Origin of the sequence: Haemophilus sputorum HK 2154 (assembly GCF_000287615.1) — a bacterium.
Lineage (GTDB): Bacteria > Pseudomonadota > Gammaproteobacteria > Enterobacterales > Pasteurellaceae > Haemophilus_A > Haemophilus_A sputorum.
Map to the genome: position 1 here is coordinate 692,060 of NZ_ALJP01000009.1, position 115,343 is coordinate 807,402.

Consider the following 115,343-nt stretch of genomic DNA (forward strand, 5'->3'; position numbering starts at 1 on the left):
ATGTTACGCATTTCAGATAATGTAACATTTGCAAAAAACAGTGAAAATCAGACCGCTTTACACAGCCTCACTGAAATTAGAAAAGGGTTGATGATCAACATTTTCAATGCTAAAGCAGGTGCTTACTTTACTAGCGTTATTTCAGGCTTCCTAGGTAATTTTAGTGAATTACACTTACAAATCGAATTATTGCTGCTCTTTGTAATTTCAACACTCATCTATTTTTGCTTAGTTGCCTTACTCTTCTCTCGCAAGCCTATTCGACAATTTTATAGTCAATATAGTCGCTATATTGACAATGCAGCTGGTGTGGTTTTTGCTGGCTTCGGACTATTGCTCATTTTTGAAGGCATTCAATATTTCATCCAATAAAACATAAAAATAGGGACAAAACAGAAATTTTGTCCCTATTTTTTATAAAATTTACACCGAAAATGGATATTGAATGCTTGGATGAAATTCATACCCCTCAACCTTAAAATCATCTAAGGTTACCCAAGTTTCTAAATCTTCTAACGATTTAATCTCTGGGTTGATGATTAACTTCGGTGACGCTAAAGGTTCACGTTGGAGTTGTACATCTCGCATCAATTCAAGTTGATCTTCATAAATATGTGCATTCACAATTTTATGAAACGCTTGTCCTGCTTGGTGTCCCGTAATTTGTGCCATGAGCGCTAAGAAGGTATAGCATTGAATCATATTCCAGTTTAATCCTAATGGCACATCTGCAGAACGTTGAGTACTGTTAAGATAAAGCACGCCATCTAATAATGAAAAATGGTGGCTATATAGGCATGGGCGCAAGCAGCCCATATGAAATACACCAGGGTGATAAAATGTATAAATCTCACCGCGATTATCCACACCTTTTTTCAAATCATCGACAATTTGACGAAGTAAATCGACTGAACCGCCATCAGGTTTGGGAAAATTCCGACCTACGGCACCATAAACCAAGCCCATATCATCAGTGCCTTTACGATGAGGATTCGCTAACCATGCTGCATTTTCATTTGCATTCGCATCCCAAGATTTGGTGCCTAAAGCACGGAAATCCGCAGCATTATCATAACCGCGGATATAACCTAATAATTCAGCAATTGCTGCTTTCCAAAAACTTCTTCTCGTTGTGACGAGTGGGAACTCGCCATTAGCAACATCATAGGTTAAGTCCGCATTGATAACCGTTAAACAGCGCTTACCAGTTCGTTCATTTTCTACCCATTTTCCTTGCTCAACAATGCGTTTACATAAAGCTAAATATTGTTTCATTACGTTCTCATAAAAATGTTTAGGCAAACATGCCTTTTATTGGGTAGAATAATAGCAGATATCAGATATTTACCCTACGATAAATTGGAGAGCAAAATGAAATTAGTCCATAAAGCCCTATTTCTCTGTGTTGCTGTTTTATTAAGCGCTTGTTCAAACAACACACCAAGCCGTTTAAGCAAAGATCAAATTGATGATAAATCTTATGCGGTCTCTTATGGCGTTACTGGTCAAACATATAAAGACCGCGTGACTGCCAATTATGATATTGCCTCATTCACGAAAGGCGTAAGCGACTGGTACTATGGCAAAGTCAATATGCCAATTGAACAAATTCGTGCTACAACCTTGAATCGTTTAATGGATCATAACGTTTATGCTTATTATAGCGGCATCCTATTTGCCGAGGGGTTCCAAAGTAATGTAAACCATCTAGATGCCAACTGCTGGGGATTATTAGATAAAGCAAGCATGGTACAAGGAATTGATGATGCGATGCATGATTTACAAAAAGGACAAATTCGCGATGATGAATATATTCGCAAAGGTGCAGACGATATTATTCATCTCTGTGTAAAAACCATTATTGATGATGAACATAAAGCTGAACAGGAAAAGCCACAAGCTCAACCTAAAAAAGCAAGTCACAAAGCATCAAAAAAACATAAATAATTCACATAAAAAATGCAGGGATTCCCTGCATTTTTCTATTATATAAGCTGAGGGCATATGTCTTTTTTCACTTACTTTTATTTAGAAAATAAAATGTATTTTCAGGATTATCTAAAATACATTGCTATTTTTGTTACCCTAGGTACCTTATTATTAGCTTCTACACTGTATTTACGCCATCGTATAGAAAGTAAATATCGGGATTTAAGCATTATTTCTTTATTACTTATTATTTTATTGCTTGGTATTCAATATACTCAATATGAGCAAAATCAAATCTATGCCAATGATAGTTCTCAAATTATCACATTCCTAAATTCAGTAAGAGATAATCAGCAGTTAAAAAATGAGGATCTGATAGTTAATGACCAAAAATTAACTAATGGAATGATTATTGGGATTAAAAGTAAATATTTTGAAGTTCATTTTAATAATGACTTTACTGCCTATACTTTATCAGATATTAATTTAGTTAATTCTAATATCAATCTTATTGATAAGGAGAACAAATAATGGAAAGTTACTCTTTCTTAGCCATAAAATTAACTATTGGGATTATCGGGTTAATTCTTCAAATTAATTTAATGGGAAAAGGCAATTTAGCCCCTACCTCTGCCATGGATCAAGTACAAAACTATGTATTAGGTGGAATTATTGGTGCAGTCATTTACAATGATAATATCGGTATATTGCAATTTATCTTAGTACTTATTTTATGGACATTGTTAGTATTTACCCTAAGATTTATTAAAAACCATAACCAATTTGTGAAAAATATTATTGATGGCAAACCGGTATGGGTAATTCTAAATGGAAAAGTTCAAATTGATGAATGTATGAAAAATGGCATTTCAGCACATGATTTAATGTTCAAATTACGTGCAGCTGGAATTTATGAAATCGCCACAGTAAAACGTGCCGTCATCGAGCAAAATGGGCAAATCTCTATTATTCAATATGGCGATGAAGATTTGCGTTATCCACTAATTATTGATGGACAAATTGATTCGGATATTTTAGAACTGCTCAACCGAGATGAAGATTGGGTAAAACAAGAATTAGAAAAAAATCAAATAACCGTTGAACAAGTTTATATTGGAGAATATTTAAATGGAAAACTGATTCCTCATTTATATAAACAATCCTAAATAAAAAAGCTGAAATCTTGATGATTTCAGCTTTTTTACTTTATTTAATAAACATCTCTAAATAATCGCCCTTCAGCAATCAGCGTTGCGATAATATTATTGAAATCATCTACATAAGGCTGGTGTCCGATTTGATCAGCAATCTCAATTAACGCTTCATCCACTGCTTTACTCATCGATTTACTACCACAAAGATAGAAATAAGCGCCCTGTTCAATCAATTGCCAAATCAATTCGCCTTGTGCTTTAATTGCATCTTGCACGTAAAATTTGACCGCTTGATCGCGTGAAAACGCGGTGAAAAGCTGTGTTAATACACCATTTTGCCGATAGTTTTTTAATTGTTCTTGATAAAGGAAATCTTTTGCCTGATAGCGTTCACCAAAGAACAAATAGCTTGCACTTGGCTTATCTTGATTAGCAAAATATTCCAAGAAACCAATATGTGGCGCAATGCCCGCACCTGAGCCAATCATCACAACCGGTGCATTTAATACTTTCGGTAAGTGGAAGGTTGGATTAGATTTCACAAAAACAGAAAGTTTTTGCCCGACTTTAACTTTAGCTAACTGATCACTTGCAGTACCTTGATAAGTTCTGTCATTTAATTGATAGTGAACATGACGTACACATAAATCAACATAATCTGGATGCGTTTTACCACAAGAGCTAATCGAATAAGCACGCGCGGTTAAGTTTGGTAAAATCTCAACTAAATTCTCTAACGTTACCTTTTTCTCTGCATCAAAATCAGTTAATACATCAAATAAATCGTGACCATATAAATACGCTTCTAATGCTTTTTTATTAGAGATTTTCAGTAAATTTTTTAATTCTGCATGGTCTAAAATTTTATTTAAATCACGTAATACATTTTTACTTAATAAACGTAGCTCTTTTTTCGCTAATAAATTTTTTGCTTCTAGGTTATTAAACCAATCTACATAATTTGCTAATTCATTATCTGGTTGCTCAACCTGAACATAAATTAAATCACCGGCTTGATAGAAAATTCCACTATCCGCTAAAGATAAGCGTAAATGATAAACGGCTGGATCTGATGCTGCTAAATGTTTAACTTCTAAAACTTCTGCCTGATAAACGGTTTTCTCATTATAAACTTTGACAGAAAGAGTATGCGTTTTTGGTAAATCTACTACTTGAGCTAATGTTTGTTGTAATAATGGCAACCATTGTTTAAAAATTTCTGCATAATTTAAATCTGCATCTACGCGCGCAATAAATGGTTTAGCTTGTTTTTTTAACAATAACTCATCAACTTGTTTACTAAACCCACAGAATTTATCGTAAGTGACATCACCCAAACCAAATACGGCATAATAACAGGGTAAAGCGGTTAAATTTTCTAAATTATTTACAAATTCATCCCCATTTGCAGGTGGTTCACCGTCACCAAAAGAACTGGTTAAAACTAATAATAAATCGTTCTCTTTCGGTTGATTTAAATTAAATTCATTTAATGTGGCTAAGGTAGGCGAATAAGCGGCTAACCAATCTTCATTCGCTAATTGTTTTGCCAAAACTTCGGTATTGCCAGATTCTGATGCATAAGCTATATAAATTTTTTGAATCTCGTTGCGCATTTTTTCTCCTTAACATTATAAGCACAATAAAATAAAAGCGTGCCAATTCGGCACGCTCAAATCTTATTTGTCGTAGAAATCGTCAAAAATTTCTTTTGATAATTCTACCGCGTCGAAATTTTGCATTAAGTCGTTAATTACGCGACGCACGCTAATGTAGCTAGTGATTTTACCTTCTGCATCAAAAATTGGCTGAACGGTTGTATCAACAACATACACCACGCCACCTTTACCTACGTTAGGCACGATACCAGTCCAAATTTTACCTGCTTGAATCGTATCCCACATATCTTTATAAACTTCTTTTGGTACAGCTGGATGGCGTACTAAGTTATGTGGTTGACCGATTAACTCTTCACGAGAGTAGCCGGTTAATTTGCAGAAAAGATCATTTGCGTAAGTGATGACACCTTGTAAATCGGTGGTTGAAATAACTAAAGTATCGTGGACGGCTTTAAGAAGCACGTCATTTGAAGGGGTAATTTGTTCAGCCATAGTTAACTCCATTGGTCTGCTCAATTGGTTAGATTAGCGTGTATTTTTTATACACTTCAAGATCCCAAAACGGGAAAGCCAAAATACCCGATTATTATCATAAAGTAAAGCTAGGCTAAATTAAATCTACACATTTTTAATTATCTGCCGTTTTTTCAAGCACCTCTCAAAGGGAAATTCTCTATAAAAAAATCCCCATGGGGATTTCTTATCCATTATAAGCAATACGTTTGATACCATTGATTCAGTAACACACCTGCATTCACTGCGATGTTCAAACCACTGTTCAGCGGATTAGCAAATGAAAGTTGAACAGAGGTATCTTGCTCACTTAACTCTTGGCTCATCACTTCACTTAATACAAAAACAACCTTTTCATTTAATGTTGTTTGCGCTAAAGATTTCGCCTGTTTGCTACGCGTTAAATGCACGATTTGATACCCTGCTTTTCTTAATTGTTCAAAAGCAATTTCTTTATGTTTAGTTTCAAGTGGGCGAACAAATTCTAATCCACCTTCTGCCACACGCGCTGCCGCACTTGAATATAACGAATCAGCCGATTCAACAATTGCCCCTTTCACGCCATAAAATGCACAAGTACGCACAATTCCGCCAACGTTTTGCGCATTGTTCACACAATCTAACAGAACCAAACAATCTTGTTTACGTGGCACTTGTAAATAGCCATCTAAAGTCAACGCAGGCGCTTTTTTCACTAACAAGCACATTTCGCCATGATGTTCCGTGCCCGTTACCCGTTCCATTTCTGCTTTATCTACAACGTGATAAGCTTTTTTATTTGCAGCTAAATAGCTCGTTACTTCGCCTAATTTTTTGGCACCTTCAACCGTTGCCCAAAGACGAACAATTGCTTGTGGACGTTGTTGAAATAAAGTTAAGCAAGCATTTTCGCCATAAACTTTCATTTCTTCAGCACGGTTTTTCTTAATTTTTTCTGGTGCGCGTGGTGAAAGTGGCCCCGTTTTTTTCTCTTTCTCACCTTGCCACGGATTTCCACCTTTCACTAAAATTTTCACTTTTCCTTCACCACTGGCTTTTCGGCCTTCTGAAGGGTAGCTGTAAGCGGTCTGTTTTGCCGAATCTTTTGCAAATTTTCCCTTTGGCTTAGCACGACGCTCTGAACCTTTTTGATCACGTTCATTAAAGCTTCGCTCATTAAAATTGCGAGAGGTCTTTTCACTGCCTTGTTGAAATTTAGCAGATTTTTCTTTGAATGTTGGTTTCATGCTTCGCTCGCTTATTTGTTATTGCGATATTTGGTATGTTGTTTTACTGCCTTGCGGATTTGGCGAATGTTCGCTCTACGACGGTTTTTCGTCACATCCACTTTTGTTTCTGTTTCAGCAGGTAAACCGACTAATTCACGCAGATAGTTAACTTGCTCAAGTCCCATCTCTTCCCAACCACCGCGCGGTAAACTTTTTTCTAATTTGATATTTCCATAACGAATACGAATCAAGCGGCTCACTTCTACCCCTTGAGATTCCCATAAACGGCGAACTTCACGATTACGCCCTTCAGTTAAAGTTACATCAAACCACTGGTTAATCCCTGTGCCACCAACCACTTTAATTTGTTTAAAGTTTGCAGGGCCATCTTCCAGTTGAACGCCTTTACGTAATCGTTGCAACATTGCTTCGTCAACATTGCCAAATACTCGCACTGAATATTCACGCTCGACTTCGCGGCTTGGATGCATTAAACGGTTAGCTAATTCCCCATCGGTGGTAAACAGTAAAAGACCAGAAGTGTTAATATCTAAGCGCCCTACTGCAATCCAACGAGAACCCACTAAACGAGGTAAACGGTCAAACACGGTTGCACGCCCTTCTGGATCAGAACGTGTGCAAAGCTCCCCTTCTGGTTTGTAGTACATAAGTACACGGCAAATCTCTTTTTGCGTTGGAATTAAATTGATTAAATTGCCATCTACACGAATTTTCGTGGCAGAACTCACTTGCACGCGATCACCCAGGCTTGCAATTTTGCCATCCACACTCACTCGGCCTTCTGCGATAATGGTTTCTAATTCACGACGTGAACCTTGGCCTGCTCTTGCTAAGATTTTTTGCAGCTTTTCGCCTACCACTTTTGCTTTTTTTTCTACGCTACTTTTCTTTTCTGCATGATTTGCATCAAGTTGAGTTGGTTTAGCAGGCTTCTTAGCTAATGGTTTTGTTGTTGGGCGCTTTTCATCACGAAATGGCTGTGCTTTTTTCGTTTTATCTGCGAATTTTTTGTCTGCGCGTGAGACTTGAAATGTTTTCATTCGGTTTCCTTTGTCGCTTTCACAAGCGTCTATCAATAAAATGTTTAATTAAATGGGGTTAAATCACCCGCCCCTTCGCGAATAATCACAGGGGTTTCGTCTGTTAAATCTACTACGGTGGTAGGTTGTTGACTTAAATAGCCACCATGAATAATCAATTCCACCCGTTTTTCTAGATAATCTCGAATCTCATCTGGGTCGGATTCTGTCACTTCTGTATGTGGCAGCATCAAAGAACAAGAAAGAATCGGTTCACCTAAAGCTTCTAATAATGCCAAAGCAATCGCATTATCTGGCACACGAATCCCTATCGTTTTACGCTTAGTCATTAAACGACGTGGCAGCTCTTTAGTTGCCGGTAGAATAAAGGTGTATGGATTTGGCGTATTATTTTTAATTAAGCGATAAGACTGATTACTTACCATTGCATACAATGAAATCTCAGACAAATCGTGACACACCAAAGTAAAATTATGATTTTCTGGTAACTGACGAATGGCCACAATGCGATCCATTGCTGCTTTTTCGCCAATTGCACAACCTAACGCATAACCAGAATCCGTTGGGTAAACAATAACACCACCCTTTTTAATAATTTCGACGGCTTGATGAATTAAACGAGTTTGCGGATTATCGGGGTGAATATAAAAAAATTGACTCATGATGTTCTCCTGACGAAGATAGCGCTTATTATACGCTTTTTGTCTATTGATTTATAGGCTTTTCAAAATTCCATCGAAAAGCGCTTGACTTCTTTTTTGTGTACTAGTTTAATAGTGCAAAAATCAATGTAGGAAAAATACTATGACCGTGCAAATTCAACAAACTGTGATTCCTTATTACGAAGATACCACAGTTGCGTTTTATCATTTATGCAGCAATCGTTCACATACGCTGTTACTCGATTCTGCGGAAATTCAAAGTAAAAACAGCTTAAAAAGTCTTATTTTTGCAAAATCAGCCGTTCACATTTTTTGTGATGCACAACAAGTCACATTTGAAGCATTAACCGCAAATGGACAAGCCGTCTTACCACAGATAGCACAAGCTCTCTCACAACTTTCTCCAGCGCCTATTTGCAAATTTTCAGAAAAAAATGACCGCTTGCAAGCAACCTTTCCAACCATTAACCAGCACTTAGATGAAGATAGCAAATTAAAAACGAGTACTGTGTTTGATGGGCTACGCGTAGTCAGCCAACTTTTTACGCAATCTGAAGATGCGGTCTATTTAGGTGGTTTATTCAGCTATGATTTGGTCGCGCACTTTATTCCAATGGATGGCATTGAATTAAAAGACGATGGTTTACGTTGCCATAATTATAGTTTCTATTTAGCTGAACAATTGGTCTTTGTTGATCACCAAAAACAACAAGCTGTTTTACATACTTTCTGTTTTGATGAAAAGGAACAAGGCGCATTAACGCAAGAAGCTAAAGCCTTTAGTGAAACATTAGCGAAATATCAACCTTGTGAATTACGCCTTCCAACACAAGCTGCTTCAGGCGAAGTGCAAACCAATATTGAAGATGAAGATTTCAAAGCGATTGTGACCCAACTTAAACATCATTTAAACATTGGCGATGTTTTCCAAATCGTGCCCTCACGCCGTTTTAGCTTGCCTTGTCCAAACATTTTAGCCGCATATCGCCAGCTAAAAATTAACAATCCAAGCCCTTATATGTTCTTAATGCAAGGGGAAAACTTTACCTTATTCGGTGCATCACCAGAAAGTGCATTGAAATACACTTCACAAAGCCGACAATTAGAAATCTATCCTATTGCTGGCTCACGCCCGCGCGGTTTTGATGCTCACGGGAATATCGATCCAGAATTAGATACTCGCTTAGAATTAGAATTACGCCTTGACCAAAAAGAGCTTGCAGAACACTTAATGCTGGTGGATTTAGCCCGTAATGATGTTGCACGCGTTAGTGAAGCAGGAACTCGCCGAGTCGTGGATTTAATGCAAATTGACCGCTACTCACATATCATGCACCTAGTTTCACGCGTGGTTGGAACATTACGCCACGACTTAGATGCACTGCACGCTTATCAAGCTTGCATGAATATGGGTACCCTCACTGGTGCGCCAAAAATTAAAGCAATGCAACTTATCTATCAAGTTGAGCAGCAAAAACGTCACAGTTATGGGGGCGCCGTGGGTTACTTAACCTCAAAAGGTGACTTAGATACCTGTATCGTAATTCGCTCTGCGTTCGTACAAAATGGCATGGCTTACGTTCAAGCTGGTTGTGGTGAAGTGTTAGATTCAGATCCACAATCTGAAGCCGATGAAACTCGACATAAAGCCCGAGCAGTTTTAAAAGCAATTGCCGAAGTAAATACCAAATAAGGAAAATCCCATGGCACATATTTTATTTGTGGATAATTTTGACTCTTTTACTTATAACTTAGTCGATCAATTTCGCGACCTTGGCCACCAAGTTACCGTATTTCGTAACGACTACCCATTAGACGCTTTTTTAGAAAAAGCGCGTAATACCCCAGAGTGTATTGTGGCGCTATCTCCCGGCCCTGGCACACCAGCAGAAGCAGGAAACTTAATTGAGATTATTAAACAACTTAAACATGAAGTGCCAATGATTGGCATCTGTTTAGGCCACCAAGCGATTATTGAGGCATTAGGAGGAGAGGTTGTCCATACTGGCACCGTGTTACATGGTAAAGTCTCTAAAATTGATCATGACAACCAAGCCATGTTTGCCGGCATTCACAATCCTATGCCCGTTGCTCGTTATCATTCATTGATGGGAGATGATCTTCCTGCGGAATTAGTGGTTAATGCTACTTATGGAAATATTATTATGGCGGTTCGTCATCAGACATTACCGATTTGTGGCTTCCAATTTCATCCAGAATCCATTTTAACGGTACAAGGCACGAAATTATTGGCCCAATCGGTTGAATGGTTATTACAAGCGAAAAAATAAGTTAGTTAGATAAACAAAAAGAGAGGAAAATAAATTTCCTCTCTTTTTTCTTCTAAATCACATTTTTTCTGAGATAAATTCGATAATTTTCACTCTCAGGCGTAGGTTTTATCAGGTTAATCTTCAGCAGAGATTTCGCTGGCAAATAAAACGGCTGCCACCCTTCATTCTCAGCATCTTGACTTTGCGTTGCACCATGTTGGTCATACCAAAAGAATTTTAACGTGCTACTGATTGGCGAATCCGTTTTATTTTCTAGAGTCAAGGTATCCGCTTTCGCATTTACTTCAACAAACTGCTCCATCGGTGATTCAATATTTACTATTGGCTTAGATTTTGCCGGCAAGTAACTTTGTGGATTACTACCACAAGCGGTCAAAAAAAATGAACCGATTGCAAAAACAAATAATGCGTTACGCATAAACCCTCTATTTTTTCGCTAACATCGCACCAAGTGGCTCACCGCCAACTAAATGCATATGAATGTGGAACACTTCTTGCCCGCCATGTTGGTTACAATTCACAATCAAACGGTAGCCATTTTCGGCAATGCCTTCCGCTTGTGCAATTTTCGCTGCTGCTGTAAATAAGCGACCAAGTGTTTGCTCATCTTCAGCTGTGACATGATTAACAGTTGGAATAAATTTATTTGGAATAATCAAAATATGGGTTTTAGCTTGTGGCGAAATATCACGAAAAGCAGTAACCAATTCATCTTGATAAACAATATCTGCCGGAATTTCTTTGCGGATAATTTTACTAAAAATTGTTTCTTGATAAGTTTTTTCAGTCATAACACTGTCCTTTTTATTTTAAATTTAAACATCTTGCCACTGGCGCAAAACTCTTGCGATGAAAAGGCGTAGCACCATATTGGCTTAATTTTTCAAAATGTAAAGCGGTCGGATAACCTTTATGTTTTGCAAATCCATATTCTGGAAATTGTTTATCTAACTCTGCCATTTCTAAATCGCGTGTCACTTTCGCTAAAATTGATGCTGCACTAATTTCTTGTACTAATGCATCGCCTTTTACCACCGCTTGTGCTGGCATTGACAAATTAGGTAAGCGGTTGCCATCAACCAATACAAAATCAGGCGTGATGCTCAAGCCTTCCACAGCACGCTGCATTGCCAACATTGTTGCATGCAGAATATTAAGCGAATCGATTTCTTCTGGCTCAGCTCGACCTAATGACCAACAACGGGCTTTTTCTTTAATTTCTTCAGCTAATGCCAAACGCTTTTTCTCTGAAAGTTTTTTAGAATCAGTCAGCCCCATAATCGGCTTTTGCGGATCTAAAATAACTGCAGCAGTCACTACTGCACCCACTAACGGGCCACGTCCTACTTCATCCACGCCGGCAATCAGTTTTGCTTTTGGATAAATAAACATAATTAGGCAATCTCCGTTCTGAAATGGCGCTGGCTCTTACTTTCGTTTCGACTTTCAATTAAACGATGGTAGTTTTCAAAACGAATCGGATCAATTTTACCTGCTTCCACTGCTTCGCGTAATGCACAACCAGGATCATTGCCGTGTTTACAATCCCTAAATTTACAAGTACCTAGCACTTGTTGGAATTCGCGATAACCTTGCGTAATCTGCTCAGCTTCTAAATGCCACAAACCAAATTCCCGAATCCCTGGTGAATCAATTAAATTTCCCCCCTGTGGAAGATGATATAAGCGAGAAGCTGTCGTGGTATGCTGCCCTAGACCAGAGGTATCACTCACCACTCCTGTTAAAGCTTGCACTTCTGGCAATAACTGATTGATTAAACTTGATTTTCCTACACCAGATTGTCCCACAAAAATAGAGGTGCCTTTCGATAAATAGCTATCTAATGTAGCCATATTTTCGCCTGTATCAGCAGAAAGCAATAATGTTTCGTAACCAATTTTTTCATAAATAGAGAGTTGTGCTTTTACCGCTTCGCGCTCTTCTGGGCTTAATAAGTCAATTTTATTCAGTACAATCAACGCGGGAATGCCTGCCGTTTCGCAAATAACCAAATAACGGTCAATAATGTTAAGCGATAAGGTTGGCAACACAGCAGAAACAATAATAATCTGATCAATATTCGATGCCATCACTTTAATGCCATCATAATAATCAGGGCGAGTTAACTCATTCTTGCGTGGATAAATCGCTTCAATCACACCTGAAATACCTTGCAGTTGCGCGGTTCCTTGTCGCCAAGAAACCACATCACCGACTACCACATTTTTTAGCGTTCGGCGTAAATTACAACGGCAAATCTCTCCATTAGGCGCTTCAACATCAGCATGCTTCGCATGTCGCGTAACTACGATGCCCGTTTGCACTTCGCCAAGCATATCTTCTTGCCACTCAAACTCTTTTTTACTGATTCGTTTATGGTGGTTAGATTGAATACGGCGCTGTTGATTTTGCGTTAATCGTCTTTTACTCAAATTCTGTTCTCAATCAAAAAAATATATAGGTATGCTACCATTTTTGCCTAAACGCGACAAATACCCTGCGCACAAGCAAAAGCCGAAGACCACGCCCATTGGAAGTTATAACCCCCGAGCCACCCCGTTACATCCAAGACCTCACCAATGAAATATAAGCCTTGAACCTTTTGGGCTTCCATTGTTTTAGAAGAAATTTCGGCAGTATCCACACCGCCCATGGTCACTTCTGCAGTGCGATAACCTTCTGTACCATTTGGTAAAAATGCCCAATGATGAATCCATTGTTCCAAATGTGCCAGTTCAGCTTTAGAAAGTTGGGCTAACGTATTTTCTTTTAACCAACCTTGCTCAAACCATAATTCAACCAGTTTTTTAGGCAAATAACGCGCTAAGACTGTTTTAAGCTGTAATTTCGGCGAAGATTGACGCAACTCTTGTAAAATATCGGTAATCATTGCGTTAGGTAACAGATCAATTTCAACACTTTCGCCCATTTGCCAATAGTTAGAAATCTGCAAAATTGCGGGGCCAGAAAGCCCGCGATGGGTAAACAACATCTGATTGCTAAAAGTTTTTCCTTGATTGCTGACACTCACTGGCAAAGAGATCCCAGATAAACTTACAAAAGGCTTATCACTCTCTTTCCAAGTAAAAGGTACAAGGCTGGCTCGTGGTGCCACAACATTTAGGCCAAACTGTTCTGCCAATTTATAACCAAAAGGTGTCGCGCCAAGCCCCGGCATCGAAAGTCCACCGGTGGCTACAACTAAATGAGGGGTTTGGTAACGAGCACAAGCGGTCTGAATTTCAAAACCATTTGCAAATTTTTCGACAGAAATGACCGCTTGTTTTAGCAAAATTTCGACATTGCCTTTTTGACATTCTGTTTCTAGTAATTTAACGATTTGTTCAGCCCCTTCATCACAAAACAGCTGCCCCAATTCTTTTTCATGGTAGCTAATGCCATATTGTGCAACGAGTGCAATAAAATCCCACTGGTTATAACGTGCCAATGCTGATTTAACAAAATGAGGATTCTGGCAAAGATAATGCTGTGGTGTCACTTCTAAATTCGTGAAATTACAGAAACCGCCGCCCGACATTAAAATTTTACGACCGATTTTCTTGCCATTATCTAACACAAGCACACGCTTGCCCGCTTGACCTAATTGCGCTGCGCAAAACAGCCCTGCTGCGCCAGCGCCAATAACAATAACATCAATATCTTGCATTAGAAATTCAATACCTTATCGGCTTGCATTGTCCAGTCTGCTAACTCAATCAATGTCCCAATTTCTACCCCTTCAGCTAAAGGAAGTTCAGTTATACCACGCGCATTCGTACAAGTTTTACAAAGTTTCACTGTAGCGCCTTGTGAGGTTAAAATTTCTAACATTTGCTGTACATGATAGCCTTCTGATGGCGCTTGTTTAGCAAGACCACCGACCACGGCATCCGACATTAAAAAGATGTTAATTTCTGCTTTGTGCTGTTCTTGAATTTGTAGTGCTAAACGTAAACCACTGAAAAAACTTTCATTGCCATATGGGGCAGAATTGATAATAAAAAGTAATTTTTGCATATTGTTCTCCACAGGAAATTGTCATTTTGAAAGAAACCAAGAAATAAAAAGAAAAAAGCGGTGAAATTTGCAAATGTTTTTACAAACTCCACCGCTAGATACGATTAGCCTATCGGGATAATTTCGATACGTTGCGCTTGTTCTGCAACTCTTGCTCGAATTTTCGCTTCAAGTTGGTCGATGAGTTTATCGTTATCGAACCGTTCTTTTTGACGCACGCCATCAAGATAGAAACCGCTCATTTTATTTGAACCAGTCACACCAAGATCTGAAACTAATGCTTCACCCGGGCCATTTACCACACAGCCAATAATGGAAACATCCATTGGTGTTAAAATATCTTCTAGGCGTTGCTCTAATGCATTTACCGTTGCAATCACATCAATTTCTTGACGCGAACAAGTTGGGCAAGCGATAAAGTTAATACCGCGTGAACGAATGCGTAATGATTTCAAAATATCGAAACCCACTTTCACTTCTTCAACTGGATCCGCTGCTAGCGAAATACGTAAAGTATCTCCGATTCCTTCTGAAAGGAGTAAACCTAAGCCGATAGCTGATTTCACCGAACCTGCGCGTGCGCCACCGGCTTCAGTAATACCTAAATGCAATGGCTGCTCAATCGCTTTTGCTAATAAACGATAAGACTCTACCGCAAGGAATACATCGGATGCTTTTACGCTTACTTTAAATTGATCGAAGTTGAAACGATCTAAAATATCTACGTGGCGTAATGCAGACTCTAATAATGCTTGTGGAGTTGGTTCGCCATATTTTTCTTGAATATCACGCTCCAATGATCCAGCATTAACCCCAATACGAATTGGAATATTTTTATCCTTCGCACAATCAACCACAGAACGAATACGCTCTTCGTTACCAATGTTACCTGGATTGATACGCAAGCAATCTACGCCATACTCTGCGACTTTAAGCGCAATTCGATAGTCAAAGTGAATATCCGCCACTAGTGGCACTTCTACTTGTTGCTTAATTGCTTTAAACGCTTCTGCGGCATCCATCGTTGGTACAGAAACGCGAACAATATCTGCACCCACTTTTTCTAAGGCTTTAATTTGCGCGACGGTTGCTTCAACATCCGTAGTGCGGGTGTTAGTCATAGACTGAACTGAAATCGGTGCATCGCCACCGACAGGAACTTTTCCAACCCAAATCTTTTTGGATTGACGACGTTTAATCGGCGATTGGTGTACTGCTGACATGAGAAATTCCTATTGTAATGGAAGTTTAATACGTGCAACACGTCCGTCAATTTTTAACGGAACTTCTTCACCTTTATAATAAATCTTAACATTTGCTGGCGCGCCGATAGTTAAACGGTATTGTTCATTCTCGTTAAAAGTTAATACTTCACCAGAAGTATACAGTTTTTCCGCTAAACTTTTCTTACTGCTTGCGCCTTTTACTGTAATCCAGCTTTCTTTGCCAGTTACCTCAATACGTAATAATGCATCAATAGGAAGTGCTTGTTGTGGTGCTTGCTCTTCCGCAACAGGTTGTTCTGTCGTTGCGTTATTTTGTTGCAATACATTTACTGCAGATTCAGCATTTGCAGTAGGTTCTGCATTTTCGACCGCTTGAATGCTTTGTTTTTCGCTTTCAGTTTGCGCTGCTGTTTCAGTTGGCGCAGTCACAGCAGGTTGTTCAACCACTGGCGTTTCTGTTTTTACAGGCCCTACTGCTTGCTCAGTTTTTGCTACTTCTACAGCAGGCGCTTCCACTGTTGGTGTACTTTCTTTTGATGCTTCAACTTTTACAGGCTCTACTGCCGGTTGAGCAGCTGTTTCTACTGTTTTGTTTTCTGTTTGTAGCGCGGGTAAGGCAATCTCATTTTTCGCTGGCGCTGCATTATTGGTTTGTTGTTGAGTTTCTTGGTTTGCAGCAATCACAAATTGATCACGGTTTGCTTGCTCTTTTTGATAATCTTGATACCACCAAACCAATGTCATTCCTAAAGCACCCAATAAAATCGCGATGGTTAAATATTTTACCCATTGAGTTTGAGATTTTTGTTTCACTTTAGACGGTTGCGCGTTATTGATTACCGTTTTAGGTAAAATGACCTCTCCATAATTAACGCTAGACACTAAGCCTTCAGGCAAACGTAAAAAACGAACATAGTTACGCACATAGCCACGCACAAAAGTAGGCGCTACATTTTGTAGTACAAAAATATCGTTTTCTAACGATTCAATATGCGATTTTTTTAAATTCGTTTTCTTCGCCACGTCTTCCACAGAAAGACCGAGCGCTTCACGCGCTTGTTTTAACTGTTGTCCGAGCGAAAGTTCCGAGGTTGTGTTAAGAGATTCGGTCATAAAATATAACTCTTTAAAAATTGAACAAAAAATTACTCGAAAGTTTAAAGAGGATAAGCATTTTTTGCAATGCCGATGGACAAAATTTGCAAAAAAATTCAATTCAAGCGGTTAAATTTATAAAAAAATTGATAAAATCTGATATAGGCCAAAAAAATGATTCAAAATTAAGCGTAGAATAATGTTTTTAACCATTTCCTCCATAGGATGTTATGAATACCAGCAAAATCCAACTGTTAAAGCAAAACTTTGCCTCGGGCTTAGTTGTGTTTCTTGTCGCATTACCGCTCTGTTTAGGCATTGCGTTGGCTTCAGGTGCGCCGCCACTGTCAGGGATTATTTCAGGCATTGTTGGGGGAATCATTATCGGTACCCTCAGCACTTCACATATTAGTGTTGCAGGCCCTGCTGCTGGGCTTGTTGCGATTGTTTTGGCAACGATTAACCAATTACACTCTTTTGAATTATTTCTTTGTGCAGGTATGATTGCAGGCATAATGCAAATTACACTTGGTTTTTTGCGTGCGGGCAGTATTACTAACTATATTCCCGTTGCGGTCATTGAAGGGATGCTTGCCGGTATTGGTATTCTAATTATTTTTAGCCAACTCCCTTACGCTTTTGGCAGTAAATTTAGCCTAGCGCAATTATCACACGCCTCAATTGATATTCACTTAGGCTCTCTTATTATTACGCTTATCTCTCTATTCATTATTATTGGCTGGGATAGCTCAACTAAGCTTAAACAAATTAAACAACTTCCTTCCGCGTTGATTGCAGTTATTGTAAGTGTGCTTATTAACCATATCTTTATTGCCACTAATAGCTATTTAGCTATTCCAAGCGAACAGCTAGTGCGCCTTCCCGTGATTGAAAACTGGAATGACTTTCAAACATTTATTACCTTGCCCGATTTTTCTGGTTTTAGTCATCAATTAGTTTGGATTACTGGCGCAACTATTGCTGTCGTTGCCTCTATCGAAACACTACTTTCGATTGAAGCCGCCGATCGCCTTGACTCAAAACGCAGAATTACCGATACCAACCAAGAGCTACGTGCACAAGGTGTGGGGAATTTGGTTTCTTCACTTATTGGTGGTTTACCTATTACAGCCGTAATTGTACGCTCTTCAGCCAATGCAAATGCGGGTGCTACGCATAAAATTTCAAGCATTATTCATGGTTTATTATTGCTTGTTTGTGTACTTACCATTCCGGCATGGCTAAATGAAATTCCATTAGCCACATTGGCTGCCGTGTTGATTTTAGTTGGCTATAAATTAGCCCGACCAGCCGTTTTTAAACATTTTTGGCATAAAGGCATTTATCAATTTATTCCATTTATTGCCACCGCTGCAGCGGTAGTGATATTTGATTTATTAAAAGGCGTTGGGCTAGGCTTAATTATCAGTATTCTATTTATTCTTCATGGCAATATGAAACGAGCTTACTATTTGAGCCGAGAAGAACTAGCCGAAGCAACTACCATTCGCTTAGATTTAGCTGAAGAAGTTTCTTTTTTAAATAAAGCGGCAATTAAGAAAACGTTGAAAAACATCCAACCAGATTCAACTTTAATCATCAATGCCGAAAGAACCTCTTACATTGCCTGCGATGTATTAGAGCTTATTGAAGATTTTGCTAATATTTATGCAAAAGAAAATCATATTCGAGTGATTTTAAAAGGCTTTAAAGCGGATTATGACAATACTGTCGATCAAAGTAGCAATATTCATGTTGAACACGGCAAACGGCTATAGACATGCGAAAAAGAAGGCAATCCGTGAGATTGCCTTCTTTTCTTTATGCGTTAAAGGTTGCTAATTTTTCTAGCGTTTCATATGCTTTTCCGCTTGCAAGTAGCGCTTTTACTTTAGCTGCATTGGCTTTGAGATCTCTTTCGCCAAAGGTTCGCATCAACATTGCTACGTTTACTGCAACTGCATCAATATGCGCGGGTTTTCCATCACCTTTTAATAAGGCTTTCAACATTTCTGCATTCTCTTCCGGCTCACCACCTTTTAAATCTGCTAACGAATGTGTTTGAATACCAAAATCTGCTGGCGTAACACTAAAATAATGAATGTTACCTCCTTCAACTTCTGCAACTAATGTTTCACCATGAACCGCCACCTCATCTAATCCTGCACCATGTACCACGATGGTATGCTCAGCACCTAAGGCTTTTACCGTTTCTGCATAAATTTTCAGAATATCTGGAGAATAGACGCCTAACATTTGACGTTTTGCGTGAGCTGGATTCACAAGTGGACCTAAAATATTAAACAAGGTACGCGTTTTTAATGCTTGGCGAACGGGTGCTGCATGGCGAAATCCCGAATGATAATGCGGAGCAAATAAGAAACAAAGATTCGTTTCATCCAATGCTTTACGCGCTTGCTCCGGTGAAATGCCTACATCAATGCCTAATGCCGAAAGCACATCGCTCGCGCCTGTTTTACTTGAAACGCTACGGCTACCATGTTTAGCAATTTTATAGCCTAAGGTTGCGGCAACAATTGCACTGGCGGTTGAAATGTTAATCGTATTATGTCCATCTCCGCCAGTGCCTACAATATCAGCAAAAGGATAATCTGGTGTTGGAAATGGCGTTGCATTTGCAAAAGCAGCTTCAACTGCTCCAGCAATTTCTTCAATGGTTTCACCACGAACTTTTAATGCAATCAAAGCGCCTGCTAATTGTTCAGAAGAAAGTTTACCTTGAATCACTTGATCAAAGAAAAAATGTGATTCAGCTTGCGTGAGAGATTGTGCATTAAATAATTTTTCTAATAATGATTCAGTTTGCATAATAATTCCTTATTTAATTGCAAAGATTTTGCACTATTAAAATAGTACATCAGCACAAAGTCAAGCAAAATTTCAAGCGGCCTAATTTTATTAACGATTTACCAATTCTACATTTAACGGGAGTTGCCATTGAATTGGTGAAAGTCCTTTTGATTCAAGATAATGATTCGCTTGTGAAAAATGATGACAGCCAAAGAAACCACGATGCGCTGAAAGTGGCGAAGGGTGTGGCGCTCTCAATACACAGTGACGATTTTGGTCAATAAACTGCCCTTTTTTTTGTGCATGGCTTCCCCAAAGTAAAAACACCAAATTTTCACGATACAAGTTGAGTTGTTCAATCACTTTATCGGTAAAGGTTTCCCAGCCAAAATTTGCATGCGAATGTGCTTGACCTTGCTCCACAGTTAACACAGTATTAAGTAACAACACACCTTGTTTTGCCCAATCAACCAAATAACCGTGATGAGGAATTTGAAAATTAGGAATATCTTGTGCAAGCTCTTTATAAATATTCACTAATGAAGGTGGTGGCGCTATTGGTGGCTTGACTGAAAATGCCAAGCCATGTGCTTGGTTTGGCCCGTGATAAGGATCTTGCCCTAGAATGACCACTTTTACGGCTTCAAATTCAGTTAGACTAAAGGCACTAAAGATCTCTGATTGTGGGGGATAAACCGTCTTTCCCGCTGCTTTAGCTTGCTGAACCTGTTGTAAAATATGTTGAAAATAGGTTTTTTGTTTTTCTTCACCAATCGCTTCTTTCCACGTTTTCATTTTTCTTCCTTCTTATTACAAACAATAACGAACATTTTTTAACCAAACAATCCATAAAAATGCTAAATGCTTAAATTTTTATCGCAATCTAAAACTAAAGGGGTATAATGCGCACATCAAATAAATTTGAATCTTTCAAATTATTTTATAAATCTGTTTATTTTTTCTCAACATATGGAGCTTTATCATGATTAAAGGCGTACAAATCACTGAATCTGCAAACAGCAACTTATTAAACTCTTTCTGGTTGTTAGATGAAGCAAAAAACGAAGCACGTTGCATTGCAGCAAAAGGTGATGTTTATAAAGAAGATCAAGTCGTTGCTATCAGCGAATTAGGTCAAATTTCTTACCGCGAAGTACCAGTAAACGTTGCACCAACAATCAAAGTGGAAGGTGGTCAACACTTAAACGTTAACGTATTACGTCGCGAAACTTTAGAAGATGCAGTTAAACATCCTGAAAAATATCCTCAATTAACTATTCGTGTTTCTGGTTATGCAGTACGTTTTAACTCATTAACGCCAGAACAACAACGTGATGTTATCACTCGTACTTTCACAGAAAGCTTATAATATCAGTTTTTCTTTTAACGCACTCAATAGAGTGCGTTTTTTATTGCCAGATCCTTTTTTAACTGTTTTTAAAACCACTGTAAAAAAATTCATAAAATATAGTTGACACTGTTTAGACAATCAGTAAAATACCTGTATAAACCGACAGTCAAGAGAGGAAATTATGGCAAGTCTTCGTCAACTAGATCCAAAACGTGAATTTTCTTATCAGCCTATGCCAATGTATCGTGATAAAGATTCAGAACGATCAATGAAATTAGATCTCAATACATTATGTATCAAACGCCCGACTGAAACCTTCTTCATTTTGGTAAAAAATCCAAATTTAATTGCTTGGGGAATTGAATTAGATGATTTACTGGTTGTAGAAAAAGCTTCAGAATACTTTGTTAATGATCTATTAGTTATTGAACAAGCGGGAGAGTATAAATTCTACCAATTCTTCAATGAAATCAATGGAGAGAAAATCCTATTCTCGCTAGACGCTAATTTACCAAATCGCCGTATTCAAGATTGGGAAGATATTACTATTTCAGGCGTCATTACCAATGTTGTTCATCAAATACGCCCGCGTTTTTCTCCAGTAATGCATGAAAAACGCTATGCAGCATGATGTTCATAAAAAATAAGGCATAGCGCTATATTGCTATGCCTTATGAATTTACTGTTTTTTATTCGTATTCTTCAATCCATTTCATTAGGATTGCTTCTAAAATTTGTTCATTAGAACCCTCTGGGTCATCATCAAAATCTTCTAATTCACAAATCCACTGATGCATATCAGTAAAACGCACCGTTACTGGGTTTAAATCTGGATCACGGTCATATAACTCTTCTGCAATCCGTTGAACATCTGTCCATTTCATTAGTGCGCGGCCTCATTTGCATGGTTTAAGTTATATTTTGGAATTTCAACGACTAAGTCTTCATCACCCACCACACATTGGCAAGATAAACGGCTATCCATCTCCAAACCCCAAGCCTTATCCAACATATCTTCTTCTTGATCTGTGGTTTCATTTAATGAATCGTAACCCTCACGAATCACAACGTGGCAAGTCGTACAAGCACAAGATCCATCACAAGCGTGATGAATCTCCACACCCGCATTATGGGCTAGTTCTAATAGGTTATCGCCTTTTTTTGCCTCAATAACCATACCTTCAGGACAAAATTCTTCATGAGGAAGAAAAACTACTTTTGGCATAAAATCCTCTTTTAAATAATTTCATCAACGGCTTTACCCGCTAATGCTTTTTGAATAGATAAATTCATTCGTTTGGCTGCAAATTCTTGAGTTGCAATATCAAGATCTTTAATGCCTTGTGCAATTGCAGCTCTATCGTTACCTTTTTTAGTCTCAAGCAATTTTTGAATTTCCGCTTCGATGGCTTTAAATTCTTCAACACTCAACACCACTGCCCCATCTGCTTGTAATGCAGAAATAACGGTATCAATCACACGATCGGCTTCAACACGTTGTTCAGCAAGCTGTCTGGCTTCCATATCTTCTTTAGCATTGGTCATTGAAGATTTAATCATCTGTGCTACTTCCTCTTCCGTTAAACCATAAGAAGGTTTAATTTGAATAGAAGCCTGCACTTTAGTTGATTTTTCCATTGCGGTTACACTTAACAACCCATCGGCATCTACTTGATAAGTAACACGAATAGTTGCTGCACCAGCCACCATTGGCGGAATTCCACGTAAAGTAAAACGTCCAAGAGAACGGCAATCTTCTACTAATTCACGCTCGCCTTGTAAAACGTGAACGGACATCGCAGTCTGCCCATCTTTTGCTGTAGTAAATTCTTGTGCACGCGCAACGGGAATAGTGGTATTTCGAGGAATAATCTTCTCGACCAAGCCACCCATTGTTTCAATTCCTAAAGAAAGCGGCACAACATCTAATAAAAGCATATCTGAATCGGGTTTATTTCCCACCAAAATATCTGCTTGAATTGCTGCACCAAGTGCAACCACTTTGTCTGGGTCAATGGAGGTTAATGGTGTTTTACCGAAAAACTCGCCTACCTGCTCACGTACAAATGGAACACGGGTAGAACCACCAACCATAACCACTTCTCGTACTTCATCCGATTCCACACCTGCATCTTTTAAAGCGCGGCGACAAGTCATCAATGAACGTTTTACAAGCGGTTGAATTAAATTATTAAATTGCGAACGGCTAACCGTGCCTGTCCAATTTGCAAATTTCACTTCAGTTTCGACCGCTTGCGAAAGCGCAACTTTAGTTTTCGTTGCAAGGGTCAATAACTCACGTTGCTCATTTGCATTTTGAGGTTGATAATCGGCTTGCGCTGCAATCCAATCAGCTAAAAGGTGATCAAAATCATCTCCCCCTAAAGCCGTATCTCCGCCAGTCGCCAATACTTCAAACACGCCACGACTTAAACGTAAAATGGAAATATCAAAAGTACCGCCACCTAAATCATATACAGCAATCACACCTTCTTGTCCGCTATCTAAGCCATATGCAATGGCTGCAGCCGTCGGTTCATTTAATAAACGTAATACATTTAATCCTGCTAATCTTGCAGCATCTTTTGTACTTTGGCGCTGTGCATCATCAAAATAAGCAGGAACAGTAATAACTACACCGGCCAATTCACCTGCTAAACGTTTTTCAGCAAAAGCATTGAGATAACTTAAAATATCGGCTGAAACTTCAATCGGGCTTTTATTACCCTGCAATGTTTGAATCAGTGGCAAGCCATTATCACTTGCAACAAATTCATACGGTAAATTTGGATAACGCTGGGTAACATCAGCTAAAGAACGACCAATTAAACGCTTAGCCGAAATGATTGTATTTTTTGGATCAACTGCTGCTAATGCAAAGCCTTCTACACCACAGGTTTTCTCATTTTTGCCATAATGCACAACAGATGGCACTAAAGCTCGCTCTTTCTCATCAAGTAATACTTGCGCTTGTCCACTACGTACCGTAGCGACTAATGAATTGGTTGTCCCCAAATCAATCCCTACTGCGAGTCTTGCTTGATGAGGTGCTGCTGTTTGCCCCGGTTCAGCAATTTGAAGTAATGCCATTATTTAATGTTCTCTCTTGAATTATCTTATTTTTATAAAAATAGATTAAGCTACTGAATATCCCATATTTTCAGGGGCAAATACGCCTTGATAGTGGCGTTCAATAGGTATAGCAATTTTACTTTCTAGATTAAAAATTTGATGCCCTTGCAGTTTTGCTACATCAGCTTGCCAATTTTCCCAACGTAAATCTTGATAAAAATCTGCTAAATCCCCTGCTAATGCCCAACCTAAGAATTCTGAATAACTTAAATTTAATGCTTCCCATGTTTTGGTTTGTGGTTGGTGATAATAAACCTGACCGACTTTATCACCTAAACCGCCCGCATTGATAGCAAAATATCCGCCAAGCACATCATCTGCAATCAATAAATAACTTGGCTGCTCTCCTGATTGTTTAAAGGTTTTACCAAAATTCCAATCAAATAACCCCCGAGGCAACTTTTCATTTCCTGAACCTAGAATACGCAACCAGCCGTGATCAATCAAAACACCGCCCGTTTCATATACTATTGCGCCTAACGGCGAACGCGTTGAAAGTTGCATACCAACTAAAGCAGCAGAAGCATCTTCAGCATAGCTTGGTAAAATTTCATAATGATTTTTAGCACTGGCAAACCAATCGCGTAAAATCAACCATGCTGAGTTTTTATCTAATAATTCTTCTAGGGTTTTCATTGGTAAAATTCCTCTAAAAATCAACCGCTTGTAAGCTTTACATTAAAAATCAAAAAACTTCTCTTCAACTTTTTCAATTTGGATCAGTAATTTTTTGAAATAGCGCAGACGATCAGTTAATGCATTCGCTTTCTGCCAATTTTTCTCAGCTAATAACGTTTCAAGTTGGGCTAATACCGCTTTTTGTTCAATTTTAATGGATTTCAAAAAATGCGTTAAAGCTTCTTCATCTTTACGGTGTTCAATACTTTCTAACTGTTCATGCCATTCCATCTGTTGCATAAGGAATTCCACATCTCGCATACTTTTTTCTTCTAAGTTTTTTGCGATGCCAGTTTCAATTTCAATAATCGCTTCAGCACGTAGAATAGGATCTTTTAACACCTCTAAAGCTGCATTAACATCTGCCGATTTTTGGATAGCAACTAGCTGTTCTGCTGCTGAACTATGGGCAAAATTATCTGGATGCAATGTTTTCTGTAAGGCTAGATAACGCTCAGAGAGTATTTGGCTATCTAAATTAAATTGAACGGGTAAATCAAAAAGTGCAAAAGGGTTGGTCATTTTTATTCTCTTATTAAGGCAAATTAAACGCTAAAACTTTCGCCACAACCGCATTCATTTTTCACATTCGGGTTGGAGTATTTAAAACCTTCATTAAGCCCTTCTTTAACAAAGTCTAATTGCGTGCCATCGAGATAAGTAAGGCTTTTTTCATCAACAATCACTTTTACGCCATGCTGTTCAAAAACATGATCATCTTCGTTTAATACATCGACAAATTCTAGTACGTAAGCTAACCCTGAACAGCCAGAAGTTTTAACGCCTAAGCGGAGCCCAATGCCTTTCCCGCGATTTTCCAAGAAAGTTCTTACTCGATTCGCAGCTGTTTCTGTTAATGTAATGCTCATGATGATTTTCCCGTTAAGAATGATGATAATGAAAAGTGCGGCAATTTACCGCACTCTTTATTATTTGTTGTGCTTTTCTTTGTAGTCAGCAATCGCTGCTTTAATCGCATCTTCTGCTAAAATTGAACAGTGCACTTTTACTGGTGGCAATTCTAATTCTTCTGCAATATCGCTATTTTTAATTGCGCCTGCTTCTTCTAATGATTTACCTTTTACCCATTCAGTAATTAATGAGCTTGATGCAATCGCAGAACCACAACCATATGCTTTAAAGCGCGCATCTTCAATAATACCTTCATCATTTACTTTAATTTGTAAACGCAAGATATCACCACAAGCTGGCGCACCAACCATACCTGTACCTACATCTGCCGCTTCTTTGTCAAAGGTTCCCACATTACGTGGATTTTCATAATGATCGATGACTTTCTCACTATATGCCATGTTAATTTTTCCTTCTATTTATTCCCCTCTTTAGTAAAGCGGGGTAGGGGAGATTTGTGTAATATTGATATTTTAAAATCTCCCTCAATCCCTTTTTTAAAAAGGGAGGTTAATGTTATTAGTGGTGATTCCACTCAATTTTTGATAAATCTACACCTTCTTTGAACATTTCCCAAAGTGGTGAAAGTTCACGTAATTTCACAATTGCTTTTTTCACTAATTCGATGGTGTAGTCAATTTCTTCTTCAGTTGTCCAACGACCTAAAGAGAAACGTATTGAACTGTGTGCTAACTCATCATTACGACCAATCGCGCGTAATACGTAAGATGGCTCAAGACTTGCTGAAGTACAAGCAGAACCTGATGAAACAGCGATATCACGTAATGCCATCATCAATGACTCTCCTTCAACAAAGTTGAAGCTAATGTTTAAGTTTGAGCCTACACGTTTACCTGGTTCCATTGAGCCGTTTACATACACTTCTTCAATATCTTTGAAGCCATTGTATAAGCGGTCGCGTAACTTGGTTAAGCGTGCCATTTCTTCGGTCATTTCTTCTTTCGCGATACGATACGCTTCGCCCATACCTACGATTTGGTGAACTGGTAATGTACCTGAACGCATACCACGCTCATGACCACCACCGTGAATGATCGCTTCTAAACGCACACGCGGTTTACGACAAACGTATAAGCCACCAATACCTTTTGGTCCGTATAATTTGTGGCTTGAGAAAGACATTAAATCTACTTTTAATTCTTGTACATTAACCGGCACTTTACCTACGGACTGGGTTGCGTCTACGTGGAAAATAATTTTACGAGAACGACACATTTCACCAATAGTTTTAATATCTTGGATTACGCCCATCTCATTATTAACGTGCATAACAGAGACTAAAATGGTATCTGGACGAATTGCTGCTTCTAATTTTGCTAAATCTAATAAACCATCTTGTTCAGGGTCTAAGTAAGTCACTTCAAAACCTTCGCGCTCTAACTGACGGCAAGTATCTAATACCGCTTTATGCTCGGTTTTTACTGTAATGATATGCTTACCTTTTGTTTGATAGAAATGCGCAGCCCCTTTAATAGCAAGGTTATCTGACTCTGTTGCACCTGAAGTGAAGACGATTTCACGTGCATCTGCACCAATTAAATCAGCGATTTGATTACGTGCAATATCTACCGCTTCTTCAGCTTCCCAACCGAATTTGTGTGAACGAGAAGCAGGATTACCAAAGATGCCGTCTTTAGTCATATATTGCATCATTTTTTGTGCAACACGCTCATCCATCGGGGTTGTTGCTGCATAATCTAAATAAATAGGTAATTTTACTGACATTATTACTCCTAACACGCTTAAACAAGCGGTCATTTTTTTGAATTTTTTACCAAAGGTTATTGGTGAGCGTGATCATGACAGTGCGATTTTTCGCAATCATGATCTGAATTTTCCGCCACCAAATCTGCCATTGAAACTGTATCTAAGAAGTTACCAATAAGTATTTCAAGGCGTTCCCATAAATGATGCGTCAAGCAACGTGAGTCATTTCGGCAGTTACCACTACCTTTGCATTTTGTGACATCTACGTTTTCGTTCACTGCAGCAATAACCATGCCTACGCTAATTTCTTTCGGGCTTTTTTCTAATTTATAGCCGCCACCCGGGCCACGTACGCTTTTTACAATGCCTTCACGACGAAGTTGTGCAAAAAGCTGTTCTAAATAAGAAAGCGAAATTGCCTGACGATCAGCAATATCTGCAAGGCTCACAGGTTCATCTTTTCCGTGAATAGCGATGTCTAAAATGGCGGTTACTGCATAGCGCCCTCTTGACGTTAATCTCATAAGATCGTCCTCTACTAATGTTATTTTTAGTGACACTTACAAAGTGTAAGAATTTTGATATAACAGACTATTCTAGTCAAGGTTATTCTACTTACTTCAACTAATTGATATGAAAGGTTTTGCAAATGAATTGCAAATCAAAAAAGAAGTGAGCAAATCTTAAGTATTCTACGCCACTTTCGCCTTGAAATAAACTCATAGAGTGATTTTCATTTACAATTTTTCAAACACACATTTCATGGATTGGTATGAAGAATTGTTGAAGTTATTTTACCTCACTTTATTGATCTAAATCAAACATTCACTCTGAGCGCTGGTCGAACCACATAAAAAGTAAGTGTTTTTCAGGTTGCATAATCCCTAGCTGCTTCGTAGAATCGCGAAGTTTTTTATTGTTAATTTTTTGTTTTTTTCTGTAAATGAAAATGACACCTTAGGATTAGGATTTCCCCATGAATAAATTTTCAAAAACGCTTTTAGCTTCTTCTCTTTTTGCTTCAGCAGGCGCACACGCAGCCGCTTTCCAATTAGCAGAAGTTTCAACTTCTGGTTTAGGTACCGCTTATGCAGGTAATGCTGCTGTTGCTGATAACGCTTCAGTTGTGGCAAATAACCCTGCGTTAATGACCCAATTCAAACAAGCAGAAATGTCTGCAGGTGGCGTTTTGGTTCAGGCTGATGTGGATATAAATGGCACACTTGCTGGCACGGTAAATGCTTCACATAATAACATCATTCCAAAAGCAGTAATTCCTAACCTATATTTTGTAACCCCAATCAATGATCGTTTTGCGATGGGTGCAGGAATGAACGTAAACTACGGTTTAAAATCTCGTTTTTCTCCTGATTACAGTGCTGGTGTTTATGGCGGTAATACTCGTTTAAGTGCAATTAACTTCAATTTAAGTGGTGCTTATAATTTAGGTTATGGCTTGAGCATTGGTGCAGGTCTAAATGCCATTTATTCAGATGCAGAAATCATTCGTCATTTAGGCGTGGGTGGTAAATTATTAAATAGTCGTTTAGGTGCTGCAGCTTCAAATCCAAGAGTTCAAGCTGCATTAGCGGCAAATCCTGTACTTGCTGCACAATTAAATAGTGCTGCAAAAACCTTAGCACAAATGGACAATCATACCGAAGTTTCACGTTTAAGTGGTGATGAATGGAGTTTAGGTTGGAATGCGGGTATCGCTTACGATATTAACGAAAACAACCGCATTGGTGCAGCTTATCACTCTGCTGTAAATGTGAAATTTAAAGGTCAATATTCAAATAACTTCCCAACTGCATTTAATTCCTTATTACCACAACTTTCTGTATTAGGCATTCAAGCGCCTGTTACTCAAGCAACTGGTGGTCAAGAAATCCCAGGTAATTTAACGCTTCACTTACCAGCTTATTGGGAAATTTCGACCTATCACAAAATGACTGATCGCTTAGCAATGCAGTTTAGCTATAAACGTACCGAATGGGAAAAATTCAAAAGCCTAGATGCTTACGGTAATGCAGGTAATACATTATTTAGCAAAGCAGAAAACTATAATGATGCATCTCGTGTCGCATTAGGTGTGTCTTATGATGTAAATGAGGCATTAACGCTACGCGCAGGTATTGCTTATGATGAAACCGCAAGCATCACCTCGCCATCTATCTCAATTCCAGATACAGACAGAACTTGGTATAGCGTAGGGGCAACTTACCGCTTTACCCCGAATCTTTCTACCGATTTTGGTTTTGCACACTTAAGAGGCTCACACAATACCTTTACTGAAGGTAGCGCAGTATTTAATGTGAAATCTCGTGCAAATCTTTATGGTTTAAACTTAAACTATAAATTCTAATCCATTCTATAAAAGGCGTGTTAATTTCTCACACGCCTTTTTTCATGGCACCAATTATGACAATTTATTATCAATATTATGCCTCTCCCGTTGGGCAGTTATTACTATTAGCAAAAGCAGAAGGCTTAATTGCGATTGAATTTGCAGAAGAACAAGCGACAACTGACATCAATACTTTTATGCCCGCCAACCAAACAAGCGGTCAGATTTTAGAAATTTTTTGCAAAACCACCGAAATTTTAGACCGCTATTTTCAAGGCGAAACCATTGACTTTAGCCAATTAGATTTCCTTGCTCCACAAGGCAGCTCCTTTCAACAAGCTGTTTGGCAAATTTTGCGTCAGATTCCATACGGCGCTACAACCAGCTATGGAGAAATTGCTAATCAACTTGGTAAGCCAAAAGCGATGCGTGCGGTAGGCGGAGCGGTTGGGCGTAATCCTATTTCGATTTTGATTCCTTGCCATCGCGTATTAGGCAAAAACCAAAGTCTGACGGGATTTGGTGGGGGGCTCCCAAGTAAGCGCTACTTGCTTGAGCTTGAAGGTATTTCATATCGCAATCAAGGCATCGAATACGTTAATCCCAAAACCAAAAAATGGAATCGTTAACTACTCAGCCCTGATAAAATTGAACATTCGTGGCTTTCATTACCACAACAGGTACTACTCCACACTTTTAGCCGATCTAGCATTTGTTGCAGATCGGCAATTTTCTGTTCTAATTCAATGATATGTTGCTCTGTCAGCTGCTTAACTTCTCGGCTGGTACGTTTCGGATTATCGTTCAATGCTAATAATGCTTGAATCTGGGTCAGTGAAAAACCAACTTTTCTTGCATTATAAATAAAATTTAAACGCGCCAAATCATTTGAAGAATAGATGCGATAACCAGCTTCAGAACGCTGTGTTTTTGGCAGTAAACCCGCTTTTTCATAATCGCGAATTTGCTTCGCAGATAAACCCGTTTGTTTGGCTATTTCACTAATGTTCATATTTCCCTCTTGACTTTAACCTAAGGTCAGGGTTTAGCATATCGGCAAATCATTTTCCCCGCAAACAAAATAAGGAGTTTTTATGACAATCACCTTAACATTATCCGGATTACATTGTGGCAACTGCGTCAAAAGTGTTGAAAAAGCTTTAAATGAAGTACCAGGCGTAGAAAAAGTCACAGTCACACTCTCTCCACAACAAGCCATTGTTGAAGGCGAAGTAGAAGCACAAACCTTAATTGATGCTATTGATGAGATTGGCTTTGAAGCAGCTATTGCATAAAGCTAAGAAAGGGGGAAACCCCTTTTTATTTTTAGGAGAAAAAGAATGTCTGTTTCCGACAAACTAAATACGAATGAACAACAACTTTTAATTGATGGAATGCACTGCGCTGCCTGTGTTAAAAGAGTAGAAAAAGCCCTCAACAAAGTGAATGGTGTCAATTTTGCTTCAGTCAATTTAGTCGATCAAATTGCGTTTGTACAAGGTGATGCGCAAGCAGAATCTTTAGTACAAGCGGTCGAAAAATTAGGTTTCCATGCAGAAATGCTTGAAAGTGAAGAAAGTCGCCGCGCCAAACAACAAGCCCAAACTGCACGCACGCTCTCACATAAAAAATGGCAATTTCGCCTAGCTCTTGGAGTTGGTGCAGGTTTAATGTTGTTAGGCTTTATCATTGGAATGCACCTTAATGAAAATAATCGATTTGCTTGGTGGCTAGCCGCTTTTATCAGCTTAGCCACGATGTATTTTGCTGGCCAAGATTTCTTTAAAGGCGCGTGGATGAGCCTAAAAAATGGCGCAGCGAATATGGATACCTTAGTCGCATTAAGTACTGGTGTAGCTTGGCTCTATTCATTCAGCTTACTGCTTTTTCCGCAGCCCCATGCACCGCTCTATTTCGAAGCCAGTGTTATGATTCTTGGGTTTATTAGCCTAGGAAAATACTTAGAGCTCAAAGCGAAACAGCACTCTTCGCTTGCTTTAGAAAAATTACTTGATTTAGCCCCAAAACAAGCGGTCATTTTTGAAGAAAATATTGCAAAAACCATTCCAGCCAAAGGCATTAAACCTGAAATGCGAGTTCAAGCACTGACTGGCGATCGGATCGCAGTAGATGGCATCATTGAAAGTGGTTCAATTTGGGTGGATGAATCTATGTTGACTGGTGAAGCATTACCAATTGAGAAAAAAGTTGGCGATGCAGTACATGCCGGCACGTTAATTGCAGACGGCGCAGCCATTTATATTGCTACTCAAGTTGGCTCAAAAACAGCGCTTGCTCGCGTCATTCATGCCGTTCGCCATGCACAAAGCAGTAAGCCACCTTTAGCAAAATTTGTTGATAAAATCGCAGCGGTTTTCGTGCCTGTCGTGGTGTCTATCGCGCTAATTGCCAGCATAGTTTGGCTATCGCTTGGGAAAGATTTCGCATTTGCGCTTTCTATTTTCACTACGGTACTCATTATTGCTTGCCCTTGTGCATTAGGTTTAGCGATTCCACTTTCGACTATTGCCGGCGTTGCAAAAGTGGCAGAATTTGGCATATTAGTGCGCAATATTGAAGCACTACAAGCCGCAAGCGAAATTGATACCCTCGTATTTGATAAAACCGGGACACTAACCACAGGCGAAATGCAGGTGGTTTCCGTTGAAACTTATCAAGGCTTTGCTAAAGAAAAATTATTGAACCTCGCTTATAGCCTTGAACAGCAAGCCTCGCATCCAGTTGCTAAAGCGATTGTAAAATTTGCGCAACAATCCAATGCGCAGCTTGAAACAGTAGAAAATGTTGAAGTCACGAAAGGATTAGGCATTTCAGGGAATTATCAAGAGCAACATATAAAAATAGGCAATGCCGCTTTCATTGGTATAGAAAGTAAAAATCATACCAAACAAGATTTTGCCACCTTAGTTTATCTCTCATTAGATGATGTGTTGATTGGGCAATTCTCTCTTGCAGATCAACTTCGCCCAGAAGCTAAAGCAATTGTGCAACAATGCCAACAGGCAGGCTATCATTGCTTGATGTTAACGGGTGATCGCCAAACCAGTGCTGAATATTTTGCTGCACAATTAGGTTTAAATGGTGTGATTGCTGAAGTTTTGCCAGATCAAAAAGCGGATAAAATTCGCCAACTACAAGCACAAGGGCGCAAGGTGGCAATGATTGGCGATGGCATTAACGATGCCCCAGCATTAGCTCAAGCTCATGTTGGTATTGCAATGCATCAAGGCTCTGATATTGCAATGGAAACCGCAGATCTCTCACTTATGCAACCAGGGTTAACCCCTGTTGCTAAAGTCCTGCCTTTTTCTCAACGTGTACTTACGAATATGAAACAAAGCCTACTTGGTGCTTTCATTTACAATATTATCGCTATTCCAGTTGCTGCGGGCGTACTTTATCCATTTACAGGTTGGTTGCTAAACCCTATGATTGCAGCTATTGCGATGGCGATGTCTTCCATTACTGTTGTGCTCAATAGCCAACGTTTACTTAAAGACTAAGCGCATATATAAAAAACGCCCAAAAGGGCGTTTTTTAACGTTGGTAGATATCTTCACCATCTCGGCGTGTTTTGAGTAAACGTAATATCCAAACATATTGTTTTGGATCTTTTTCTACAAAATACTCTACCACTTCATTCATCGCACGAGCTGATTGCTGTTCGGTGCCATCAAAATGAATAGGCGGCAGAATTTCCATCACATATTTGCCTTTTTCAGCATCATAAGTTGCAAACATGGGAATCACTTCTGCTTTCGCAACTTTTGCCATTTTATTCAACCCCGGCAAGGTCGCTTTTTCCGTTGCAAAGAAATCAGCATAGACACTCAATGCTTCACCAAAATCTTCATCAGGTAAGAAATAGCCCATATTGCCTTGGCGAACATCATTTAAAAACGGCTTAATCCCATTTTGACGGGTATGCATTTTGCCGCCAAAGCGTTCGCGTGTGGTATTCCACAACCAATCGACTAATGCGTTACGATGAGGGTTATACATCGAAACCATTGGCATACCATAGGTATGTAAAACAATACCTGATGCATCAATCGACCAAGTATGAGGCACTAATAAAATAATATTTTTCCCTTCAGCCTTCGCTTGTGTTAAATGCTCTAAACCACTAAATTCACTGCGTTGTTGCAAATGCTTGACTGAACGCAATGCAATTTCGCCAATGCCTAACATGGTTTGTGAGACTGTCACAAACATCGCTTCAATGGTTTCTTCTCTTTTTGCCTCACCCCAATTGGGAAAGCAGTAACGTAAATTGACCAATGCACGATGATACTGTTTTTTATTACGCTTTTTTAAATAGTGATAAACGCGTTTGCCTAACCAAGCGGCTAATTTGTCGCGTACACGAAACGGAACATATGCAAACAGTACCAAGAACAGCACACCAAGCCAAACGCCCCAATATTTGGGGAGCAAAAAGGACTTTAAGAATTGGTGTTCATACCCTTCTTGAGCAGTAATGCGTGACATAATTCTCTCTTCTATTGTAGGTTATTTTTTATCAATCAGGTTTTTAACTGCTAGCATAATACCTAAACCGATAAATGCACCAGGTGGTAAAATCGCTAAAAGCAAACCTGAATCTAGGTGTAGCACATCTAAACGCAACGATTTTGCCCAACTTCCTAATAACAAATCTAATCCATCAAATAAAGTGCCGTTGCCCAATAACTCACGAATCGCCCCTAATAATACCAAGCTCATCGTTGAGCCTAAGCCCATGGTAAAACCATCAAAGGCCGCGTGTGCCACACTGTTTTTCGAAGCGTAAGCTTCTGCTCGTCCAATCACGATACAGTTCGTTACAATCAGCGGAATAAAAATCCCTAGTGATTGATAAACTGGATAAGCAAAGGCGTTCATTAACAACTGTACCGCAGTTACCACTGTTGCTATGACCATCACATAAATTGGGATACGGATGTCATTTGGGATAATTTTACGGAATAATGAAATCGCCGTATTCGTGCAAATGAGCACAAACATCGTTGCTAAACCTAGCCCCAAAGCATTTGTTACACTATTAGAAACCGCCAACAATGGGCAAAGCCCTAATAATTGCACTAATGCACTATTATTTTTCCAAACACCATCCCAAAACAGCGTTGACCAAACAGAAGGGGCTTGAGGTGTTGCCTCAATTTGGGTTACCGGAATTTGATTTTCTTTAGATACATCACTCATTATTGGCACGCCTCAAATTGCTCTAACATTGCAGGGTTTTGCGCTAACTGGGTAATAACCCATTTTGCTTCTTGACGAATATTATTTACCACTGCACGTGGGGTAATGGTTGCACCAGTGAATTGGTCGAATTGCCCACCATCTTTTTTCACTGCCCATTGCGCTTCATTCTCCAGACTAAATTTCTTATTCGTAAAAGATAAAATCCACTTAGAAATCCGCGTTTCAATTTTATCTCCAAGCCCCGGCGTTTCAGCATGCTGCAAAACTCGCACACCTAATAAAGTACCATCTGGTTGAATCCCAGATAACAATACAATATTGCCTGAATAGCCATCTGGCGCCGTTGATTGAATCGCGTAAGCGGTCAGATTTTCTGCTTTTTTTGCAAAATAGATTTTATTTAAATATGGCGCATCTGGCAGATGTAACAGCTTGCACGTTGCCAATAAATCGTTATCAAAATAGCTCTGAGGTAGCACTTCTAAAAGCGATTCACGCTGTTGCGCTGCTGCAACACTCTCAATTCGACCTTTGGTTAGCAAATAAACGGCGGTGGAAATCGCCGTACAAACTAATGCAATCACGCCGAGGATAAACGCATATTTAACAGTAATTTTGGAAGCGCTCATTTTCTCATTCCATATAATCTAGGTTGGGTGTAATGGTCAATTAGCGGCACGCAAATATTTGCCAACAAGACAGAAAAAGCAACCGCATCCGGATAATTGCCATAATAGCGAATACAATAAACCAACAAGCCAATTAAGCCACCAAAAATAAGTTTTCCTTTTGGCGTAATGGAAGCCGTCACGGGATCTGTCGCAATAAAGAACGCCCCAAACATCATCGCCCCACTAAAGAGCTGCGCTATCACATTTAGATGCGAGCCATTACCAAATAAATCTGTCAGCCCACTACACAGCACAAATACCGCTAGCATAGAAGCCGGAATTTGCCAGTGAATAATACGTTTATAGATTAAAAATAAACCGCCTAATAAAAAAGCTAAATTCAGCTGCCACCAACCTTGCGCCCAACCATTGAAGATACCATCAAAGAAAATTGGCGATTGCTGGAGCTCGCTTAAACTTAATTTCGCTAAACTGGTTTTGGCACTATCTAAAGGCGTAGCTTGGGTAATCCCATCAACACTTTCGACTAATTGATGTAAACTCAATCCATCGCTACTCACGCCACGGAAAATTAAGTGTAAGGCATCATTAAAAGTAGGTGGCTCACTTAATAGCGAAATTGGCACCATCCAAGCAGTCATTTGAACAGGGAATGAAACTAATAGCAACGCATAAGCAACCATTGCTGGATTAAACAAGTTCTGCCCTAAACCACCGTAAATGTGTTTAGCCATCACAATTGCAACCAAAATTCCAATCACGACCACCCAATAAGGCGCATAGGGCGGAATTGACATTGCCAAAATTAGTGCGGTCAGTATTCCAGAAAGATCTGCTATGTAAAATGTCACTGGTTTATGGCGTAACTTAGCAATAACTAACTCTAATACAGCCGCTAAACTAAGCGCAATCGCTGCTTGAACTAATACACCCGTACCAAAAAAATAACATTGCACCGCCAATGCTGGCACCATAGCCACCATGACCCATAGCATAAACTTGACTGTTAAATTGCTCCCATGTGTATGTGGGGAGCTCCCCATTTTAAACATCTAATTTTTCTCTCTTACAAAATACTGGCCGTTAAAACGATATTGAATCCATTTGTTCGTTGGCGTGCCTGAATTGGATGCGTCTTTTTCAATTACAACAGGAAAACGCAACTTTTTACTCGTCTCATCATAAAAGAAATTCACTTGCTCCTGTTGCTCCCTTACCGTAGAAGGATCATATACAAAGCTAATCTCATTGGTGAACTTAGACGTTTTGATTAACTTCGCAGGCTGCAAGCCTTGATCTAGAATCTGATAAAGTTCAACGGTTAGCATATGATTGTGGTTATCGCCAATACTTCGCCCCATGACCCAATAATATGTTTGTTGATTCAGTGAGGTTTGATGCACGCTTTCTACCCAATTAGAACTTTCTTGAAATTGTGTTTTCGTCTTACCTGTTAGCTGACGATATTGCCACATTGAGCCAAAATCATGCATTGTGCCACCGGTTTGCCAATCCCAAGAAAAGATTCGTAACTGCTTATCTTCAGACATTTCTACCCGAACACCCGCTTCTTGCACTTTAGAAAAATCACATTGCCAGCTCTCTGGTGCTTTTAAAAATTGCAAAGTTTCCGTAAAAAGTTTGGTTTCACGCTCAAGCACTTCATCATCAAAATGATCAAAATAAGAGCCAGCATTTTGCATTTTTTGATAATGAATCGTGAGTTTATCATCTATTTGCGCACAGTTCTGCGCCCAAGTAGGCAAACTTAACACGGCAATCAATAAAAATAATGGCTTCATTTATGCCTCTCCATTCTCATTAAATTGCTTCTCTGCTTTCTTTGCTTTCGCTCGAGCAATCGCTGCAGCCACGGCTGCTTTACGCGGATCTGTAGGTTCAGCAGATTTTGCAATCTCTTCCGATTTTTCGACCGCTTGTTCACCACCTGCTTGCGCTGCTTTTTTCGCTCGCGCACGGGCAAGTGCGGCTTCTACAGCTGCTTTGCGTGGATCATTAGGTTCTGCTGGTTTTGCCATCTCTTTCGATTTTTCAACCGCTTGTTCACCACCTGCTTGCGCTGCTTTTTTCGCTCTCGCACGGGCAAGTGCGGCTTCTACAGCAGCTTTGCGTGGATCAACGCTTTCGGCTGGTTTTGCAATTTCTTCCGATTTTTCAACCGCTTGTTCACCACCTGCTTGCGCTGCTTTTTTCGCTCTCGCTCGGGCAAGTGCAGCTTCTACGGCTGCTTTGCGTGGATCAGTAGGTTCTGTCGATTTTGCAATCTCTTCTGATTTTTCGACCGCTTGTTCACCGCCTGCTTGCACTACTTTTTTTGCTCTCGCACGGGCAAGTGCGGCTTCTACAGCAGCTTTACGTGGATCAACGCTTTCGGCTGGTTTTGCAATTTCTTCCGATTTTTCAACCGCTTGTTCACTGCCTGATTGCGCTGCTTTTTTTGCTCGCGCACGGGCAAGTGCGGCTTCAACTGCAGATTTACGCGCTTCTGGTTTAGCGGAAGATTCCTCTACGGTGGATGGTTTATTATCAACTGAAGCAGCTTGCTCAGCTTGTTTCGCGAGTCGTCTTGCTCGGCGTTGCGCCATCAATTCGCTATTATCTGGTTCACCATTTGCTTTTGCTTGTACTTCCGCAGCAGGTTCAGCTTTCTTCGCTTTAATGCGAGCAAGTGCGGCTGCAACAGGATCTTCTCCTGCAGCTTGAGCCACTTCTTCACGACGTTTTTCCGCAGCTTGGTTAATTCGTGCAGTACGGGCTTCTTTTTCTTTTTGTAATCGAGCTTCCCTTGCTTCAAAGCGAATTTTAGCTTCTTCAGCTTTACGCTCTTTCTCTTCAATTTCCGCAATTTTTGCTTTTTCTTGGCGGAAATATTGAATCAATGGAATATAACTTGGGCAGACATAAGCACAAACACCACATTCAATACACGCGCTTAAATGGTATTCCTTAGATTTATCATGATCTTCTGCTCGTGCAAACCAATAAAGTTGCTGTGGTAATAAACCAACTGGGCAAGCATCTGAACAGCTAGAACAACGAATACAGTTGCGCTCAGGCTCTGGTGGTGCATACTCAAAATGATCTGGCGCAATAATGCAGTTTGTTAGTTTCGTCACTGGTGACTGTAACGAATGCAGAATAAAGCCTGTCATTGGGCCGCCTAAGAACACAGGGAAACGACTATCTGCACGATAATCCACTTGTTCTAACAAATGCAAAATCGGGGTGCCTAATCGCGCCCAAACATTGCCTTTGTTGCGAATTTTATCTCCAGTGAGTGTGACTACCCGTTCGATCAGCGGTTCATCATCAATGACCGCACGTTTGACCGCAAATGCTGTACCAACATTGTGCATGACAATGCCCATTTCAATCGTTCGCTGCCCTTGCGGAATTTCTAATCCAGTGAGCACTTGGACTAATTGATCAGAGGCGCCTGAAGGATATTTAGTCGGAATCACACGTAGGTGAATATCGTTAGCCCCTTTTAAACCTTTCTCAATCGCACGAATAGCATTAGGTTTATTATCTTCAATCGCAATGACTACTTCTTCAGGGCGTAAGACATAACGCAGAATACGAATTCCTTCTAGTAATTCATCGGTATAATCCTGCATTAAACGATCATCACAAGTAATATAAGGCTCACACTCAGCGCCATTGATAATTAAGGCTTTACAGCGCTTATCTGCAAAACTGAGCTTAGCGCCCGTTGGGAATACCGCACCACCTAAACCTGCAACACCATGTTGATAAACTTTTTCAACAATTTGTTCTGGGCTAAGGCTTAAGAAATCTTCGATAGGTTGGCGATCAATCCACTCATCTCGTCCGTCCGTTTCAATAATTATCGTTATCTCTGGTAAGCCGGAAGGGTGCGAACTAGTATAAGGTTCGATGGCTAAAATCGTGCCGGACGTTGGCGCATGTACAGGCAACTGACGATAGTTATCGCCTTTTGTCAATGGTTGCCCTTTAAAAACATAATCGCCGGTTTTCACGCACAAATCGCCCGCCCAACCAGAATGTTGCACGACAGGCACATAGAAATATTTTGGTAAATGTAAGCGGCGAATCGGTTTTTGATTCGATTGTTTTTTATTTTCTAATGGATGAATACCGCCTGGATAAGTCCATAACTTATTTTGGCGCAGGCGTTTAACGACTAAATTTGGATTACTCATCTTTTACCTCGCCTACAACCAATTTTTTCTGTAATTCAGTCGTGTTGACCACTGGAATAATCAAATTTTTATCGAACTGCCAATTCCATGTTTGCGTAGTTAATTTAATTGGTCGCATTTCAATACAATTCGTTGGGCAAGGTGCCACACATAACTCACAACCCGTACAGAGATCGGCCACAATGGTGTGCATCATTTTATTTGTGCCTACAATGGCATCCACTGGGCAAGCTTGAATACATTTAGTACAACCAATACACATTGCCTCATCAATGTAAGCCACTTTTACTTCTGGCACTGCCGCGCCGTCCATTTGAGGAACTTCCACCCCTAATAGATCTGCAATTTTAACAACTGTCGGTTGTCCACCAGGAATACATTTGGTGATGACATCTCCATTTGCAATCGCTTCAGCATACGGTTTGCAGCCAGGATAACCACATTGCCCACATTGACTTTGTGGCAAGAGTGCATCAATTTGCTCAACAATCGGATCAGCTTCAACTTTTAACTTTACTGAAGAAAAGCCTAAAATCGCCCCGAAAACCAGTGCGATCAGCGCAATTGCCAGCAAAATATACATAATAATGGAAAGATCGAGCATTAGATTTTCACCAATCCAGTAAAGCCCATAAAGGCAAGTGACATTAAGCCTGCAGTAACTAAGGCAATAGAAGCCCCTTGAAAAGGTTTTGGTACATCTGCGGCAGCTAAACGCTCACGCAACGTTGCAAATAGTACGAGTACTAATGAAAAACCTAATGCTGCACCAAATCCATACAGTACCGACTCAATTAAATTATTGGCAAGATTCACGTTCAATAGCGCCACACCTAATACTGCACAGTTTGTGGTAATCAATGGCAAATAAATCCCTAATAAACGATATAGCGTTGGGCTGGTTTTATGCACGATCATTTCAGTTAATTGTACAATGACCGCAATCACCAAAATAAAGACCAGCGTACGCAAAAATTGCGCATCTAATGGGATTAACACAAAGGTTTCAACCAAGTACGCAGAAAGAGAAGCGACAGTTAAAACAAAAGTCGTTGCCAACCCCATTCCAATCGCAGTTTCAACTTTTTTGGAAACGCCCATAAACGGACAAAGCCCTAAAAACTTCACTAACACGAAGTTATTGATTAAGGCGGTGCTAATAATGAGTAGAAGATAATCGACCATAGAATTCACATCAACACAAGCTGGTTTATTTAGGTTAAACCCCTATCTTGGCTTGTAAAAAGAGTAAGAAAAATGGCGCTTATTATCGCTTTTTTTAGCCATCTGAACAACACCTAACCGGCAGAAATCCGAAAACGACAATAAATTCAAACGGTTATTTCGGCCCTTCATTTTAGCCTATTTTTTAATCAAAAATCTTTACAATTCACTATCTACTTGATTTTAAAAATATAAAAAAATTGCAACCCTTAAGCCAAAAATTTATTGATTTTCTTTTTTTATCTCTTCGCCTAGAATCACTATATCTTGTATTTACAAATTAACAAAAACACAACATATTGTGTTTTATTATGAAACAGTTACGTTTTTATACTCAGCAAGTTGTATGGCAAGAAGTGCCAAATGAGACCTCACTCGCATTTTTAATCAGCGGTTGCCCACTCGGTTGCAAAGGTTGCCATAGTGCAGAAAGTTGGAAGGTGGGAAGCGGTCAGATTTTGTCAGAAATTTACCTTGCCGAACAGCTCAAAAAATATCGCCATCTCATCAGTTGCGTACTGTTTATGGGCGGAGAATGGCATCTTGAGCAGTTACTTGCTCGGTTAAAACAGGTGCGAGAAGCCGGCTTAAAAACTTGCCTTTATACCGGATTAGAAATGCATGAATTAGATCTGCGCATTATTTCTGAACTGACTTACCTTAAAACAGGACGTTGGATAGCTGAACTTGGGGGGCTTAACAGCCCAAACACCAATCAGCGCTTTATGGATTTGCGCACGCAAGAAAACCTTAATCATTTATTTATACGTGCCGATTAAATGTCGCAGCATTTTGCAAAGTTTACGAAAAAAACCACCGCTTAGCGGATTGATTATCAAATCAGGAGACATAATGATTAGACTTCACCCAGAGCAACTTAACCAAAAGCTCTCTTTTATTGATGAATACATTCAAGCGAAAAACGCAGCTGATGGCTCAAAGCTAGATGCAAATGCCAATGTCACGCAAAAAAATATTGCCACTATGGAACAAGAGTTGATGAAAGATTTCTTTGTGCAAATCAACCGCGCCAAAGTCAGTGGTAAAATTCGTGAACTTTTCGGGCAAGCTTTAGCTGACGAATACCTTCGCCAAATTGAAGCGCATGAGATTTATGTGCATGATGAAACCAGTCTTAAACCTTATTGCGTTTCGGTGACGATATACCCCTTCTTACGCGAAGGATTAAGCAAACTTGGAGGCGAATCACAAGCACCAAAACATTTAGCTTCGTTTTGCGGATCTTTCATTAACTTTGTGTTTGCCGTTAGCTCACAATTTGCAGGAGCCGTTGCAACGGTTGAATTTCTTACCTATTTTGACTATTTCGCCCGTAAAGATTTTGGTGACAATTATTTAGAAACGCATCGTAAAGAGATAGAAAATCACCTGCAACAAGTGGTTTACAGCATTAACCAACCTGCTGCTGCACGTGGCTATCAAAGTGTTTTCTGGAACATTTCTATCTACGATCAATACTACTTTGATGCCATGTTCGGGAATTTTATTTTCCCTGACTTTGAACGCCCTAACTGGGAAAGTACAGCTAAATTACAACGCTTTTTCATGCGTTGGTTTAATCAAGAACGCACCAAAGCGATTCTCACCTTCCCTGTAGTAACAGCCGCCATGCTCACTGAGCAAGGCAAATGCAAAGATAGCGCCTTTGCAGATGAAGTGGCACAAGAACTTGCTGAAGGTAATGCATTCTTTATTTACCAATCAGATAATCCGGATTCATTAGCTTCTTGCTGTCGCCTACGCAATGAAATTGCTGACCACACTTTCTCTTATTCATTAGGCGCAGGCGGTGTGGCAACCGGTTCAATCAATGTCATTACCATCAACATGAATCGTTTAGTGCAAGATGGGCGAGATTTAGCCACAGAAGTCAGCAAAATTCATCAATATCAATATGCTTATCGTAAATTGATGGAAGAATATCTCGAAGCTGGCATGCTACCAGTCTATGATGCAGGTTTCATTTCGCTAGATAAACAATTCTTAACCATCGGGATTAACGGTATGGTAGAAGCTGCTGAATCGCAAGGTCTTACTGTCGGTTACAACCCAGAATATATGGCCTTTGTTCAAGAACGTTTGAAAATTATTTTCCAAGCAAACCAAGCCGCGTCTAAAAAATATGGCGTGAAATTCAATACCGAGTTTGTACCCGCAGAAAACTTAGGCGTAAAAAATGCAAAATGGGATAAAGCGGATGGCTATTTTGTGCCAAGAGAATGCTATAACTCTTACTTCTATGTCGTAGAAGATGAAGAAATTAACGCACTCGATAAATTCCTATTGCATGGAAAAGAACTAATTGAATGGCTTGATGGCGGCTCGGCTTTACACTTGAATTTAGACGAAGCATTACCGCAGTCGGGCTACCGTTCATTATTAGATATTGCCGCCAAAACTGGCTGTAACTACTTCTGCGTGAATGTCAAAATTACTATTTGTAATGAATGCCAACACATTGATAAACGTACCCGACATCAATGTGCAAAATGTGGTTCAAGCAATATTGATTACGGCACACGCGTCATTGGCTATTTAAAACGCGTTTCAGCTTTCAGTAGCGCGCGCCAAAAAGAACATGGCTTGCGTTTCTACCACAGAAAAGCAGCATAAAAACACTTGAAATCTGAATAAACAAGCGGTCTTTTTTGCAAAGTTTGTTGCAAAAAAGACCGCTTGTCGTATATTGGACAAACTCAATTCATCTTTAAAAGGAAATTTTATGAACGCGCAACAACTCGCTCAATATATCGATCACACAGCATTAAGTGCCGAAAAAACCGAAGCCGATATTTTGGCTTTATGCGAAGAAGCTCGCCAGCATCATTTCTATTCTGTTTGTATTAACCCTTGCCATATTCCATTGGCTAAACAAGCCTTAGCAGATTCTGTCGTTAAAATTTGTACTGTAGTTGGCTTTCCTTTGGGGGCAAATGCGAGCGTAGTAAAAGCCTTTGAAACAGCGCAAGCGATTGAAGCTGGCGCAGAAGAAATTGATATGGTAGTCAATATTGGTTGGGTGAAATCACAACAATGGGAAAAAGTGCAAGAAGATATTCAAGCCGTGTTTGATATTTGCCAAGCAGTACCATTGAAAGTCATTTTAGAAACTTGCCTACTTTCTGAAGCAGAAATTATTAAACTTTGCGAAATCTGTAAAACAATTGGCGTTGCCTTTGTAAAAACTTCAACCGGCTTTAATAAAGCAGGCGCAACAGTTGAGCATGTTGCCTTAATGAAACGAACTGTTGGCGAAATCGGCGTAAAAGCCTCCGGCGGTATTCGAGATACACAAACTGCACTGAATATGATTGAAGCAGGTGCAAGCCGCATCGGTGCTAGTGCAGGTATTGCGATTCTTGAAGGCTTAACTGCAGAGAAATAAAACGTTCATCAACAAAGAAAAAACGCCTGCATTTTTGATCTGCCCCCCAAAAGTTAGACTAAACTTCTAACTTTTGGGGGGCAGATCATTAAAAGGGGCTTTTTTCTAGGTGAAATTGAGTGAAAACAAAGTGAAATCAGCGGAAGTTACAAAACGTGGAGTAAAATTTACCGCTTGTTATAGTCAAAATTTAACCAAAAAACAAAATAGAGTTTTTTAGTAGGACATCTCAACAATTAGTAGATATAATAAGAACTATTCGCAATTGTTAGTGTGATAATTTTATTTGACTAAATATTAAGGACACCTCTATGCAAACCAAACCAACCAAACTCGCTTCTCTTGTTGCACTTTGCTGTGCTTATCCTGCTTTTGCTCAAGAACAAGCCTCCGAAAAATCGGTGAAATTAGACGAAGTTGTCGTTTCTACGATTGCAACCAGTGATGCATTAGTGAACACGCAAGTTGATCGCCAAGCGATTTTCCTTAAACAAGCCAAAGATGTGAAAGCCTTATTTGGGGGCAAAATGGACGTTAACGTCAGCCAACTTAACGGCTCACGTTCAGGCGGTGAAGGCGTGAATATTCGTGGTTTACAAGCCAACCGAGTAACCACCACCGTTGATGGCATTCCGCTGCCAGAAGCTCAAGAAGCGAAACATTTTATCTCTTACGGTTCAGAATTTGGTCGCACCGATTACGTGGAAACATCGGGCTTACGCAGTGCTGATGTGCAATATGCAGGTTCGCAAAATAGCCTATCGGGTAGCGTGAATTTTGCCACCCTTGAACCTTCTGATCTTCACAAAGGCAACGCCGCAGGCGGCTTTTTTGGCACAGGTTACAACAGCGTTGATAACTCCATCTACGGCACATTAGGTGGTGCGGTGAAAACAGGAGCTTATCAAGGTATGGTGATGACCACCATTCGAGACGGTGCTCAAACTGAAAATAAAGGCTCTAACGCAGGCACGGGGGTTACTCGCACCGAGCCAAACCCAGCCGATACGCAACAAAACTATGTGTTAACCAAACATTACTACCAGCTTAACGATCAAAATCGCATCGGCTTTGTGTATGAACACCAACGCAAAAAAACGCATACCGATTTATTAAGTCTTACCGACACCAACATTGATAGCGGCACTGGCGTGCAATCTAAAGGCTATGCAATTGACCGCGTAAAACGTGATCGTTTCTCGATTAGCCACGATTACAACAGCGATCAAGGTTTCGTGCAAAATGCGAAAACGCAAATTTACTACCAAGATGCGAAATCTGAAAACTATCGCTACCGTTTAGGCTCACGCAATTATCGCCAAGAAGATACGCTTTTCCGTGACGAAACTTACGGCATCAACACCAATTTGATGAGCTATATTGATGGTGAAATTCCACACATCTTGCGTTATGGCCTCACTTACGCACACACAAAATCTAGCAACCACTTGCATTATGAACGCCCAGCTTATGCGAATATGCCATATTCAATACTTGGTAGTGCGTATTTTAACGGCAATCCAAGTGCAGGTATTAAGCAAGATAAAGTAACAGGTTACTTCGAAGATGAGATCGCCTTTGGCAAATTGGTGGTAACGCCTCAAGTGGGCTTTGCATATTACCGCGTAAAACCGACCGCTTACCAAAGCAATATGACAGAAGCTCTGCAACCGAAAAAACAATCTGATACGGAATTTGCTCCGAAATTAAGTATTGAATACCGCCAATCTGATGAGTTTATTCCATATGCACAATATTCTCGTGGGGTGAGAACACCATCTGCTCAACAATTAACCTCTTATTTCTTAGAGAGCGTTTCATTTAGAACCCCAGCGGGTGTGCAAAGTGCAACCGTTGCGGTGGTGGGGAATCCAAACCTAAAAGCAGAAACGGCAGACAACTTCGAGCTTGGTTTTAAAGGAAAATCGGATCGCTTGGAATATCTTGTAACAGGTTATTACAACCGTTACCACAACTTCATTGATTGGGTGTCAAAACCAACCAATGGCTACACCAACTTTATTCAATACGACAACTTAGATAAAGCTAAAGTGTATGGCGTAACGGCTGATGCAAAATGGAAATTCTATGACGATTTCTACACCCTTGCAGGCTTCTCATACTCTCGTGGTAAAGCGGAAAATAACGGCGTGAAAACCCCAATTAACAGCATTCAACCAATGAAAACCAAACTTGGTTTTGGTTATGAAGGTGAACAATTTGGGGCTAACATTCAATGGACATATAACCGTGGTAAATCAGATAAAGATATCGAACAATCTTCATCTTACCTTTACAACCCAACAGGTGGCTACTCACTCTTTGATTTAGGGGCATATTGGAAACCAACGGCGAACCTCACATTAACGGCAAATGTGAATAACTTGTTTGATAAAAAATATTGGAACTGGAACGATATTTCTTATCTTGCCTTGTTAAGTAAAGCGACCCAAGACCAAGGTCGCCCAGCGGCAAGTATTCCAATGGCGATCACCTCACAAAATGCGGATCGCTATAGTGCACCAGGTCGCAACTTTAACGTTGGCTTACGTTATGAGTTCTAATTAAACCAAACCCCACAGGTTCTTGATCTGCACCACAAAAGTTAGACTAAACTTCTAACTGATTAAGGTGCAGATTTTTTATGACTAAAGACAATCAACGTTAGTGCAAGAAATGCTGTTACAAGCGGTTAAAAAATTGCCGAGAAATCGTTTACTAACATTGATGAACTTGAAAAGGTTATCAATGATTATGTGCGGTACTATAATGAAGAACGAATCCAATTAAAATTAAAAGGACTGAGTCCGATACAATATCGAAAGCAGTCCTTTAAATAACAGTCTAACTTTTTGGGGTCAGATCATTTGCTTTGCAGGCGTTTTCCTTATCCCTCTAAATACGAGCTTGCATGCCACCAAATGCTTCAATCAATTTTTCACTAAATTGCTGTAGCTCTGCCGTCATTAACAAGAAATCTGCATCAAAGCGCTGAGCGACATCTTCTTTTAAGATATCATCATTTTTCTCGCGCACAACATCCGCAAATTTCAAGCGGGAAAGCGTAGCATCTTCATTTAAGACACAAGAAAAATGATTTTCCCACTCAATCGCTAATTTCGTCACAAATTTGCCCGCTTGTAAGTGTTGGCTAATCTCTTCTGCGCTTAAATCTTGACGTTTACAACGAATAATGCTGTCGGTGTCAAATGCTTTAAGTTCTGCCTCTTCTAATAAAGTTAACCAATTTGGTGCATCATCTTGAGCAATCCAGCGGGTCATCACTTCGATTGGTGGAATCGTAAATGAAATTGGCACTACCGGTAATGAGCCTAGCGTTTTACGCAATAACGCTAACGCATCTTCCGCTCGCTTACTTGAGGCAGCATCGACATAAACTAATTGGGTGTCTAAATCAATCCAAATCGCCGTAAATTGATGTTTGCTAAAAGCGCGTGGCAATAGCACCGAAACAACCTGATCTTTCACCGCTTGTTTTTCGGTTTTCTTCAACATGCGTGCTTCTTTGGTTTCTAACTCTTGAATGCGTAATTCGACCTCTTTTTTCACCACATTCGCAGGAAGTAACTTTTCTTCTTTATGGGCAACCAATAAAAATTGCTTACCTTGCGCAAAATGCAATAACGGCGCACCACTTAACGGTTCGCTCCAACCAAATTGGCTCATATCATGCTGCGAGCATGGATGAAATTGGCAGGCTTGCAACTGCGCTTCTAAACTTTCACTTTCTAAAGTTAATTCGCTGGTGAGGCGATAAATCATAACATTTTTAAACCACATGGCTCTTTCTCGGTTTGATTAAAATGGAGAAATTCTAGCAGATTTTGCCCCTTCGCCCTAACGCAAATACAAGAGAAAACACTAGCGGTCAGAATTTGCCGATTTTTTGCAAAACGGAATCTATAACAAGCATTCGCATTTATTGTACAATAGTGCCAATTTGGCTTTCTGATTGGAGACTATATGACCTTAACGCCTAAACTTGCCTTTATTGGCACCGGCAATATGGCTTTTGCCATTATTCAAGGCTTGCTTAATAGCGGCTATCCTGCTCATCAGATTTTAGCGTGCAATAAAAGTAACCTAGAACGTCGCGCCTCACTTCAGGCATTAGGTGTCCAACTCCCGAAAAGCAATCAAGAAGCGGTTGAAGCCGCTAATGTGGTAATTCTTGCGGTAAAACCACAAGTGATGGCAGAAGTGTGTAGCGAATTTGATGGTGTTGATTTTAGCACCAAAACGGTAATTTCTGTTGCAGCAGGGATTTCAACTGCACGACTCCAAGCGCTTCTTCCAAGTGCTCAAACGATTATCCGCACTATGCCCAATACACCTGCCTTAATTGGTGAAGGACTAACGGGGCTATTTGCAAAAGCTGGCACAAATCCGACCGCTTGCCAGCTTGCTGAACAACTGATATCTGCTGTTGGGCGCTGTTATTGGGTAAAAGAAGAAGCACAAATTAACCAAATTATTGCGATTACTGGCTCTAGCCCAGCTTATTTCTTCCGTTTTATGGAAGCCATGCAACAAAGTGCAGAAGAAATGGGATTTAGCGCGGAAGATGCCCGTCTATTAGTCCAACAAGCTGCACTTGGGGCGGCTAAATTAGTGGCAGCACATCCTCAAACGCAACTTTCGACCTTAAGAGAAAATGTCACATCTAAAGGTGGTACCACTGCACAAGCGTTAGCCGTTTTTGAACAAGCTCATTTGGCTGACACAGTCAAACAAGCAATGCAAGCAGCCATTTTACGGGCTGAAGAAATGGAAAAATCATTATGATAAAACCGACTGCCTTTCAATGGTCTGCCGCAAACTTCTTTGGTTACTATTGTGCTTACGGTGTAGTACTACCCTTTCTGCCTGTATGGCTAAAATCAGTCGGCTACGATACTGAAATTATCGGCTTATTGCTCTCTTTAGGTTATCTATTTCGTTTTAGTGGCGGATTATTTTTCTCTAGCCGAATCAAACAACTTAACCAACTGATTCCGATGAGCCGAAAACTCGCTTGGGGAAGTTTATTCGCGGTCGCGCTGATGGGATTCGCTGCGGATAGCTTCTGGCTGTTATTCCCTGCATTTGGCTTGTTTCATCTGTTAAATGGTGCAGGAATCCCGATGAGCGATACGATTGCCTCAAGCTGGCAACAGCAACAAGGAATGGACTATGCCAAAGCACGGTTATGCGGTTCGCTCGCATTCGTGGTGGGAGCTTTACTTACCGGTTATATTGTGGGATTTTCAGGTGAATCGGTTATTTTAATGATATTAAGTGCCACCTTATTAGCCTTTTGTATTGTACAAATGCTCTCGCCGCGAGTAGGATTTGAAGAGGTAACGCAAAAGCAAGCTGCATCAACGAGCTACTGGGCTGTATTCAAACAACCCACCACCGCAAAAATGCTGATTATTGCATCACTCGTACAAGCCAGCCATGCGGCTTATTACGCCTATGGTTCAATTTATTGGCAATCTATCGGTATTTCTACACAAATTACCAGCTGGTTATGGGGCATTGCGGTCATTGCAGAAATGGGATTATTTTTTATTGCTAAACGCATATTTGGCACACAACCACTTGCACGATTGATGCTATTAAGCGCAATTGGCACCATTATTCGTTGGATCATTATTGCTAATAGCGAAAGCCTTCCGCTCATTGTGTTTTCTCAATTATTGCATGCTTGTAGTTATGCCTTGAACCATTATGCAATTATTCGCTATATTTCGACACAACCGAGTGATCATATACCGAAGCTACAAGGTCTCTATTTTGGTTTAGCTAGCTGTGCTGTCATGGCACTCTTCACGTTGTTAGCGGGATTTGTCTATAATGACTCCCCAACAAATAGTTTCTATTTAATGGCAATTTTAGTTGTGCCATCATTTTTTCTTTTACCGAAAAAACGCGCTGCGTAAAAACGGTTATATTTAAGGACTCACTGTGTTAAAAATGTTTAAAACGCTCTATCAAATTTTTCGAATGATTCGAGAATTTGTGCTCAGTCTGTTTTTTGTAGTCTTTGTGATGATTTGCTTTGTATTTACTTCACTTTTTACAAGCAGTAATCACACACCACCGATTAAATCTGGCTTTCTTACCTTACGCTTAAACGGCTATTTAGCAGATAATCCGGAAGAATATGGTGACCTCTATCGTTTGCTTAATTCAGAACTGAATCATCAACAAGAGCCACAAAAATACTCTACTTTTGATATCGCTTTAGCCATCGAACAAGCAGCAAATGATTCACGCATTGAAGGGATTGTTTTAGATTTAGGCAAGCTACAAGATGCGGATTACCCTGCACTGACCTATTTAGGCAATAAGCTTAAAAATTTCCGCAAAGAGAATAAGCCGATTGTGGCGGTTGGCGTACTTTATTCCCAAGCGCAATATTACTTAGCCTCTTTTGCCGATAAAATCTATCTCAACCAAGCGGGTGCAGTGGATATTCATGGTTTGAGTTATACCCCACTCTACTTCAAATCCCTATTTGATAAGATTGAGGCTAAACCTGAAATTTTCCGCGTGGGGACTTACAAATCAGCTGTCGAGCCGTTAATTCGCGATAATATGTCGCCAGAAGCGAAAGGAAATGCATCACTTTGGTTAAGTGCTATGTGGTCACAAGTGAGTGAAACCATTAGTGAAAACCGCAAAATTGCTAAAGAAGCTGTGTTACCTGAACTGCCAATTTTGCTAAAACGCTATCAAGAAGTTTCTGGCAATGATGCGCAATATGCCCTAAAACAAGGCTTAGTTAATCAGCTCTTTAGTGGTGAAGAAGCGTTAAAACGCCAGCTTCGTGATGATTTTAAGCTACCAGAGAAACATGAACCTAACTTCATCGAACTGGAAGATTACTTAACTGAAATCCCTGATCGATTTGAAGAAACCCATGAAAACAAAATTGCCGTTGTTACCGTAGAAGGTGAAATTACGATGGGGGAAAGCACAGAAGATACTGCTGGCAGCGAAACCATTGTAAAAACACTCCAACGTGTGAAAGAAGACAAAGATGCTAAAGGGTTAATTCTACGCATTAACAGCCCAGGTGGCAGCGCAGTTGCTTCTGAGCTGATTCGTCAAGCGGTCAATGAAGTACAAGCAAGCGGTAAACCTGTTGTGGCATCAATGGGGGGCATGGCAGCCTCTGGGGGTTATTGGATTGCAGCAACCTCAGACAAAATCGTCGCCGATGCTAACACCCTTACTGGTTCAATTGGTATTTTCGGCGTCATGTTTAACTTTGAACAAACGGCTAAAAATTTAGGGATTCGCGAAGATGGCATTGCTACATCAAAACTGGCAAACATCAGTGGCTTAAAACCGCTCAGTGAAGAACAACGCCGTCTCATTCAACTGAACATCGAAAATGGCTATCAACAATTCCTAAGATTAGTCAGCCAAGGGCGTGGAATGACAGAAGAAGACGTGGATTACATTGCTCAAGGTCAAGTGTGGATTGGCAAAGATGCTTATCAATCAGGATTGGTTGATGAATTGGGTGATTTTGATTTCGCAGTAAATCTGTTACATCAGATGATTATTAGTCAAAATGAGGAAAATGCACCCAAGAAAGTACAGTGGTTTACCGCTGAAGATAACTCATTTTTCGGCGAACTTTCACGCAACATGAAGCAAAATGCGCAATATCAGTTAGCTAGCTTATTCGACTTACCTGTTGCTAAACAAGCTAAACAAGCAACGGATGTCATGAAAAAATTCAATGATCCGAAAAACAGTTATCTATACTGTCTAGCTTGTGCCAAAGTGCGATAATTTTGCAAGTTTCAAAAGAAATTTAACCGCTTGTAACGCAACCTAAGCGGTTTGAAATCTCTAGACAAAGGGCGTACCAGCAAGTACGCCCTTCTTATTATGGTTTTAGGTGTGTTTTATGGGACTTTCAATCCCAATTTATTAACCTTGATAAGCGGTTAAATCAATCACTTCATCGGCAAAATGCATCAATTCTTGTTGATGAGTAATGAAAATAACAGAAGCAGTTGGCAGTTGCTGCTTAATTAAATTAAACATGGATTGTGCGGCAACGCCATCTAAACTGCTGGTTGCTTCATCTAAATAAATGACTTCTGGCTTATTCAGCAGCACGCGTGCAAAAGCAATACGTTGTTGTTCACCACCAGAGAAAATATGTTGCCAGCTATGTTGTTCATTTAAGCGATCTTGCCATTGCTCTAACCCAACCGCCCGCAAGGCATAATTCATTTCTGCATGGCCATAACAACTTTCATTAGGATAACTCAACACTTCCGCCAATGTTCCTTCATTCAAATAGCTACGCTGTGGCACCAATAAGCTGGAACGATTTGGCGTTTTAAATTGTCCATCATAGTGCTGCCAAATACCACTTAATACACGTAACAGGGTCGATTTACCTAACCCACTTTTCCCTTTAAGACAAATCCATTTTTGTCCATCTACCGCTAAAGAAAGATTGCTCAATAGACGTTGATTTTCAGGTGTGTAAATCGCGAGATTTTCTGTCTCTAATAATTTATCCGTTGGTACTGTTTCGGCAGCAATTAGTTGATCAAGTGCATCCATTTCTTGTTTAAGTTGGCTTAAACGCTTAATCGCTGAAGACCATTTCGGCAAACTGGAATACGCAAATACTAACCAGCTAAATCCGTCAAAGACCACAGAAAATGCTGTGCGAATTTGCATAATGCCACCAAAAGTAATCACTTTGGCTGCCAGTAACGGCATAGAAAATAGCACCGGCATCAATAACGCAAAACGCTCATAACCTACGGTAAAAAAGCTCAAATGCTTTTCTTTATCCATCAATAAACGCCAGTTGCGGACAATCTCTTTAAAGCTATCTGCAAGACGAACTTTTTCAGCTTGTTCCCCTTTATAAAGCGCAATTTGTTCTGCATTATCTTGCTTGCGTATTAAACTCGTACGGAAGTTTGCTTCAAAGACTTGTTGTTGGTAGTTAAGCGTATGTAATTTTCGCCCAATCAAATGGGTAATAATCGTACCTAATCCAGCATAAATTGCCGCCACCCAAACTAAATAACCATCCACGACAAAAGTATGCCCGAAAAGATTGATTTCTGGTGAACTTGCTAGTCTCCAAAGTACCATAAAAAATGCCCAAAGCTGGATAATGTTAAAAATCAGCGAAAGGGTAAGCTCAATGGTGTATTCAATGAAAATGCTAATATCTTCAGCAATACGTTGATCAGGGTTTTCCATCTTTTTTTGGTAAGCAAGACGGTAATAAATTTGCTTAGAAAGCCATTTATTCAAAAAGTGGTGGGTCATAAATTCCCGCCAACGAATAATCAGTAATTTACGCAACCAAACCCGATAAACATTGATAACAATGAAAATGGAAATATAAAGGAAATAATCCCCTAATAAGCTATAAGATTTCTCAATTTCTAAATTAGAAAGTGAATCATAAAAGCCTTTTGACCAATCCGCGATAAGTACATTTAAGTAAGTTATAGTTGAGCCAATACCGATGACTACCAGCGCAATTAGCCAAGCTAACCAATGTTTTTTATTTCCCCAATATGGGCGACAAAGTTGATAAAAATTTTTAAAAAAGTCTCTCATAAATTATGCTTTAGAAAAGATGGGCGAAGTTTTACTTCGCCCATGAAAGGTTAATTAGATTTTTTCGGCGTGGTAATAAAGATTTTCTCATTCTCACTAGAAAAAATTTGGTTTGCTATCGCTTGCATGTTTTCTCGTGTAATGTGATCGGCAAGTTGCTTCATTTCACTTAAATACGCTGGTGTACTCAGCTGATTTTCACTTAAGATTAAGCGTGAAAGCCAAGTTTCTGGCGCATTGAGACGCTCTTTCTCCGCCTTAATAAACGCGGCTTTTGCTTGCTGCACATCTTCTTCTGTAATTTGATTTGGTAACTCATCAAATACCGTTTTTGCTCGTGCAATCAATTTTTCGGTCATTTCAGGATTTGCAGTAAATGCCAACTCGCTCTCAATACGATCTGTTTGTGGGTTCAACGTACTTTCAAAACGCAAACTATATACGCTTAATTGCTCCTCTTTTAATGCCGTTTTTAGTTTCTCAGTTGCAATATTACGCAACAATGAAACAAGTACTGCATCTTTAGCTTGCCATTGATGTGAGGTAAAACTCCAAATACGAATATCATCTTTTGATGCACCGTTGATAGTTAATACCGTTTTAGCTTTCCCTTCTGTTGGTAAACCTTGCGTTGAATTTAACCGCTTACTTCTTGGGAAATCCGCAAGATATTGGGTGACCAATGCTTTAACTTGTGCTTCCTCCATATTATTCATCAAATAATATGTTGTTGGGGCACGCATCATTTTCGTCCACTGCTCATCCAATGCCGTTGCAGTCAGCTGTTCAAGCTCTGCTTTCGTTGGCAAGCTATCATCAGTACTACCCGAACCGTAACGTAGCTCAATTAACGATTTTACTTGAGCTGCTTCATCAGCCTTTTCTTCGCGTATTTTGAGCGTCGATAAAATACCTTTTTTGCCTTCATCTAACCCTTCTTTTACCTTAGTCTCTAAGGTGTAAGCATAAAATAGGCGCAATAAATTCGCTAACTCACTATTTTCAACATTCCCGCTTAAAAGTAATTTATTCGCATCTTGCTTAATCGAAAAATTCACTTTATGTTCACTTTTCCATTGGCCAAGCTGTTCAGCCTCCCAATCAAGCGGTGCATTTTTCTCAACTAATTGCGAAGCTAACTGACTTTGCCACGGATTAAGTCCTTCAGCCTTAAAGCCTGCCGAACTTTCTGCAGCAAAAAAGGTGGCCTCTTTAGCCAAAGGACTTTTTAACCAAACAACTTTATCACCATTAGAAAGTCGCCAATGCTTCACTTGCTCTGCATCAAAAGCTTGCTCCTCAGTAATGCTTCCCTTACCTTCAACATTTTCTAACGACATTGGTAAAATGTCTTTTGCAGGTTGAGGAGCTACAATTTCGCGAGTTTGACCATCAGCAATGGCCTGATTGATTTCCGTTTCAGTCAGTGTCAATTTTGTTTCAAGTGGCGGCTGGTAATTAACCAAACGGTCGGTTGCACTTAACCAAGATTGAATACGGGCATTAACGGCTTCTGGCGTAATTTTTGGCAATAATGCTTCCATACGTGTTGCTAATTCTGGTTGTGTTAAAAACGGTTTATCTTTCAAAACTGTTTCATTCATTGCTTGTACCCATTTAGCAAAATCCCGATCACCGGTATGTTTTTTGGCGTGTTCAATTTGTGATAATAATGGTTTTTTGTATCTTTCAAGCTCTTCTGCCGTAATCGGATATTGTTTAATACGAGCAATCTCTTCGCTAATTTGAGATAAACCTTTCAAATGCGCGATTGGATCTACACTTGCAAAAATACCGAGCGCAGCAGTTTGGTGGCCAATGTCAGATTTACGCACGACTAACGTTGACACCCCTTTGGGTAGTTGGCTAGATTGGTTGCGTAAACGCTGTGTTAGTGCGGTAAGCGCAAAGCGATCGAGTAAACGCTCATAACGTCCTTCTTCAGTTTGTGCGTGACTTTTGCTTTCATTAAAACGGAATATATAGGCAATTTGACTCACACCACTACGAGGATCTTGTAATTTAGTAATCAATAAACGTTCAGATAAGCGTGGTTCTAAATAATCTCTTACTGGTAATGTTTTAGTCGGCTGTGCACCAAAATATCTCTGAATGTCTGCTTTTGCTTTTTCTGGCTCAACATCCCCTACTACCAATAAACGCATATTATTTGGCGCATACCAGCTTTGATAGAATTGTTGTAATTGTGTGGCTGGCATGGTGTTAATACTATTTTCTGTACCCATCACACTATTACGAGCATAACGTGAATCAGCACGAACCACTGCTGTACGTTGTTCATTTATCGTTGTACCAACGCCTAAACCCTTGCGCCACTCTTCTAACATAATTTTACGTTCGCTATCGAGATCTTCTTGAGTTAAGTTAGCATGAAAAACCATTTGTGAGAGTGCATCAAAACTTTGATCTAATCCCGCAGTCGTTGGCGGCGTAAGCATATATGTTGTGCTATCTGTTGTCGTTAATGCATGGTAATTTTTGTCTTTGACCCATTTCTGCTCATGCAAATAAGGCATTAAACCATTTGGATGTGCTTTAGTACCACGAAAAACCAAATGTTCGATCATATGTGCAACGCCAGCTTGATCATCTTGTTCATCCACACTTCCTGCATTCACGCGTAAACGAATTTCAATATGCCCTTTCTCATCATGCAACGGCAAAATTGTGTACTGCAAGCCATTTTCAAGTGTTCCTTGAATTGGCGCTGATTTTTCTGCCCAAACTTGAGTAGAAGCGGCTAATAATAGCAATGCCGTTAATTTCATTCGCATTTTTCTATCCTTTTTAAAATAAAATCCCTCGCATAAACGAGCGGAAATCTGGTTTCAAGCGGTCGAATTTTAACAAATTTTTGCAAAATTATGTAGCTGTTGAAGAATCGCTGAAGTTACATAATGCCATAAAAAAAGCAACAACCGACTGGCTGTTGCTTTGTTCTTTGCAAAAGATTTTGGAAATTTAACCGCTTGTTAGAAAGTGTAATTCATACTTAAGCGGAAATCGCGTCCTGCTCCCGCTAAGCTATTGCCACCTGCGCGTTGGCTATGGCTCTTGTAGTTTTTATTAAAGGCATTATTAACCGCAAAGTTAAGCGTTAAATTTTGATTTGCATCCCAACTTGCGAAGAAGTCATTCACGCCATAACCTGCCTGTTTAACCACCGCACTATTGCTGCTAGAACCTCGGCTTGGAGTACCATTTTCACCTTCAACAAAGCGACCTTTCCAGCCAATTTCTAAGCTTGGGTTTTCAAAGCGATAAGAAATTTCGCTTGTCCATGTACGGCCGGTTGCTACTGCAAATACGGCATTATCTAAGCTTGCATTATTGAATGTAAAGGTTTCTGGTTTACTTTCTGCAATACCTAAGCGGAATTTAAAACCACCTTGTTTATAAGCTGCCCCTAACTCATAACCTTTATTACGTAATAATGCGGCATTGATAATCGTATTATCTTTAATAGCATGAGCATCTTTTACTTTTTGCCAGAAATAGCTACCGTTTAAAGAAACATTATCATTCACGTCGTAGTTAAAACCAATCTCGGTATTACGCGCTTTTTCTGCACGTAGATGGTCAGCAACATCACGCTTGGTATTTCCAGATAGCATTGCTTCAAATAGACGAGGGCTACGACTTGCAAAGTTTAAGTTCGTGTTGAAACTTAAATCATCCGTTGCTTGCCAAATTAAACCCGTACTTGGGCTAAAACTACCATGGCTAACTTCTTTGCCAGTATTCGCTCTAAATTTAAAGTGGTCGTAGCGTGCACCTGTCGTTAGTGTTACTGAACCTAATCCCCAAATGCCTTCTAAGTAAACACCTGTATCCGTTTTTTCTTGGCGATTGGTTACCCCTGTTGCTTCTACTTTTTGTGTTCTGCGGTTTTTCGCAAAAGCTTGGAGCGCATTAGGTTTTGCTTCTTGGTGACGATAGTTCACACCATATTTTAACCAGTGGTTTTCGCCAATAGCTGAGTCTAAATCAAGATTTGCCCCGTGCGTTGAAACTCGAGTGGTACTGTTTTCAGCAGGTTCTTTGCGGGCAACTTCAATACGGTAAACATTGGCTTTTGCTTCCGTAATAAAGCCCATGTTTTTACCTTGCCATTCAAGGTTAGTTGTATCTTGTGTGGTCACACGATAGCGTGGACTATTATTAGAATCATTGGAAACCACCGCGCCATTCGCATCTACTTTGCTTGATTGAGAGAAATCAAACTCTTCGCGTAAAGCACGTTCACCGTGGTAGCGTTCTTGACGATGGCTAATCACTACACGTTGATTTTCGTTAAAGTCATACCCTAATTTAGCCAATAAACCTCGTTGCCCTAGTGCGCTGTTTTTAACGACATCTGAACCTTCAAAATTGCGATAACCTTTACCGCCTTTGTAATTTTCATTGGTTTCCCAGTTACCACTTAAAAGCGCATCAAAACCACCCGCTTTTCCATAAACACTCGCACCTTGAGAATGGCCTTTGTTACTACTTACACCCGCATTCAATTTAAAACCGATATCCTGCCCTTCACGTAATAAGTCTTTGGCATCAACGGTTGTTGCTTCAATAGAACCACTCGTTGCACCAATGCCTGCGCTAGCAGAACCTGCCCCTTTGCGGACGTCAATTTTTTTAATCAAACTTGGATCAAGCATAAAGCGACTTTGATGGTGGAAAACCGGTGTGTCACTTGAAGTGTTATCCACTTTAAAATCAATTTGGTCTTGGCCCATGCCACGAATAGTTATCCATTGTGACGTTCCGCCAGTACCGCCACCAAAGTTAATTGCCGGTTCTGCACTTAACACGCCACGTAAATCTTCATTCGTGTTCTTTTTCAGATCTTTTAAAGTCACCACATTGGTTTTACTTTTAGCCCCTGTATTTTCAGTCACAACTTTAATTACATCTAATTGTGCTGTGTCTGAGGCATAAGCGAAAGAAGAGAATGTAGCCAATACGGCAACGGCAAGTTTGGTTTTGGTAAACTGCATAAGGAAATCCCTGTATTGAGAATGATAATAAACTGTAAAAGTTGCGTAAATATATGCAAAAACAAAATAAGAGTCAATCTCATTATCAAGATATTTTCCTAAACTAAAAATAAAAAATCACGCAATCGGTCAATTGCGTGATTCTCTAAAATATGAAGAAACTATATAATATGGCTGCGCTTATTCCATAGCTTACCGATAAGATTTTCGAGCGATAGCTCCACTTGTGCACCAATGCGTTGCGCCAGTTTTTTCTTCTCTTTGAATTTGATTTCGATAACTTCTTTCTCTTTAACCGCAGTTAACAATAAGTCATCACTGGTTGAGATCTCATCGATTAAATGTAACTCTAACGCTTGCTGACCATACCAATGTTCCCCAGTTGCTACTTTCTCAATGTCTAATTGCGGACGGTTAGTTTTCACGAAATCTTTAAATAATTGGTGAGTTGCTTCTAATTCTTGTTGGAATTTTTGCTTCCCTTTTTCGGTATTCTCGCCCATTAAAGTTACCGTACGTTTATATTCGCCAGCAGTCATCACATCTACATCAATGTCATGTTTTTTCAGTAAGCGATGAATATTTGGCACTTCTGCGACTACGCCTACAGAACCAATAACCGCAAATGGTGCAGCCACAATTTTATTCGCAAGGCATGCCATCATATATCCCCCGCTTGCAGCGACTTTATCGACTGCAATTGTTAAAGGAATTTCACGCTCACGTAAGCGTTTCAGTTGAGAAGCGGCTAAACCGTAACCATGTACCACACCACCTGGACTTTCCAATTTTAACAATACTTCATCTTGCGGTTTAGCAATAGACAAAATCGCACTAATTTCTTTACGTAATGATTCCACACCATGTGCGTGTACATCACCTTCAAAACTTAACAAGAACAAACGAGCTTTTTGCTCTTCTTCTGGCTTCTCTTCGCCAGCTTTTAAACGTTTCTTTTCAGCTTTTGCTTTCTCTTTTTCCGCTTTTTTTTCTGCTTTTTCTTGCTGTTTTAGCTCTTCTTCACTTAAAAAACAGGCTTCAAGTGCTTTTTGTTGTTCTGTGAATTTTTCAGTGAGATTGACTACTGAAATAGAACCTTCTTCAGGCTGTTTTTTAGCTTCTAAAATCAGCATCACAATAAAAGCGAGCACACCAAAGACCGTGAGTAGCTCAAGTAGGAAAATACCATAATTAAGTAAAACTTCTTTCCACATCAATAATTATCCTTTTGGTAAAAAATAAAGAAAATTAGACCGCTTGCGGGCTATTTTCATCAGGTTGTGATAACAAATCTACCACAGCTTGCGCAGCACTCGCATCTGCATCACATTGAATGAGTTTGTGTAATTCGGTAAATCGCTGTTTGAGCGCATTTTTTTGCTGTTGGCTTTCAACATCTTCTGCCAAATACTGACTCAAATGAGCAGCTAAATTTTCAGGATTACACGCTTCTTGAATTAACTCCGGTACTAAAGGCGCATTCGCCAATAAATTAGGGAGCGAAATATAGTCTGTTTTGACTAGTCGTTTTGCTAGCCAATAAGTAAACGGCTTCATTTTATACCCCACTACCATCGGCGATTTGCACAACATCGCTTCTAATGCAGCGGTGCCCGATGCTAATAAAGTACATTCCGACGCAATCATCGCTTGACGCGCTTGCCCTTGAATAATATGGAGCGCTAAATTCGGGGCGATTTCCGCTTTTATTGCTTCAAACTGAGCTTGGCGTTTTTCATTTACCATTGGCACTAAAAACGTAATATCGGGATACTGTTCTTGTAAAATTTGTGCGGCTTTTAAAAAAGGCTCTGCAAGAAAATGAATCTCACTTTGGCGGCTACCAACTAACATCGCGACATATCGCTTATCGCTAGGTAAACCAAGTTGTTGGCAAGCTTCAAGGCGATTCGGTTTCAGCGCAATGCTATCTGCCATGGTATGACCGATAAAACGACAAGGCGTTTCAAACTTATCATAAAAGGCTTTTTCAAACGGTAAAAACGCTAACACCATATTAGTTGCTGCTTTAATTTTATGTACTCGGCTTTGACGCCAAGCCCATACAGAAGGGCTAACATAATGAATCGTTTTAATGCCATTCGCTTTAAGTTTTTGCTCTACCGTCAGGTTAAAATCTGGTGCATCAATACCGATAAAAATATCAGGTTTGGCAGCAAGCATGGTTTCAATCACTTCCTTACGGCGTTTAAGCAAACGTGGCAAGTGTTTTACCACTTCTGCTAACCCCATTACAGCAAGCTCTTCCATATCAAACATCGTTTCACAACCAGCTTGTTGCATTCTCTCTCCCGCCACGCCGATAAAGCGCGCACCTGGATAGTGAACTTTCAACGCATTGATAAGCCCTGCACCTAAAATATCGCCAGAAACTTCCCCGGCGACCAAGGCAATTAAAGGAGATTGGTCGTTCATTTTGCTCCCCAAGTTTACATATAAAGGGCTCATTATATTGTCATTCTACCGAATAGCAATCATTGTAAGCAATTCATAAATTTATGAAAAATTATTTGACAAAGATCACGATTTGAAATAATGGCGATTGTATTTCTTTTGATTACAGTTAGAATGAAAAACAGATGAAAATTGATAGTTTTTTAATCTGACTACAAAAAATAGACATTTAAAGCGATGTGCAATTTATTTCACATTTTCTAATCCGTTGAATTCTCATTTTCATTCAACGCCCACTTCCAAATCAAGTGAGGTTTTTATGACACTACTCGTAGCCCCTTCTATCATCAATGCATTTTTTGATGGCACGCACGCTGACCCCTTTTCCGTCCTAGGTATGCATGAAACGGAGCATGGTATTGAAATTCGTGCTCTATTGCCTGATGCCCACAAAGTAATCGTCATCGATAAAGAAAAACAATCTGAGGTATGTGAGCTAAGCCTACTAGACGAACGTGGTTTTTTTGCCGGCGTCATACCAAATACGTTAGATTTCTTTGCCTACCAATTACAAGTCTTTTGGGGACATGAAGCACAAATTATTGAAGACCCATATCGTTTCCATCCAATGCTAGATGATTTCTCCCAATGGTTATTTGGAGAAGGGTCATTGTTACGTCCTTACGAAGTATTAGGCGCGCATTTTATGGAGTGCGAAGGCGTGAGCGGTGTGAATTTCCGTTTATGGGCACCAAATGCGAAACGAGTCTCTGTCGTAGGTGACTTTAACTATTGGGACGGTCGCCGTCATCCAATGCGTTTCCATCCAAATAGTGGTGTATGGGAACTCTTCTTACCAAAAGCGAGTCTTGGTCAACTTTATAAATTTGAATTGATTGATTGCAACGGCAATTTACGCCTAAAAGCTGACCCTTATGCATTTAGCTCACAACTTCGCCCAGATACCGCTTCACAAATTAATGCACTACCACCTTTTGTGCCAATGACCGAAGCACGCAAAAAAGCAAATCAAGCGAACCAACCGATTTCAATTTATGAAGTTCACTTAGGTTCATGGCGTCGCAATTTAGCCAATAACTATTGGTTAGACTACGATCAAATTGCTGACGAACTGATTACTTATGTTAAAGATATGGGCTTTACCCATATTGAATTTTTACCACTTTCTGAATATCCGTTTGATGGCTCTTGGGGTTATCAACCGATTGGCCTGTACTCTCCAACCAGTCGTTTTGGCGATCCACAAGCTTTCCGCCGTTTAGTTGACCGCGCACATGAAGCCGGCATTAACGTTATTTTAGACTGGGTACCAGGACATTTCCCAAGTGATACTCACGGCTTAGTCTCTTTTGATGGTACTGCATTATATGAACACGCCGATCCAAGAGAAGGCTACCACCAAGATTGGCATACGCTTATTTATAACTATGGCCGTTATGAAGTGCGTAATTATCTTTCAAGTAATGCACTTTATTGGTTAGAACGCTTTGGCATCGATGGTATTCGAGTCGATGCTGTTGCTTCGATGATCTACCGCGATTACAGCCGTGCTGAAGGTGAATGGATTCCAAATCAATATGGTGGACGAGAAAATTTAGAAGCGATTGAATTCTTAAAACATACTAACTGGAAAATTCACGAAGAAATGCCAGGTTGTCTTTCTATTGCTGAAGAATCAACCTCATTTGCGGGCGTAACCCATCCAAGCGAAAACGGCGGGTTAGGCTTTAATTTCAAATGGAATATGGGTTGGATGAATGACACGCTTTCCTATATGAAATTAGACCCAGTTTATCGCCAATACCATCACAATAAAATGACCTTTGGCATGATGTACCAATACAGTGAAAACTTTGTACTACCACTTTCTCACGATGAAGTCGTACACGGCAAATGTTCACTTTTAGGCAAAATGCCGGGCGATGCATGGCAAAAATTTGCCAACCTACGTGCTTATTATGGCTTTATGTGGGGTCATCCAGGTAAGAAATTATTATTTATGGGCAATGAATTTGCACAAGGTCGAGAATGGAATTACGAAGAAAGTCTCGACTGGTTCTTACTTGATGAAAATATCGGTGGCGAATGGCATAAAGGCGTTCTGAAATTAGTAAAAGATCTCAACCGCATTTATAAAACGCACCCTGCACTGTTTGAATTAGATAATCAACCTGAAGGTTTCGATTGGTTAGTGGTTGATGATGCTGAACACTCTGTTTTTGCTTTTGAACGTAAAAGCGAAGATGGCGAAAGAATTATTGTGATCAGCAACTTTACACCCGTTCCACGCCACGATTACCGCATAGGTGTGAATGTCGCAGGTAAATATGAAGAGATTTTAAATACAGATTCTATGTATTACCAAGGCTCAAACATAGGTAACTTTGGTTGCGTAGAAAGCGAAGCCATTCATAGCCACGGGCGTGAAAACTCGATTTCTGTCTCGGTTCCGCCATTAGCAACCGTATATTTAAAATTTCAAGGATAATTTTCCTCACTCACGGGCATCAATTCTTTAGGTTAGAAGAGTATGTTTACAGTTTACAACCAAGGCAAGGCTTTCCCGCTAGGCGCTACCCAATATCATAAAACACAAGCGGTCAAAAATGGTAAATCATTTACCAATTTTGCACTCTTTTCATCTGCCGCAACGGCAGTTGAACTCTGCCTGTTTGATGGGCAGAAAGAGACTCGCTTGCCAATGGTGCGTACTGATAACATTTGGCATTTAGCCGTGTTAGGGGCGGAAACTGGCACAGAATATGGTTTTAGAATCCATGGTGAATCTGCTAATTCACAAAAATTGATGCTCGACCCTTACGCTAAAGCCGTTAATGGAAAACCTGATTTAAGCACGCCTGAGGCGAAAAGTTGGTTCTTATTAAATGACCCTCGGGATAACGCAGCTCTCGCACCAAAAGCGGTGGTTATTGATACCCAATTTGACTGGACAGGCGATTGTGCGCCAAATATCCCATGGGCAAACAGCATTATCTATGAATTACACGTTAAAGGCTTTAGTAAGCTAAATGCCAATATTCCTGAAGTTTTGCGTGGCACCTATGCAGGGCTCGCTCACCCAACTAACTTGGCTTACTTTAAAGCTTTAGGCATTACTGCGGTGGAATTACTCCCAATAAACTTCTTTATTGATGAGCCACATTTACAAGCAAAAAATTTGCAAAACTATTGGGGATATAACCCGCTTGCAATGTTTGCTGTAGAGCCCAAATATGCCGCAACAGATAACCCGCTAACAGAATTTAAACAGATGGTTAAAGCGTTGCACCAGGCTGGCATTGAGGTGATTTTGGATGTGGTATTTAACCATACTGCTGAATCAGAAAAAGATTTCCCAACCTTTAGCCAACGCGGTATTGATGATGCTCACTACTATTGGCAAAACGCACAAGGTGAATATCTTAATGCAACCGGTTGTGGCAATACACTGAATATTGCTACCGATGCAGGGTGCCAATGGTTTATCGACTGCCTACGTTATTGGGTAGAAGATTGTCATGTAGATGGTTTTCGCTTTGATCTTGCCACAGTCTTAGGCAGAGCAACGCCAGATTTTCACGCACAAGCTACCTTATTTGAAAAATTAGCGAGCGATCCAATTTTGCAAAAAGTGAAATTGATCGCTGAACCATGGGATATTGGCTATGGTGGCTATCAGGTTGGACAATTCCCCGCTTATTTTGCGGAATGGAATGATCGTTTCCGTGATGATATGAATCGCTTCTGGTTATGGCAAAGTGGCGCGTTAGGCGCATTTGCTGAACGTTTTTCAGGTTCTAGCGATTTATTCGCAAAAAATGACCGCTTGCCACACACCTCTGTTAATTTTATTACCGCACATGACGGTTTCACTTTGCGTGATTTAGTCAGTTATAACACTAAACACAATGAAGCAAATGGCGAAGAAAACTGCGATGGGCGTAATGAAAATTACAGCTATAACCACGGATTCGAAGGCAATGAAATTCTGTCTTCTGAACCCAATAAATCAACAATTGAACAAAACCGTTTTATTACCCAAGCTAGCTTGTTAATAACGCTATTGCTAGCAAATGGCACGCCAATGCTGCTTGCAGGTGATGAATTTGGTCATAGCCAACAAGGCAACAATAACGCCTACTGTCAAGATAACGAAATCACTTGGTTGAATTGGGCAAACTTCAATCAACCACTATTTAATTTTACTGCACAGACCATCGCTTTAAGAAAGCAGATTGCGAGTCTCACGGCTGATCGATGGTGGCATGATGGAAACGTGCAGTGGCTGAACATTCATGGGCAACCTATGGAGATTGCTAATTGGCAAGACTCTAATACTAAAGCCTTCCAAATTTTGCTTGATAATCGCTACTTATTGCTTATTAACGGCAAAACCGTGCCTCAAACCTTTTTATTGCCTAATCAATTTGATTGGGAAGTAGTGCTGAGCTCGCACGATATCACCTGTTCATCGCACCACTTTGAAACGTCTGATAAAACGTTTTGCGTGTTGCAAGTTAAAGATTTTTAAACTTAGAGGAGCTTATTATGAAAAGTCCAAATAAATATGATTTAGTCAAGGATACCTTAGTCCTTATCTTAGCAGGTGGCCGCGGCTCACGCTTGCACGAACTTACAGATAAACGTGCAAAACCAGCACTTTATTTTGGTGGTAACCGTCGTATTATCGACTTCGCATTATCAAACTGTATCAACTCTGGATTAAACCGTATTGGTGTGGTTACCCAATATGCAGCGCACTCTTTATTACGCCATTTACAAACAGGCTGGTCATTCTTACCACAAGAGCGTGGGGAATTCGTAGATATGTTACCAGCACGTCAACAAATTGACGATTCCACTTGGTATCGTGGTACAGCGGATGCGGTTTATCAAAATATGGCGATTATTCGCAATCACTATCGTCCGAAATATATTTTAATTTTAGCGGGTGACCATATCTACAAACAAGATTACAGCGTGATGCTCATGGATCACGTCATCAGCGGTGCAAAATGTACAGTAGGTTGTATTGAAGTGCCACGTAGCGAAGCGCATGAATTTGGTGTGATGGCTGTGAATGAAAATTTAAAAGTCAAAGCCTTTGTTGAAAAACCAAAAGATCCACCAGCCATGGTTGGCAAACCTGATGTTTCATTAGCTTCGATGGGGATTTATGTTTTTGATGCAGACTACCTTTATCAAATGCTAGAAAAAGAAGTCCAAAAACCTTATACCTCTCACGATTTCGGTAAAGATGTTCTGCCAAGATGTTTAGAGGAAGGTACGCTTTATGCGCATCCATTTAGCCGCTCTTGCATGGGTCGTAATACTGAAGGCGAAATTTACTGGCGTGATGTCGGTACGCTCGATAGCTTCTGGCAATCCAATATCGACTTGGTTTCTGAAAATCCACAATTGGATATTTATGACCAAAGCTGGCCAATTCGCGGAAATCCAGTACAAACTTATCCGTCAAAATTCTTCTACAAAAATAACAATATTAAGCCTGTAGATAACTCACTAATTGGCGGTGGCTGTGTGATTACGGATGCATCTATCAGTAATTCAGTCCTCTTTGATAGAATTAAAATCCAAGAAGGCTCTTTTATTGATCACAGCGTTGTTTTACCAGAAGTACAAATTGGTAAAAACTGTATTTTGAAAGATTGTATTATCGACCGCCATTGCACTATTCCAGATAACATGCAAATCGGGGTAGATAAAGCGCTAGATAGCACCCGTTTTAGAGTAAGCTCAACAGGCAAAGTGGTATTAGTCACACCAGCTATGTTGAAAAAACTCCAAGGTGAAGTGGCTGCGCCAGAAGAACATTTAGACTAATAAACAACGGTGGGGCTTAGCCCCACCGCTTTTAATAAGGAACTGCAATGAAAGTATTACACGTTTGCTCGGAACTCTACCCTCTCCTAAAAACCGGCGGACTTGCCGATGTATTAGGGGCATTACCTTTTGCTCAACAAGCAATTGGGATGGACACTCGCATTTTATTACCTGCATATCCTGCATTGACAAAAGGGATTCCTGACACAGAAGTTGTTGCAGAATTTGATAACTTCGCAGGACATGTTACTTTGCGTTATGGGCACTATCAAGGCATCGGCATCTATTTAATCGATGCGCCACATCTCTATGCCCGAGAAGGAAACCCTTATCATGATGCCTACTACAATGATTATGGCGATAACTACAAACGTTTTGCGCTACTCGCTTGGGTTGGGGCTGAGCTTGCTAGTGGGCTTGATAGCTGGTGGAAAGCCGATATTGTGCATGCACACGATTGGCATGCAGGACTTGCCGCAGCTTACTTATTCTATAAGGGCAGACCTGCAAAATCAGTTATGACTATTCATAACTTAGCTTATCAAGGTAAATTTGATCACCGCCATCTTTATGAAATCGGCTTACCAGAACAAATGTTCCATGTTGACGGCTTAGAGCTATTTGGGCAAATCTCATATTTAAAAGCCGGCCTCTATTATTCTGATGCGGTAACGGCTGTTAGTCCAACTTATGCCAAAGAAATTACCACTGCTGAATTTGCTTATGGATTAGAAGGATTACTAAGTGGCTTAGAAGCCGAAGGTAAATTAGTGGGCATTCTAAATGGCGTGGATGAAAATATTTGGCATCCTAGTGTAGATAGCTACATTACCCATCACTACAAAATCAAATCTATGACAGGTAAGAAAAAGAATAAAGCAGAATTACAAGCTTACTTTAACTTACCACAAGATAATGACGCACTACTGTTTGTCATGGTTACCCGCTTAACTGAACAAAAAGGCGTAGATCTCTTAATTGAAAGTGCCGGCGAAATTGTTCGACAAGGCGGGCAATTAGTGATTCTAGGATCAGGCGCAGAGCATCTTGAACATGGCATTCGTCAATTAGCTGAAAGTTATCCAGAACATATTGCGGTAAAAATTGGCTATGATGAAGCGCTTTCGCATTTAATGGTCGCAGGCGGTGATGTTATTTTAGTACCAAGTCGCTTTGAGCCATGTGGCTTAACCCAGCTCTATGGCTTGCAATATGGTACTTTACCATTAGTACGTGCAACTGGCGGCCTAGCAGATACTGTTGTCAATACGACGGCTGACACGATAAAAGATCGCACTGCAACGGGCTTTAGTTTTACAGAAGCTAATTCTGAAGCATTAACTAAAGCGATTATGCGTGCCTTTACACTTTGGCAAAAACCACGCTTGTGGTCTAGCGTAAGAAGTAACGCAATGCACCAAGATTTTAGTTGGAAAACAGCAGCACAACATTATTTAGCGCTTTACCAATCTCTTTAAACTATTAACCTAAAATCATACCGCTTATGAGGTAAATCTCACTTAACAAGCGGTATGATTTTTGTTGTTTTTTACTAAAAAAAGACTAAAATTTATTCGTTTTGTCCTAAAAAAATAGGACAGCCATTTTTGAATTTTCCTTAACATTACAGAGGTTTCCTATGTCAATGGATAATTTTGATTCTCCATTTTTATACAACCGCCCTAAAATTGATACTGAATCATTAAAAAAAGCGATTGTTTCCAAACTTATTTTTTCTATCGGACGCTCGCCTCAAGAGGCTAGCCAACGTGACTGGTTAAATGCCACCTTATCTGCCGTACGTGATTTCGTGACTGAAGGCTGGATTACAACTGCCCGCCAAGCTCGTGCAGAAGATACTCGCCGAGTTTATTACCTTTCTATGGAATTCCTCATCGGTCGCTCACTTTCAAATGCCATGATCGCAGAAGGCTTGTATGAAACTGTACAAACCGCACTTGCAGAATTAGACGTAGATTTAGAAACCATTATTGAAAAAGAAATCGATCCAGGTCTAGGTAACGGTGGTCTTGGCCGATTAGCGGCTTGCTTCATGGACTCGATTGCAACTTTAAATCTACCTGGTATGGGCTACGGTATTCGTTATGAATACGGCATGTTCCGTCAAAAAATTGAAAACGGCCAACAAGTGGAATGCCCAGACGCTTGGTTAGAAAAAGGGGCTCCATGGGAATTTATGCGCCCATCTAAAAAATATAAAGTAGCTTTTGGCGGCCATATCTACTTCGAAGACAAAAAATGTATTTGGAGCCCGCAAGACTGTGTAACCGCATTAGCTTATGACCAGATGATTCCTGGCTATGAAAACAATTCTGCGGCAACCCTTCGTTTATGGGCAGCACATGGTGGTGAATCATTTGATTTAGCAGATTTCAACCGTGGTGATCACTTAGGTGCCGTGGAAGAACGTTCTAGCAAGAAAAACCTTTCTCGCGTACTTTATCCAGATGACTCTACTTGGAATGGACGTGAATTACGTTTACGCCAAGAATATTTCTTAGTAGCTGCTTCTTTACAAGATATTATTCGTCGCCATAAACGCACACATAAAACAATTGAAGACCTTGCGGATAAAGTAGCCATTCACTTAAACGATACTCACCCAACATTAGCAATTCCAGAGTTAATGCGTATCTTAGTAGATGAAGAAGGGCTTGAATGGGAAACTGCTTGGGATATGACCCGCCGCATTTTCTCTTATACTTGCCACACTTTGATGTCAGAAGCTTTAGAAACTTGGCCAGTAGAAATGATGGCAAACATCTTGCCACGTCATTTACAAATCATCTTCGATATTAACGACCATTTCTTAGAATATGTTCGCACTTATATTACAACCGATAATGATTTCATCAGCCGCGTATCGCTCATTGAAGAAGGCTATCAACGTAAAGTGCGTATGGGCTGGCTTTCTGTGGTTGGTTCACACAAAGTCAATGGCGTTGCAGCTATTCACTCTGATTTAATGGTAAGTTCGACCTTTGCAGATTTTGCTCGCATCTATCCAGAACGCTTTACCAATGTAACGAACGGTATCACCCCACGCCGTTGGTTAGCCGTAGCAAACCCGAAATTAGCGGCTTTATTTGATCAATATATTGGTCATCAATGGCGTACTGATTTAGGCCAAATTAAGCAACTTTCTAAATTTGCATCAGAATCAGCATTCAAACGTGCTATTGCAGACATTAAATTTGAAAACAAAGTGAAGCTAGCAAATTATGTGAAGAAAACGCTGGATATTGACCTTGATCCACATGCGTTATTTGATGTGCAAGTAAAACGTATTCACGAATACAAACGTCAAATTCTTAACGTACTTCATATTATTGCACGCTATCAAGCTATGTTGGAAAACCCAGAAAAAGAGTGGAAACCACGTGTATTCATTCTTGCAGGTAAAGCAGCTTCTGCTTACTATGCAGCGAAACAAACGATTCATTTAATCAATGATGTAGCAAATATCATCAACAATGATGAGCGCTTAAAAGGCAGACTCAAATTAGTATTTATTCCAAACTATAGCGTGAGCCTAGCACAATTAATTATTCCAGCAGCAGATATTTCAGAGCAAATTTCACTTGCAGGAACGGAAGCGTCTGGTACCAGTAACATGAAATTTGCCTTAAATGGTGCGTTAACACTAGGTACGTTAGATGGCGCAAATGTTGAGATTCTAGACAACGTTGGCGAAGAGCATATCTTTATTTTCGGTAATACCGTTGAACAAGTAAATGCCCTACGCCAAAAAGGCTATAATCCGGCTGAATACTATCAGCAAGATGAGCAGCTTAACCGTGTTATTGGTGCACTTGTTGCAGGTCAATTCTCTCCAGAAGATCCGATGCGTTACACCAACTTAACGCAAAATCTACAATACCATGACTACTATCAGTCTTTAGCAGACTTTAGAAGTTATGTAGATGCGCAAGCGAAAGTTGATGAAAAATATAAAAATCGTGATAAATGGATTGATAGTACTATTCAAAATATTATCAATATGGGCTTCTTCTCTTCAGACCGTACCATCATGGAATATGCGGATAACATCTGGAAAGTGAAACCACTAAGTAGTAATAAATAATCTTTTTCCTAAACGAAAGCCCCGTTAAATTTAACGGGGCTTTTTTCTAAAATGAAACCAACAAGCGGTCGAATTTCCTTAACTTTTTGCAAATCAAGCAGGATGCGAATCATCTTCAGCTAAAAAACCACCGCTTTGGTGCGCCCAAAGTTTCGCATAAACGCCATTCTCAGCTAATAATTCTTCATGCGTGCCTTGCTCTACAATCTGCCCTTTATCTAACACAATCAATCTATCCATTGCCATGATAGTAGATAGACGGTGAGCAATCGCTAATACCGTTTTACCCTTCATTAGCTCTGTGAGATTTTCTTGAATCGCCGCTTCGACCTCAGAATCTAGCGCACTGGTCGCTTCATCTAATAATAAAATCGGCGCATCTTTTAACATCACGCGTGCAATTGCGATACGTTGGCGCTGACCTCCTGACAGTTTTACACCACGCTCGCCCACATGCGCATCAAACCCGGTACGGCCTTTTGCATCTTGCAAATTCGGAATAAATTCTGCCGCAGCCGCTTTTTCTACTGCTTTCAACATTTTTTCTTCCGTCGCTTGCGGATTACCGTACATTAAATTTTCACGAACAGAACGATGCAATAAAGAGGTATCTTGAGTGACTAAACCAATCTGCGCTCGTAAACTCTCTTGAGTAATTGCAGCCACATTTTGTCCATCAATACTGATTTCACCTTGCTGAATATCATAAAAACGGAGCAATAAATTAGTCAGCGTCGATTTTCCAGCGCCACTGCGCCCAACCAAACCGACTTTTTCGCCCGGCTTAATGGTTAAACTGAAATCCTTCAGCAATGGCTTTTTCGGATCATAAGCAAAATCAACATGTTCAAATTTAATCTCACCATGATTTACCACCAATGCCTTCGCATCTGCTTTATCCACCACACTATGCGGTTTAGAAAGTGTAATCATGCCATCTTGCACGGTGCCTAAATTTTCAAACAAACGAGCGAACTCCCACATAATCCATTGTGAAAGCCCTTTAATGCGCAAAGCTAATGCCGTTGAAGTTGCAATTGCGCCAGCACTAACAAGAGAGGCTCCCCATAACCACAAACCAATAGCCGCTGTTGAAATAATTAAACTAATACTCATAAAGTTGGTTAAGGTTTCAATCACCGTGACCAAACGCATTTGTTTATTGACCGTAACCATAAACTCTTGCATGGACTCTTTCGCATAACTCGATTCACGATTGCCATGAGAGAAAAGCTTCACAGTCATAATGTTAGAGTATGCGTCCGTGATTCGACCTGTCATCAAACTTCTCGCATCCGACTGTTCTTGCGCTGCTTGCGCTAATTTAGGTACAAAAATGCGGATAGTTAAACCTAATCCCAACACCCAGAGCAAAAAAGGTAACAATAACCAGATATCAAGTTGCCATAAAATCACACTTGAAGTGGTTAAATAAACCATGACATAAATCATCATATCCGCACAAGTCATGACGACATCACGTACAGCAAGTGCGGTTTGCATCACTTTTGCTGATACCCTTCCGGCAAATTCATCTTGGTAAAAACCCATACTCTGTCCAAGCATTAAACGGTGGAAATTCCAACGCAAGCGCATTGGAAATACGCCTTGTAGTGCCTGAAAACGAATTGAGCTGGAGACATAAACAAATAACACGCCTAAGCAGGCAATCAAAAACATTGATAAGATAGCACCGCTTTTCTCTGCCCAAAGTTCACTTGGGCTAAATTTATTCACCCAATCGACCAAGTCTCCCATGAATTGAAACAGCACCGCTTCAATAATGCCAACCGTCGCGACTAATATCGTCAGCAAAATAATATAAAAACGCATGCCTTTTGTTGCCTCAAAAATAAAAGGGACAACGCCGGCTTTTGGTGTTTTTGGTGCCTCTTCGGGGTACGTTTCAATCCGATTTTCAAACCAAGTAAAAATCTTGTTAAACATAAAACTCCCTAAAAAATGAAGGACGCATAAAATGCGTCCGAAAATTAAGGTATCTCATTTCAACGCTAATATGCGTTTGCAAAATACCACAGAAAATCGACCGCTTGTGTGTAGCAAGTTCACACATGACAGGCAGTTGATTTGATTAAGGATTCAACAATTTCTCATCTAACGCAAGATCTTCGTTGCGATTTACGCCAATGCCTTTTGCTAATACATCACGCGCAATTTGATGTGCTTCTTCCAAAGAGTGCTCTTTATAAGAGCCACATTGATATTCATTCAATTCTGGAATTTTAGAAACATCTGGCACCTTATTTAGCGCATCTTCCATTGAAGCTGTCCACGCGGCAACAACCGCTTGTTCGCTTGGCGCACCGATAAGCGACATATAAAAACCAGTACGGCATCCCATTGGTGAAATATCAATAATCTCCACGCTATCGCTATTTAAGTGATCGCGCATGAACCCTGCAAATAAGTGTTCCATGGTATGAATACCACGCACTGGTAAAATATCAATATTCGGACGGCAAAAACGTAAATCAAACACTGTAATAGTGTCCCCTTTTGGGGTTGTCATGGTTTTTGCCACACGCACTGCAGGTGCATTCATGCGCGTATGGTCAACTTTAAAACTATCTAATAAAGGCATAATTTGCTCCTAAAAATTAAATGGGTACAAAGCTTCTAAATAAAGCTAAATTATTCTGCAATTCCCTGATCCCAAGAAGCGGCATCTTGTGGGATTTTGCGTTGTAAAATAAAGTGGCGATTCGCTTTCGCTTGTGGCTGCACTACACGACCTGACGGCGTAGAGAATTCAATTCCGCCTTTAAGCAATTGCGACATCGTGCCAGAATTCATGCTCACACCTTGCAAGCTAATATCCATGGTATAACCTGAAGCTGCCCAGAATTCAGTATTGTTACGGATCAAGTGCTTGTATTTATTCTCAATCGTTAAATGAATAAAGACACGATCGCCCAACTCACTTAAATTCAAGCGTTTCACGATCCCCACTTGCATGCCTCTAAACAAGACTGGCGCTTCTTCTACAATACCGTGTGCATCGCTCGTTTCCACAATGACAGGGAAACCATTCGCATAAGTGGTACTAATGGTATCGGTATCCGCAATATTAAATTGCGTTTGCGCTTTGCCATTACCCACATCTACCTGAATATAGTTTCCTAAAGCAGCATCTAAATTCTTAACGCCAGAGGTCGTGATTTCTGGTGAAATCACTTTAAAGCTAGAACCTGATTTTGCTACTAAACTAGCATATTGCCCTTCTAGGTAAGCGGTCGCTTTTATCTGTTTTTTTGCAGATTGTAATTCTAGCGACTCTACTCTTCCAACGGTTAAGCCCATATATTTAATCTCCATACCTTTAGAGAGTTTTGCCGCATCTTTAGCAATAAGCGTAATATAGCTGCCGTTTGCAGTCGCCTTTTCCTTGCTCGCAAATAAGGTTTTGTTGTTGGCTTTAGTGCCTTGATTATCAAATCCAATTGCACCTTTTAAAGTACGCATCAATGGTGCTGCTTGAACACTCACGCCTTTTAGAGAAACCTCGGCAGAAACCGCAGGTTCAACCCAGAAACGACTTTGGCTGCCTAATAAATGACGTTGGCTTGGTTCAATAAACAAAGCCACTTCAAAGTGATTCTTTTTAGGCACCACGCTAAGCACTTCCCCAACTTGATAATCGCGATACAACACTACTGAGCCTTTATCAATACCATTCAGTTGGCTTGCAGTAAGCGTTAACGTAGTCTGCTTATCATTTGAGATAATGCCTGCTTGCGCATTTTCGATGTTTTTATATAACGGATAGCTTCTTTGCACTTCGCCTTTAGCTTGGGCTGAGAGCAAGCGCACACCGCCTTTTAACCAATCTGTTGGTGAACCTGCTTGAACACGAACACCATCTAACCCTACATTTACATCTAGGTTAGAAATCGCCACAAACTGACTATTCGCGCCCACTAGATTACGATAAGCAGGGTAAATAATCCCTTCAAAATGAATATTTTCTAAGGTTAATTGGCGTTTAAGAATTTCACCAATTTGAATATCGTTGTAATAAATTCCCTGCCCAACATCTACCCCATAAGATTGCGGGGCAGTTAAATGCAACGGCAATATATTCGGTAAAGAAAGCAAGTAATCAGCTTCTTTTTCTACATGGAAACTAAATTCAGGCTCTCCGCTACCAGCTTGAATTTCAAAGTAAGCACCACGGAAAAGCTCACCAATTTTACTAATTTGCTCTTTATTTAAGTTAAAGCTCGGCTCTTTAACCAAAATTTTGCTACCACTTTTAAGCAAATCTGCATGATTTGGATCAATTAACAATGTTCCAGTAAGCTTACCATGGTTTTTTTCCATGCCTAGATTCTGATTTTCTTCATTATCTGGTGTAAAAGATAAATCTGATAGAATCCCCACTTGTACGTTTTTATAAAAAACAGCGGTTTCGTTTACTTTAAGATTAGTGATTATCGGCAATGTTACCGCCACTTCTATGCCACGTTGCGCGGCTTTTAAGTTCGGATAAAGATTATAAGTCTGCCCTTGTTCTGCATTTTCTGAATTATCCGGTGAATCAAAAGAAACAGCACCAATTACAACCGATGCCAAGCTATCTACCGAAACATCCACACCAGATAAACCAGCCTTAATATTCATCCCACTAATATTCCAAAAGCGTGAATCTTTTTTCACAAGATTGGTATATTTCTTTTCAATTAACAGATCAATTTCAACCTTGTTATGCGCCTGATTAAAACGATAATCTGCCACTTTTCCAACTGGAATTTTTCGATAGTAAACTGCAGCACCTGTGGTCATTGAACCAAGATCATCAGCAACCAAACGCACAATTAAATCACCATCAGTTGCAACAACCATTGGTGGTTCTTCTTCTGCAATAAAAGAAGTTTTTGAATCTGCATTCGGATCAGTATTCGGTTGTAACGTGATGTAATTTCCTGACACCAACGTATCTAGTCCTGAGACCCCGGCTAATGAAGCTGTCGGCTTGACTATCCAAAACAATGTTCCTTCTTTTAAGACCGATTTTGCTTCGGGATTGATCTCTGCCTCAACCTCAACTTTATCTAGGTTATCCACAAAATAGACTTTTTTAACTAAACCAATTTGTAAGCCTTGGTAACGAACTGCCGTTTTACCTGCATTAATCCCATCACCTTCGTTGAATCGAATGCGAATAGTCGTCCCTTGCTCTTTTAATATTTGGAAAAAAAGCAATGCGCCAATTACAAACGCAACAATAGGTAAAATCCAAAATGGTGAAATACGACGAGGCGGCCTAATTTTCGCCTTAGCTACGTTTTCTAAATTCTCTGTATTCTCTGTCATTTTCTAAATTTTAATAAATACACAAGCGGTAAGATTTTGCAAAACTTTTACGAAATCTTACCGCTTCTATTTAAGCTCTAAATAAACCAACTTTATTTTTTCTCTTTTGAAGAGTCACAATGTGCGATATCGCTACATTTGCCATAAAGATAAAGGCTTCTGGTTTCTAATTGAATCCCGTGTTGTTCACTAATTTCACGTTGACGGCGTTCAATATCTGGATCTTTAAACTCAAACACTTTACCACAATCCATACAGATAATGTGATCATGGTCATGATCGATGTTTAACTCAAACACTGCCTTATTAGAATCAAAGCTATGGCGAACTAAAATGCCCACCTCTTCAAACTGATTTAATACACGATAAACGGTCGCTAAACCAATATCAGATCCTTTTTCAAGCAGGAGTCGATAAATATCTTCTGCGGCAAAGTGCTGCATTTCGCTACGCACATCTTGCATTAGGGCAAGAATCGTGAGTCGAGGTTCAGTCACCTTTAACCCAACATTTTTTAATAATTTGATATTTTCTTCAGACATCTCTGTCACCTTTGTCTTATTTAAATTAGATTAAGCAAGTTGATCTAAACACATTTCTTCACGAAGTTGCTTACACCATGCTTTTACACGTTCATTCGTTAATTCTGGTTGACGATCTTCATCAATACATAAACCAACGAAGGTTTCATCATCGATTAATGCTTGTGAAGCATCGAAGTTATAACTCGCTGTTGGCCAATGACCGACAACAACCGCACCATTCTCTTCTACGATTTCACGCAATGTTCCCATTGCATCACAGAAATATTCCGCATAGTCTTCTTGGTCGCCACACCCGAAAATACCGACGATTTTGCCGTTGAAATCAATTTCTTTTAAGGTTGGCATAAAATCATCCCAATCAGCTTGAGACTCACCATAGTACCAAGTTGGAATACCAAATAATAAGAAGTCGTACGCTTCAATATCTTCTTTACTACTTTTAGCAATATCACGAATATCAACTAGGTTTGCACCTAAGTCTTTTTGAATCATTTTTGAAATGTTTTCTGTATTACCAGTGTCACTTCCGTAGAATAACCCTACAACCGCCATATTTTTTTCCTATTGTGCCTATTCAATGTCACCATTGATATAATGATTTAAAATACGTTCGATAAGCTGCCCACGTGTCAGCCCCTCTTCTGCTGCCTCAATTTCTAACCTCTCAACCAAATCTGTGTGTAATTTTAACTCTACACGCTTCAAGCCACTGGATTTATCCCGTTTAAGCTGATTACGTTTGTTGATTCGGATTTGCTGTTCTCGACTTAGCGGATTAGTACGGGGGCGCCCAACTCTAGGTACGGTGGCGAACAAATCTAGCGTGATACAATCTGCATCTTGTTTTGCCATAATCTTCCACACAGTGAGAATTTGCACATTCTCTTAATTGAGAATGAGAAGCTAAATTCTTAATTAGTAAATATATCACAACTCATAAAAAGTTGGAAATCTAAGACAGAAAATTATAAATTTATTCTTTGATTTCTGCAAACTGTGCATCTAGCAATCTAGCTAGATCTTGCGGATTAAGCGAAATATCTAACCCTCTTTTCCCGCCTGAAACATAAATAACCTCAAAATCTTGAGCAGAAGCTTCAATGACCGTTGGCAAACGCTTTTTCTGACCTAATGGGCTAATACCACCTAGGAGATAACCCGTTGTTTTCTGCGCAATCTCTTTATCTGCCATTTCGACTTTCTTAACGCCTAAAGCTTGTGCTGCACGCTTTAAATTGAGCGAAGAAGAAACAGGCACCACCATCACAGCTAATTTTTTCTGATCGCCATTTTCAGCCACTAATAAGGTTTTAAACGTTTGATTTGCATCTACACCAAGCTTTTCGACCGCTTCTTGCCCAAAATTCGTATTATTTGGGTCATGCTCATAAGGATGAAGGGTAAAAGCGACTTTCTGTTTTTTAAGTAAATTTACCGCTGGTGTCATTTTCTCTCCTTTTTAGCGTATAATTTCCCGATTCAATAAAGGAGAAATTATGTCAAATATTCATTTAGCTATCGCCACAGATTTTACACTGGCAGAAAAATTACTTGAAGCCCTAGAACAAAAGGATTTATCAATTGATAAAATTTCTGCAATCGAACTTGAACCATTCGGTGAAGAGCAAAACTTACGTTTTGGTGCAAAAGCAGTCGAACAATTTGAATTAGATAACCTAGATTGGTCGCAATTTACTCATGTTCTTTTTGCAGCCCCAATGGCACAAGCAGAAATTTTAGCAAAAGCAACCCAAGCAGGCTGTATTATTTTAGATTTATACGGTATTACTGCACTGATTAGTGATGTGCCGGTTATCGTGCCAAGCGTGAACAATGAAGCACTAGAAAACTTGCGTGAACGTAATATTGTTGCACTAGCTAACCCACAAATTTCTCAATTAGCTTTAGCATTAAAACCACTTCTTGAACAAGATTTGGCAGATGTTTTCGTAACCTCGCTATTACCAGCTGCTTATTTTGGGGATGAGAAAGTTAAAGAACTTGCTGGACAAACTGCACGCTTATTAAACGGTATTCCATTTGATGAAAATGCAGAGCGCATCGCTTTCGATGTCGTACCAGCAAATGTTCAAGGCGATGAAAAAAAATTACCATTCTCACGAATGTTCCATCTACAACTTGCAAAAGTGTTACCAAATTTGACCGCTTGCGTGCGCTTCCATACTGTGCAAACACCTGTCTTCTACGGTATTTCACAAATGGTCTCGGTACACTCTGCTTATCAGCTTGATGCAACTGAATTAAGTCAACAATGGCAACAAAGTGATTGGTTGAATTTTAATGAAGAAACCGTCATTACTGCGGTTAAAAATGGTGAAGATGAAGAAGAAAATACCCAACTGCAACTTAGCCAATTATTAGCTAGCGCAGAAAATGAACTCCAATTCTGGAGCGTCGCAGATGAACAACGTTTCGGCCTAGCATTCTTAGCAGTTGAACTACTCGCTTTAGTTCTTGATTATTAACATCAATAAAAAAACGCACCTTCGGGTGCGTTTTAACCTTTCAGGCGGAAACGCCCTCGACTATATCTCGTTTTCATTAGCGCTAAAACTTGCTCTTTATCGCTTTTCGCTTCGCCATGATGCTGGCGAGAAACCACCAAAGAGTGCTGAATAGAATGGGCATGTGTAATAGCAATGGCTAAAGCATCTGCCGCATCCGCTTGAGGTTTAGCTGAAAGCTGTAAAATTCGGCTAACCATTTCTTGCACTTGCACTTTATCAGCTGAACCAATTCCTACCACCGTTTGCTTCACTGCTCTTGCGGCATATTCAAACACAGGCAAATCCTGATTCACTGCCGCCACAATCGCTGTTCCGCGAGCCTGACCTAATTTCAATGCAGAATCAGCATTCTTTGCCATAAAAACCTGTTCAATCGCAAACATATCTGGTTGAAATTGGGTAATAATTTCCGTCACACCCGCATAAATGCGCTTAAGCCGTGTGGGTAAATCTTCAACAGCTGTGCGAATAGCCCCACTACCAAGATATTCTAAATGCCGGCCTTGTTGGCGAATCACACCATAACCAGTTACACGAGAACCTGGGTCAATACCCAAAATAATACTCATAAATTCCAATAAAAAATAAACGGCTAGCAATGCTAGCCGCTTTTAAATAACAAATTATAAATTCGCTTTTGCTGTTGCTTTCGCGTTCACATCGCAGTTTTTCACGATGATTTTATCGCTATTTTTGCCTTTTTGAATTAAATTCACTGGCACCACAGAATCAAATTTATCTAAAGTTAAACCGCTATCTACGTTCCACACATAGTTGCCTGAGGTGAAGCTAGTAAAATCGGTTTGTGATTTATCACGAGCAAAGTCTTTCGCAATCACTTTGTTACCTACGCTAACCATTGCGCCTGTTGGCTCTTGGTTTTCGAATTGGTACACTGCAGTTACAGTTTTCTTGTTGCAAGAATAAACGACAGTTTTATCTGTAATGGTAGGTAGAGCTTGAGTCATTGCAGCAGCTTGCTCAGGTGCTTTTTCCATTTTAGGTGCTTCATTTGCACAAGCAGATAATGCGATAGCGGCAGCAAATGCCGGTAAAACTTTAGTGAATTTCATTATTGAATCCTCTTAATATAAGCCCCCGACTTGGGGTACTCACTTAGAAACTTTAAAATAAATAAAGTTCCGATTTTAAAATCAATTGATTAAAGTAGCGCCGCTACTTCGTCACTGATCTCACCGTTATGATAGACATTTTGTACATCATCACAATCTTCTAGCATCTCGATTAAACGTAATAATTTTGGTGCAGTTTCCGCATCTAAATCAACAGAAGTTGATGGAATCATAGTTACTTCTGCTTCTTGAATTTTGAAACCAGCCTTTTCAATACCATCACGCACATCGCCCAAATCTTCCCAAGCGGTGTAAATTTCAAATGAACCGTCATCTTGTGGTTGAATATCATCTGCACCCGCTTCAATTGCTGCTTCTGTTAATGCATCTTCATCGGCTTCTGCAATTAAAATTAGGCCTTTTTTGCTAAATAAGTAACCCACAGAACCTTCTGTTCCTAAGTTACCACCACATTTAGTAAAGCTTGGACGAACCTGTGAAATCGTACGGTTAGCGTTATCACTTAAACATTCCACCATAACTGCAGTACCGCCTGGGCCGTAACCTTCATAGATTTTGGTTTCCATATTGGTGTCATCGCCACCACCTACACCACGTTCAATGGCACGGTTAATAGTGTCACGCGTCATATTGTTTGATAACGCTTTATCTACTGCTGAACGTAAACGTGGGTTTGAAGCAACATCGCCACCACCAATTTTCGCAGCTGTTACTAATTCACGAATTAATTTTGTAAAAATTTTACCGCGTTGCGCATCTTGTGCTGCTTTACGGTGTTTAATGTTAGCCCACTTACTATGACCTGCCATTCTCTTGTTTCCTTCTTTTTAACTATGTTTTGAATTTGGTAAAATAACCTTACACTCAGTAAGAAAATTTGATATTGATGTCAAATCTCCCCCAGCCCCTCTTTTCTAAAGAGGAGGGTTATTTGTTAAATATTTTGCTATCGCCGCCGCATTATTGGGCGATTTTGTTATTTCGATAGCCTTATCAACAGATACCCATTGAAAAGCCAGATGTTCAGTTAAAATTGGGGTTTGCTCATTCGGTAAACCCAATAAAAACCAATGCTCCCGATTATGTGTCACATCAGGCGCGTATTTATACCGAAATTGTGGAAAAATTTCAAAAAGTACCGACTCATTACAATCAACAAGCGATAAATTTTGTGTTGCAATATCAATCCCTGTTTCTTCTCTCACTTCCCGAATTGCTGTTTCAAACGGCTGTTCGTTTGGTTCCAGAGAGCCTGTGACAGATTGCCAAAATTCAGGATCATCTTGGCGTTGCAGCATTAAGACTTTACCTGAATTTTGGGAGTAAATGACGACAAGAACAGAATGAGGATTTTTGTATTTCATTATTTATTAGCGTAATAATGCCCTAATCCAAACCTTAATAAAACATACATAGAAATAGCTCCAATAAACAAAATGAATTGTACAACTCTTTCATTTAATTGATATTTTTCAGTTATTGTATCAATGAGTTTTTTATCAATGTCAATATTCCCTTTTTTTAACTTACTAAGTTGAAGCTGAAAAATGAAACCAATAATTAGCTCAATTAATATCTGATATATAGAATTACTCGGATACCATGAATATTGCTCTAAATTTATCGATTTAGAGAAAATAAACACTACTAAACTGACAGTTGACCACCATTTAAAAGAAAGGGCTAAGTTAGTTGAGTCCTTTTCTTTAATGCTATTAAAGATATTTAGCATTTATTACTCTATGTCTTCTTTTTTCACAACCGCAATCGCTAACTCGTCCAATGCTTGTGGATTTGCATAGCTTGGTGCTTCAGTCATTAAACATGCCGCGGCGGTCGTTTTCGGGAACGCAATTACATCACGGATATTTTCTGTACCTGTAATTAACATGGTTAAACGGTCTAAACCAAATGCTAAACCAGCATGCGGTGGCGTACCGAATTTTAATGCATCAAGTAAGAAACCGAATTTTTCTTGTTGCTCTTGTTCGTTAATGCCTAGAATGTTGAACACAGTTTGCTGCATTTTCGGGTCGAAAATACGTACGGAACCACCACCTACTTCGTAACCATTGATAACCATATCGTACGCATTTGCTACAGCATTAACTGGATTTGCAGCTAACTCTTCTGGAGTTAAACCTTTTGGTGAAGTAAATGGGTGGTGCATCGCTGAAAGGTTGCCTTCTTCATCACGTTCAAACATTGGGAAATCAACAACCCAAAGTGGTTTCCATGCACTTAAATCAGTTAAACCTAAATCACGACCCACTTTTAAGCGTAATGCGCCCATTGAATCAGTAACAACCTGCCATTTATCTGCACCGAAGAATAAAATATCCCCTGTCTGCGCTTGCGTGCGCGCAATTAAAGCTTTGAATACATCTTCGTTTAAGAATTTTGCTACTGGGCTTTGAATGCCTTCCATTCCCGCATTCACATCATTGATTTTCGCCCATGCTAAGCCTTTTGCACCATAGATGCCCACAAATTGAGTATATTCATCAATTTGTTTACGCGTTAAAGCTGCACCATTCGGTACGCGTAAAACAGTTACACGACCATCTTCTGAGTTAGCAGGTTCATGAAATACTTTAAATTCAACATCTTTTAAAATGTCTGCCACATCGACCAATTCTAATGGGTTACGTAAATCTGGTTTATCAGAACCAAAACGATTCATCGCTTCATGCCATGTCATTTGTGGGAATTTGCCTAGATCCACATTTAAGCGGTCTAACCATAAACCGTGGATCATCTCTTCCATTAACGCGCGCACTTCTTCTGCGGTTAAGAATGAAGTCTCCACATCGATTTGGGTAAATTCTGGCTGACGGTCTGCACGTAAATCTTCATCGCGGAAACACTTTACGATTTGATAGTAACGGTCAAAACCAGACATCATAAGAAGCTGTTTGAAAAGCTGCGGAGATTGTGGCAACGCATAGAATTTACCTTTATGTACACGGCTTGGCACTAAGTAGTCACGCGCACCTTCTGGCGTTGCTTTAGTCAACATTGGAGTTTCAATATCTAAGAAACCGTGTTTATCCATATAACGGCGTACAAAGCTAGTGATTTTCGCACGGGTTTTAAGTTTTTCCGCCATTTCAGGACGACGTAAATCTAAGTAGCGATATTTTAAGCGTTGTTCTTCGGTATTGTTTTGGTTGAAGTCAAGCGGGAGAACATCAGCGTTGTTATATACCAACACATTTTTTACTAACACTTCAATTTCACCCGTTGCCATCTCTTTATTGATTTGTGACTCATCACGCGCAATCACTTCACCTTGAATTTGCACACACGCTTCTGCACGCAAACCTGAGGCAACTTTAAATAAAGCTTCATCTTTTTCATCAAAGAAAACTTGCACAATGCCTTCACGGTCGCGAATTTGTATAAAGATAAAACGACCAAGGTTACGCACACGGTGCACCCAGCCACTTAAAGTCACATTTTGTCCAACGTGGCTGCGATTTAATTCACCACAATAGTTTGTACGCATCATATTTTATTGTCCTTTTAAAAAATGGTTCCCTATAGGGAAAATTAGCGGAATTATAGCGGAATTTTGGTGGGATTTGGATAGCCAATCTCAAGCAAGCGGTCTATTTTTAATAGAATTTTGCAAAATCCATGAAAAAATAGACCGCTTGCTTAATTGAAATTTAGAATAAGTGAAGGTGCTCAACCAATTGCACTCTCGTTAAACTAAACACCCCTAAACCGCCATTTTTAAATTCAATCCAGTTAAATGGCACGGTTGGGAACTGTTCAATTAAATGCACCATTGAGTTACCCACTTCACACACTAACACGCCATTATCGGTTAAATAATCTGCAGCTTGAGCCAAAATACGTTTAGTAATATCTAAGCCATCTGCCCCTGATCCTAATGACATTTCTGGCTCAAAGTGAAACTCTTGCGGCATATCGTCTAAATCTTCTTCATCGACATATGGAGGATTGGTGACTATTAAATCATATTTATCTTTCGGAATATCGTTAAAGAGATCAGAACTAATTGGGAAGACACGCTCAGCTAATCCATGACGTTCAATGTTAATTTGCGCTACATCTAATGCGTCTAGTGAGAGATCAACAGCATCTACTTCAGCTTCTAAAAATTGTTGCGCGCAAGCAATGGCAATACAACCACTGCCGGTACACATATCTAAAATGCGCTTTGGCTCATGATCAATCAGGCCTGCAAATTTTTGCATAATCAATTCACCAATTGGCGAACGTGGCACAATAGTGCGTTCATCGACATAAAATTCACTGCCACAGAACCAAGCTGAATTAGTTAAATAAGCCACAGGCTGACGCGTACCAAGACGAGTTTCAATTAAGTGAATCACACGCTCTTTTTCCACTAAGGTTAGGCGAGATTGATACATAGCTTCTGGCACATCCGCAGGCAGATAAAGAGCCACCAACACTAACTGTTGCGCCTCATCCCAAGCATTGTCATAACCATGGCCATAGTAAAGGTCCGAAGCATTAAAATAACTATACGCCCAACGCATCATATCTTGAATGGTGGCTAAATCCTCTACTACCGCACAAGCCTGAATTTCTTCAAGCAACTCAAGGTTGTATTTATACATTATTTGTCCTTTGATTCATTAAGGTTTAATCCGCTTGTTATACCATATTTCGCTTTATGATAGAATGAGAAAAAATTGAGGAGATAAGTAATGTTAAATGATGATGACTTCGCCCTGTTTAGGGAAGCCGCACAAGGCACCAAAAAAATTGAGCAAAATACCTTTGTACCCAAAACACTGCCACGCCAAAAAGTGAGTGATTTCCGTGAACAGCAAGAACAAAAAGATACGGAATTTTTCTTTTCTGATGAATATGAACCGCTGTTAAAAGAAGAAAATGAAAAAGTAAAATACTTACGCGAAGGCGTTGATCCTTATATTCTCAAACAACTTCGACGTGGTGATTTTCAGCCCGAACTCTTTTTAGATTTACATGGGCTAACTAAAGAAAAAGCGAAACGAGAACTTGCCGCGCTGATTTTGGCTTGCGAACGCCAAAAAGTCTATTGCGCCAGCATCATGACGGGATTTGGCACACGGGCTTTAAAAGATCAAATTCCGCGTTGGTTAGTGCAACATCCGAAAATACTTGCCCTTCATCAAGCCCCTCGCCAATGGGGAGGCGATGCCGCCATTTTGATTTTAATCGAACAACAAGAAACTTTAGAACAACTATTTAAACGCTAATACTGATCTGACAAGCGGTCGAATTTTGTAAATTTTTTGTGAAATTCGACCGCTTGCGATTAGAATGCGCCAGCATTTATTTTTTAAGGAGATCTTATGCTTCAGCTTGTTTTAGCTATTTTATGTAGTGTGACTGTGGGGGTATTGATTAAATACGCCCGTATGAAAGGGATTCACATCGCCCAAAGTATTGCAGTCAATTATATTATTACAACAACCCTCACTTATTTCTTACTTAAGCCAGATTTTAAGGGCGAATCGCTCACGGATATTGTGATTCATCATCCTGCAGCTTATATCTTTGTGATTCTAAGCTTAAGTTTACCGATTGTTTTTTTAGTGCAAGCAAAATCATTAGAATACGCTGGCATTATTCGTACTGATGCCGCCCAACGCCTTTCACTTTTCCTACCCATTTTGGCTGCTTTTACCTTATTCGGAGAGACGCCAACCTCGCATAAAATCTTTGCTTTAGTACTTGCATTTATTGCATTAGGCTGTTTACTTTGGAAAGGTCATGAAGGGATGAAAAAAGGAGGAAGAATCGCAATAGTTAGCCTTGCGCTTGTTTGGGTTGGCTATGGCATGATCGATATTCTCTTCAAACAAATTGCGAAATCTGGCTCAGCTTTTCCAGTTACGTTATTGATTGCCTTTATTGGCGCGGGAATTTTTATGTTTACCTACCTCTTTTTAACACGCACGAAATGGCACTTGCCAAGCATGTTAGCGGGAATCTTATTAGGCGTGCTGAATTTCTGTAACATTTTATTCTATATTCAAGCGCACCAAGCGATGAAAGATGACCCAACGTTAGTCTTTACCGGCATGAACTTAGGGGTTATCTGTTTAGGTACCTTTATTGGTGCAGCTGCTTTTAAAGAAAAAATCCATAAAGTGAATTATTTAGGCGTTGCTATTGCGATTGTCGCGATTATCTGCCTATTCTATTGGAATTAATAACCAAAAGGTGCGTGAATTGAAAAACTTACGCACCTTTTTAATCTTTCATATTCACTTTTCTCACTAAATACAACCACCACAGCTACCGCAACGCCAATCTTCTTTATTGACAGCTTGGTAGAACGCTCGAATTATCTCTTCTTCTAAAGGAATATTGTGCTCAATAAACATATCTGAAAGCCATTCGATATTTTCAACAATCCAATCATCTTCATTTAGCCCTTCTCGATAGAGCTCATCATCTGGATCTAAATAATTATAGATATTCTCCGTGCCCATATCTTGATCTCGGCGCGCTCTAGGCAAAACGACTGGTAAATCTAAATAACTAATCTCCCAATGGCCTAAACATAAGGTATTACCTTTTGCAGACCAACTGACTTTAAAAGGATTATTTTGCATAATGAAATAGATAAAATATTCAATGTGCAAAAAGTATATATATGAAACTGAAGCTAACCCATACTAAAAATCAGGTAATTGGCTTGATGAAAATCAAATTAGGATAAAATGCTTTATGCTATTTTTTCCAAAATAGTTTTTCACTACTTTGCCAGATTGTTTCTGCAATATGCTCTGGTGATTCTTCTCTCAATTCACACAATGCTTGAAAACTTACTAAAAGACGTTCTGGTCGATTAGGCTGCCCTTGAAAGCCAAAAACTGGCATATCCGGCGAATCCGTTTCAAGCAAAAGACTCTCTAATGGCAGTTTACGGATAGCTTCTCGTGTTTTATTGGCACGGAGATAAGTAATGGTTCCCCCAACACCAATTTTATAACCTAAATCTACGAAGCGTTTTGCTTGATCGTAACTGCCTGCAAAACCATGTACCACGCCTGTTTGCGGTAATTGTGCTTTTTTTAGAAAAACCGATAAAGCATCATGTGTTTTACGAGAATGCAAATTGACTGGCAAATTAAACCGCTTGGCAAATGCGAGCTGTGCTTCTAGAAACTCACATTGTTTTTGCCAAAGTTCTGGCGTGCTAATCTCTGCAACAGCTTTATCTAATCCAATTTCAGCAATCGCGGTACATTGCGGATCAGATTCATTTAAACGCTGTTCAAGCAATACTAAATCTGCTTGCGTATGCTGCTGAATATAAAGTGGATGTAGCCCTAACCCATAAACTAAATGGTTTGGCATTTGATGGGCGCAAGCGGTCACTTTTTCAAAATTTTTTGCAAAAATAGCCACTATCAGTAGTCGAGAGACACCTGCTTGCTCGGCATTTGCTACAAGCTGTGGAATCGATAAAGCAAGATCTTCTGCAACATAATCAAGGTGAGTGTGGGTATCAAAAAACGGCATAAGCTCTTAATAAAAATAGAAAACAAAAAATAAAAGCGAGGACTTGCCTCGCTTTTCATTGATTTTGTGATTAGTTTGCCACTTCATAAGCGGATTCATCACGTTCGCCTAATGGTTTAAGCAAGGTGAAGAATAACACAATACACAATACTGTTGTCGCAAAACCAAGATATACAGAAAGTTGGTAATCTAAACCAAAACCGATTGGGTTATAGAACAAGTAAGTTGCACAAACCGTTGTGATAAACCACGCAGGAATTGAAGCCACCCAGTGGAATTTTTTGTAACGGTATAAGTATGCCGCAGCAGTCCATAACATAACCATTGCGGTCATTTGGTTTGCCCAGTTAAAGTAACGCCATAATACATCAAATTTAACTAATGAAATTAAGTAACCAATAACAAATAATGGCACTGCAATATATAAACGTTTTACTAATGAACGTTGATCAATACGTAAGATTTCCGCTAATTGTAAACGTGCAGCACGGAATGCGGTATCGCCTGAAGTGATTGGTAATACAACCACACCAAGTACTGCAAAAATACCACCAACAAAGCCTAAGAAGTGTAATGAACTATCATATACCACTTTCGATGGCGTACCTACATCAAGCACAGATTGAAGTGCTTGTGGGTTTTCATAGAAAGCAAGACCAACCATACACCAGATTAGTGCAATCACCCCTTCAGTAATCATCGCGCCGTAGAAAATGAAACGACCTTCACTTTCATTTTCAGCACAGCGAGCCATTAGTGGAGTTTGAGTCGCATGGAAGCCTGATAACGCACCACAAGAAATTGTCACAAATAAAAGTGGCCATGTAGGCATTCCATCTTTTACTTGGAAGTTTTGCATGAATTTCTCTAACGTTAATCCTTGTGAATCTGCAGTATCGATAGTACGGAAGAATTCGATTGGGTCATTTGGATTGAAATGTGCTGAAAGTAAGCCATAAACCATACCTACAGACATGAATAACAATAATGCGCCAAAGACTGGATAGATACGACCGATAATTTTATCAATCGGGAGAAGTGTTGCTAAAATGTAGTAAGCAAAAATAATGAATGTCCAGATCGTTACAATCGTTGCTTGGCTCATACCAAACACAGTAAGACCTGCATCTTTTACTGTTTGAGTAGCCGCTTCTACATCACCTAATTCTAATGGACCTTGAGCTACCCCTAATACATCCATTGTAATCGTACCCATTAATTTTGCTGGGCTTGATACAAATACCACACCTACTAAAACTAATAATACGATTGCTAATGCATTGATAAAGAATTTAACCGGACGACCTAAGAATTTACCCGCTAAATACGGCATTGTTGCACCATTATGACGGATACTTAACATACCACAGAAATAATCATGCACGGCACCTGCAAAAATACAACCGATTACGATCCAAAGCATCGCAACTGGTCCGTATAACGCACCAAGGATAGGACCAAAAATTGGGCCTGTGCCGGCGATATTTAATAATTGAATAAGCCAAATTTTCGTTTTCGACATTGGCATATAGTCGACACCATCATTCATTTGATACGCTGGCGTTTGACGTTTTGGGTTGATGACGAAAATTTTTTCAACAACCTTCCCATAAACGAAATAGCCAAGTACCAAGATGGCAATACATAAAAAGAACCACAACATAGTACAAATCCTTAATAATTTATATTCTAAGTTTAACCAAAAGTAAGTAGCCAAAAGCTGCGTATATTGTAGTGAGCAATACTGATAAAGTAAATTAGGATAATGAATTAAAAATTCAGTAATTTGAAAAATGTGAACAAAATCAAACTTTTTCTCTAAAAAACAAAATAAACTGAATAAAATACAATCAATTAAATATAAAAAAAGCCCCATACATAAACTAATGTATAGGGCTTCAGTAATTTATAAATGAGATTATAGATTATTTAAGCGCAATTCAATCAATGCTTTTTCTTGCTCTGGTGCATCTGCTAAAGCTTGCTGATAAGCACTTTTCGCGCCAGCATTATCACCTTTTGCCACGAGAATATCACCCGTTAACACCGCTTTACGCAATGTCCATGCTTTTTCTTTAATTTGGCCTAATGTTGCCAATGCTGCATCGTAATTTTGAAGTTGATAATCTACTTGTGCTAAACGAAAACGCGCAACGGTTTGTAATGTTGCATCTTCAGTATTAACTGCTTGCTCTAAAACAGTTTTAGCTTTTGCAAAATCACCTTTATTAACCAGTTGCTGTGCTTCTGTAAATTGGGCGAAGGTTGCATAGCTATTATGCCCACTTTCTTTAATAAATTTCTCTACAAGCGGTTCATTTTTTATTGGATCTTGCAAATAGCTTTCAATTACATTGTCATATGCTGCTGAACTTTCTTGCGAAATTTGTTGGTTATGGTTTTTCCAAAAATTCCAACCAAATACTGCGCTCGCCCCCACAAGCATTGCAAGTAAAATTGCACTACCATTTTGTTTAAACCAGCTTTTTGCTTCTTCAAACTGCTGTTCTTCGGTTTTATTAAAATATTGTTCGGTATCCATGATTCACCTTAGAAATGTTTTGTTAATGTTTCAATAATATCCGCTTGGCTAATAGTCACTTGCTCAGCACTTGAACGTAAATCTTTGACTACTACTGTTTTTTCTGCCACTTCCGATTCGCCAATGACTAACGCCAGTTTTGCATCTACTTTGTCTGCACGTTTAAATTGTTTTTGGAATTTACCGCCTGAACAATGTGTCATTACACGAACTTGTGGTAATGCACTGCGGATAGTTTCCGCTAATTGGAATGCATTAAGCGTTGCGCCTTCCCCAGAATAAACCAAATAAACATCAACTGTATTGGCAACTGGCACGGCAGCATTGACTTCTTGCACTAATAAAACTAAACGCTCTAAGCCCATAGCAAAGCCTACGCCTGGTGCAGCATGACCGCCTAACTGTTCAACTAAGCCATCATAACGACCACCACCACAAACAGTACCTTGTGCACCTAAGGCTGAAGTTACCCATTCAAACACGGTTTTATTGTAATAATCTAAACCACGAACTAATTTCGGATTCACTTCATAGGCAATGCCCATATCATCTAATAACTGACAAAGCGTTGCAAAATGTGTACGGCTTTCTTCATCAAGATAATCGAGTAATTTCGGCGCATCATTAAGCACTTCTTGTAAGGCTTGGTTTTTCGTATCCAAGATACGTAGTGGATTTTTCACTAAACGTTCTTTTTCTTCATCGCCCATTAAATCTTGATGATTTTCTAAAAATGCCACTAACGCAGAACGATAGTTTGCACGCGCTTCTAATGAACCAATAGAGTTAAGCTGTAAAGAAACATGTTGGTCAATGCCTAATGCTTTCCATAAGCGTGCCGTTAAAATAATCAATTCTGCATCAATTTCTGGATTAGCAATACCAAACACTTCCACGCCTGCTTGATGGAATTGGCGATAACGTCCTTTTTGAGGGCGTTCATGACGGAACATGGGCCCCATATACCAAAGGCGCTGTTCGTTATTATAGATCCAGCCATGCTCAATTGCTGCACGTACGCAGCCTGCGGTACCTTCAGGACGTAAGGTTAATTGTTCATCGTTATCCCAGAAAGTGTACATCTCTTTAGAAACAACATCGGTTACTTCTCCAATTGCACGTGCAAAAAGCGGGGTGCTTTCCACGATTGGCATACGAACTTCAGAATAACCGTAGCTAGCTAATACTTGTTTAACTTGTCCTTCCACCCATTGCCATAAGGGAGATTCAGTTGGTGCGCAATCGTTCATACCACGAATTGCTTGAATTACTTTTGCCATTGTTTTTGCCTATTCATCAATAATAATCCGCCTATTCTAAATGAGTTAATGTAATTCTCAAAATGCTTTATCGGTTGGAATGGAGATAGGAGAACAAGCGGTCAAATTTTACAAATTTTTTGCAAAAAACTCCCGCTTGAGAAAGGTTAGCCAAAAATAATCGGCAGTAACTCGCCAATTTGATGAATTTCGTAGGTTGGACGAATGGTCGTGTCGTTCGGTTTATTCGCATGATTAAACCAACAGGTATCAATGCCAGCATTATTGCCACCGAGCACATCCGAAGCCAACGTATCTCCCACCATTAAAATGCGGGTTTTATCTTCACAATCCATTAGGGAAAACGCGTACTCAAACACCTGACGATCAGGTTTAGCCACCCCAATTTGCTCAGATACTACAACAATATCAAAATACTTTTCGGTTTTTGTATTTTCTAATCGGCGTTGCTGTAGCCCTGTAAAGCCGTTGGTGATAATGCCCATTTTGACTTTGCCGTATAACGCTTCTAGCATAGCTTCAACGCCTTCTAATGGTTTGCTAACTAGCGCCATTTCTGACATGAGCATTTGATTTAGCATTAAAGGCTCAACACCAATTTGTTCAGATAGCTTTGCAAAACGGCGTTTTTGAATATCTTCAGCAGTAATTTCGTTATTTTGATAAGCGACCCAAAGTGGCTGATTGATAGCTTGAAACGCCACATAATCCTCTTGATTAAAATCGATCCCATAAGGGGCTAACATGGCTTTCAAACCATGAAAAGAGTTGAATGAATACAGCGTTTCGTCTGCGTCAAATAAGATCCAATCATATCGCATTATTTATAACTTCCTTTAATTTCCTCTGTGATCCACGCCACAAAATGTTCTACTTTTTCGCTTTTTGCCATTTGTGGCGGATAAACAACATAAAAGGCTTTTTCATCATAAACATCGGTTGTAAATGGCTCTACCATTGTGCCTTCATCAATTTCCGCTTGAGCAAGCATTCGGTTTGCTACCACCACACCTTGACAGTGTTTCGCCGCTTGAATTCCCATTGAAGTTGTGCCAAACATTGGGCCTGATTCAATTTCTACACCATCAAGCTGTAAATGATCAATCATCTGCTTCCATTTCGTATGGGAACAAACATGGATCAGGTTTTTGCCCGCCAGATCTTCCGGTTTATTGATCGGGTTATCTTTTAAATACTCTGGAGAAGCAAGTACGAGAATACGCGCTCTGACCAATTCAATTGCCTCAAGGTTCTGCCAATTACCATTGCCATAATAAATCGCCACATCGGTATCTTTTCCAAATAGCCCTTCATCTTGTGGCATGGTGGTTAAACGTACTTCAATTTCTGGATAACGCTTGTGGAAATCATTTAAGCGTGGCACCAGCCAATGCATCCCAAAAGATGGGGTTGTGCTAATAGAAAGCACCTGCCGACTATTTTTTAAGCGTACTTTTTCCGTGGCAGACGCAATTTGTAATAAAAGCGGTTGAATTTCTTGGAAATATTGCGAACCTGTTTCAGTAAGTTCTAGCTGACGATTACGGCGGTAAAATAATTTCGCCCCCAAAAAATCTTCCAATAATTTAATTTGATGGCTGACAGCAGCTTGAGTCACAAAAAGCTCTTCTGCAGCTTTGGTAAAATTCAAATGGCGAGCAGCAGATTCAAAAGCTTTTAACGCATTTAACGGCGGCAGTTTTTTATTCATAATCTTCTTCTTTTAAATAATCGCGAATATCGCGCGAAATTCATTACTTTATTTTATCTTGAAAATAAAAATAATTCATTTGTAGTAGTGGTACGACATCTCTATAATGCGCCCCGTACTTAATAAGGATAGTGATTTTTTGATTTTCGTCAAATTTTCCTGAAATTTTAAGTATGATGTTGTGTTTGCATATTGGTCTAGGTAACTAGACTAGAGTAACGAAAGTTACTCGTTTCACTTCCTGTATATTTCAAACCCTTTTGGTTTATGCCCCTCATTTGAGGGGCTTTTTTTGCCCTAAAAAAATTTATCTATCATTCTAACAGGAAAAAAACTTATCTACAAACTAACGGGCTGGATTTGAAGCTTCACCTTTTTCTTCATTTTCTGAAGTCGAAATTATCGCCTGTGATGCTTTATCCATTTTCACATCAATTTTATGATCCACCACAACATTCATGTTAATCGTAATCCCTTCTGCTGGCGTTTCCAGCTGAATTTTTGGCGTACAAGCGGTTAAATTTAGCAAACAAATTGCAAATAAAAAGTTGAGTTTCATTTATTGTTATCCAGTTTTTGATAAATATGGTTTTCTATTTGTTGTTCAATATTAGAAGCCGCATTCATCAGGTTCCATAAGCCAAAAATATTTTCTTGGTGTGTATAATTAAAATTGACCTTCGCTTTTTCTTGCTGATTCAGCTGCAATTTAAGCTGCGCAGCCAGTTTCATATCGCCACTTTTTGGCACATTGATGCTAGCAGCCATATCCGCCACTTTGGTATCGTTGAGTAGGTACAACAAAATTCGTTCTGAATAACCACTACTTTGCGAAATGGCTTTCATCAAGGCATCCGAAATTTTCAAATATGAAGTTTCTGTTTGCTCCAATCGCCCATCACAAACATAGCAAGGTTCCCCCGATAACCAAAATGGCAAAGTTGCATTTGCTTTACCACGAAGATCAATTTGCTGATAGTTAGCCACTTCCATCATTCGCTCGAATCGAATATTTTCCAACTGCAAAAGCGCCACTTTGACTTGAGGCAAAGAAAAATGTTCCACTTTTAATTTACCATCTAATAAATCAAGCTCTAGCTTGCGCAAATTAAGCGGTTTCTTTTGGCTATAAGGATAATGCCCATCAATGTTTACATGCACATTTTGGATCGGCACGCCTGCATTGATTTCTGCAATCTTCACCGCTATTGGTTTACGTTGACCAAAAGTTAAATGATCGCCTGAAAGTTGGAACGGAAAAGTAAACTCAATGCCATTTATTTCCCCTTTCGGCAAAGAAAGCCCTGCATCAGTAATGGAAAGCTCTCCGCTCGCCACTAAACCTTTTTGTGCTTGAGTCTGGAATTGGGTGTTTCCTTTTACCGTACCAGATTTAATCACCCAGTTCATTTTAGGCGGAATCAAACTTTGGAACACACTTGCCGGCTGCGATGCCCATTGAATGTTGCCCACAAATTCACTGGCATTTGCTTTCAATTGGCGCTTCGCATTGAGCATCAATGGGCCCACTTTTCCTGCTTGGAATTCGCCTTTAAATTGAAGCGTCTCTAACTCACCGTTAAAAGTCACTTTGGCACGTGGCTGTGACAGTTTACCACCATAGTTAAAAGATAATGCGGGCGAGCTGAGTTCTGCGCCACCGGTAAGCGTCCAATCTTCATAGAAAAATTTCACTGGCTCGGTTAGTTTTAGCTGACTTGGCGCTAGCTCAGCACTTCCAATATTTGTGCCATTCATCTTGCCATCTAGCTGCAAAAATTGAATAACATTGTTATGCCAATTCCCTTTTCCTGCTAATTTGACCTTGCTATTTAAGCTTTTAAGCATCGCACTGCCATCTAATGTCCAGCCCCAAAAATTCTTGTTTCCCTTGCCATCGAAATCATCGAAAACCTCTGAAAGCCCCATTTTAAAATGGCGGGCTTGCCCTTTGAGTTGGAAATCAATGTCGCTAAAATCTGGCGATTCAGCTTTCAAATGTGCTTGAAGTGGACCACTTACACCATAGCGGTTAATCTCTACCGTGCCTAATGGGATAGTCAATTCCTTAATAGTCAGTAAACGCTCTTGCCCGCTAATAATTTGGAACATAGATTTTGGCGAGAAAGTGAGACCAGACTGATTTGCATCAATAGTCGCCTGACTAAACAGACGAAAACCATGATATTTCACATAGCCTGATAAAGTGAGCGGCAGAATAAAATAATCGGGCGATTCAATGATTCCACTTGTTGTCGCAAGACTGAGCGTATGCTTATCTTCTGAAAACAGGTTCATTCTAAATGCCGTTTCTAGCGGAAAAATTTCGCCTTGCATAATGTTTTTCGGCTTCAACGTTGCTGTTGTTGAGCCATTAATTGGAAAATCGGGTAGCCACCCCCAATTAAACTTCCCTTGATAAATTTCTAACTGAGTAAAATCAAATTTAAATGGCAATGCTAATTTATTCTCAGGCTGTGTTTCTGAAATAAAGGTCAAGTTACCCAATAAATTGTTATCATTATCTGACTGCCAAGTTAGCCCAAGACTCCCCTCTTGCAGCCCTTTTTCAGAGACAATATTTTCTGGCAAGATCCAGTGATAGTCACTTTCAAAATATTGCGGAAGTGAAAGAATGTTTTCATTGAGTTGTGTCGTAAATAACAGGTTGTGCTTCTCTGTCTCACTTGGGTGATAACTCACATTACCACTTAACCGACCATTGGTAAAATCCCCCCCAAATTCGACCGCTTGTTGTTTCAGAGAAAGCGATAATTTACGTCCTTGGTAAACTGCTTGAATTTTTGCAGGGGTTGCCAATAATTGGCTTAAACGAGGAGAAAGATCCGCTGGCAAATTTTGCCAAGCTAATTCATCTACCGTTAATTTTGTTGCTGGCGCTAATAAAAGCCATTTATTTAAGGAAAAATTAGATTCATCTTTTTCTGATTCAGGAAAAAGGCTAAAGCAGTGATAATCTAACGTCACTTTTGCGGCGCTTAATTGATAACCTTGCGGATTAAATGACAAATTATCAAGTGCAACCAACGGGCATTGCTGATACTGAACAATCAACTGCGGTAAATGTATGCCTGTTTGATTTGCAGAAAAACCGCCAGATGGCGTAGAAATTTGCCAATTTTCAGGCAAAAAACGGTTTGCAACACCAGAAAAATAGGTGCTGAAAAATAGAAGGCTTGCACTAATGATCAGCAATAGCAACAAGCCTAATAGAACCAATAACCTTTTCTTTATCATTATCCAATAGATACTAGCGGGTAAAGCATTGCTAAAAAGGTAGCCGCAGACCAACCCACTGGATTTTTAATCTGTTTCTCTTTTTTACCCAGTAATAACCAAGCTAATATTGCTAAAATTGCAAATTGCACCACAAAATAGAGAATAAATGGCACAAATGAAGTTTCTGGCATAATCTGTACTTGTTGGTAAAGCACGAAAACCGTCCAAATATAATTCATGACTAAAGCTAAAATTGCCAGTTGAATTAACAGCTTAAAGAAACCTTCTAATCGGCTATTTGCTAGCATTAAATACCAACCAGAAAGCAATAACCCTAATTGCAGTTGCGCAAAATTATTCGCCCGCAAGCCATTTAACAATGAAGGAATTTCCCACCAATATACCGCTAAATATTGCAAAATTGCCACGACAGCAACGCCAAAACTACAATAAATCATTGTCTGATAAAGGTTATCTTCATCTGCATCTTGCCAGTAAAGAACGGGTAATAATACCGCCATAACCGCGACTAATAACAAGGGAATATGCTTAGGCGTAAAACCATAACTATATGCCAAATTTCCTAAGGCAAATACAGCTAAAAATTTCAACACAAAGGTTAATCGGCCGCGCTGCCCGGGGCAAATTTGCCCTTTCCAAAGTACAACACTCATCACGATACTGACAACTAGAAAGCTCAACAAATAAGGGGAAATAAAAATCATATTTTGCGGTGCAAAATAATAATTAAGACACATTTGAATGAAAAGCATGCCGAGCATTGGCAACAGCGCATGCACTGCAGTTTCTAGTTTTTTTTCCGATTCATGTTCGTGCGACATAATAAACCTTATTTAAAATGATTTTGGCTCAGGATTATGCCATAATACGACAGTTTTTTTAACGACTTAAGAGGTGAGAAATGAGAATTTTACATACGATGCTACGTGTTGGCGACCTAGAACGTTCTATTAAGTTTTATACTGAAGTTTTAGGAATGAAATTGCTCCGTACCAGCGAAAATGCTGAATATAAATATACTTTGGCTTTTGTTGGCTATGGTGATGAAAGTGAAAATGCGGTTATCGAATTAACCTATAACTGGGGCGTAGATAAATACGACTTAGGCACAGCTTACGGCCATATCGCATTAGGTGTAGATGATATTTATGCCACTATCGAAGCAATTCGTGCGGCAGGTGGTAAAATTACCCGTGAACCCGGCCCAGTATTAGGCGGTAAAACGGTTATCGCTTTTGCTGAAGATCCAGACGGTTATAAAATCGAATTCATTGCAAATAAAGAAGCTCAAGCAGCTTTAGGTAACTAACTCTTTTTACAAGCGGTCTGATTTTGTCAATTTTTTGCAAAATTCGACCGCTTGCGTTTTTATTATGACAACAGAAACCGAACAACCAACCGATTATAATTTACTAAAAAATCGTTTTCGTGGCTATTTGCCCGTGATTATTGATGTAGAAACTGCCGGTTTAAATGCCCAAACTGATGCCCTGTTAGAACTTGCCGCAATTACCGTGAAAATGGATGATGCAGGTTATTTAGTGCCAGATCAGCAATGTCATTTTCATATTCAGCCATTTGAAGGGGCGAATATCAATCCAGATTCACTTAAATTTAATGGCATCGACATTGATAATCCATTACGTGGCGCGATTCCGGAGAACATTGCGATTCCAGAAATGTTTAAAATGGTTCGTAAAGCGATGAAAGCACAAGGTTGCCAGCGTGCAGTAATTGTGGCACATAATGCTGCATTTGATCAGGGTTTTTTACACGCTGCCATTAAACGTATTAATGCTAAACGTGATCCGTTCCACCCTTTTGCAATGTTTGATACCGCAACCCTTGCCGGGTTTATGTACGGACAAACCGTATTAGTCAAAGCCTGCCAAATGGCAAATATTGCTTTTGATGGCAAACAAGCGCACTCCGCACTTTATGATACGGAAAAAACAACTGAATTATTCTGCCAAATGGTTAATCGTCTAAAAGATCTCGGCGGTTTTCCACTACAAGCGGTTGAAAAATCAAAATAATTTGTAAAAAACAAAAACCCAGCTTTCGCTGGGTTTTCTTTTATAATCTTTTCGATTATTCAGTAACAACGTTGATTGTTACTACTGCATTCACTTCTGGGTGTAAGTGAATTTTAACTTCGTGTTCGCCAGTGCTACGTAATGGGCCTTCGCCTAAACGTACTTCAGCTTTCACTACTTCAACACCTGCTGCAGTTAATGCATCAGCAATGTCTTTAGCAGAGATTGAACCGAATAAACGACCATCATCACCTGCAGTTGCAGAAACTGCTACAGCAGCTAATGCACTTAATTGTGCCGCGCGAGCTTGTGCTTTTGCTAATGCTTCAGCCGCTTTTGCTTCTAATTCTGCACGACGAGCTTCGAAGTGAGCGATATTCGCTGCAGTTGCCATAACCGCTTTACCTTGTGGGATTAAGTAGTTACGTGCAAAACCTGCTTTTACTTCAACTTGTGAGCCTACACCACCAAGGTGAGCAACTTTGTCTAATAAAATAACTTGCATTGTTCTTACCTCTTCTTATTAGTGATTGTGTGTATCAGAATAAGGTAATAACGCTAAGTAACGAGCGCGTTTGATTGCGCGTGCTAATTGGCGTTGGTACTTCGCACGAGTACCAGTAATACGGCTAGGAACAATCTTGCCGTTTTCAGAAATGTAGTTCTTTAATGTAGCGATATCTTTGTAATCGATTTCAACAACATTTTCCGCGGTGAAACGGCAGAACTTACGACGACGGAAATAACGTGCCATTTGGCTTCTCCTGATCTATAAATTCAATATGTTCGGCGTGTAAAACTAACTGGTTCAAACCATGATAATCTTTGTGAGTGTGGAGAAATCCACTAACGCTCACTTTACTGCCGAGCTTTATTTGTTGGGTTATTAAACTAAATTGATTGCCATTTAAAATCACTTGGATTTTACACCACGCCTGACGTTCTAAATTTACTTCAATTTGTGTTGAACGATGTTCAATCCAAAATTTATAACTTGGAATACCTAGCGGGCTTTGGCTTTGTTTAACTACTGAGCAAACTGTACCGCTCAGAATTAAACGATTTTCAATCGGCAAATTACTCGCCTGCTTCTTCTACTACAACTGCTTCAGCAGCTTTGCTTTCTTTAGCTTTCACCATAGGTGAAGCTTCAGTTACTGCAGTTTTAGTATGAACAACTAAGCTACGAAGAACGGCATCGTTGTAACGGAAGTTAGTTTCTAACTCATCGATTACACTTTGTGGTGCTTCTACATTCAATAACACATAGTGTGCTTTGTGAAGTTTGTTGATTGGGTATGCTAATTGACGACGACCCCAATCTTCTAAGCGATGAACTTGACCGCCAGCTTCTTTAACAGATGCTGTGTAACGCTCAATCATTGCTGGTACTTGTTCGCTTTGGTCCGGATGAACCATAAAAACGATTTCGTAGTGACGCATTGACTATCCTTACGGGTTAGCAGCCTCCAACGTTAGCCAGTCACCAGCTTGTGGAAGCAAGGATTAAAAACAAATGTGACTGAACGCGCAAATTATACAGACTATCCGACATTTCGCAAGTTATTTTTTAACCATAATTGCAGACAAGCGGTCAAATTTGGAAAAAGATTTACAAATGAATCTTTGCTAGGTGTTTTTATAGAAATATAGTAGACTTACGCAATCGTTTGCTTAAGCTTATTTCAAGGAAATTCAAATGAATATTTTAATTATTGGCAATGGTGGTCGAGAGCATGCTTTAGCGTGGAAAGTCCGCCAATCTCCTCTTGTAGACAAAGTTTTCGTTGCGCCAGGAAATGCAGGAACGGCACAAGAAAACGGGGTTGAAAATGTCGCTATTTCCGCCACTGACGTACCCGCATTAGTTGAATTTGCAAAAGCCAACCAAATCGACTTAACCATTGTTGGGCCTGAAGCGCCATTAGTTATAGGTGTGGTTGATGCTTTCCGTGCCAATGGATTAAAAATTTTTGGCCCAACTCAAGCTGCCGCCCAATTAGAAGGTTCAAAAGCGTTTACTAAAGATTTCCTTGCTCGCCACCAAATTCCAACCGCTGAATATCAAAACTTTACTGAAGTTGAGCCAGCTTTAGCCTACTTAAAAGAAAAAGGTGCGCCAATTGTGATTAAGGCGGATGGTTTAGCGGCAGGTAAAGGGGTTATCGTTGCGATGACTCTAGCAGAAGCTGAAGAAGCGGTTAAAGATATGCTGTCAGGAAATGCCTTTGGCGATGCGGGTAGCCGTGTTGTCATTGAGGAATTTTTAGATGGTGAAGAAGCCAGCTTTATCGTGATGGTCGATGGAAAACACGTTGAACCGATGGCAACCAGTCAAGACCACAAGCGTGTAGGCGAAGGTGATAAAGGGTTAAATACTGGTGGCATGGGCGCTTACTCCCCTGCACCTGTAGTCACCGCTGAAATTCATCAACGCGTGATGGATGAAATTATCTACCCAACGGTGAATGGCATGGCATCAGAAGGTAATCCTTATACCGGTTTCCTTTATGCAGGCTTAATGATTATGCCAAACGGACAACCCAAAGTGATTGAATTCAACTGCCGATTCGGCGATCCGGAAACCCAACCGATTATGATGCGATTAGCATCTGACTTAGTTGAACTTTGCTTAGCTGCATGCGATGAAAAACTTGATAGCGTTAAATCAACTTGGGTAGAACAAGCTGCATTAGGCATTGTACTCGCAGCAGAAGGCTATCCTGGTGATTATCGTAAGCATGATGAAATTTCAGGTATTCCACAAACGCCAAGCGCAAATCAAAAAGTGTTCTTAGCTGGCGTAGAAGAAAAAGCGGGGAAATTATTTACCAATGGCGGGCGCGTGTTATGTGCAACCGCATTAGGTAATTCGGTTTTTGAAGCGCAACAATCTGCACTTGCGCTTGCAGAACAAATTCAATGGACTGGACGTTTTTATCGTCGTGATATTGGCTATCGTGCGATTGCCCGCGAAAAAGCCTAATCCCCTAAACGTAAGCGGTCATTTTTCTTCATTTTTTTGCTATTTGCAAAACCAATGAGAAAAATGACCGCTTGTTTATTTTAATTTTTATGCTTTCAATTGTTTTTGAAGCTTAGTCCAGTTATAGAAACCGTAAATAGAATTCACTAAATAGGCAATGTACATCACTCTCATCGAAGGATTCTCTTCCCACCATAATAAGATTGATAACACATTCAGCACAATCCACAACAACCACTGCTCACGATAACGCAAAATCATCAACAATTGTGCAGCACAAGTGGTAATGGTTGTAACTCCATCTAATGAAGTTGAGCTTCCGCCTGCTGCTTTTAATGCTTCAATAAATAATAAGGTAAATACTGTAAGGCTCACTAACAATATTGCCCAACCTTTAAAATCCAGTGCTTTAGCAACAACTTCTTCACTGCCCGCATTATCTTTTTGCATATTGGCTTTCCATAAGAAATAGCCAATAAATTGTGCCGGTAAATAAATATAAAGTACGCTATTCATTTCCCCAATATAATTTTGGTGCCAAGCCACATAGAAATAAGTATAAGCAAAGATCAAACCGAAGAAATAGTTACTAATCTTCCCTTTACTGACTAACACCACACAAATTGTACCGGTAATACCAGAAATCGCATCTAACAAGGGGGCTGAAGTTTGTATCAGCAACCAAAGTTGCGCGCCAACACAAAAAACCAATAGTAAAACTTCGAACGGTTTCCAACCAGACAGCTCTTGACGGATAAAATCTGAAAGTGCTTGTTTATTCATTCATTCCTCCAGAATGTAGTTAATTCTTGGCTATTCTACGCTTTATCCGCCAAAAATGTAAAGCATAAACTACATATTTAATGATAATCCGCCTGAAAAACCTAAAAAAACGCATTTGCTTTACAATATGAATTTAATCCTAATTCAGCATAAAAAAACAAGCGGTTGAATTTTGCAAATTTTTTGCAGAATCTACCCGCTTGTGCTCGCCAAGCGCCTGATTGCTTGCCATTTATACTAAAATTTTTTAGAATCCTGTCCTTATTTCCATGACTAATATTGAGAATTTTGCATGTCTGACAAACGATATGGTGCAGATGAAATCACCGTTTTAAAAGATCTTGAGCCTGTTCAACTGCGCCCTGGTATGTATACCGATACCACCCGTCCTAACCACCTCGGACAAGAAGTTATTGATAATAGCGTGGACGAAGCCCTCTCTGGCTATGCCTCTCATATTGATGTAATTTTACATGCCGATAATTCATTAGAAGTGATTGATAACGGGCGAGGCATGCCGGTTGATATTCACTCTACTGAAAAAATTTCAGGGGTGGAGCTGATCTTAACCAAACTGCACGCTGGCGGTAAATTCTCAAATAAAAACTATACTTTCTCTGGCGGCTTACATGGCGTAGGGATTTCTGTCGTAAATGCACTTTCACAACGCGTTGAAATCAAAATTAAACGCCATGGAGAAATCTATGCAATCGCCTTTGAAAATGGTGTAAAAGTGGAAGAACTCACTGTTATTGGCAGCTGCCCGAAAAAACAAACTGGAACTACCGTCCGTTTTTACCCAAATCCAAAATACTTTGATAGCCCACGTTTCTCGGTAAGCCGTCTGCGTCATTTATTACGCGCTAAAGCGGTATTATGTCCAAAATTGACGATTCGTTTTATCGATCATATCAACAATAATGAAGAAACTTGGTACTACGAAGATGGATTATCTGACTACCTTTCTGAAGCGTTAAAAGAGTCTGAATCACTCCCTAACCCACCCTTTATTGGCGATGTTGTCGGCGAAACTGAAGCGGTAAGTTGGACGTTAACTTGGTTACCTGAAGGCGGAGAATTATTATCAGAAAGTTATGTCAACTTAATTCCAACTTCACAAGGTGGCACCCATGTAAACGGCTTGCGAAATGGTTTATTTAAAGCCATGGTAGAGTTCTGTGATATTCATAATTTACTCCCGAAAGGGGTGAAATTAACCGCAGAAGATGTGTGGAATCGCTGTGCTTATGTGCTTTCTTTAAAAATTCAAGAGCCACAATTTGCTGGTCAAACCAAAGAGCGCTTATCTTCCCGCCAAGCTTCAAGCTATGTTGATAGCGTGATTAAAGATGCCTTTAGCTTATGGCTTAATCAAAATGTTCAGATTGGTAAAACTTTAGCTGATATGGCGATTAGCTCAGCGCAAAGTCGCTTACGTGCTGCGAAAAAAGTGGTACGTAAAAAACTGGTAAGTGGCCCAGCATTACCAGGTAAATTAGCAGATTGTCTTTCACAAGATTTAACTCGAACTGAGCTTTTCTTAGTGGAAGGAGACTCTGCAGGTGGTTCTGCTAAACAAGCGAGAGATAAAGAATTCCAAGCGATTTTGCCACTACGCGGGAAAATCCTAAATACTTGGGAGGTTTCTTCTGATCAAGTCTTAGCTTCACAAGAAGTGCATGATATTGCGATTGCAATTGGTATTGATCCAGATAGTGATAATTTAGAAGAGCTTCGCTACGGTAAAATTTGTATTCTTGCTGATGCCGACTCTGACGGTTTACATATTGCCACCTTACTATGTGCACTCTTTTTACGCCACTTCCCACAATTAGTAAAAGATGGGCACGTTTATGTTGCAATGCCGCCTCTTTATCGCATTGATGTGGGTAAAGACCAAGTCCACTATGCTTTAGATGAAGCGGAAAAAGAAGCTATTTTACACCGTTTGGCAAGCAAAAAAGCCAAACTAAATGTACAACGCTTTAAAGGGTTGGGCGAAATGAATCCAAGCCAACTACGTGAAACGACCATGGATCCAAGTACGCGCCGCTTAGTTCAACTGACGTTAGATGAAGGCGATGAGCAAACACCTTCAACCTTTGAAATTATGGATATGATGTTAGTGAAAAAACGTTCTGAAGATCGTAAAAAATGGTTACAAGAACGTGGCAATGAAGCCGATGTAAATGGCTAATCATAGAGGCAAGATGAATAATCTTGCCTTTTCTTATTTTGTTTTGAATAAATCTCACGAATTTTTAAAAATTTTGTGAATCTTGTCACAAATTTATAACATTCTTATTTAGATTCCCTGATTTACGCAGTATATTGCCATTGAGCTTATTTTTGTGGGAGGCTCTTATGACAACTAATGCACCAACTAACAACTCAAATTTTCGCAATAACCTCATTTTTATTGCTGATGTTGTTATCTTTTTTATCTTATTAAAAGTTTTACCTTTTACACCTGAAGCCAATAAAGGGCTTGCTTTATTGGTTTTTGTTGCAGTGCTCTGGCTCACCGAAGCACTACATGTAACTGTGACTGCCCTTCTAATTCCATTATTGGCAATTGGATTGGGATTAGTGAAATCCAAACAAGCGCTTATTGCTTTTGCTGATCCAACCATTTTCCTCTTCTTCGGGGGATTTGCGCTGGCTACTGCATTGCATATTCAAAAATTAGATAGACTCATTGCCAACAAAATTATGGCACTTTCTAAAGGCAAATTATCTGTTGCCGTGCTCTATTTATTCGGTGTAACTGCATTTCTTTCAATGTGGATGAGTAACACTGCAACTGCGGCAATGATGTTACCTTTAGCAATGGGGATTTTAAGTAAATTAGATCGCGACGCACATCATAACACCTATGTTTTTGTACTATTAGGGATTGCTTATAGCGCAAGTATCGGTGGAATGGGAACCCTTGTAGGGAGTCCTCCAAATGCTATCGTGGCATCACAATTACACCTTACATTTGCTGATTGGATGAAATACGGTTTACCTATTATGCTTATTTTGATGCCATTGATGGTAGGCACACTTTATGTCGTCTTTAAACCGAAATTTAATATCACCTTTGATCAACAATTTGAAAAAATTGAGCTTAACCGCCAACGTGTATTAACTTTAGTTATTTTCTTATTCACAGCATTATTCTGGGTATTCAGCTCTCAACTTAATCCATGGATTTCTGAATTATTAGGTATTTCTGGCAAAATCGGTAGCTTCGATAGTATCGTCGCATTAACTGCTGCAGCAGTCGTTTGTATTACCCGCGTGGCATCTTGGCAACAAGTACAAGAAGGTACTGAATGGGGCGTGTTATTCCTATTCGGTGGTGGCTTAACCTTAAGCGAAGTACTTGGACAAACTGGTGCAAGCAAAATCATGGCTGATGGTATTGTAAGCTTAATTGAAGGTGGTCACTTCTATGTGATTGGCTTAATTGTCGCAACCTTCATCATCTTCTTAACCGAGTTTACATCTAACACTGCAAGTGCTGCATTATTAGTGCCAATCTTTATTTCGATTGCCCAAGCGCTTAATATGCCACCGTTAGGTTTAGCATTGATTATCGGTTTAGGCGCATCTTGTGCCTTTATGTTACCAGTTGCAACACCACCGAATGCAATCGTATTTGGTACCGGTGAAATTAAACAAACCGAAATGGTTAAAGCAGGTTTCTGGCTAAACATTATCTGTATTCTTGTGATTGCAACTATCGGCTATCTCTTCTGGCTAGACTAATTTGCAAAATTCTTCGCAAATTTAACCGCTTGAACATCCCTTGCTTGATGATACTTATCATATCGAGCAAGGGATGTTTGATCTAAAGCAAGAATCTTGATAAAAATTGTACAAAAAATGTATTTCTGTTCATACTTTACACTATCTGATATTTCCTCTGCGTGATTTTTTGTTATAGTAAAAATCCTCTAATATACCTAAGGATGATTATGTCTGAGCAAATACACGACAACACTCAACAAGCTAAAAATTATCGCAACACGATAATTTTTATTTTTGATGTGATTTTATTTTTCACATTATTAGCTTTTTTACCTTTCGACCCTGCACCGAATAAAGCCTTAGCGCTACTTGCATTTGTTGCCGTACTTTGGCTCACAGAAGCTTTACACGTTACTATTACCGCCCTTTTTATTCCCGTACTGTCTATTTTATTAGGCTTAGTTGATTCTAAACGAGCATTGGTTGCTTTTGCTGATCCCACCATTTTCCTCTTCTTTGGGGGCTTTGCGCTTGCAACTGCATTGCATATTCAAAAAATTGATAAACTGATTGCTAATAAAATCATGGTGCTTGCCAAAGGTAATCTATTTGTTGCCGTGCTTTATCTCTTTCTTGTTACTGCCGTGCTTTCAATGTGGATGAGTAATACGGCAACAGCTGCAATGATGTTACCGCTCTCACTCGGTTTATTAAGTAACCTAGATAAAGAAAAAGACCACAACACCTTTGCTTTTGTCATCTTAGGTATTGCATATAGCGCAGGTTTAGGTGGAATGGGCACATTAGTTGGCAGCCCTCCGAATGCGATTGCCGCCTCTCAATTAGGTATTGGCTTTGCAGAATGGCTTTATTATGGCCTACCAATGGTTGTCTTATTATTACCAGCAACTTTAGCTGTACTTTATTTCAACTTCCGCCCGAAATTTAATTCAAGCTTTGAATATGTAGCAGAAAATATCCAGCTTGATCGCAAACGTATTACCACATTAGGCATCTTTTTAGTCATTGCCCTGTGCTGGGTTTTTGGCGACCAAGTTAATAACTTCATCTCACCTTTACTCGGTTTAAAAGAAAAAATAGGTAGCTTTGATAGCCTTGTTGCAATGATTGCAGCCTTAGCACTTTGTGCAACTCGCGTAACCACTTGGAAACAATTACAAGAAGGCACTGAATGGGGTGTATTATTTTTATTCGGTGGTGGTCTCACACTTAGCTATGTGCTTAGCCACACTGGTGCAAGCAAAATTATGGCAGAAGGCATCGTAGAACTGATCGAAGGTAAACACTACTACATTATTTGCTTAATTATTGCTGCTTTTATCTGTGTCTTAACCGAATTTACTTCTAATACCGCTAGTGCAGCATTGTTAGTGCCAATCTTCATCTCTATTGCGCAATCACTTCAAATTGATCCTCGCGCTTTTGCATTGATTATTGGTTTCGGGGCATCTTGTGCCTTTATGATGCCGGTTGGTACACCACCAAACGCCATTGCATTTAGTACTGGTATTGTGACCCAACGGGATATGCTTCGCTCTTATAAAATCAGCTTAGTATGCATCATTGCACTTTCATTAGTTGGCTATTTTGTTTGGTTAAAATAGTTTAGGAAATAAAGAACAGAAGGCAGCTTTAAAGCTGCCCTCTTTTTGCAAAAAATTTTGAAAATGTGACCGCTTGTTAAGCACTTACTTCCCACCAAATTAATGCCCATTTTGTTTGGCCATGTTTAATCGGCTCACCTTTTTCCATTTTGGCTTGATAAAAGGCAGCCAATTTCTCTTTCTCTTCTTCCGTTAATGCCCCTAAAGAAAACTCGACTGAAGCGAGTAAATCTTCAAAACTCTCACCTAAAAATCGCCCTGAATCTGATTCAATAAAATTCACATTCGCTAAAATGCCTTTTTGATACAGTCTATTTACCAAATAAATATAGGTTGGAAAACCGCAATCATCTCGCCCAATAGCCTCAAAAATGGCTTCATCTAAAAAATGAGGTTGCGTCACAGAAGTCAGATAAACACGTTTTTTAGCTTTAGTACAAAGTTTCTCAATCATATTATCAAGATCATCGACTAAAGTAGAACGTGAAGCTAACACAACATCTACTGCTGGCACCTCAGCCCAATCATCTGTCCATGAATAGTGCAACGGTGTAATATTCGATAAATTCATCTGTTGCTGGAATTTGCTAAGCTGAGCCAGCATTCCTTCACTGTAATCTAATGCATATACGGCACGACATTGTTGCGCAAGTGGCAGCGCAAAGGTACCCGGCCCACACCCAATATCCAATACACTTTCATCTTTACCAATCGCTATTTTTTCTAACAATGTTTGATTATAACGGCTTGGCTTTCCCACTAAATTTTCAGCCATCTTCGCAGCTTTTTTATCCCATTTAGTTGCGGGCAAATTAAAGTGATTGCAGGCTCTTAAATGTGCCTGATAAAGCTCGTTAAAATCAATTTGTTGAATTGTCATCTCATTCTCCTTTTTCTTTTTTATACTATGCCAGATAAAAAACAAGGCGCATTAGATAATGCGCCTTGTTTTGTCATTTTCGATAACCAAACCTTCTGGATTAACGAGCACGGAAAATAATGCGTGCTTTACTTAAATCGTATGGGGTCATTTCTACTGTCACTTTATCGCCAGTTAAAATACGAATATAGTTTTTACGCATTTTTCCTGAAATGTGCGCAGTTACCACATGACCATTTTCTAATTCCACACGAAACATGGTGTTAGGTAAGGTTTCTAAAATTGTGCCTTGCATTTCAATGCAATCTTCTTTAGCCATTTATGCCTCTATAAGTCTATCAATAAGTTTTAAAAAACGGGGGATATTATACTCGGATGCGACTAAATTACAATCATTTCCGATTATACAACCGACGGCGACGATGAAAGCGTTGCGCTTGGCCTTGGTTTGACTCTACTGTTTGGCGAACAGGTGTATGAATGACAATTTTCCGTCTTGGGAACAAATAATAGACGACACTCACAAATAACCCGCCGACTAAAACCAGAATAATCAATTCACCATAAAGTTGGCGAAACATTGCCCCGATTTTATCATTCGTATTTTTAATATATTGCGAATCAAAAGTTACACGTAAAAAGCCTGCCAATTCAGATTTCACTAACACCGGTTCTACAATTTGTTGGGTATCAGAATTCAGTAAACTCTGTTTCAGCTCCAAGGCATTTTGACTTTGTGCTATTAACTGACCTGAAGGCGAATAGAGATTTGCATCCAAAATAAAATCTTCTTGCGCAAAGCTATCTAATGCCGCATTAAGCTCCTCTGTTTTCGTATTTTTGGCTAACATCAATGCAAACAAATTTGCCTGCTGACGAACCAACACATGCGATAAACTTGATACTTGGCTCATACTAGAGAGCTGAGAGCCGATTCTAAACTGTTTCACGCCATTGAGGATTACCCCAACCACTGCGACACAAAGCCCCAAAATAAACAGCACTAACAGTACTTTTATCAATTTTTCACGGGAAAGGTACATAAAGAATTGCGAATACCGAACTGATAATAGATAATTTGGCATCATTATCTATAAAAAGAGAACGTTATGTCAAACACCGTCTTGCTTTACGCTCGCCAACTTAATGACGACCAATGCACACAATTTGCACAAAAGAGTCATGCTCAACTCATTAAACGAACAGACTATTTAGGCTATCAACTTGCCTTTTTCAATAGTGAACAACCCGCTCGTACTTTGCGCGCACTGGCTGCAGAATATCAAGCTGACATTGCCGATCTTGATATTGTCGCGCGTTTAAGCCAACCTGGGCTATTAGTGATGGATATGGATTCCACTGCGATCAAAATTGAGTGTATTGATGAAATTGCCAAATTAGCAGGAACAGGCGAAGTAGTTTCAGCAATTACCGCTAGCGCTATGCGTGGTGAGCTAGATTTTGAGCAAAGCCTACGCAAACGTGTCGGCACACTCAAAGATGCACCAGAGCGTATTTTGCAAATCGTGCGAGAAAATCTACCGCTTATGGATGGCTTTGAAGAGATGATTCGCGTGCTCAAACAACATCACTGGAAGTTGGCAATTGCATCAGGCGGATTCGATTATTTTGCGGATTATCTTAAAGAACGCTATCAGCTTGATTTCGCCGCAGCCAACCAACTAGAAATTATTGATGGCAAACTAACAGGAAATGTATTGGGTAAAGTGGTCGATGCGCAATATAAAGCCAATACCTTAGCCCAACTCAAATCGCAATATGTAATCAGTGAACAACAAACTGTTGCCATTGGCGATGGGGCTAATGACTTATTGATGATCCAGGATGCCGCACTTGGCGTAGCACTACACGCCAAACCAAAAGTACAAGAACAAGCTAAATTTGTGATAAACTTTGCAGACTTAACTGCATTATGCGTATTGCTTAATGCAAACGATTTATTCAATGCTTAAAGGAGGAACCTATGCCATCTTTTGATATCGTTTCTGAAATCACGCTACACGAAGTTCGCAACGCAGTAGAAAATGCGAACCGTGTATTAACCACTCGCTACGATTTCCGTGGTGTGGAAGCTGTCATCGAACTTAATGAAAAAAACGAAACCATTAAAATCACTACCGAATCAGACTTCCAACTTGAACAACTGATCGAAATTTTAATCGGCTCATGCGTTAAACGTGGCATTGAGCATAGCTCATTAGATATTCCAAGTGAATCTGAACACCATGGAAAACTTTATTCTAAAGAGATTAAGCTCAAGCAAGGGATTGAAACAGAAATGGCGAAGAAAATCACGAAACTGATTAAAGATGCCAAATTAAAAGTACAAACCCAAATTCAAGGTGAGCAAGTGCGTGTAACAGGTAAATCACGCGATGACTTACAAGCAGCAATTCAATTAGTTAAAAGCGCGGAACTAGGTCAACCGTTCCAATTTAACAACTTCCGCGACTAGCTCACAAGCGGTCTGATTTTGCCAACATTTTGCAAAAAATCCACAAAATCCGACCGCTTGCATAAACAAAAAAGGAGACAATAATGAGCAATGAAAATAAAAGCTGGTTTAAAAAAGCCTTAGAAAAATACGATCAATTCTGTGAAGAACTTGGCGTGAATCGCGGCGCGTGCCGTGGTTGTGTGCCTGTTGTTAAATTTGATCCTGAGCGTGATGAAAAACAAGATAACGAATCAACTTTAGAGCAGAAAAATAAACAAGACTAACAAGCACTTTTCTTTTTCGCTTAAAAAATGCTTTTTATAAACAAAAACGGAAGCCGAATTACAGAGGCTTCCGTTTTATTTTTGATGCTTTTCTAGTTCAAATTACATTTTAGGAATTTCAACACCAGATGAAAGCACGTCTTGAATATCTGATTTTAAGACATCTGCTTTTGGCCCATAAATCGCTTGGATACCAGAACCTTTCACGATAAAGCCCATTGCGCCCGCTTGTTTCCAGCTTGCTTCATCACCGACTAAATCTGGATTATGCACGGTGATACGCAAACGTGTCATACAAGCATCAACATCTGCAATGTTATTACGCCCACCAAGTAAGTTGATGATTTGGATAACTTGCGTGCTAGCATTCGCCACTTTTGGTTCATCGCTAGAAGTTTCATCTGAACCTTTTGCATCATAGTTACCATTACGGCCTGCTGTGGCAAGGTTAAATTTCTTAATCATAAAGTTTGCGATAAAGAACATGGCAACGGCAAATAGGATAGATACCCAAATAAAGTTGATCACATCCATACCGATGCCGGCTTTAATCGCCATTGGTGTACGTGTTAAGAACTCAATGTTACCGAATGAATGCACACGTAAGTCCACAATATCTGCCATGGCAAAAGCACAACCTTGTACTAAAGCATAAACAATATAAAGCGGTAATGCGACAAACATAAACATATATTCAATTGGCTCGGTTACGCCTGTTAAGAACACCGCAAGTGCTGATGAAAGGAAAATCCCTTTATAGATTTTTTTCTTGTCTGCATCTACGTTGATATACATCGCAAGAGTCAAGCCCATTAAGATACCGCTTGAACCAATCATTTGCCCTACTTTGAATCGAGCTGGTGTTACTGTTGAAAGTAGCTCGTTATATTGGGTTACATTACCCGCATCTTTCAGGTTAATTAAGTCAGAAATCCATGCAAGCCATAGTGGGTCTTGACCAAAGACTTGTTTGCCTTGTTGTGCACCGGTTAAGAATTCATAAGTACCACCTAATGAAGTGTAGTTCATTGGAATAGTCAACATATGGTGTAAACCAAATGGAAGCAATAGACGCTCTAAAGTACCGTAAATAAATGGTGCCAAAACTGGTGCTGAACTTTGTGAGTTTGCAATCCATTGACCAAAGTGGTTAATACCGGTTTGAACTAAAGGCCAGAATAGCGATAAGATAATCGCCACTAATACGGAACGATAAATCACGACGAAAGGAACGAAACGTTTACCATTAAAGAATGTCAGTACTTCAGGTAATTTACGGAAATTGTAGTAGCGGTTGAAAGTTGTAGCCCCCACAAAACCCGCGATAATACCAACGAACACGCCCATATTTAACGCTGGTTGTCCAAGTACATTCACAAAGTAATGTGCAACGGGAATTTCTCCTGCAAATACGGTACTTACGTGAGCATTTGGATCGGCTAGCATTTCAAGCTTCACACCGAAAAAGTTACCGGTAATTAAGTTAATTAAAATGAAAGCCAGACCCGCTGCAAATGCGCCACCTGCACGCTCATTTGCCCAGCTACCACCAATCGCTAATGCAAATAATAAATGAAGGTTACCAATAATCCCCCAACCAATTTGGGCGATAATGTTTCCGACACGTGCTAGCCATTCAGCATCGCTAATCAAAGGCAGTGAGTTACCAATACTCACCATTAAACCCGCAGCTGGCATCACGGCAATTACAACCATTAGGCACTTACCGAATTTTTGCCAAAACTCAAAACTGAGCATTTTTTTCATATTAATTCTCCTACAAGATGAGATCTACTTCTACGCCAAAATGGTCGGAAACAATCGGTTTATTTTTGCCATTAAAAATAACCTGACTGTATAAAACCCTTTTTGCTTGGTTTAAAAAAATATAATCTAACCGCTTTTCTTGACTATGGCCTTTCCAGCCATCAATCGCCTTCTCCACAGTGATACCGCTATCCTTCTGCTCTGCCATTTCAAACGTATCAAATAAGCCTAAGGATTTAATTCGTTGGTAAGCTTGTTGGTCGCTTATTGCATCGGTATTGAAATCGCCCATCAAGATTTTCAGATTCGCACTTTGACTCCGCTCTACAATATAACGAACATTATCGAGTTGGTTTTCCCCATCACAATTTGGCAAATTGATGTGGCAAGAATAGCATTCAATTAACTGACCTTGATATTCCACCGTCAAACCAATGATTTTACGCGAGAGAATCGAGTCAAGACGTTGATGTTGGCTACAATAAAACGCATCAACATCATAAACGGGCAAACGTGTTAGAAACGCAATACCTTCATCATATTTATCGTAACCAATATGCGAATTGCTCCAAAAAAGCGAGTATTTCTGTGCAACGCGTTGATTGATTTTATTTAACAGAATGACACCATAGTTATCTTGCTTTAACGTTGGCGAAATAGCAGAAGCCGACATCAATTGATTAACCTCTTGTAAGGCAATGATATCATAACCCTTTTCCACAATAGTCTCAGCAAGAACCTCTATTTTTTCCGCTTGGTTAGCTTCTAACCAAGCGTGTACATTCAGGGTAAGTAGTTTCATTGCTTCCCCTTAGCCCTCACAATGCCAAATGTCTGCATTATATTGAGCGATCGTGCGGTCAGATGAGAAAAAGCCCGCTTTTGCGATATTTTGAACGACCTTCTCATTCCAACTATCTTGATCTTCATAATCGGCTAAGATTTGTTCTTTCGCTTCAACATAAGCATTAAAGTCAATTAACGTCATAAACCAGTCTTTATTCAATAATTCATTATAAAGACGTTCTAAACGTGTTTTATTGCCTAATTTCACTACTGCAGGATTCAGAATAAAATCGACCGCTCTTTTAATATCTTTGTCGTTTTCATAATACTCTTTTGAAACATAACCTGCTGTTTCATAAAGTTTAATAATGCTTTCTGAATCTTTACCGAATGTATAGATATTTTCAGCACCGGCTAATTCTGCAATCTCAACATTGGCGCCGTCCATTGTGCCTAACGTTAATGCCCCATTCAGCATAAATTTCATATTACCTGTACCAGAAGCTTCTTTAGAGGCAAGTGAAATTTGTTCTGAAATATCAGTTGCTGGAATGAGTTTTTCCGCCATGCTCACATTATAGTTTTCCACTAAATGGACGTTTAAATACTTGTTCACTTCAGGATCATTATTGATTAACTCAGATAAACAAAGAATTAAGTGAATAATATCCTGAGCAATCACATAAGCGGGAGCGGCTTTTCCGCCAAAAATCACGGTAATCTTACG

Annotated in this window: 112 protein-coding genes and 1 pseudogene (2 of these 113 running past the window's edge); 38 read left to right on the forward strand and 75 right to left on the reverse strand. The window is 39.7% G+C overall.

Annotated elements, in window-relative coordinates; genetic code table 11:
• Positions 1 to 372, forward strand: the 3' portion of a protein-coding gene (locus HMPREF1128_RS05745) for a LysE family transporter (RefSeq protein WP_007524258.1). 255 nt of this gene lie to the left of the window's left edge; only the last 372 of its 627 coding nucleotides appear in the window; the start codon falls outside the window, past its left edge; it ends in the stop codon at positions 370 to 372.
• 51 nt (positions 373 to 423) lie between these two features.
• On the opposite strand, the gene HMPREF1128_RS05750 is transcribed toward HMPREF1128_RS05745, so the two are convergent.
• Positions 424 to 1,275: a thymidylate synthase gene (locus HMPREF1128_RS05750; RefSeq protein ID WP_007524918.1), complete on the reverse strand. Its 852-nt coding sequence runs from the start codon at positions 1,273 to 1,275 to the stop codon at positions 424 to 426.
• A gap of 96 nt (positions 1,276 to 1,371) precedes the next feature.
• Here HMPREF1128_RS05750 and HMPREF1128_RS05755 point away from each other — a divergent pair, with 96 nt between their 5' ends.
• Genes HMPREF1128_RS05755 through HMPREF1128_RS05765 form a run of 3 tightly spaced genes read left to right on the forward strand, consistent with a single transcriptional unit; the run spans position 1,372 to position 3,095 of the window.
• Entirely contained in the window at positions 1,372 to 1,947 is a 576-nt protein-coding gene (locus HMPREF1128_RS05755) for a hypothetical protein (protein WP_007525490.1), read from the forward strand.
• Positions 1,948 to 2,004: 57 nt separating this feature from the next.
• On the forward strand, positions 2,005 to 2,460 hold the full coding sequence (locus HMPREF1128_RS05760) for a DUF3290 family protein (protein ID WP_007525133.1): 456 nt from the start codon (positions 2,005 to 2,007) through the stop codon (positions 2,458 to 2,460).
• The gene (locus HMPREF1128_RS05765) at positions 2,460 to 3,095 is read left to right on the forward strand and encodes a DUF421 domain-containing protein (RefSeq protein ID WP_007524495.1); all 636 of its coding nucleotides are present in this window, start codon (positions 2,460 to 2,462) and stop codon (positions 3,093 to 3,095) included. Before HMPREF1128_RS05760 ends, HMPREF1128_RS05765 begins: the two co-directional genes overlap by 1 nt.
• Positions 3,096 to 3,139: 44 nt before the next feature.
• Here the strand turns inward: HMPREF1128_RS05765 and HMPREF1128_RS05770 are convergent, their stop codons facing one another.
• From HMPREF1128_RS05770 to HMPREF1128_RS05790, 5 genes are all read right to left on the reverse strand, one after another.
• Positions 3,140 to 4,699: a diflavin oxidoreductase gene (locus tag HMPREF1128_RS05770; RefSeq protein WP_007524508.1), complete on the reverse strand. Its 1,560-nt coding sequence runs from the start codon at positions 4,697 to 4,699 to the stop codon at positions 3,140 to 3,142.
• A gap of 63 nt (positions 4,700 to 4,762) precedes the next feature.
• Positions 4,763 to 5,194: a PAS domain-containing protein gene (locus HMPREF1128_RS05775; protein WP_007525154.1), complete on the reverse strand. Its 432-nt coding sequence runs from the start codon at positions 5,192 to 5,194 to the stop codon at positions 4,763 to 4,765.
• Positions 5,195 to 5,409: 215 nt separating this feature from the next.
• Positions 5,410 to 6,441 carry a TrmH family RNA methyltransferase gene (locus HMPREF1128_RS05780; protein ID WP_007525226.1) on the reverse strand — a complete coding sequence of 344 codons (1,032 nt, stop codon included), beginning with the start codon at positions 6,439 to 6,441 and terminating at the stop codon, positions 5,410 to 5,412.
• Positions 6,442 to 6,452: 11 nt separating this feature from the next.
• Positions 6,453 to 7,484, reverse strand: coding sequence for a 23S rRNA pseudouridine(2605) synthase RluB (gene rluB, locus HMPREF1128_RS05785; protein ID WP_007525422.1), 1,032 nt, complete (start codon positions 7,482 to 7,484; stop codon positions 6,453 to 6,455).
• Between the two features lie 44 nt (positions 7,485 to 7,528).
• Positions 7,529 to 8,146, reverse strand: a complete 618-nt coding sequence (locus HMPREF1128_RS05790; protein WP_007525371.1) for an L-threonylcarbamoyladenylate synthase — start codon at positions 8,144 to 8,146, stop codon at positions 7,529 to 7,531.
• Between the two features lie 142 nt (positions 8,147 to 8,288).
• Between HMPREF1128_RS05790 and trpE the strand changes: the two genes are divergently transcribed.
• Positions 8,289 to 9,839 (forward strand): anthranilate synthase component I, encoded by a 1,551-nt coding sequence (gene trpE / locus HMPREF1128_RS05795; protein WP_007524828.1) that lies wholly within the window; start codon positions 8,289 to 8,291, stop codon positions 9,837 to 9,839.
• A 10-nt stretch (positions 9,840 to 9,849) separates the two neighbouring features.
• Positions 9,850 to 10,437, forward strand: a complete 588-nt coding sequence (locus HMPREF1128_RS05800; protein WP_007525229.1) for an aminodeoxychorismate/anthranilate synthase component II — start codon at positions 9,850 to 9,852, stop codon at positions 10,435 to 10,437.
• A gap of 52 nt (positions 10,438 to 10,489) precedes the next feature.
• Here HMPREF1128_RS05800 and HMPREF1128_RS05805 read toward each other — a convergent pair whose 3' ends face one another.
• The 8 genes from HMPREF1128_RS05805 to HMPREF1128_RS05840 all read right to left on the reverse strand — a co-directional run bounded on the left by HMPREF1128_RS05805 (position 10,490) and on the right by HMPREF1128_RS05840 (position 16,796).
• Positions 10,490 to 10,858, reverse strand: a complete 369-nt coding sequence (locus HMPREF1128_RS05805; protein WP_007525536.1) for a YcfL family protein — start codon at positions 10,856 to 10,858, stop codon at positions 10,490 to 10,492.
• A 7-nt stretch (positions 10,859 to 10,865) separates the two neighbouring features.
• Positions 10,866 to 11,231 (reverse strand): purine nucleoside phosphoramidase, encoded by a 366-nt coding sequence (hinT, locus tag HMPREF1128_RS05810; RefSeq protein ID WP_007524766.1) that lies wholly within the window; start codon positions 11,229 to 11,231, stop codon positions 10,866 to 10,868.
• A gap of 13 nt (positions 11,232 to 11,244) precedes the next feature.
• Complete coding sequence (rnhB, locus tag HMPREF1128_RS05815) at positions 11,245 to 11,832, reverse strand: ribonuclease HII (RefSeq protein ID WP_007524108.1); 588 nt, start codon at positions 11,830 to 11,832, stop codon at positions 11,245 to 11,247.
• A 2-nt stretch (positions 11,833 to 11,834) separates the two neighbouring features.
• Entirely contained in the window at positions 11,835 to 12,872 is a 1,038-nt protein-coding gene (rsgA, locus tag HMPREF1128_RS05820) for a small ribosomal subunit biogenesis GTPase RsgA (protein WP_007524798.1), read from the reverse strand.
• Between the two features lie 47 nt (positions 12,873 to 12,919).
• Positions 12,920 to 14,107 carry a BaiN/RdsA family NAD(P)/FAD-dependent oxidoreductase gene (locus HMPREF1128_RS05825; protein ID WP_007525005.1) on the reverse strand — a complete coding sequence of 396 codons (1,188 nt, stop codon included), beginning with the start codon at positions 14,105 to 14,107 and terminating at the stop codon, positions 12,920 to 12,922.
• Positions 14,107 to 14,457 carry a DsrE/DsrF/TusD sulfur relay family protein gene (locus HMPREF1128_RS05830; RefSeq protein WP_007525475.1) on the reverse strand — a complete coding sequence of 117 codons (351 nt, stop codon included), beginning with the start codon at positions 14,455 to 14,457 and terminating at the stop codon, positions 14,107 to 14,109. Before HMPREF1128_RS05830 ends, HMPREF1128_RS05825 begins: the two co-directional genes overlap by 1 nt.
• Before the next feature lie 104 nt (positions 14,458 to 14,561).
• Positions 14,562 to 15,680 (reverse strand): flavodoxin-dependent (E)-4-hydroxy-3-methylbut-2-enyl-diphosphate synthase, encoded by a 1,119-nt coding sequence (gene ispG / locus HMPREF1128_RS05835; protein WP_007525523.1) that lies wholly within the window; start codon positions 15,678 to 15,680, stop codon positions 14,562 to 14,564.
• Positions 15,681 to 15,689: 9 nt separating this feature from the next.
• Positions 15,690 to 16,796 (reverse strand): RodZ domain-containing protein, encoded by a 1,107-nt coding sequence (locus HMPREF1128_RS05840; protein ID WP_007525347.1) that lies wholly within the window; start codon positions 16,794 to 16,796, stop codon positions 15,690 to 15,692.
• A gap of 212 nt (positions 16,797 to 17,008) precedes the next feature.
• On the opposite strand from HMPREF1128_RS05840, the gene HMPREF1128_RS05845 reads away from it, so the two are divergent.
• A complete protein-coding gene (locus HMPREF1128_RS05845) occupies positions 17,009 to 18,556 on the forward strand; it encodes a SulP family inorganic anion transporter (protein ID WP_007523990.1) in 1,548 nt (515 codons plus the stop codon).
• Between the two features lie 43 nt (positions 18,557 to 18,599).
• On the opposite strand, the gene trpD is transcribed toward HMPREF1128_RS05845, so the two are convergent.
• Both trpD and ung read right to left on the reverse strand, forming a co-directional pair.
• On the reverse strand, positions 18,600 to 19,607 hold the full coding sequence (trpD, locus tag HMPREF1128_RS05850; protein WP_007524372.1) for an anthranilate phosphoribosyltransferase: 1,008 nt from the start codon (positions 19,605 to 19,607) through the stop codon (positions 18,600 to 18,602).
• Between the two features lie 90 nt (positions 19,608 to 19,697).
• Positions 19,698 to 20,384, reverse strand: a complete 687-nt coding sequence (gene ung / locus HMPREF1128_RS05855; RefSeq protein WP_007524588.1) for a uracil-DNA glycosylase — start codon at positions 20,382 to 20,384, stop codon at positions 19,698 to 19,700.
• A gap of 187 nt (positions 20,385 to 20,571) precedes the next feature.
• Between ung and grcA the strand changes: the two genes are divergently transcribed.
• Positions 20,572 to 20,958 (forward strand): autonomous glycyl radical cofactor GrcA, encoded by a 387-nt coding sequence (gene grcA, locus HMPREF1128_RS05860; protein WP_007524928.1) that lies wholly within the window; start codon positions 20,572 to 20,574, stop codon positions 20,956 to 20,958.
• 163 nt (positions 20,959 to 21,121) lie between these two features.
• Positions 21,122 to 21,571 carry a LexA family protein gene (locus HMPREF1128_RS05865; protein WP_007525172.1) on the forward strand — a complete coding sequence of 150 codons (450 nt, stop codon included), beginning with the start codon at positions 21,122 to 21,124 and terminating at the stop codon, positions 21,569 to 21,571.
• A 58-nt stretch (positions 21,572 to 21,629) separates the two neighbouring features.
• Here HMPREF1128_RS05865 and iscX read toward each other — a convergent pair whose 3' ends face one another.
• From iscX to HMPREF1128_RS05910, 9 genes are all read right to left on the reverse strand, one after another.
• Entirely contained in the window at positions 21,630 to 21,824 is a 195-nt protein-coding gene (iscX, locus tag HMPREF1128_RS05870) for a Fe-S cluster assembly protein IscX (protein WP_007524881.1), read from the reverse strand.
• Positions 21,824 to 22,165 carry an ISC system 2Fe-2S type ferredoxin gene (fdx, locus tag HMPREF1128_RS05875; RefSeq protein ID WP_007525072.1) on the reverse strand — a complete coding sequence of 114 codons (342 nt, stop codon included), beginning with the start codon at positions 22,163 to 22,165 and terminating at the stop codon, positions 21,824 to 21,826. Before fdx ends, iscX begins: the two co-directional genes overlap by 1 nt.
• 11 nt (positions 22,166 to 22,176) lie before the next feature.
• Positions 22,177 to 24,030, reverse strand: coding sequence for a Fe-S protein assembly chaperone HscA (hscA, locus tag HMPREF1128_RS05880; protein WP_007525237.1), 1,854 nt, complete (start codon positions 24,028 to 24,030; stop codon positions 22,177 to 22,179).
• A 45-nt stretch (positions 24,031 to 24,075) separates the two neighbouring features.
• Complete coding sequence (locus HMPREF1128_RS05885) at positions 24,076 to 24,708, reverse strand: DUF2625 family protein (RefSeq protein WP_007525449.1); 633 nt, start codon at positions 24,706 to 24,708, stop codon at positions 24,076 to 24,078.
• Positions 24,709 to 24,750: 42 nt separating this feature from the next.
• Positions 24,751 to 25,272, reverse strand: coding sequence for a Fe-S protein assembly co-chaperone HscB (gene hscB, locus HMPREF1128_RS05890; protein WP_007524572.1), 522 nt, complete (start codon positions 25,270 to 25,272; stop codon positions 24,751 to 24,753).
• Positions 25,273 to 25,295: 23 nt separating this feature from the next.
• Positions 25,296 to 25,619, reverse strand: coding sequence for an iron-sulfur cluster assembly protein IscA (gene iscA / locus HMPREF1128_RS05895; protein ID WP_007525107.1), 324 nt, complete (start codon positions 25,617 to 25,619; stop codon positions 25,296 to 25,298).
• 60 nt (positions 25,620 to 25,679) lie between these two features.
• Positions 25,680 to 26,063: a Fe-S cluster assembly scaffold IscU gene (gene iscU / locus HMPREF1128_RS05900; RefSeq protein ID WP_007524657.1), complete on the reverse strand. Its 384-nt coding sequence runs from the start codon at positions 26,061 to 26,063 to the stop codon at positions 25,680 to 25,682.
• A gap of 118 nt (positions 26,064 to 26,181) precedes the next feature.
• A complete protein-coding gene (locus HMPREF1128_RS05905; protein ID WP_007524212.1) occupies positions 26,182 to 27,408 on the reverse strand; it encodes an IscS subfamily cysteine desulfurase in 1,227 nt (408 codons plus the stop codon).
• A gap of 56 nt (positions 27,409 to 27,464) precedes the next feature.
• A complete protein-coding gene (locus HMPREF1128_RS05910; protein WP_007524332.1) occupies positions 27,465 to 27,914 on the reverse strand; it encodes an Rrf2 family transcriptional regulator in 450 nt (149 codons plus the stop codon).
• Positions 27,915 to 28,366: 452 nt separating this feature from the next.
• Here HMPREF1128_RS05910 and HMPREF1128_RS05915 point away from each other — a divergent pair, with 452 nt between their 5' ends.
• A complete protein-coding gene (locus HMPREF1128_RS05915) occupies positions 28,367 to 29,755 on the forward strand; it encodes an outer membrane protein transport protein (RefSeq protein WP_007524206.1) in 1,389 nt (462 codons plus the stop codon).
• A gap of 56 nt (positions 29,756 to 29,811) precedes the next feature.
• Positions 29,812 to 30,366: a methylated-DNA--[protein]-cysteine S-methyltransferase gene (locus tag HMPREF1128_RS05920; protein WP_035530236.1), complete on the forward strand. Its 555-nt coding sequence runs from the start codon at positions 29,812 to 29,814 to the stop codon at positions 30,364 to 30,366.
• Here the strand turns inward: HMPREF1128_RS05920 and cueR are convergent.
• The gene (gene cueR, locus HMPREF1128_RS05925) at positions 30,363 to 30,749 is read right to left on the reverse strand and encodes a Cu(I)-responsive transcriptional regulator (RefSeq protein WP_007525541.1); all 387 of its coding nucleotides are present in this window, start codon (positions 30,747 to 30,749) and stop codon (positions 30,363 to 30,365) included. The genes HMPREF1128_RS05920 and cueR overlap by 4 nt on opposite strands.
• Before the next feature lie 82 nt (positions 30,750 to 30,831).
• Between cueR and HMPREF1128_RS05930 the strand changes: the two genes are divergently transcribed.
• Both HMPREF1128_RS05930 and HMPREF1128_RS05935 read left to right on the forward strand, forming a co-directional pair.
• On the forward strand, positions 30,832 to 31,032 hold the full coding sequence (locus HMPREF1128_RS05930; protein WP_007525150.1) for a heavy-metal-associated domain-containing protein: 201 nt from the start codon (positions 30,832 to 30,834) through the stop codon (positions 31,030 to 31,032).
• A 45-nt stretch (positions 31,033 to 31,077) separates the two neighbouring features.
• Positions 31,078 to 33,261: a heavy metal translocating P-type ATPase gene (locus HMPREF1128_RS05935; protein ID WP_007524506.1), complete on the forward strand. Its 2,184-nt coding sequence runs from the start codon at positions 31,078 to 31,080 to the stop codon at positions 33,259 to 33,261.
• A 34-nt stretch (positions 33,262 to 33,295) separates the two neighbouring features.
• Here the strand turns inward: HMPREF1128_RS05935 and lpxM are convergent, their stop codons facing one another.
• The 8 genes from lpxM to rsxA are packed head-to-tail and all read right to left on the reverse strand — an operon-like array spanning position 33,296 to position 40,988.
• Positions 33,296 to 34,249, reverse strand: coding sequence for a lauroyl-Kdo(2)-lipid IV(A) myristoyltransferase (gene lpxM, locus HMPREF1128_RS05940; protein WP_007524680.1), 954 nt, complete (start codon positions 34,247 to 34,249; stop codon positions 33,296 to 33,298).
• 21 nt (positions 34,250 to 34,270) lie between these two features.
• Positions 34,271 to 34,963 carry an electron transport complex subunit E gene (locus tag HMPREF1128_RS05945; RefSeq protein ID WP_007524771.1) on the reverse strand — a complete coding sequence of 231 codons (693 nt, stop codon included), beginning with the start codon at positions 34,961 to 34,963 and terminating at the stop codon, positions 34,271 to 34,273.
• Positions 34,963 to 35,595, reverse strand: coding sequence for an electron transport complex subunit RsxG (rsxG, locus tag HMPREF1128_RS05950; protein ID WP_007524946.1), 633 nt, complete (start codon positions 35,593 to 35,595; stop codon positions 34,963 to 34,965). The genes HMPREF1128_RS05945 and rsxG overlap by 1 nt, the downstream gene beginning before the upstream one ends.
• Positions 35,592 to 36,650 (reverse strand): electron transport complex subunit RsxD, encoded by a 1,059-nt coding sequence (gene rsxD / locus HMPREF1128_RS05955; protein WP_035530187.1) that lies wholly within the window; start codon positions 36,648 to 36,650, stop codon positions 35,592 to 35,594. Before rsxD ends, rsxG begins: the two co-directional genes overlap by 4 nt.
• A complete protein-coding gene (locus HMPREF1128_RS05960) occupies positions 36,651 to 37,400 on the reverse strand; it encodes a hypothetical protein (protein WP_007525023.1) in 750 nt (249 codons plus the stop codon). It lies immediately after the preceding gene.
• Positions 37,401 to 39,803 (reverse strand): electron transport complex subunit RsxC, encoded by a 2,403-nt coding sequence (gene rsxC, locus HMPREF1128_RS05965; protein ID WP_007525469.1) that lies wholly within the window; start codon positions 39,801 to 39,803, stop codon positions 37,401 to 37,403. It abuts the gene before it with no gap.
• Positions 39,796 to 40,407, reverse strand: coding sequence for an electron transport complex subunit RsxB (gene rsxB, locus HMPREF1128_RS05970; protein ID WP_007525283.1), 612 nt, complete (start codon positions 40,405 to 40,407; stop codon positions 39,796 to 39,798). The genes rsxC and rsxB overlap by 8 nt, the downstream gene beginning before the upstream one ends.
• Positions 40,407 to 40,988: an electron transport complex subunit RsxA gene (gene rsxA, locus HMPREF1128_RS05975; protein ID WP_007525505.1), complete on the reverse strand. Its 582-nt coding sequence runs from the start codon at positions 40,986 to 40,988 to the stop codon at positions 40,407 to 40,409. Before rsxA ends, rsxB begins: the two co-directional genes overlap by 1 nt.
• 350 nt (positions 40,989 to 41,338) lie before the next feature.
• Here rsxA and nrdG point away from each other — a divergent pair, with 350 nt between their 5' ends.
• The 5 genes and pseudogenes from nrdG to HMPREF1128_RS10235 all read left to right on the forward strand — a co-directional run.
• Entirely contained in the window at positions 41,339 to 41,806 is a 468-nt protein-coding gene (nrdG, locus tag HMPREF1128_RS05980) for an anaerobic ribonucleoside-triphosphate reductase activating protein (RefSeq protein ID WP_007523982.1), read from the forward strand.
• A gap of 73 nt (positions 41,807 to 41,879) precedes the next feature.
• Positions 41,880 to 43,661: an anaerobic ribonucleoside-triphosphate reductase gene (gene nrdD / locus HMPREF1128_RS05985; protein WP_007524256.1), complete on the forward strand. Its 1,782-nt coding sequence runs from the start codon at positions 41,880 to 41,882 to the stop codon at positions 43,659 to 43,661.
• Between the two features lie 109 nt (positions 43,662 to 43,770).
• On the forward strand, positions 43,771 to 44,433 hold the full coding sequence (deoC, locus tag HMPREF1128_RS05990; protein WP_007524488.1) for a deoxyribose-phosphate aldolase: 663 nt from the start codon (positions 43,771 to 43,773) through the stop codon (positions 44,431 to 44,433).
• A 311-nt stretch (positions 44,434 to 44,744) separates the two neighbouring features.
• Positions 44,745 to 46,997: a TonB-dependent receptor domain-containing protein gene (locus HMPREF1128_RS05995; RefSeq protein WP_007524883.1), complete on the forward strand. Its 2,253-nt coding sequence runs from the start codon at positions 44,745 to 44,747 to the stop codon at positions 46,995 to 46,997.
• A gap of 141 nt (positions 46,998 to 47,138) precedes the next feature.
• A pseudogene (locus tag HMPREF1128_RS10235) lies at positions 47,139 to 47,273 on the forward strand (IS3 family transposase); the annotation flags it as partial.
• Between the two features lie 55 nt (positions 47,274 to 47,328).
• On the opposite strand, the gene rdgC reads toward HMPREF1128_RS10235, so the two are convergent.
• A complete protein-coding gene (gene rdgC, locus HMPREF1128_RS06000) occupies positions 47,329 to 48,234 on the reverse strand; it encodes a recombination-associated protein RdgC (protein WP_007524482.1) in 906 nt (301 codons plus the stop codon).
• 183 nt (positions 48,235 to 48,417) lie between these two features.
• Between rdgC and proC the strand changes: the two genes are divergently transcribed.
• From proC to sppA, 3 genes are read left to right on the forward strand one after another with little or no spacing between them, the layout of a single operon-like run.
• Positions 48,418 to 49,239, forward strand: a complete 822-nt coding sequence (gene proC / locus HMPREF1128_RS06005) for a pyrroline-5-carboxylate reductase (RefSeq protein WP_007524339.1) — start codon at positions 48,418 to 48,420, stop codon at positions 49,237 to 49,239.
• Positions 49,236 to 50,378: a 3-phenylpropionate MFS transporter gene (locus HMPREF1128_RS06010; RefSeq protein WP_007524351.1), complete on the forward strand. Its 1,143-nt coding sequence runs from the start codon at positions 49,236 to 49,238 to the stop codon at positions 50,376 to 50,378. The genes proC and HMPREF1128_RS06010 overlap by 4 nt, the downstream gene beginning before the upstream one ends.
• A 25-nt stretch (positions 50,379 to 50,403) precedes the next feature.
• Positions 50,404 to 52,245, forward strand: coding sequence for a signal peptide peptidase SppA (gene sppA / locus HMPREF1128_RS06015; protein ID WP_007524752.1), 1,842 nt, complete (start codon positions 50,404 to 50,406; stop codon positions 52,243 to 52,245).
• Between the two features lie 141 nt (positions 52,246 to 52,386).
• On the opposite strand, the gene HMPREF1128_RS06020 is transcribed toward sppA, so the two are convergent.
• The 5 genes from HMPREF1128_RS06020 to lpxB all read right to left on the reverse strand — a co-directional run bounded on the left by HMPREF1128_RS06020 (position 52,387) and on the right by lpxB (position 61,511).
• Positions 52,387 to 54,057: an ABC transporter ATP-binding protein/permease gene (locus HMPREF1128_RS06020; protein WP_007525488.1), complete on the reverse strand. Its 1,671-nt coding sequence runs from the start codon at positions 54,055 to 54,057 to the stop codon at positions 52,387 to 52,389.
• Between the two features lie 50 nt (positions 54,058 to 54,107).
• On the reverse strand, positions 54,108 to 56,852 hold the full coding sequence (locus tag HMPREF1128_RS06025; protein WP_007524297.1) for a M16 family metallopeptidase: 2,745 nt from the start codon (positions 56,850 to 56,852) through the stop codon (positions 54,108 to 54,110).
• Positions 56,853 to 57,050: 198 nt separating this feature from the next.
• A complete protein-coding gene (locus HMPREF1128_RS06030; RefSeq protein ID WP_007524812.1) occupies positions 57,051 to 59,075 on the reverse strand; it encodes a TonB-dependent receptor domain-containing protein in 2,025 nt (674 codons plus the stop codon).
• 161 nt (positions 59,076 to 59,236) lie between these two features.
• Positions 59,237 to 60,289 carry a protease SohB gene (sohB, locus tag HMPREF1128_RS06035; protein ID WP_007525396.1) on the reverse strand — a complete coding sequence of 351 codons (1,053 nt, stop codon included), beginning with the start codon at positions 60,287 to 60,289 and terminating at the stop codon, positions 59,237 to 59,239.
• A gap of 34 nt (positions 60,290 to 60,323) precedes the next feature.
• Positions 60,324 to 61,511: a lipid-A-disaccharide synthase gene (gene lpxB / locus HMPREF1128_RS06040; protein WP_007524678.1), complete on the reverse strand. Its 1,188-nt coding sequence runs from the start codon at positions 61,509 to 61,511 to the stop codon at positions 60,324 to 60,326.
• 298 nt (positions 61,512 to 61,809) lie between these two features.
• Between lpxB and glgB the strand changes: the two genes are divergently transcribed.
• The 5 genes from glgB to HMPREF1128_RS06065 all read left to right on the forward strand — a co-directional run bounded on the left by glgB (position 61,810) and on the right by HMPREF1128_RS06065 (position 71,460).
• On the forward strand, positions 61,810 to 63,999 hold the full coding sequence (gene glgB, locus HMPREF1128_RS06045; protein WP_007524521.1) for a 1,4-alpha-glucan branching protein GlgB: 2,190 nt from the start codon (positions 61,810 to 61,812) through the stop codon (positions 63,997 to 63,999).
• Positions 64,000 to 64,041: 42 nt separating this feature from the next.
• Positions 64,042 to 66,042: a glycogen debranching protein GlgX gene (glgX, locus tag HMPREF1128_RS06050; RefSeq protein ID WP_007523970.1), complete on the forward strand. Its 2,001-nt coding sequence runs from the start codon at positions 64,042 to 64,044 to the stop codon at positions 66,040 to 66,042.
• 17 nt (positions 66,043 to 66,059) lie between these two features.
• Positions 66,060 to 67,355 carry a glucose-1-phosphate adenylyltransferase gene (gene glgC, locus HMPREF1128_RS06055; RefSeq protein ID WP_007525301.1) on the forward strand — a complete coding sequence of 432 codons (1,296 nt, stop codon included), beginning with the start codon at positions 66,060 to 66,062 and terminating at the stop codon, positions 67,353 to 67,355.
• A gap of 47 nt (positions 67,356 to 67,402) precedes the next feature.
• On the forward strand, positions 67,403 to 68,833 hold the full coding sequence (glgA, locus tag HMPREF1128_RS06060) for a glycogen synthase GlgA (protein ID WP_007525428.1): 1,431 nt from the start codon (positions 67,403 to 67,405) through the stop codon (positions 68,831 to 68,833).
• Positions 68,834 to 68,994: 161 nt separating this feature from the next.
• Positions 68,995 to 71,460: a glycogen/starch/alpha-glucan phosphorylase gene (locus tag HMPREF1128_RS06065; protein WP_007524009.1), complete on the forward strand. Its 2,466-nt coding sequence runs from the start codon at positions 68,995 to 68,997 to the stop codon at positions 71,458 to 71,460.
• A 93-nt stretch (positions 71,461 to 71,553) separates the two neighbouring features.
• On the opposite strand, the gene HMPREF1128_RS06070 is transcribed toward HMPREF1128_RS06065, so the two are convergent.
• The 7 genes from HMPREF1128_RS06070 to ybaK form a co-directional block, all read right to left on the reverse strand.
• The gene (locus tag HMPREF1128_RS06070) at positions 71,554 to 73,407 is read right to left on the reverse strand and encodes an ABC transporter ATP-binding protein (RefSeq protein ID WP_007524137.1); all 1,854 of its coding nucleotides are present in this window, start codon (positions 73,405 to 73,407) and stop codon (positions 71,554 to 71,556) included.
• 145 nt (positions 73,408 to 73,552) lie between these two features.
• The gene (gene luxS / locus HMPREF1128_RS06075) at positions 73,553 to 74,062 is read right to left on the reverse strand and encodes an S-ribosylhomocysteine lyase (protein ID WP_007524587.1); all 510 of its coding nucleotides are present in this window, start codon (positions 74,060 to 74,062) and stop codon (positions 73,553 to 73,555) included.
• Between the two features lie 50 nt (positions 74,063 to 74,112).
• The gene (locus HMPREF1128_RS06080; protein WP_007524824.1) at positions 74,113 to 76,794 is read right to left on the reverse strand and encodes a PqiB family protein; all 2,682 of its coding nucleotides are present in this window, start codon (positions 76,792 to 76,794) and stop codon (positions 74,113 to 74,115) included.
• Positions 76,795 to 76,886: 92 nt separating this feature from the next.
• Positions 76,887 to 77,336 carry a ferric iron uptake transcriptional regulator gene (fur, locus tag HMPREF1128_RS06085; protein ID WP_007525355.1) on the reverse strand — a complete coding sequence of 150 codons (450 nt, stop codon included), beginning with the start codon at positions 77,334 to 77,336 and terminating at the stop codon, positions 76,887 to 76,889.
• A gap of 30 nt (positions 77,337 to 77,366) precedes the next feature.
• Positions 77,367 to 77,891 carry a flavodoxin FldA gene (gene fldA / locus HMPREF1128_RS06090; RefSeq protein ID WP_007525313.1) on the reverse strand — a complete coding sequence of 175 codons (525 nt, stop codon included), beginning with the start codon at positions 77,889 to 77,891 and terminating at the stop codon, positions 77,367 to 77,369.
• Positions 77,892 to 77,909: 18 nt separating this feature from the next.
• A complete protein-coding gene (gene ybfE, locus HMPREF1128_RS06095) occupies positions 77,910 to 78,191 on the reverse strand; it encodes a LexA regulated protein (RefSeq protein ID WP_007524170.1) in 282 nt (93 codons plus the stop codon).
• Between the two features lie 121 nt (positions 78,192 to 78,312).
• Positions 78,313 to 78,786: a Cys-tRNA(Pro)/Cys-tRNA(Cys) deacylase YbaK gene (gene ybaK, locus HMPREF1128_RS06100; RefSeq protein ID WP_007524154.1), complete on the reverse strand. Its 474-nt coding sequence runs from the start codon at positions 78,784 to 78,786 to the stop codon at positions 78,313 to 78,315.
• A 49-nt stretch (positions 78,787 to 78,835) separates the two neighbouring features.
• Here ybaK and HMPREF1128_RS06105 point away from each other — a divergent pair, with 49 nt between their 5' ends.
• Positions 78,836 to 79,825: an oxidoreductase gene (locus tag HMPREF1128_RS06105; protein ID WP_007525390.1), complete on the forward strand. Its 990-nt coding sequence runs from the start codon at positions 78,836 to 78,838 to the stop codon at positions 79,823 to 79,825.
• A 32-nt stretch (positions 79,826 to 79,857) separates the two neighbouring features.
• Here HMPREF1128_RS06105 and ruvC read toward each other — a convergent pair whose 3' ends face one another.
• From ruvC to prmB, 7 genes are all read right to left on the reverse strand, one after another.
• Positions 79,858 to 80,436, reverse strand: coding sequence for a crossover junction endodeoxyribonuclease RuvC (gene ruvC / locus HMPREF1128_RS06110; RefSeq protein WP_007525364.1), 579 nt, complete (start codon positions 80,434 to 80,436; stop codon positions 79,858 to 79,860).
• Positions 80,437 to 80,490: 54 nt separating this feature from the next.
• Positions 80,491 to 80,940: a hypothetical protein gene (locus HMPREF1128_RS06115; RefSeq protein ID WP_007524049.1), complete on the reverse strand. Its 450-nt coding sequence runs from the start codon at positions 80,938 to 80,940 to the stop codon at positions 80,491 to 80,493.
• A gap of 89 nt (positions 80,941 to 81,029) precedes the next feature.
• Entirely contained in the window at positions 81,030 to 81,770 is a 741-nt protein-coding gene (locus HMPREF1128_RS06120) for a YebC/PmpR family DNA-binding transcriptional regulator (protein WP_007524254.1), read from the reverse strand.
• A gap of 105 nt (positions 81,771 to 81,875) precedes the next feature.
• A complete protein-coding gene (gene nudB, locus HMPREF1128_RS06125; RefSeq protein WP_029495408.1) occupies positions 81,876 to 82,325 on the reverse strand; it encodes a dihydroneopterin triphosphate diphosphatase in 450 nt (149 codons plus the stop codon).
• Complete coding sequence (locus HMPREF1128_RS06130; RefSeq protein ID WP_010130051.1) at positions 82,325 to 82,693, reverse strand: hypothetical protein; 369 nt, start codon at positions 82,691 to 82,693, stop codon at positions 82,325 to 82,327. The genes nudB and HMPREF1128_RS06130 overlap by 1 nt, the downstream gene beginning before the upstream one ends.
• 3 nt (positions 82,694 to 82,696) lie before the next feature.
• Positions 82,697 to 84,472, reverse strand: a complete 1,776-nt coding sequence (aspS, locus tag HMPREF1128_RS06135; protein ID WP_007524629.1) for an aspartate--tRNA ligase — start codon at positions 84,470 to 84,472, stop codon at positions 82,697 to 82,699.
• 160 nt (positions 84,473 to 84,632) lie between these two features.
• Positions 84,633 to 85,574: a 50S ribosomal protein L3 N(5)-glutamine methyltransferase gene (gene prmB, locus HMPREF1128_RS06140; protein ID WP_007524942.1), complete on the reverse strand. Its 942-nt coding sequence runs from the start codon at positions 85,572 to 85,574 to the stop codon at positions 84,633 to 84,635.
• Between the two features lie 90 nt (positions 85,575 to 85,664).
• Here prmB and smrB point away from each other — a divergent pair, with 90 nt between their 5' ends.
• Positions 85,665 to 86,201: an endonuclease SmrB gene (smrB, locus tag HMPREF1128_RS06145; RefSeq protein WP_007525137.1), complete on the forward strand. Its 537-nt coding sequence runs from the start codon at positions 85,665 to 85,667 to the stop codon at positions 86,199 to 86,201.
• 96 nt (positions 86,202 to 86,297) lie between these two features.
• Positions 86,298 to 87,161 (forward strand): DMT family transporter, encoded by an 864-nt coding sequence (locus HMPREF1128_RS06150; protein WP_007524661.1) that lies wholly within the window; start codon positions 86,298 to 86,300, stop codon positions 87,159 to 87,161.
• A 66-nt stretch (positions 87,162 to 87,227) separates the two neighbouring features.
• On the opposite strand, the gene HMPREF1128_RS06155 is transcribed toward HMPREF1128_RS06150, so the two are convergent.
• The 10 genes from HMPREF1128_RS06155 to HMPREF1128_RS06200 all read right to left on the reverse strand — a co-directional run bounded on the left by HMPREF1128_RS06155 (position 87,228) and on the right by HMPREF1128_RS06200 (position 98,094).
• Entirely contained in the window at positions 87,228 to 87,566 is a 339-nt protein-coding gene (locus HMPREF1128_RS06155) for a hypothetical protein (RefSeq protein WP_007524236.1), read from the reverse strand.
• Between the two features lie 118 nt (positions 87,567 to 87,684).
• Entirely contained in the window at positions 87,685 to 88,479 is a 795-nt protein-coding gene (locus HMPREF1128_RS06160; protein ID WP_007524447.1) for a TatD family hydrolase, read from the reverse strand.
• Positions 88,480 to 88,549: 70 nt separating this feature from the next.
• Positions 88,550 to 90,142, reverse strand: coding sequence for a carbon starvation CstA family protein (locus tag HMPREF1128_RS06165; RefSeq protein WP_007525170.1), 1,593 nt, complete (start codon positions 90,140 to 90,142; stop codon positions 88,550 to 88,552).
• A gap of 255 nt (positions 90,143 to 90,397) precedes the next feature.
• Complete coding sequence (locus tag HMPREF1128_RS06170) at positions 90,398 to 91,021, reverse strand: YfgM family protein (protein ID WP_007524970.1); 624 nt, start codon at positions 91,019 to 91,021, stop codon at positions 90,398 to 90,400.
• A gap of 8 nt (positions 91,022 to 91,029) precedes the next feature.
• Complete coding sequence (gene hisS / locus HMPREF1128_RS06175; RefSeq protein WP_007525257.1) at positions 91,030 to 92,301, reverse strand: histidine--tRNA ligase; 1,272 nt, start codon at positions 92,299 to 92,301, stop codon at positions 91,030 to 91,032.
• A gap of 146 nt (positions 92,302 to 92,447) precedes the next feature.
• Positions 92,448 to 93,122: a pyrimidine 5'-nucleotidase gene (gene yjjG / locus HMPREF1128_RS06180; RefSeq protein ID WP_007525019.1), complete on the reverse strand. Its 675-nt coding sequence runs from the start codon at positions 93,120 to 93,122 to the stop codon at positions 92,448 to 92,450.
• The gene (locus tag HMPREF1128_RS06185; RefSeq protein ID WP_007524362.1) at positions 93,122 to 94,012 is read right to left on the reverse strand and encodes a transcriptional regulator GcvA; all 891 of its coding nucleotides are present in this window, start codon (positions 94,010 to 94,012) and stop codon (positions 93,122 to 93,124) included. Before HMPREF1128_RS06185 ends, yjjG begins: the two co-directional genes overlap by 1 nt.
• Positions 94,013 to 94,358: 346 nt before the next feature.
• Positions 94,359 to 94,571: a YnbE family lipoprotein gene (locus HMPREF1128_RS06190; RefSeq protein ID WP_007524069.1), complete on the reverse strand. Its 213-nt coding sequence runs from the start codon at positions 94,569 to 94,571 to the stop codon at positions 94,359 to 94,361.
• A complete protein-coding gene (locus HMPREF1128_RS06195) occupies positions 94,568 to 97,228 on the reverse strand; it encodes an intermembrane phospholipid transport protein YdbH family protein (RefSeq protein ID WP_007524526.1) in 2,661 nt (886 codons plus the stop codon). Before HMPREF1128_RS06195 ends, HMPREF1128_RS06190 begins: the two co-directional genes overlap by 4 nt.
• Before the next feature lie 41 nt (positions 97,229 to 97,269).
• Positions 97,270 to 98,094, reverse strand: a complete 825-nt coding sequence (locus tag HMPREF1128_RS06200; protein ID WP_007524433.1) for a hypothetical protein — start codon at positions 98,092 to 98,094, stop codon at positions 97,270 to 97,272.
• An 80-nt stretch (positions 98,095 to 98,174) separates the two neighbouring features.
• Between HMPREF1128_RS06200 and gloA the strand changes: the two genes are divergently transcribed.
• Positions 98,175 to 98,582 carry a lactoylglutathione lyase gene (gloA, locus tag HMPREF1128_RS06205; RefSeq protein ID WP_007525109.1) on the forward strand — a complete coding sequence of 136 codons (408 nt, stop codon included), beginning with the start codon at positions 98,175 to 98,177 and terminating at the stop codon, positions 98,580 to 98,582.
• 64 nt (positions 98,583 to 98,646) lie between these two features.
• Positions 98,647 to 99,309, forward strand: coding sequence for a ribonuclease T (gene rnt, locus HMPREF1128_RS06210; protein WP_035530198.1), 663 nt, complete (start codon positions 98,647 to 98,649; stop codon positions 99,307 to 99,309).
• 55 nt (positions 99,310 to 99,364) lie between these two features.
• Here the strand turns inward: rnt and rplI are convergent, their stop codons facing one another.
• The 4 genes from rplI to rpsF are packed head-to-tail and all read right to left on the reverse strand — an operon-like array spanning position 99,365 to position 100,752.
• Complete coding sequence (rplI, locus tag HMPREF1128_RS06215) at positions 99,365 to 99,814, reverse strand: 50S ribosomal protein L9 (RefSeq protein ID WP_007525482.1); 450 nt, start codon at positions 99,812 to 99,814, stop codon at positions 99,365 to 99,367.
• Between the two features lie 18 nt (positions 99,815 to 99,832).
• A complete protein-coding gene (gene rpsR, locus HMPREF1128_RS06220) occupies positions 99,833 to 100,063 on the reverse strand; it encodes a 30S ribosomal protein S18 (RefSeq protein WP_007524510.1) in 231 nt (76 codons plus the stop codon).
• Positions 100,038 to 100,385: a primosomal replication protein N gene (gene priB / locus HMPREF1128_RS06225; protein ID WP_007525400.1), complete on the reverse strand. Its 348-nt coding sequence runs from the start codon at positions 100,383 to 100,385 to the stop codon at positions 100,038 to 100,040. Before priB ends, rpsR begins: the two co-directional genes overlap by 26 nt.
• A 1-nt stretch (position 100,386) precedes the next feature.
• The gene (gene rpsF, locus HMPREF1128_RS06230; RefSeq protein WP_007524025.1) at positions 100,387 to 100,752 is read right to left on the reverse strand and encodes a 30S ribosomal protein S6; all 366 of its coding nucleotides are present in this window, start codon (positions 100,750 to 100,752) and stop codon (positions 100,387 to 100,389) included.
• A 256-nt stretch (positions 100,753 to 101,008) separates the two neighbouring features.
• On the opposite strand from rpsF, the gene purD reads away from it, so the two are divergent.
• On the forward strand, positions 101,009 to 102,295 hold the full coding sequence (purD, locus tag HMPREF1128_RS06235; RefSeq protein WP_007524662.1) for a phosphoribosylamine--glycine ligase: 1,287 nt from the start codon (positions 101,009 to 101,011) through the stop codon (positions 102,293 to 102,295).
• An 87-nt stretch (positions 102,296 to 102,382) separates the two neighbouring features.
• Here the strand turns inward: purD and pnuC are convergent, their stop codons facing one another.
• Positions 102,383 to 103,078: a nicotinamide riboside transporter PnuC gene (pnuC, locus tag HMPREF1128_RS06240; RefSeq protein WP_007525188.1), complete on the reverse strand. Its 696-nt coding sequence runs from the start codon at positions 103,076 to 103,078 to the stop codon at positions 102,383 to 102,385.
• 292 nt (positions 103,079 to 103,370) lie between these two features.
• On the opposite strand from pnuC, the gene parE reads away from it, so the two are divergent.
• From parE to HMPREF1128_RS06255, 3 genes are all read left to right on the forward strand, one after another.
• Positions 103,371 to 105,275, forward strand: a complete 1,905-nt coding sequence (parE, locus tag HMPREF1128_RS06245) for a DNA topoisomerase IV subunit B (RefSeq protein ID WP_007524452.1) — start codon at positions 103,371 to 103,373, stop codon at positions 105,273 to 105,275.
• Positions 105,276 to 105,442: 167 nt separating this feature from the next.
• Positions 105,443 to 106,834 carry a DASS family sodium-coupled anion symporter gene (locus tag HMPREF1128_RS06250; protein WP_007524469.1) on the forward strand — a complete coding sequence of 464 codons (1,392 nt, stop codon included), beginning with the start codon at positions 105,443 to 105,445 and terminating at the stop codon, positions 106,832 to 106,834.
• A 209-nt stretch (positions 106,835 to 107,043) separates the two neighbouring features.
• Positions 107,044 to 108,441, forward strand: coding sequence for an SLC13 family permease (locus HMPREF1128_RS06255; protein WP_007524248.1), 1,398 nt, complete (start codon positions 107,044 to 107,046; stop codon positions 108,439 to 108,441).
• A 76-nt stretch (positions 108,442 to 108,517) separates the two neighbouring features.
• On the opposite strand, the gene HMPREF1128_RS06260 is transcribed toward HMPREF1128_RS06255, so the two are convergent.
• The 3 genes from HMPREF1128_RS06260 to HMPREF1128_RS06270 form a co-directional block, all read right to left on the reverse strand.
• A complete protein-coding gene (locus tag HMPREF1128_RS06260; protein ID WP_007523974.1) occupies positions 108,518 to 109,321 on the reverse strand; it encodes a class I SAM-dependent methyltransferase in 804 nt (267 codons plus the stop codon).
• 100 nt (positions 109,322 to 109,421) lie between these two features.
• Positions 109,422 to 109,640 carry a translation initiation factor IF-1 gene (gene infA / locus HMPREF1128_RS06265; RefSeq protein WP_005598198.1) on the reverse strand — a complete coding sequence of 73 codons (219 nt, stop codon included), beginning with the start codon at positions 109,638 to 109,640 and terminating at the stop codon, positions 109,422 to 109,424.
• A 73-nt stretch (positions 109,641 to 109,713) separates the two neighbouring features.
• Entirely contained in the window at positions 109,714 to 110,364 is a 651-nt protein-coding gene (locus HMPREF1128_RS06270; protein ID WP_007524666.1) for a YtjB family periplasmic protein, read from the reverse strand.
• Positions 110,365 to 110,430: 66 nt separating this feature from the next.
• On the opposite strand from HMPREF1128_RS06270, the gene serB reads away from it, so the two are divergent.
• From serB to HMPREF1128_RS06285, 3 genes are all read left to right on the forward strand, one after another.
• Positions 110,431 to 111,294, forward strand: a complete 864-nt coding sequence (gene serB, locus HMPREF1128_RS06275) for a phosphoserine phosphatase SerB (protein ID WP_007524889.1) — start codon at positions 110,431 to 110,433, stop codon at positions 111,292 to 111,294.
• Positions 111,295 to 111,305: 11 nt separating this feature from the next.
• Positions 111,306 to 111,797 (forward strand): YajQ family cyclic di-GMP-binding protein, encoded by a 492-nt coding sequence (locus HMPREF1128_RS06280; protein WP_007525308.1) that lies wholly within the window; start codon positions 111,306 to 111,308, stop codon positions 111,795 to 111,797.
• Positions 111,798 to 111,880: 83 nt separating this feature from the next.
• Complete coding sequence (locus tag HMPREF1128_RS06285; RefSeq protein WP_007524948.1) at positions 111,881 to 112,063, forward strand: DUF5363 domain-containing protein; 183 nt, start codon at positions 111,881 to 111,883, stop codon at positions 112,061 to 112,063.
• 102 nt (positions 112,064 to 112,165) lie between these two features.
• Here HMPREF1128_RS06285 and HMPREF1128_RS06290 read toward each other — a convergent pair whose 3' ends face one another.
• The 3 genes in view from HMPREF1128_RS06290 to glgP are tightly spaced (at most 10 nt apart) and all read right to left on the reverse strand, a layout consistent with a single transcriptional unit that may run on beyond the window.
• A complete protein-coding gene (locus HMPREF1128_RS06290) occupies positions 112,166 to 113,830 on the reverse strand; it encodes a PTS transporter subunit IIBC (protein ID WP_007525162.1) in 1,665 nt (554 codons plus the stop codon).
• Between the two features lie 10 nt (positions 113,831 to 113,840).
• Entirely contained in the window at positions 113,841 to 114,632 is a 792-nt protein-coding gene (locus tag HMPREF1128_RS06295) for an endonuclease/exonuclease/phosphatase family protein (RefSeq protein ID WP_007524906.1), read from the reverse strand.
• A gap of 9 nt (positions 114,633 to 114,641) precedes the next feature.
• Positions 114,642 to 115,343 carry the final stretch of a glycogen/starch/alpha-glucan family phosphorylase gene (gene glgP, locus HMPREF1128_RS06300; protein ID WP_035530205.1) on the reverse strand. It continues 1,566 nt past the right edge of the window, so only the last 702 of its 2,268 coding nucleotides appear in the window; the start codon falls outside the window, past its right edge; it ends in the stop codon at positions 114,642 to 114,644.

Bases quoted from the DNA above. Each gene is read 5' to 3' on its own strand.
- HMPREF1128_RS05750 (WP_007524918.1), bottom strand. From the start codon at position 1,275: ATGAAACAATATTTAGCTTTATGTAAACGCATTGTTGAGCAAGGAAAA.
- HMPREF1128_RS05755 (WP_007525490.1), top strand. From the start codon at position 1,372: ATGAAATTAGTCCATAAAGCCCTATTTCTCTGTGTTGCTGTTTTATTA.
- HMPREF1128_RS05760 (WP_007525133.1), top strand. From the start codon at position 2,005: ATGTCTTTTTTCACTTACTTTTATTTAGAAAATAAAATGTATTTTCAG.
- HMPREF1128_RS05765 (WP_007524495.1), top strand. From the start codon at position 2,460: ATGGAAAGTTACTCTTTCTTAGCCATAAAATTAACTATTGGGATTATC.
- HMPREF1128_RS05770 (WP_007524508.1), bottom strand. From the start codon at position 4,699: ATGCGCAACGAGATTCAAAAAATTTATATAGCTTATGCATCAGAATCT.
- HMPREF1128_RS05775 (WP_007525154.1), bottom strand. From the start codon at position 5,194: ATGGCTGAACAAATTACCCCTTCAAATGACGTGCTTCTTAAAGCCGTC.
- HMPREF1128_RS05780 (WP_007525226.1), bottom strand. From the start codon at position 6,441: ATGAAACCAACATTCAAAGAAAAATCTGCTAAATTTCAACAAGGCAGT.
- rluB (WP_007525422.1), bottom strand. From the start codon at position 7,484: ATGAAAACATTTCAAGTCTCACGCGCAGACAAAAAATTCGCAGATAAA.
- HMPREF1128_RS05790 (WP_007525371.1), bottom strand. From the start codon at position 8,146: ATGAGTCAATTTTTTTATATTCACCCCGATAATCCGCAAACTCGTTTA.
- trpE (WP_007524828.1), top strand. From the start codon at position 8,289: ATGACCGTGCAAATTCAACAAACTGTGATTCCTTATTACGAAGATACC.
- HMPREF1128_RS05800 (WP_007525229.1), top strand. From the start codon at position 9,850: ATGGCACATATTTTATTTGTGGATAATTTTGACTCTTTTACTTATAAC.
- HMPREF1128_RS05805 (WP_007525536.1), bottom strand. From the start codon at position 10,858: ATGCGTAACGCATTATTTGTTTTTGCAATCGGTTCATTTTTTTTGACC.
- hinT (WP_007524766.1), bottom strand. From the start codon at position 11,231: ATGACTGAAAAAACTTATCAAGAAACAATTTTTAGTAAAATTATCCGC.
- rnhB (WP_007524108.1), bottom strand. From the start codon at position 11,832: ATGTTTATTTATCCAAAAGCAAAACTGATTGCCGGCGTGGATGAAGTA.
- HMPREF1128_RS05825 (WP_007525005.1), bottom strand. From the start codon at position 14,107: ATGCAAGATATTGATGTTATTGTTATTGGCGCTGGCGCAGCAGGGCTG.
- HMPREF1128_RS05830 (WP_007525475.1), bottom strand. From the start codon at position 14,457: ATGCAAAAATTACTTTTTATTATCAATTCTGCCCCATATGGCAATGAA.
- ispG (WP_007525523.1), bottom strand. From the start codon at position 15,680: ATGTCAGCAGTACACCAATCGCCGATTAAACGTCGTCAATCCAAAAAG.
- HMPREF1128_RS05840 (WP_007525347.1), bottom strand. From the start codon at position 16,796: ATGACCGAATCTCTTAACACAACCTCGGAACTTTCGCTCGGACAACAG.
- HMPREF1128_RS05845 (WP_007523990.1), top strand. From the start codon at position 17,009: ATGAATACCAGCAAAATCCAACTGTTAAAGCAAAACTTTGCCTCGGGC.
- trpD (WP_007524372.1), bottom strand. From the start codon at position 19,607: ATGCAAACTGAATCATTATTAGAAAAATTATTTAATGCACAATCTCTC.
- ung (WP_007524588.1), bottom strand. From the start codon at position 20,384: ATGAAAACGTGGAAAGAAGCGATTGGTGAAGAAAAACAAAAAACCTAT.
- grcA (WP_007524928.1), top strand. From the start codon at position 20,572: ATGATTAAAGGCGTACAAATCACTGAATCTGCAAACAGCAACTTATTA.
- HMPREF1128_RS05865 (WP_007525172.1), top strand. From the start codon at position 21,122: ATGGCAAGTCTTCGTCAACTAGATCCAAAACGTGAATTTTCTTATCAG.
- iscX (WP_007524881.1), bottom strand. From the start codon at position 21,824: ATGAAATGGACAGATGTTCAACGGATTGCAGAAGAGTTATATGACCGT.
- fdx (WP_007525072.1), bottom strand. From the start codon at position 22,165: ATGCCAAAAGTAGTTTTTCTTCCTCATGAAGAATTTTGTCCTGAAGGT.
- hscA (WP_007525237.1), bottom strand. From the start codon at position 24,030: ATGGCATTACTTCAAATTGCTGAACCGGGGCAAACAGCAGCACCTCAT.
- HMPREF1128_RS05885 (WP_007525449.1), bottom strand. From the start codon at position 24,708: ATGAAAACCCTAGAAGAATTATTAGATAAAAACTCAGCATGGTTGATT.
- hscB (WP_007524572.1), bottom strand. From the start codon at position 25,272: ATGACCAACCCTTTTGCACTTTTTGATTTACCCGTTCAATTTAATTTA.
- iscA (WP_007525107.1), bottom strand. From the start codon at position 25,619: ATGAGCATTACATTAACAGAAACAGCTGCGAATCGAGTAAGAACTTTC.
- iscU (WP_007524657.1), bottom strand. From the start codon at position 26,063: ATGGCATATAGTGAGAAAGTCATCGATCATTATGAAAATCCACGTAAT.
- HMPREF1128_RS05905 (WP_007524212.1), bottom strand. From the start codon at position 27,408: ATGTCAGTAAAATTACCTATTTATTTAGATTATGCAGCAACAACCCCG.
- HMPREF1128_RS05910 (WP_007524332.1), bottom strand. From the start codon at position 27,914: ATGAGATTAACGTCAAGAGGGCGCTATGCAGTAACCGCCATTTTAGAC.
- HMPREF1128_RS05915 (WP_007524206.1), top strand. From the start codon at position 28,367: ATGAATAAATTTTCAAAAACGCTTTTAGCTTCTTCTCTTTTTGCTTCA.
- HMPREF1128_RS05920 (WP_035530236.1), top strand. From the start codon at position 29,812: ATGACAATTTATTATCAATATTATGCCTCTCCCGTTGGGCAGTTATTA.
- cueR (WP_007525541.1), bottom strand. From the start codon at position 30,749: ATGAACATTAGTGAAATAGCCAAACAAACGGGTTTATCTGCGAAGCAA.
- HMPREF1128_RS05930 (WP_007525150.1), top strand. From the start codon at position 30,832: ATGACAATCACCTTAACATTATCCGGATTACATTGTGGCAACTGCGTC.
- HMPREF1128_RS05935 (WP_007524506.1), top strand. From the start codon at position 31,078: ATGTCTGTTTCCGACAAACTAAATACGAATGAACAACAACTTTTAATT.
- lpxM (WP_007524680.1), bottom strand. From the start codon at position 34,249: ATGTCACGCATTACTGCTCAAGAAGGGTATGAACACCAATTCTTAAAG.
- HMPREF1128_RS05945 (WP_007524771.1), bottom strand. From the start codon at position 34,963: ATGAGTGATGTATCTAAAGAAAATCAAATTCCGGTAACCCAAATTGAG.
- rsxG (WP_007524946.1), bottom strand. From the start codon at position 35,595: ATGAGCGCTTCCAAAATTACTGTTAAATATGCGTTTATCCTCGGCGTG.
- rsxD (WP_035530187.1), bottom strand. From the start codon at position 36,650: ATGTTTAAAATGGGGAGCTCCCCACATACACATGGGAGCAATTTAACA.
- HMPREF1128_RS05960 (WP_007525023.1), bottom strand. From the start codon at position 37,400: ATGAAGCCATTATTTTTATTGATTGCCGTGTTAAGTTTGCCTACTTGG.
- rsxC (WP_007525469.1), bottom strand. From the start codon at position 39,803: ATGAGTAATCCAAATTTAGTCGTTAAACGCCTGCGCCAAAATAAGTTA.
- rsxB (WP_007525283.1), bottom strand. From the start codon at position 40,407: ATGCTCGATCTTTCCATTATTATGTATATTTTGCTGGCAATTGCGCTG.
- rsxA (WP_007525505.1), bottom strand. From the start codon at position 40,988: ATGGTCGATTATCTTCTACTCATTATTAGCACCGCCTTAATCAATAAC.
- nrdG (WP_007523982.1), top strand. From the start codon at position 41,339: ATGAAACAGTTACGTTTTTATACTCAGCAAGTTGTATGGCAAGAAGTG.
- nrdD (WP_007524256.1), top strand. From the start codon at position 41,880: ATGATTAGACTTCACCCAGAGCAACTTAACCAAAAGCTCTCTTTTATT.
- deoC (WP_007524488.1), top strand. From the start codon at position 43,771: ATGAACGCGCAACAACTCGCTCAATATATCGATCACACAGCATTAAGT.
- HMPREF1128_RS05995 (WP_007524883.1), top strand. From the start codon at position 44,745: ATGCAAACCAAACCAACCAAACTCGCTTCTCTTGTTGCACTTTGCTGT.
- rdgC (WP_007524482.1), bottom strand. From the start codon at position 48,234: ATGTGGTTTAAAAATGTTATGATTTATCGCCTCACCAGCGAATTAACT.
- proC (WP_007524339.1), top strand. From the start codon at position 48,418: ATGACCTTAACGCCTAAACTTGCCTTTATTGGCACCGGCAATATGGCT.
- HMPREF1128_RS06010 (WP_007524351.1), top strand. From the start codon at position 49,236: ATGATAAAACCGACTGCCTTTCAATGGTCTGCCGCAAACTTCTTTGGT.
- HMPREF1128_RS06020 (WP_007525488.1), bottom strand. From the start codon at position 54,057: ATGAGAGACTTTTTTAAAAATTTTTATCAACTTTGTCGCCCATATTGG.
- HMPREF1128_RS06025 (WP_007524297.1), bottom strand. From the start codon at position 56,852: ATGCGAATGAAATTAACGGCATTGCTATTATTAGCCGCTTCTACTCAA.
- HMPREF1128_RS06030 (WP_007524812.1), bottom strand. From the start codon at position 59,075: ATGCAGTTTACCAAAACCAAACTTGCCGTTGCCGTATTGGCTACATTC.
- sohB (WP_007525396.1), bottom strand. From the start codon at position 60,289: ATGTGGAAAGAAGTTTTACTTAATTATGGTATTTTCCTACTTGAGCTA.
- lpxB (WP_007524678.1), bottom strand. From the start codon at position 61,511: ATGAACGACCAATCTCCTTTAATTGCCTTGGTCGCCGGGGAAGTTTCT.
- glgB (WP_007524521.1), top strand. From the start codon at position 61,810: ATGACACTACTCGTAGCCCCTTCTATCATCAATGCATTTTTTGATGGC.
- glgX (WP_007523970.1), top strand. From the start codon at position 64,042: ATGTTTACAGTTTACAACCAAGGCAAGGCTTTCCCGCTAGGCGCTACC.
- glgC (WP_007525301.1), top strand. From the start codon at position 66,060: ATGAAAAGTCCAAATAAATATGATTTAGTCAAGGATACCTTAGTCCTT.
- glgA (WP_007525428.1), top strand. From the start codon at position 67,403: ATGAAAGTATTACACGTTTGCTCGGAACTCTACCCTCTCCTAAAAACC.
- HMPREF1128_RS06065 (WP_007524009.1), top strand. From the start codon at position 68,995: ATGTCAATGGATAATTTTGATTCTCCATTTTTATACAACCGCCCTAAA.
- HMPREF1128_RS06070 (WP_007524137.1), bottom strand. From the start codon at position 73,407: ATGTTTAACAAGATTTTTACTTGGTTTGAAAATCGGATTGAAACGTAC.
- luxS (WP_007524587.1), bottom strand. From the start codon at position 74,062: ATGCCTTTATTAGATAGTTTTAAAGTTGACCATACGCGCATGAATGCA.
- HMPREF1128_RS06080 (WP_007524824.1), bottom strand. From the start codon at position 76,794: ATGACAGAGAATACAGAGAATTTAGAAAACGTAGCTAAGGCGAAAATT.
- fur (WP_007525355.1), bottom strand. From the start codon at position 77,336: ATGTCTGAAGAAAATATCAAATTATTAAAAAATGTTGGGTTAAAGGTG.
- fldA (WP_007525313.1), bottom strand. From the start codon at position 77,891: ATGGCGGTTGTAGGGTTATTCTACGGAAGTGACACTGGTAATACAGAA.
- ybfE (WP_007524170.1), bottom strand. From the start codon at position 78,191: ATGGCAAAACAAGATGCAGATTGTATCACGCTAGATTTGTTCGCCACC.
- ybaK (WP_007524154.1), bottom strand. From the start codon at position 78,786: ATGACACCAGCGGTAAATTTACTTAAAAAACAGAAAGTCGCTTTTACC.
- HMPREF1128_RS06105 (WP_007525390.1), top strand. From the start codon at position 78,836: ATGTCAAATATTCATTTAGCTATCGCCACAGATTTTACACTGGCAGAA.
- ruvC (WP_007525364.1), bottom strand. From the start codon at position 80,436: ATGAGTATTATTTTGGGTATTGACCCAGGTTCTCGTGTAACTGGTTAT.
- HMPREF1128_RS06115 (WP_007524049.1), bottom strand. From the start codon at position 80,940: ATGAAATTCACTAAAGTTTTACCGGCATTTGCTGCCGCTATCGCATTA.
- HMPREF1128_RS06120 (WP_007524254.1), bottom strand. From the start codon at position 81,770: ATGGCAGGTCATAGTAAGTGGGCTAACATTAAACACCGTAAAGCAGCA.
- nudB (WP_029495408.1), bottom strand. From the start codon at position 82,325: ATGAAATACAAAAATCCTCATTCTGTTCTTGTCGTCATTTACTCCCAA.
- HMPREF1128_RS06130 (WP_010130051.1), bottom strand. From the start codon at position 82,693: ATGCTAAATATCTTTAATAGCATTAAAGAAAAGGACTCAACTAACTTA.
- aspS (WP_007524629.1), bottom strand. From the start codon at position 84,472: ATGATGCGTACAAACTATTGTGGTGAATTAAATCGCAGCCACGTTGGA.
- prmB (WP_007524942.1), bottom strand. From the start codon at position 85,574: ATGTATAAATACAACCTTGAGTTGCTTGAAGAAATTCAGGCTTGTGCG.
- smrB (WP_007525137.1), top strand. From the start codon at position 85,665: ATGTTAAATGATGATGACTTCGCCCTGTTTAGGGAAGCCGCACAAGGC.
- HMPREF1128_RS06150 (WP_007524661.1), top strand. From the start codon at position 86,298: ATGCTTCAGCTTGTTTTAGCTATTTTATGTAGTGTGACTGTGGGGGTA.
- HMPREF1128_RS06155 (WP_007524236.1), bottom strand. From the start codon at position 87,566: ATGCAAAATAATCCTTTTAAAGTCAGTTGGTCTGCAAAAGGTAATACC.
- HMPREF1128_RS06160 (WP_007524447.1), bottom strand. From the start codon at position 88,479: ATGCCGTTTTTTGATACCCACACTCACCTTGATTATGTTGCAGAAGAT.
- HMPREF1128_RS06165 (WP_007525170.1), bottom strand. From the start codon at position 90,142: ATGTTGTGGTTCTTTTTATGTATTGCCATCTTGGTACTTGGCTATTTC.
- HMPREF1128_RS06170 (WP_007524970.1), bottom strand. From the start codon at position 91,021: ATGGATACCGAACAATATTTTAATAAAACCGAAGAACAGCAGTTTGAA.
- hisS (WP_007525257.1), bottom strand. From the start codon at position 92,301: ATGGCAAAAGTAATTCAAGCAATTCGTGGTATGAACGATTGCGCACCA.
- yjjG (WP_007525019.1), bottom strand. From the start codon at position 93,122: ATGCGATATGATTGGATCTTATTTGACGCAGACGAAACGCTGTATTCA.
- HMPREF1128_RS06185 (WP_007524362.1), bottom strand. From the start codon at position 94,012: ATGAATAAAAAACTGCCGCCGTTAAATGCGTTAAAAGCTTTTGAATCT.
- HMPREF1128_RS06190 (WP_007524069.1), bottom strand. From the start codon at position 94,571: ATGAAACTCAACTTTTTATTTGCAATTTGTTTGCTAAATTTAACCGCT.
- HMPREF1128_RS06200 (WP_007524433.1), bottom strand. From the start codon at position 98,094: ATGTCGCACGAACATGAATCGGAAAAAAAACTAGAAACTGCAGTGCAT.
- gloA (WP_007525109.1), top strand. From the start codon at position 98,175: ATGAGAATTTTACATACGATGCTACGTGTTGGCGACCTAGAACGTTCT.
- rnt (WP_035530198.1), top strand. From the start codon at position 98,647: ATGACAACAGAAACCGAACAACCAACCGATTATAATTTACTAAAAAAT.
- rplI (WP_007525482.1), bottom strand. From the start codon at position 99,814: ATGCAAGTTATTTTATTAGACAAAGTTGCTCACCTTGGTGGTGTAGGC.
- rpsR (WP_007524510.1), bottom strand. From the start codon at position 100,063: ATGGCACGTTATTTCCGTCGTCGTAAGTTCTGCCGTTTCACCGCGGAA.
- rpsF (WP_007524025.1), bottom strand. From the start codon at position 100,752: ATGCGTCACTACGAAATCGTTTTTATGGTTCATCCGGACCAAAGCGAA.
- purD (WP_007524662.1), top strand. From the start codon at position 101,009: ATGAATATTTTAATTATTGGCAATGGTGGTCGAGAGCATGCTTTAGCG.
- pnuC (WP_007525188.1), bottom strand. From the start codon at position 103,078: ATGAATAAACAAGCACTTTCAGATTTTATCCGTCAAGAGCTGTCTGGT.
- parE (WP_007524452.1), top strand. From the start codon at position 103,371: ATGTCTGACAAACGATATGGTGCAGATGAAATCACCGTTTTAAAAGAT.
- HMPREF1128_RS06250 (WP_007524469.1), top strand. From the start codon at position 105,443: ATGACAACTAATGCACCAACTAACAACTCAAATTTTCGCAATAACCTC.
- HMPREF1128_RS06255 (WP_007524248.1), top strand. From the start codon at position 107,044: ATGTCTGAGCAAATACACGACAACACTCAACAAGCTAAAAATTATCGC.
- HMPREF1128_RS06260 (WP_007523974.1), bottom strand. From the start codon at position 109,321: ATGACAATTCAACAAATTGATTTTAACGAGCTTTATCAGGCACATTTA.
- infA (WP_005598198.1), bottom strand. From the start codon at position 109,640: ATGGCTAAAGAAGATTGCATTGAAATGCAAGGCACAATTTTAGAAACC.
- HMPREF1128_RS06270 (WP_007524666.1), bottom strand. From the start codon at position 110,364: ATGTACCTTTCCCGTGAAAAATTGATAAAAGTACTGTTAGTGCTGTTT.
- serB (WP_007524889.1), top strand. From the start codon at position 110,431: ATGTCAAACACCGTCTTGCTTTACGCTCGCCAACTTAATGACGACCAA.
- HMPREF1128_RS06280 (WP_007525308.1), top strand. From the start codon at position 111,306: ATGCCATCTTTTGATATCGTTTCTGAAATCACGCTACACGAAGTTCGC.
- HMPREF1128_RS06285 (WP_007524948.1), top strand. From the start codon at position 111,881: ATGAGCAATGAAAATAAAAGCTGGTTTAAAAAAGCCTTAGAAAAATAC.
- HMPREF1128_RS06290 (WP_007525162.1), bottom strand. From the start codon at position 113,830: ATGAAAAAAATGCTCAGTTTTGAGTTTTGGCAAAAATTCGGTAAGTGC.
- HMPREF1128_RS06295 (WP_007524906.1), bottom strand. From the start codon at position 114,632: ATGAAACTACTTACCCTGAATGTACACGCTTGGTTAGAAGCTAACCAA.